This is a genomic window from Streptomyces sp. NPDC018031, from assembly GCF_044327625.1.
Taxonomy (GTDB): Bacteria; Actinomycetota; Actinomycetes; order Streptomycetales; family Streptomycetaceae; genus Streptomyces.
In genome coordinates this window covers 99,937-211,604 of sequence record NZ_JBIRFT010000011.1, presented here as the reverse complement: position 1 = coordinate 211,604, position 111,668 = coordinate 99,937, and the positions used below count along the sequence as shown (strand labels likewise).

The 111,668-nt window shown below is 75.1% G+C and carries 100 protein-coding genes and 4 pseudogenes (1 of these 104 running past the window's edge); 57 read left to right on the top strand and 47 right to left on the bottom strand.

What is annotated here, in order from left to right:
* Window positions 1-363 precede the first annotated feature (363 nt).
* Window positions 364-1,098, top strand: a complete 735-nt coding sequence (locus ACH4B3_RS23750; RefSeq protein WP_398465739.1) for a DUF4232 domain-containing protein — start codon at window positions 364-366, stop codon at window positions 1,096-1,098.
* A gap of 52 nt (window positions 1,099-1,150) precedes the next feature.
* On the opposite strand, the gene ACH4B3_RS23745 is transcribed toward ACH4B3_RS23750, so the two are convergent.
* Together ACH4B3_RS23745 and ACH4B3_RS23740 are read right to left on the bottom strand one after the other, a co-directional pair.
* Window positions 1,151-1,951, bottom strand: a complete 801-nt coding sequence (locus ACH4B3_RS23745) for an SDR family NAD(P)-dependent oxidoreductase (RefSeq protein ID WP_398465737.1) — start codon at window positions 1,949-1,951, stop codon at window positions 1,151-1,153.
* A gap of 47 nt (window positions 1,952-1,998) precedes the next feature.
* Complete coding sequence (locus tag ACH4B3_RS23740; RefSeq protein WP_398465735.1) at window positions 1,999-3,144, bottom strand: Rieske 2Fe-2S domain-containing protein; 1,146 nt, start codon at window positions 3,142-3,144, stop codon at window positions 1,999-2,001.
* Window positions 3,145-3,465: 321 nt separating this feature from the next.
* Between ACH4B3_RS23740 and ACH4B3_RS23735 the strand changes: the two genes are divergently transcribed.
* On the top strand, window positions 3,466-5,574 hold the full coding sequence (locus tag ACH4B3_RS23735) for a hypothetical protein (protein ID WP_398465733.1): 2,109 nt from the start codon (window positions 3,466-3,468) through the stop codon (window positions 5,572-5,574).
* A 282-nt stretch (window positions 5,575-5,856) separates the two neighbouring features.
* Here ACH4B3_RS23735 and ACH4B3_RS23730 read toward each other — a convergent pair whose 3' ends face one another.
* Window positions 5,857-6,315 carry a universal stress protein gene (locus tag ACH4B3_RS23730; RefSeq protein WP_398465731.1) on the bottom strand — a complete coding sequence of 153 codons (459 nt, stop codon included), beginning with the start codon at window positions 6,313-6,315 and terminating at the stop codon, window positions 5,857-5,859.
* A gap of 182 nt (window positions 6,316-6,497) precedes the next feature.
* Window positions 6,498-7,544, bottom strand: coding sequence for a lactonase family protein (locus ACH4B3_RS23725; protein WP_398465729.1), 1,047 nt, complete (start codon window positions 7,542-7,544; stop codon window positions 6,498-6,500).
* A 229-nt stretch (window positions 7,545-7,773) separates the two neighbouring features.
* On the opposite strand from ACH4B3_RS23725, the gene ACH4B3_RS23720 reads away from it, so the two are divergent.
* From ACH4B3_RS23720 to ACH4B3_RS23705, 4 genes are all read left to right on the top strand, one after another.
* Window positions 7,774-8,823, top strand: coding sequence for an NAD(P)-dependent alcohol dehydrogenase (locus ACH4B3_RS23720; protein WP_398465727.1), 1,050 nt, complete (start codon window positions 7,774-7,776; stop codon window positions 8,821-8,823).
* Window positions 8,824-8,871: 48 nt separating this feature from the next.
* Window positions 8,872-10,698: a glycoside hydrolase family 15 protein gene (locus tag ACH4B3_RS23715; protein ID WP_398465725.1), complete on the top strand. Its 1,827-nt coding sequence runs from the start codon at window positions 8,872-8,874 to the stop codon at window positions 10,696-10,698.
* Complete coding sequence (locus tag ACH4B3_RS23710; protein ID WP_398465723.1) at window positions 10,695-12,122, top strand: glucose-6-phosphate dehydrogenase; 1,428 nt, start codon at window positions 10,695-10,697, stop codon at window positions 12,120-12,122. Before ACH4B3_RS23715 ends, ACH4B3_RS23710 begins: the two co-directional genes overlap by 4 nt.
* 65 nt (window positions 12,123-12,187) lie before the next feature.
* Window positions 12,188-12,736 carry a gluconokinase gene (locus ACH4B3_RS23705; protein ID WP_398465721.1) on the top strand — a complete coding sequence of 183 codons (549 nt, stop codon included), beginning with the start codon at window positions 12,188-12,190 and terminating at the stop codon, window positions 12,734-12,736.
* A 174-nt stretch (window positions 12,737-12,910) separates the two neighbouring features.
* On the opposite strand, the gene ACH4B3_RS23700 is transcribed toward ACH4B3_RS23705, so the two are convergent.
* The 3 genes from ACH4B3_RS23700 to helR all read right to left on the bottom strand — a co-directional run bounded on the left by ACH4B3_RS23700 (window position 12,911) and on the right by helR (window position 17,313).
* Window positions 12,911-14,380 (bottom strand): MFS transporter, encoded by a 1,470-nt coding sequence (locus ACH4B3_RS23700; protein ID WP_398465719.1) that lies wholly within the window; start codon window positions 14,378-14,380, stop codon window positions 12,911-12,913.
* Window positions 14,377-15,030, bottom strand: a complete 654-nt coding sequence (locus ACH4B3_RS23695) for a TetR/AcrR family transcriptional regulator (protein WP_398465717.1) — start codon at window positions 15,028-15,030, stop codon at window positions 14,377-14,379. The genes ACH4B3_RS23700 and ACH4B3_RS23695 overlap by 4 nt, the downstream gene beginning before the upstream one ends.
* A gap of 132 nt (window positions 15,031-15,162) precedes the next feature.
* Complete coding sequence (helR, locus tag ACH4B3_RS23690) at window positions 15,163-17,313, bottom strand: RNA polymerase recycling motor ATPase HelR (protein WP_398465715.1); 2,151 nt, start codon at window positions 17,311-17,313, stop codon at window positions 15,163-15,165.
* 725 nt (window positions 17,314-18,038) lie between these two features.
* Between helR and ACH4B3_RS23685 the strand changes: the two genes are divergently transcribed.
* The 3 genes and pseudogenes from ACH4B3_RS23685 (at window position 18,039) to ACH4B3_RS23675 (ending at window position 18,901) form a co-directional block, all read left to right on the top strand.
* Window positions 18,039-18,335 carry an SHOCT domain-containing protein gene (locus ACH4B3_RS23685; protein WP_398465713.1) on the top strand — a complete coding sequence of 99 codons (297 nt, stop codon included), beginning with the start codon at window positions 18,039-18,041 and terminating at the stop codon, window positions 18,333-18,335.
* A gap of 20 nt (window positions 18,336-18,355) precedes the next feature.
* Window positions 18,356-18,472: pseudogene (locus tag ACH4B3_RS23680) on the top strand (ABC transporter ATP-binding protein); the annotation flags it as partial.
* A 291-nt stretch (window positions 18,473-18,763) separates the two neighbouring features.
* Window positions 18,764-18,901 carry a hypothetical protein gene (locus tag ACH4B3_RS23675; RefSeq protein ID WP_398465797.1) on the top strand — a complete coding sequence of 46 codons (138 nt, stop codon included), beginning with the start codon at window positions 18,764-18,766 and terminating at the stop codon, window positions 18,899-18,901.
* Window positions 18,902-19,036: 135 nt separating this feature from the next.
* Here the strand turns inward: ACH4B3_RS23675 and ACH4B3_RS23670 are convergent, their stop codons facing one another.
* Entirely contained in the window at window positions 19,037-20,242 is a 1,206-nt protein-coding gene (locus ACH4B3_RS23670; RefSeq protein ID WP_398465711.1) for a molybdopterin molybdotransferase MoeA, read from the bottom strand.
* Between the two features lie 171 nt (window positions 20,243-20,413).
* Complete coding sequence (locus ACH4B3_RS23665; RefSeq protein ID WP_398465709.1) at window positions 20,414-20,833, bottom strand: molybdopterin-binding protein; 420 nt, start codon at window positions 20,831-20,833, stop codon at window positions 20,414-20,416.
* A gap of 339 nt (window positions 20,834-21,172) precedes the next feature.
* Here ACH4B3_RS23665 and ACH4B3_RS23660 point away from each other — a divergent pair, with 339 nt between their 5' ends.
* Genes ACH4B3_RS23660 through ACH4B3_RS23650 form a run of 3 tightly spaced genes read left to right on the top strand, consistent with a single transcriptional unit; the run spans window position 21,173 to window position 24,722 of the window.
* On the top strand, window positions 21,173-22,630 hold the full coding sequence (locus tag ACH4B3_RS23660; protein ID WP_398465707.1) for a uracil-xanthine permease family protein: 1,458 nt from the start codon (window positions 21,173-21,175) through the stop codon (window positions 22,628-22,630).
* The gene (locus tag ACH4B3_RS23655) at window positions 22,627-24,015 is read left to right on the top strand and encodes an amidohydrolase family protein (RefSeq protein ID WP_398465705.1); all 1,389 of its coding nucleotides are present in this window, start codon (window positions 22,627-22,629) and stop codon (window positions 24,013-24,015) included. The genes ACH4B3_RS23660 and ACH4B3_RS23655 overlap by 4 nt, the downstream gene beginning before the upstream one ends.
* The gene (locus ACH4B3_RS23650) at window positions 24,012-24,722 is read left to right on the top strand and encodes a TSUP family transporter (RefSeq protein ID WP_398465703.1); all 711 of its coding nucleotides are present in this window, start codon (window positions 24,012-24,014) and stop codon (window positions 24,720-24,722) included. Before ACH4B3_RS23655 ends, ACH4B3_RS23650 begins: the two co-directional genes overlap by 4 nt.
* Here the strand turns inward: ACH4B3_RS23650 and ACH4B3_RS23645 are convergent.
* Window positions 24,706-25,749, bottom strand: a complete 1,044-nt coding sequence (locus ACH4B3_RS23645; protein ID WP_398465701.1) for a LacI family DNA-binding transcriptional regulator — start codon at window positions 25,747-25,749, stop codon at window positions 24,706-24,708. The genes ACH4B3_RS23650 and ACH4B3_RS23645 overlap by 17 nt on opposite strands.
* Window positions 25,750-26,106: 357 nt before the next feature.
* Between ACH4B3_RS23645 and ACH4B3_RS23640 the strand changes: the two genes are divergently transcribed.
* The 3 genes from ACH4B3_RS23640 (at window position 26,107) to ACH4B3_RS23630 (ending at window position 28,039) form a co-directional block, all read left to right on the top strand.
* Window positions 26,107-26,973: an RNA polymerase sigma-70 factor gene (locus ACH4B3_RS23640; RefSeq protein ID WP_398465794.1), complete on the top strand. Its 867-nt coding sequence runs from the start codon at window positions 26,107-26,109 to the stop codon at window positions 26,971-26,973.
* Between the two features lie 154 nt (window positions 26,974-27,127).
* Entirely contained in the window at window positions 27,128-27,631 is a 504-nt protein-coding gene (locus ACH4B3_RS23635; protein ID WP_398465700.1) for a hypothetical protein, read from the top strand.
* 36 nt (window positions 27,632-27,667) lie between these two features.
* Window positions 27,668-28,039 carry an ArsR/SmtB family transcription factor gene (locus tag ACH4B3_RS23630; protein ID WP_398465698.1) on the top strand — a complete coding sequence of 124 codons (372 nt, stop codon included), beginning with the start codon at window positions 27,668-27,670 and terminating at the stop codon, window positions 28,037-28,039.
* A gap of 146 nt (window positions 28,040-28,185) precedes the next feature.
* Here ACH4B3_RS23630 and ACH4B3_RS23625 read toward each other — a convergent pair whose 3' ends face one another.
* Window positions 28,186-28,758: a TetR/AcrR family transcriptional regulator gene (locus tag ACH4B3_RS23625; protein ID WP_398465696.1), complete on the bottom strand. Its 573-nt coding sequence runs from the start codon at window positions 28,756-28,758 to the stop codon at window positions 28,186-28,188.
* Window positions 28,758-29,078 carry a DMT family transporter gene (locus ACH4B3_RS23620; RefSeq protein ID WP_398465694.1) on the bottom strand — a complete coding sequence of 107 codons (321 nt, stop codon included), beginning with the start codon at window positions 29,076-29,078 and terminating at the stop codon, window positions 28,758-28,760. Before ACH4B3_RS23620 ends, ACH4B3_RS23625 begins: the two co-directional genes overlap by 1 nt.
* Before the next feature lie 345 nt (window positions 29,079-29,423).
* Here ACH4B3_RS23620 and ACH4B3_RS23615 point away from each other — a divergent pair, with 345 nt between their 5' ends.
* Window positions 29,424-30,503, top strand: a complete 1,080-nt coding sequence (locus ACH4B3_RS23615; protein WP_398465692.1) for a PQQ-binding-like beta-propeller repeat protein — start codon at window positions 29,424-29,426, stop codon at window positions 30,501-30,503.
* Window positions 30,504-30,548: 45 nt separating this feature from the next.
* Here ACH4B3_RS23615 and ACH4B3_RS23610 read toward each other — a convergent pair whose 3' ends face one another.
* Window positions 30,549-33,188 carry a SpoIIE family protein phosphatase gene (locus ACH4B3_RS23610; protein ID WP_398465690.1) on the bottom strand — a complete coding sequence of 880 codons (2,640 nt, stop codon included), beginning with the start codon at window positions 33,186-33,188 and terminating at the stop codon, window positions 30,549-30,551.
* A gap of 253 nt (window positions 33,189-33,441) precedes the next feature.
* Here ACH4B3_RS23610 and ACH4B3_RS23605 point away from each other — a divergent pair, with 253 nt between their 5' ends.
* From ACH4B3_RS23605 to ACH4B3_RS23590, 4 genes are all read left to right on the top strand, one after another.
* Window positions 33,442-33,759: a GNAT family N-acetyltransferase gene (locus tag ACH4B3_RS23605; RefSeq protein WP_398465688.1), complete on the top strand. Its 318-nt coding sequence runs from the start codon at window positions 33,442-33,444 to the stop codon at window positions 33,757-33,759.
* Between the two features lie 78 nt (window positions 33,760-33,837).
* Window positions 33,838-34,794, top strand: a complete 957-nt coding sequence (locus ACH4B3_RS23600; RefSeq protein WP_398465686.1) for an aldo/keto reductase family oxidoreductase — start codon at window positions 33,838-33,840, stop codon at window positions 34,792-34,794.
* A gap of 407 nt (window positions 34,795-35,201) precedes the next feature.
* Window positions 35,202-36,110 (top strand): phenylalanine 4-monooxygenase, encoded by a 909-nt coding sequence (locus ACH4B3_RS23595; protein ID WP_398465684.1) that lies wholly within the window; start codon window positions 35,202-35,204, stop codon window positions 36,108-36,110.
* Window positions 36,111-36,288: 178 nt separating this feature from the next.
* Window positions 36,289-37,104 (top strand): alpha/beta fold hydrolase, encoded by an 816-nt coding sequence (locus tag ACH4B3_RS23590; RefSeq protein WP_398465682.1) that lies wholly within the window; start codon window positions 36,289-36,291, stop codon window positions 37,102-37,104.
* A 176-nt stretch (window positions 37,105-37,280) separates the two neighbouring features.
* On the opposite strand, the gene ACH4B3_RS23585 is transcribed toward ACH4B3_RS23590, so the two are convergent.
* Window positions 37,281-37,955, bottom strand: coding sequence for a hypothetical protein (locus tag ACH4B3_RS23585; protein WP_398465680.1), 675 nt, complete (start codon window positions 37,953-37,955; stop codon window positions 37,281-37,283).
* A 269-nt stretch (window positions 37,956-38,224) separates the two neighbouring features.
* Here ACH4B3_RS23585 and ACH4B3_RS23580 point away from each other — a divergent pair, with 269 nt between their 5' ends.
* The 3 genes and pseudogenes from ACH4B3_RS23580 to ACH4B3_RS23570 all read left to right on the top strand — a co-directional run bounded on the left by ACH4B3_RS23580 (window position 38,225) and on the right by ACH4B3_RS23570 (window position 40,250).
* Entirely contained in the window at window positions 38,225-39,118 is an 894-nt protein-coding gene (locus ACH4B3_RS23580) for an alpha/beta fold hydrolase (RefSeq protein WP_398465792.1), read from the top strand.
* A 72-nt stretch (window positions 39,119-39,190) separates the two neighbouring features.
* A pseudogene (locus tag ACH4B3_RS23575) lies at window positions 39,191-39,372 on the top strand (TetR/AcrR family transcriptional regulator); the annotation flags it as partial.
* A 368-nt stretch (window positions 39,373-39,740) separates the two neighbouring features.
* Entirely contained in the window at window positions 39,741-40,250 is a 510-nt protein-coding gene (locus ACH4B3_RS23570) for a GNAT family N-acetyltransferase (protein ID WP_398465678.1), read from the top strand.
* Window positions 40,251-40,320: 70 nt separating this feature from the next.
* Here the strand turns inward: ACH4B3_RS23570 and ACH4B3_RS23565 are convergent, their stop codons facing one another.
* The gene (locus tag ACH4B3_RS23565) at window positions 40,321-41,976 is read right to left on the bottom strand and encodes an MFS transporter (RefSeq protein WP_398465676.1); all 1,656 of its coding nucleotides are present in this window, start codon (window positions 41,974-41,976) and stop codon (window positions 40,321-40,323) included.
* A 113-nt stretch (window positions 41,977-42,089) separates the two neighbouring features.
* On the opposite strand from ACH4B3_RS23565, the gene ACH4B3_RS23560 reads away from it, so the two are divergent.
* Window positions 42,090-42,611 carry a MarR family winged helix-turn-helix transcriptional regulator gene (locus tag ACH4B3_RS23560; protein ID WP_398465674.1) on the top strand — a complete coding sequence of 174 codons (522 nt, stop codon included), beginning with the start codon at window positions 42,090-42,092 and terminating at the stop codon, window positions 42,609-42,611.
* Window positions 42,612-42,934: 323 nt separating this feature from the next.
* Here ACH4B3_RS23560 and ACH4B3_RS23555 read toward each other — a convergent pair whose 3' ends face one another.
* The 4 genes from ACH4B3_RS23555 to ACH4B3_RS23540 all read right to left on the bottom strand — a co-directional run bounded on the left by ACH4B3_RS23555 (window position 42,935) and on the right by ACH4B3_RS23540 (window position 46,776).
* Window positions 42,935-43,513, bottom strand: coding sequence for a carboxymuconolactone decarboxylase family protein (locus ACH4B3_RS23555; RefSeq protein ID WP_398465672.1), 579 nt, complete (start codon window positions 43,511-43,513; stop codon window positions 42,935-42,937).
* A 193-nt stretch (window positions 43,514-43,706) separates the two neighbouring features.
* Window positions 43,707-43,886: a hypothetical protein gene (locus ACH4B3_RS23550; RefSeq protein ID WP_398465670.1), complete on the bottom strand. Its 180-nt coding sequence runs from the start codon at window positions 43,884-43,886 to the stop codon at window positions 43,707-43,709.
* A 70-nt stretch (window positions 43,887-43,956) separates the two neighbouring features.
* Window positions 43,957-44,850, bottom strand: a complete 894-nt coding sequence (locus ACH4B3_RS23545; protein ID WP_398465668.1) for a universal stress protein — start codon at window positions 44,848-44,850, stop codon at window positions 43,957-43,959.
* A gap of 351 nt (window positions 44,851-45,201) precedes the next feature.
* Complete coding sequence (locus ACH4B3_RS23540; RefSeq protein WP_398465666.1) at window positions 45,202-46,776, bottom strand: FAD-dependent monooxygenase; 1,575 nt, start codon at window positions 46,774-46,776, stop codon at window positions 45,202-45,204.
* 68 nt (window positions 46,777-46,844) lie between these two features.
* On the opposite strand from ACH4B3_RS23540, the gene ACH4B3_RS23535 reads away from it, so the two are divergent.
* A complete protein-coding gene (locus tag ACH4B3_RS23535) occupies window positions 46,845-47,522 on the top strand; it encodes a TetR/AcrR family transcriptional regulator C-terminal domain-containing protein (RefSeq protein ID WP_398465664.1) in 678 nt (225 codons plus the stop codon).
* 283 nt (window positions 47,523-47,805) lie between these two features.
* Window positions 47,806-48,096: a hypothetical protein gene (locus tag ACH4B3_RS23530; protein ID WP_398465796.1), complete on the top strand. Its 291-nt coding sequence runs from the start codon at window positions 47,806-47,808 to the stop codon at window positions 48,094-48,096.
* Between the two features lie 188 nt (window positions 48,097-48,284).
* Here the strand turns inward: ACH4B3_RS23530 and ACH4B3_RS23525 are convergent.
* The 3 genes and pseudogenes from ACH4B3_RS23525 to ACH4B3_RS23515 form a co-directional block, all read right to left on the bottom strand.
* Window positions 48,285-48,428 (bottom strand): annotated as a pseudogene (locus ACH4B3_RS23525) (hypothetical protein); the annotation flags it as partial.
* A gap of 502 nt (window positions 48,429-48,930) precedes the next feature.
* Window positions 48,931-49,425: a cupin domain-containing protein gene (locus ACH4B3_RS23520; RefSeq protein WP_398465662.1), complete on the bottom strand. Its 495-nt coding sequence runs from the start codon at window positions 49,423-49,425 to the stop codon at window positions 48,931-48,933.
* A 340-nt stretch (window positions 49,426-49,765) separates the two neighbouring features.
* Window positions 49,766-50,569: an NAD(P)-dependent oxidoreductase gene (locus ACH4B3_RS23515; RefSeq protein WP_398465660.1), complete on the bottom strand. Its 804-nt coding sequence runs from the start codon at window positions 50,567-50,569 to the stop codon at window positions 49,766-49,768.
* A gap of 58 nt (window positions 50,570-50,627) precedes the next feature.
* On the opposite strand from ACH4B3_RS23515, the gene ACH4B3_RS23510 reads away from it, so the two are divergent.
* Entirely contained in the window at window positions 50,628-51,536 is a 909-nt protein-coding gene (locus ACH4B3_RS23510) for a LysR family transcriptional regulator (RefSeq protein ID WP_398465658.1), read from the top strand.
* 126 nt (window positions 51,537-51,662) lie between these two features.
* On the opposite strand, the gene ACH4B3_RS23505 is transcribed toward ACH4B3_RS23510, so the two are convergent.
* Both ACH4B3_RS23505 and ACH4B3_RS23500 read right to left on the bottom strand, forming a co-directional pair.
* On the bottom strand, window positions 51,663-52,532 hold the full coding sequence (locus ACH4B3_RS23505; protein ID WP_398465656.1) for a PhzF family phenazine biosynthesis protein: 870 nt from the start codon (window positions 52,530-52,532) through the stop codon (window positions 51,663-51,665).
* A 190-nt stretch (window positions 52,533-52,722) separates the two neighbouring features.
* Complete coding sequence (locus ACH4B3_RS23500; protein ID WP_398465654.1) at window positions 52,723-53,283, bottom strand: carboxymuconolactone decarboxylase family protein; 561 nt, start codon at window positions 53,281-53,283, stop codon at window positions 52,723-52,725.
* A gap of 130 nt (window positions 53,284-53,413) precedes the next feature.
* Here ACH4B3_RS23500 and ACH4B3_RS23495 point away from each other — a divergent pair, with 130 nt between their 5' ends.
* Entirely contained in the window at window positions 53,414-53,710 is a 297-nt protein-coding gene (locus ACH4B3_RS23495) for a winged helix-turn-helix transcriptional regulator (RefSeq protein WP_398465652.1), read from the top strand.
* Window positions 53,711-53,776: 66 nt separating this feature from the next.
* Here the strand turns inward: ACH4B3_RS23495 and ACH4B3_RS23490 are convergent, their stop codons facing one another.
* Genes ACH4B3_RS23490 through ACH4B3_RS23475 form a run of 4 tightly spaced genes read right to left on the bottom strand, consistent with a single transcriptional unit; the run spans window position 53,777 to window position 57,431 of the window.
* Complete coding sequence (locus ACH4B3_RS23490; protein WP_398465650.1) at window positions 53,777-55,006, bottom strand: ABC transporter permease; 1,230 nt, start codon at window positions 55,004-55,006, stop codon at window positions 53,777-53,779.
* Complete coding sequence (locus ACH4B3_RS23485; protein WP_398465648.1) at window positions 55,003-55,716, bottom strand: ABC transporter ATP-binding protein; 714 nt, start codon at window positions 55,714-55,716, stop codon at window positions 55,003-55,005. The genes ACH4B3_RS23490 and ACH4B3_RS23485 overlap by 4 nt, the downstream gene beginning before the upstream one ends.
* On the bottom strand, window positions 55,713-56,780 hold the full coding sequence (locus ACH4B3_RS23480) for a peptidoglycan-binding protein (protein WP_398465646.1): 1,068 nt from the start codon (window positions 56,778-56,780) through the stop codon (window positions 55,713-55,715). The genes ACH4B3_RS23485 and ACH4B3_RS23480 overlap by 4 nt, the downstream gene beginning before the upstream one ends.
* Window positions 56,781-57,431, bottom strand: coding sequence for a hypothetical protein (locus tag ACH4B3_RS23475; RefSeq protein ID WP_398465645.1), 651 nt, complete (start codon window positions 57,429-57,431; stop codon window positions 56,781-56,783).
* A gap of 134 nt (window positions 57,432-57,565) precedes the next feature.
* Here ACH4B3_RS23475 and ACH4B3_RS23470 point away from each other — a divergent pair, with 134 nt between their 5' ends.
* Genes ACH4B3_RS23470 through ACH4B3_RS23460 form a run of 3 tightly spaced genes read left to right on the top strand, consistent with a single transcriptional unit; the run spans window position 57,566 to window position 60,239 of the window.
* Window positions 57,566-58,255, top strand: coding sequence for a response regulator (locus ACH4B3_RS23470; RefSeq protein WP_398465643.1), 690 nt, complete (start codon window positions 57,566-57,568; stop codon window positions 58,253-58,255).
* Window positions 58,252-59,712 carry an ATP-binding protein gene (locus tag ACH4B3_RS23465; protein ID WP_398465641.1) on the top strand — a complete coding sequence of 487 codons (1,461 nt, stop codon included), beginning with the start codon at window positions 58,252-58,254 and terminating at the stop codon, window positions 59,710-59,712. The genes ACH4B3_RS23470 and ACH4B3_RS23465 overlap by 4 nt, the downstream gene beginning before the upstream one ends.
* Window positions 59,713-59,738: 26 nt before the next feature.
* The gene (locus ACH4B3_RS23460; protein WP_398465639.1) at window positions 59,739-60,239 is read left to right on the top strand and encodes a GerMN domain-containing protein; all 501 of its coding nucleotides are present in this window, start codon (window positions 59,739-59,741) and stop codon (window positions 60,237-60,239) included.
* Window positions 60,240-60,400: 161 nt separating this feature from the next.
* Here the strand turns inward: ACH4B3_RS23460 and ACH4B3_RS23455 are convergent, their stop codons facing one another.
* Window positions 60,401-60,976, bottom strand: a complete 576-nt coding sequence (locus ACH4B3_RS23455) for a PadR family transcriptional regulator (protein WP_398465637.1) — start codon at window positions 60,974-60,976, stop codon at window positions 60,401-60,403.
* A gap of 170 nt (window positions 60,977-61,146) precedes the next feature.
* Here ACH4B3_RS23455 and ACH4B3_RS23450 point away from each other — a divergent pair, with 170 nt between their 5' ends.
* On the top strand, window positions 61,147-61,539 hold the full coding sequence (locus ACH4B3_RS23450; protein WP_398465635.1) for a nuclear transport factor 2 family protein: 393 nt from the start codon (window positions 61,147-61,149) through the stop codon (window positions 61,537-61,539).
* A 109-nt stretch (window positions 61,540-61,648) separates the two neighbouring features.
* On the opposite strand, the gene ACH4B3_RS23445 is transcribed toward ACH4B3_RS23450, so the two are convergent.
* On the bottom strand, window positions 61,649-65,566 hold the full coding sequence (locus ACH4B3_RS23445; protein WP_398465633.1) for a hypothetical protein: 3,918 nt from the start codon (window positions 65,564-65,566) through the stop codon (window positions 61,649-61,651).
* A gap of 380 nt (window positions 65,567-65,946) precedes the next feature.
* Here ACH4B3_RS23445 and ACH4B3_RS23440 point away from each other — a divergent pair.
* Window positions 65,947-66,258: pseudogene (locus ACH4B3_RS23440) on the top strand (DUF1684 domain-containing protein); the annotation flags it as partial.
* Between the two features lie 54 nt (window positions 66,259-66,312).
* On the opposite strand, the gene ACH4B3_RS23435 reads toward ACH4B3_RS23440, so the two are convergent.
* A complete protein-coding gene (locus tag ACH4B3_RS23435; protein WP_398465631.1) occupies window positions 66,313-68,709 on the bottom strand; it encodes an ATP-binding cassette domain-containing protein in 2,397 nt (798 codons plus the stop codon).
* A gap of 409 nt (window positions 68,710-69,118) precedes the next feature.
* On the opposite strand from ACH4B3_RS23435, the gene ACH4B3_RS23430 reads away from it, so the two are divergent.
* Together ACH4B3_RS23430 and ACH4B3_RS23425 are read left to right on the top strand one after the other, a co-directional pair.
* Entirely contained in the window at window positions 69,119-70,711 is a 1,593-nt protein-coding gene (locus tag ACH4B3_RS23430; RefSeq protein WP_398465629.1) for an FAD-dependent monooxygenase, read from the top strand.
* Window positions 70,708-71,397, top strand: coding sequence for a GNAT family N-acetyltransferase (locus ACH4B3_RS23425; protein ID WP_398465627.1), 690 nt, complete (start codon window positions 70,708-70,710; stop codon window positions 71,395-71,397). Before ACH4B3_RS23430 ends, ACH4B3_RS23425 begins: the two co-directional genes overlap by 4 nt.
* Here ACH4B3_RS23425 and ACH4B3_RS23420 read toward each other — a convergent pair.
* Window positions 71,321-73,129: a S8 family peptidase gene (locus ACH4B3_RS23420; protein ID WP_398465625.1), complete on the bottom strand. Its 1,809-nt coding sequence runs from the start codon at window positions 73,127-73,129 to the stop codon at window positions 71,321-71,323. The genes ACH4B3_RS23425 and ACH4B3_RS23420 overlap by 77 nt on opposite strands.
* 54 nt (window positions 73,130-73,183) lie before the next feature.
* Window positions 73,184-73,486, bottom strand: a complete 303-nt coding sequence (locus ACH4B3_RS23415; RefSeq protein WP_398465623.1) for a hypothetical protein — start codon at window positions 73,484-73,486, stop codon at window positions 73,184-73,186.
* A 331-nt stretch (window positions 73,487-73,817) separates the two neighbouring features.
* Here ACH4B3_RS23415 and ACH4B3_RS23410 point away from each other — a divergent pair, with 331 nt between their 5' ends.
* Complete coding sequence (locus ACH4B3_RS23410; RefSeq protein ID WP_398465790.1) at window positions 73,818-74,072, top strand: EF-hand domain-containing protein; 255 nt, start codon at window positions 73,818-73,820, stop codon at window positions 74,070-74,072.
* Window positions 74,073-74,391: 319 nt separating this feature from the next.
* Here ACH4B3_RS23410 and ACH4B3_RS23405 read toward each other — a convergent pair whose 3' ends face one another.
* Window positions 74,392-75,003: a TetR/AcrR family transcriptional regulator gene (locus ACH4B3_RS23405; RefSeq protein ID WP_398465621.1), complete on the bottom strand. Its 612-nt coding sequence runs from the start codon at window positions 75,001-75,003 to the stop codon at window positions 74,392-74,394.
* A 102-nt stretch (window positions 75,004-75,105) separates the two neighbouring features.
* Between ACH4B3_RS23405 and ACH4B3_RS23400 the strand changes: the two genes are divergently transcribed.
* Window positions 75,106-75,774: an FMN-dependent NADH-azoreductase gene (locus tag ACH4B3_RS23400; protein WP_398465619.1), complete on the top strand. Its 669-nt coding sequence runs from the start codon at window positions 75,106-75,108 to the stop codon at window positions 75,772-75,774.
* Window positions 75,771-76,091 carry a DMT family transporter gene (locus ACH4B3_RS23395; protein WP_398465618.1) on the top strand — a complete coding sequence of 107 codons (321 nt, stop codon included), beginning with the start codon at window positions 75,771-75,773 and terminating at the stop codon, window positions 76,089-76,091. Before ACH4B3_RS23400 ends, ACH4B3_RS23395 begins: the two co-directional genes overlap by 4 nt.
* 60 nt (window positions 76,092-76,151) lie before the next feature.
* Here ACH4B3_RS23395 and ACH4B3_RS23390 read toward each other — a convergent pair whose 3' ends face one another.
* The 8 genes from ACH4B3_RS23390 to ACH4B3_RS23355 form a co-directional block, all read right to left on the bottom strand.
* Entirely contained in the window at window positions 76,152-76,817 is a 666-nt protein-coding gene (locus ACH4B3_RS23390) for an ABC transporter ATP-binding protein (RefSeq protein WP_398465616.1), read from the bottom strand.
* On the bottom strand, window positions 76,810-77,904 hold the full coding sequence (locus ACH4B3_RS23385; protein WP_398465788.1) for an ABC transporter ATP-binding protein: 1,095 nt from the start codon (window positions 77,902-77,904) through the stop codon (window positions 76,810-76,812). Before ACH4B3_RS23385 ends, ACH4B3_RS23390 begins: the two co-directional genes overlap by 8 nt.
* Window positions 77,886-78,734, bottom strand: coding sequence for an ABC transporter permease (locus ACH4B3_RS23380; protein ID WP_398465614.1), 849 nt, complete (start codon window positions 78,732-78,734; stop codon window positions 77,886-77,888). Before ACH4B3_RS23380 ends, ACH4B3_RS23385 begins: the two co-directional genes overlap by 19 nt.
* A complete protein-coding gene (locus ACH4B3_RS23375) occupies window positions 78,727-79,719 on the bottom strand; it encodes an ABC transporter permease (protein ID WP_398465612.1) in 993 nt (330 codons plus the stop codon). The genes ACH4B3_RS23380 and ACH4B3_RS23375 overlap by 8 nt, the downstream gene beginning before the upstream one ends.
* A complete protein-coding gene (locus ACH4B3_RS23370) occupies window positions 79,716-81,302 on the bottom strand; it encodes an ABC transporter substrate-binding protein (RefSeq protein WP_398465610.1) in 1,587 nt (528 codons plus the stop codon). The genes ACH4B3_RS23375 and ACH4B3_RS23370 overlap by 4 nt, the downstream gene beginning before the upstream one ends.
* Before the next feature lie 387 nt (window positions 81,303-81,689).
* Complete coding sequence (gene nadE, locus ACH4B3_RS23365) at window positions 81,690-82,520, bottom strand: ammonia-dependent NAD(+) synthetase (RefSeq protein ID WP_398465608.1); 831 nt, start codon at window positions 82,518-82,520, stop codon at window positions 81,690-81,692.
* Window positions 82,521-82,953: 433 nt separating this feature from the next.
* Window positions 82,954-83,760 (bottom strand): thioesterase family protein, encoded by an 807-nt coding sequence (locus ACH4B3_RS23360; RefSeq protein WP_398465606.1) that lies wholly within the window; start codon window positions 83,758-83,760, stop codon window positions 82,954-82,956.
* A gap of 276 nt (window positions 83,761-84,036) precedes the next feature.
* Window positions 84,037-85,002 carry an aldo/keto reductase gene (locus ACH4B3_RS23355; protein WP_398465786.1) on the bottom strand — a complete coding sequence of 322 codons (966 nt, stop codon included), beginning with the start codon at window positions 85,000-85,002 and terminating at the stop codon, window positions 84,037-84,039.
* A 277-nt stretch (window positions 85,003-85,279) separates the two neighbouring features.
* On the opposite strand from ACH4B3_RS23355, the gene ACH4B3_RS23350 reads away from it, so the two are divergent.
* The 6 genes from ACH4B3_RS23350 (at window position 85,280) to ACH4B3_RS23325 (ending at window position 92,181) form a co-directional block, all read left to right on the top strand.
* Window positions 85,280-85,972: a FadR/GntR family transcriptional regulator gene (locus tag ACH4B3_RS23350; RefSeq protein WP_398465605.1), complete on the top strand. Its 693-nt coding sequence runs from the start codon at window positions 85,280-85,282 to the stop codon at window positions 85,970-85,972.
* Window positions 85,972-87,366, top strand: coding sequence for a hypothetical protein (locus ACH4B3_RS23345; RefSeq protein ID WP_398465603.1), 1,395 nt, complete (start codon window positions 85,972-85,974; stop codon window positions 87,364-87,366). The genes ACH4B3_RS23350 and ACH4B3_RS23345 overlap by 1 nt, the downstream gene beginning before the upstream one ends.
* Window positions 87,363-89,216 carry a GMC family oxidoreductase N-terminal domain-containing protein gene (locus ACH4B3_RS23340; protein WP_398465601.1) on the top strand — a complete coding sequence of 618 codons (1,854 nt, stop codon included), beginning with the start codon at window positions 87,363-87,365 and terminating at the stop codon, window positions 89,214-89,216. Before ACH4B3_RS23345 ends, ACH4B3_RS23340 begins: the two co-directional genes overlap by 4 nt.
* 298 nt (window positions 89,217-89,514) lie before the next feature.
* A complete protein-coding gene (locus ACH4B3_RS23335; RefSeq protein ID WP_398465599.1) occupies window positions 89,515-90,303 on the top strand; it encodes a lysostaphin resistance A-like protein in 789 nt (262 codons plus the stop codon).
* The gene (locus ACH4B3_RS23330; RefSeq protein WP_398465598.1) at window positions 90,293-91,567 is read left to right on the top strand and encodes a sensor histidine kinase; all 1,275 of its coding nucleotides are present in this window, start codon (window positions 90,293-90,295) and stop codon (window positions 91,565-91,567) included. Before ACH4B3_RS23335 ends, ACH4B3_RS23330 begins: the two co-directional genes overlap by 11 nt.
* Window positions 91,531-92,181, top strand: a complete 651-nt coding sequence (locus ACH4B3_RS23325; protein ID WP_398465596.1) for a LuxR C-terminal-related transcriptional regulator — start codon at window positions 91,531-91,533, stop codon at window positions 92,179-92,181. The genes ACH4B3_RS23330 and ACH4B3_RS23325 overlap by 37 nt, the downstream gene beginning before the upstream one ends.
* A gap of 292 nt (window positions 92,182-92,473) precedes the next feature.
* Here ACH4B3_RS23325 and ACH4B3_RS23320 read toward each other — a convergent pair whose 3' ends face one another.
* Window positions 92,474-94,060, bottom strand: a complete 1,587-nt coding sequence (locus tag ACH4B3_RS23320) for an MFS transporter (protein WP_398465594.1) — start codon at window positions 94,058-94,060, stop codon at window positions 92,474-92,476.
* A 124-nt stretch (window positions 94,061-94,184) separates the two neighbouring features.
* On the opposite strand from ACH4B3_RS23320, the gene ACH4B3_RS23315 reads away from it, so the two are divergent.
* Both ACH4B3_RS23315 and ACH4B3_RS23310 read left to right on the top strand, forming a co-directional pair.
* Entirely contained in the window at window positions 94,185-95,141 is a 957-nt protein-coding gene (locus ACH4B3_RS23315; protein ID WP_398465592.1) for an Lrp/AsnC family transcriptional regulator, read from the top strand.
* A gap of 242 nt (window positions 95,142-95,383) precedes the next feature.
* A complete protein-coding gene (locus ACH4B3_RS23310) occupies window positions 95,384-96,223 on the top strand; it encodes a DUF1396 domain-containing protein (RefSeq protein WP_398465590.1) in 840 nt (279 codons plus the stop codon).
* Window positions 96,224-96,377: 154 nt separating this feature from the next.
* On the opposite strand, the gene ACH4B3_RS23305 is transcribed toward ACH4B3_RS23310, so the two are convergent.
* Window positions 96,378-97,223 (bottom strand): aminoglycoside phosphotransferase family protein, encoded by an 846-nt coding sequence (locus ACH4B3_RS23305; RefSeq protein WP_398465784.1) that lies wholly within the window; start codon window positions 97,221-97,223, stop codon window positions 96,378-96,380.
* Window positions 97,224-97,631: 408 nt separating this feature from the next.
* On the opposite strand from ACH4B3_RS23305, the gene ACH4B3_RS23300 reads away from it, so the two are divergent.
* Entirely contained in the window at window positions 97,632-98,915 is a 1,284-nt protein-coding gene (locus ACH4B3_RS23300) for a serine hydrolase domain-containing protein (RefSeq protein WP_398465588.1), read from the top strand.
* Between the two features lie 164 nt (window positions 98,916-99,079).
* Here ACH4B3_RS23300 and ACH4B3_RS23295 read toward each other — a convergent pair whose 3' ends face one another.
* Complete coding sequence (locus tag ACH4B3_RS23295; RefSeq protein ID WP_398465586.1) at window positions 99,080-99,511, bottom strand: PPOX class F420-dependent oxidoreductase; 432 nt, start codon at window positions 99,509-99,511, stop codon at window positions 99,080-99,082.
* Window positions 99,512-99,814: 303 nt separating this feature from the next.
* On the bottom strand, window positions 99,815-100,579 hold the full coding sequence (locus ACH4B3_RS23290; RefSeq protein ID WP_398465584.1) for a maleylpyruvate isomerase family mycothiol-dependent enzyme: 765 nt from the start codon (window positions 100,577-100,579) through the stop codon (window positions 99,815-99,817).
* Between the two features lie 67 nt (window positions 100,580-100,646).
* On the opposite strand from ACH4B3_RS23290, the gene ACH4B3_RS23285 reads away from it, so the two are divergent.
* From ACH4B3_RS23285 to ACH4B3_RS23245, 9 genes are all read left to right on the top strand, one after another.
* A complete protein-coding gene (locus ACH4B3_RS23285) occupies window positions 100,647-100,952 on the top strand; it encodes a MerR family transcriptional regulator (RefSeq protein ID WP_398465582.1) in 306 nt (101 codons plus the stop codon).
* Window positions 100,953-101,027: 75 nt separating this feature from the next.
* Entirely contained in the window at window positions 101,028-101,657 is a 630-nt protein-coding gene (locus ACH4B3_RS23280) for a hypothetical protein (protein WP_398465580.1), read from the top strand.
* Window positions 101,658-101,746: 89 nt separating this feature from the next.
* A complete protein-coding gene (locus ACH4B3_RS23275) occupies window positions 101,747-102,598 on the top strand; it encodes an arylamine N-acetyltransferase (RefSeq protein WP_398465578.1) in 852 nt (283 codons plus the stop codon).
* A gap of 1,741 nt (window positions 102,599-104,339) precedes the next feature.
* Complete coding sequence (locus ACH4B3_RS23270; protein WP_398465576.1) at window positions 104,340-105,797, top strand: histidine kinase; 1,458 nt, start codon at window positions 104,340-104,342, stop codon at window positions 105,795-105,797.
* Window positions 105,794-106,234: a roadblock/LC7 domain-containing protein gene (locus tag ACH4B3_RS23265; RefSeq protein WP_398465574.1), complete on the top strand. Its 441-nt coding sequence runs from the start codon at window positions 105,794-105,796 to the stop codon at window positions 106,232-106,234. The genes ACH4B3_RS23270 and ACH4B3_RS23265 overlap by 4 nt, the downstream gene beginning before the upstream one ends.
* A gap of 26 nt (window positions 106,235-106,260) precedes the next feature.
* A complete protein-coding gene (locus ACH4B3_RS23260; RefSeq protein ID WP_398465572.1) occupies window positions 106,261-106,590 on the top strand; it encodes a DUF742 domain-containing protein in 330 nt (109 codons plus the stop codon).
* On the top strand, window positions 106,571-107,167 hold the full coding sequence (locus ACH4B3_RS23255) for a GTP-binding protein (protein WP_398465570.1): 597 nt from the start codon (window positions 106,571-106,573) through the stop codon (window positions 107,165-107,167). The genes ACH4B3_RS23260 and ACH4B3_RS23255 overlap by 20 nt, the downstream gene beginning before the upstream one ends.
* The gene (locus ACH4B3_RS23250) at window positions 107,164-108,390 is read left to right on the top strand and encodes a cytochrome P450 (protein WP_398465568.1); all 1,227 of its coding nucleotides are present in this window, start codon (window positions 107,164-107,166) and stop codon (window positions 108,388-108,390) included. The genes ACH4B3_RS23255 and ACH4B3_RS23250 overlap by 4 nt, the downstream gene beginning before the upstream one ends.
* Window positions 108,387-109,652, top strand: coding sequence for a cytochrome P450 (locus tag ACH4B3_RS23245; protein WP_398465566.1), 1,266 nt, complete (start codon window positions 108,387-108,389; stop codon window positions 109,650-109,652). Before ACH4B3_RS23250 ends, ACH4B3_RS23245 begins: the two co-directional genes overlap by 4 nt.
* Before the next feature lie 115 nt (window positions 109,653-109,767).
* On the opposite strand, the gene ACH4B3_RS23240 is transcribed toward ACH4B3_RS23245, so the two are convergent.
* A complete protein-coding gene (locus tag ACH4B3_RS23240) occupies window positions 109,768-110,817 on the bottom strand; it encodes an aldo/keto reductase (RefSeq protein ID WP_398465564.1) in 1,050 nt (349 codons plus the stop codon).
* 189 nt (window positions 110,818-111,006) lie between these two features.
* Between ACH4B3_RS23240 and ACH4B3_RS23235 the strand changes: the two genes are divergently transcribed.
* On the top strand, window positions 111,007-111,668 hold the 5' portion of the coding sequence (locus ACH4B3_RS23235) for an isocitrate lyase/phosphoenolpyruvate mutase family protein (RefSeq protein WP_398465562.1). It continues 199 nt past the right edge of the window; 662 of the gene's 861 nt are visible here — the first part of the coding sequence; it begins with the start codon at window positions 111,007-111,009; its stop codon lies off the right edge, out of view.

Below are 111,668 nucleotides of genomic sequence, written 5' to 3'. Positions count from 1 at the left end.
TGCCTCCACGAGCGTGACCTGGGACCCCGCGGCGGTCGCCGACCGGTCGGGGGACACGCCGGAGCCCGTGCCACGCCCGGTCAGGCGGCGCGCCCGGCCTTGAGTGCTGCCGCGGTGCCGACGACGCGCCCGGCCTGGTAGCGGGCCGCGCGACGGCTCCGCGGCGGGCGCGGTGGCTCCCCCGGCGGAGCCGCCGCGGCCGCGCCCCGCCCGCTGCCCCGCGGGTGGGGCGCGGCGGCATCGGAAGCGTCAACTCCATGTCCGCGGACGGTAACGAGCGTGTGTGGTGCGCGAGTTCGGCACCGCCGCCGTCGCATGCTCGGCTCGGCGTGACCGTACGTCAGTCGACCACCACGGGGGATCATGATGCGCACCTTCCGCACGGCCACTCATCGCACCTTCAGGCTCGGCACGCTGGGCCTGGCCACCGCCGCGCTGCTGGCGGCCACGGCCTGTGAGTCGGGGGACGACACGGCCGGCGACGCCCCGCCGGCGAAGCCCACCGCCACCTCCTCCGCGTCGACCCGGCCGGGCGGCTCATCCGGCACCGGCGGCGGCGGGGGCGACGCGGACACCACCGGTGGCGACGGCGGCAGTGCCACCGGTGGCGCGACCGGTAACACCGGCGGCACCTCGGGCGGCGCCGGGGACACCGCGGAAGACACCTGCACCGACGCCAACACCGACGTGGCCGCGGAGTTCGCCCTGCCCGCCCACAAGGACGACGCCAAGCTGCTGCTCACCGTCACCAACACCGGCCGCAAGCCCTGCAACCTGTTCGGCTATCCGGCGGTCCGGTTCGGCGAGGCGCAGTCGGTGCCGCCGGTCATCGAGAGCTCCAAGCCGCGGGCCGCGGTGGTCCTCGCCCCCGGCAGCCAGGGCTACGCGGGCGTTCTCACCAACCGGAGCAAGCCGGACGCCACCATCGAGAAGACCCTCACCGTCGCCTTCCAGGGCGAGAGCGTCGGCAGCGACACGGGCGAGGGCACGGCCGTCACACTGCCCGCGGCGGACGGCGTGGTCGTGGACGGCTCGATCCACGTGACCTACTGGCAGGGTGACTCGGAGAGCGCCGTGTCACCGCTGTTCTCCCACTGACCGCGGTGGACACCCGGCACGGCGCACCGCCGGGCGGTGCCGGGGTTCCACCTCACTCCCGGACGCCGGAGCCGGGTCCGGCCATCTTCCGGTGCGCCTCGGCCTTGATCCTGTCGGGAAGCACCTTGTTGACGAGAGCCTGGGCCTTGGTCCGGGCGGAGCCGGCGACGATCTTCTCCCTGCCGGCGAAGAGGGCGTCCAGCCCCTGGCGTGCGACCTCGGCCGGATCGTCCTTCTGCTGCCGGCCGACCTTGGTGTCGTCCATCTCGGCCCGGTGGAAGAAGTCGGTCTCCGTGGGGCCGGGCATCAGCGAGGTCAGCGTGACACCGCTGTCCTTGAGTTCGTTCCGCAGTGCCTGGGTGAAGGACTGCAGGAACGACTTCGAGGCGTTGTACACCGCCTGGAAGCTGCCCGGCACGGTGGAGGCGATGGAGGAGGTGACGAGGATGCGGCCCGCGTGGTGGGCGGTCATGTGACGGACGGCCCGTTTGGCCAGGTGCACGGTCGAGCGGACGTTGAGGTCGATGATCTCCAGCTCGTCCGCCAGGTCCGTGTCCGTGAACGCGCCGCCGCGCCCGACCCCGGCGTTCAGCACGACGACGTCGAGCGGCCGGCCCGGCTCCGTCGCCGAGTCGAACAGCGCCTCGGTCCGCCCGTAGTCGCGCAGGTCCGCCGGGACCGCCGTGACCCGCGCACCCGCCGCGCGGATCTGCTGCGCCGCCCGCTGCAACCGCGCCTCGTCCCTGGCGTTGATGACGAGGTCGTAACCGCGCTCCGCCAGTTGCCTGGCGAGTTCCAGTCCGATACCGCTCGACGCACCCGTGACGAGGGCGAGGGGCTTGGCGTCGCTCATGGGCGGTGCTCCTTCCGGTCGGGGACGACGACCGCGGACGGGGGCTCTCAGCCGGACGGGTGGGGCCCGCCGCACGGCGCCGGTCCGTCCGGCGAAGGGGCGCCGCACGCGGGACCACCCCGCCGGACGGGCCCGGGCCCAAGCGGCACGCCGTTGTCGCGCAGCACCTTGCGGACGTCGAGGATCAGCGGGAAGACCTCGTGGTTCCAGTCCTCGCCCTGCTCCTCCCAGGCCCGCTGTTCGGCCTCGACCGCCCTGCGGTCCTCCGCGAACACCCGCTCGGTGAAGCGGCGGATCAGCGGCCAGGCCACCGTCAGGGCGCCGGGCACGGGCGGCTTGGCGATCATGAGCAGGCCGTAGGCGTGGTGGGTGCGCTGCTCGGCGTCCTCCGGGACGTAGGCCGCCCACAGGAGGAACGCCGGCCGCCGGGCCTTCTCGGGCACCGCGCGCAGGGTCTGGTACGGGTATTCGGTGCGGATGGTGATCAGGTCGGGGTTCCGGCCGCCACCGATGCCCTCACCGGACAGCAGGCCCGCGCCGCGGTCCTTCCGGCCGCCCGCGGGGACGAACAGGTACCGCGCCTCCACCGAGGTGGGGCCGGTTTCGTAGCCCAGCAGCCTGGGCTGGACCCTGCCGAGGACGCCCCGGTGCAGGAACTGGTGGTTCATGTCGAGCAGGTTCTCGTGCATGAACGAGTAGTGGCAGCGCACCGTGCGGGAGAACGTCATGGTCCGGTACCGGCCCGAACGGAACTCCGGCAGCCGGGGAAAGGGCGCCTGCTCCGCCTTCTCCGGGTCGCCGGGGAAGACGAAGACCAGGCCGTACGCCTCGCGGACCGGGTAGGAACGCACCCCGCGGGGCGGCCGGCCCACCCCCTTGGGCAGGTACGGGATCTGCGAGATGCGCCCGTTTCCGCGGTAGGCCCAGGCGTGGTAGCAGCAGCGGAGCGTCTCGCCCTCGACGGTTCCCATGCTCAGCGGCACCTGCCGGTGGGCGCACCGGTCCTCCACGGCGTAGACGGTGCCGCTCTCACCGCGGTACAGGGCGATGCGCTCGCCGGCGAACACCGCGGCGAACGTCCCGCGTCCCGGTACGCTCCCGGACACCGCGACCGGATACCAGTGGTCCGGGTTGATCCCGGTGCGCCGGAGGTCGGCCGGCGGGTCGGCGGTGCTCGCCGGTTCCGCCGCCATGGTTCCGTCCCTCCTCGACCGGGCCTCGGCCATGGGTTCCTTCTTCCTCACGCGCGGTTGGGGCCCCCCGCCGTCCTCCGGGAGCACCTTCTCTGTGTCCCCGGATTCCACGCCGATCAGGCTCGCCCCACAGGGTGACGAGGGGTGGCGCGCGGGCCCGGCGGGCCGCCCGCGCCACCCGGGCCCGGGCTCCGGGCCGACGCGGGTACCGAGCGGGCGGTGACCGGGCGGTGTCCGGGGCCGGCCCGCCGCGGGGCCGGCCGCCGCCGCGCACCGCCCGGGACCACCCGCCCGGTGTCCGCGGCCGCGTACGGCAGACTGATGATCATGTTTACCGGGATGAAGGACGTCGACTGGGCGTCCATGAGCCACGCGTACGGCGACGCTTCCGATGTACCGGACCTGCTGCTGGGGCTCGCGTCCGCCGACGCCGCCGAGCGGGAGATCGCCCTGGACGGCATGTACGGCGCGGTGCACCACCAGGGCGACGTCTACGACAGCACGGTCGCCTGCATCCCCTTCCTGTTCGAACTGGTGGCGACGGCCGGAGCACCGGGGCGGGGCGACGTGGTCGGCCTGCTGCGCAGCATCGACGGCGACGGCCGCGACATGGCCGAGATGGACGTCTGGACCGACGACGAGGAGGAGTACACCGCCTGGGCCGCGAACTTCACCCGGGCGGAGTCGGACATCCGGGCGCGCGCCGGGCTGCTGCTCGGCCTCCTCGACGACCCCGACCCGGATCTGCGGCGGGCGCTGCCGGGCGCCCTGGTGCAGTGGCACGACGACCCCGACGCCGTGCTCACGGCGCTGCGCGGACGGCTCGCGGTGGAGACGGCGCCGCGGGTCCTGCGGGCCGTGGCGACGGCCCTGGGGGAACTGGGCGTCCGCAACCCCGGCCTGGCGGAGCAGTCGGGTGACGCGCTGACCGCCCTGGCCCTCCCCGGCACGGCCCCGGCCGCTCCGGAGCCGCGGCTGGCGGCCCTGGTGCAACTGGCCCGCTGTGCGCCCGGGCGGCTCCCCGAGGAGACGGTGGAACTGGCCGCCGAGACGATGCGGGAGGCGCGGAGCGCGGAGGATGCGGCCGCGGCCCGCGAGGAGGCCCGGCCGGCGCCGCGGACCCCGACCATGATCTCCTACCTGCGCCGGCTCAGGGAGTCGCGACGCGGGTCGGTGACGGCGCCCTGGGCGACTGATCTCCTGGAGGACCTGCACCACGCCCTGGACGACCGGGTCGCGGAGCGCTTCGCACTCCTGGAGGACCAGCTGCACAGCCCCGACTGGGGGCAGCGGCGCGCCGCGATCGACATGAGCGGTCTGCTGCTGTCGGGCTGGCGAGGCCCGCACGGCGAGTCCGTGCGGCTGCTGGGGGAACAGGTCCGGGAGTCCGACAGCCGCATCGTCCGATGGGCTGCCGGGGAGTTGGAGTGGCTGTACGCGATCGGCGGCCCGGCGGCCGACGCGCTGGCCGAACGGGTGGCGGCCGGGCCGGAGTTCCCTCCCCAGGCGCGGTGGCACGAGACCTCCTACGGGGCGGCGCTCAACGCACTCGCGGCCCAGGGGGACGCCCGCGCCGTGCCCGGGCTGGTCCAGGTGCTGCGGTTCGGCCACGTACCGGAGGAGTTGGGCGACCGGATCGGCCGGATGGACCCGGGTGCGGCCGCCGCGCTCGCTCCGGTGCTGGTCGGAAGGCTGGCCGGGGTGGTCCCCGGAGAGCGTCCGCACCGTACCGGGCATCTGCTGAAGGCCGTGGCCGCCACCGGGTCGGCCGAGGCGGTGGCGCCGGTCCTCCGCATCCTGCGGGCGTCCCGGGACGAGTCCACCCCGGAGCTGGGGGACGCGCTGCGGGCCCTGACCCGGCTGGGCGCACCGGCCCGGGAGGCACTGCCGGAGCTGCGGCGCCTGCTCCGCGAGGGCGAGCCGCGCCACCGGACCGACGTGGCCGAGGCGGTGTGGTCGGCCGGGGGCGAGCCGGAGACCGTGCTGCCGGTCCTGGCCGAGGGCCTCTCGGCGGACCACTGGTCACCGCGGCACGACGCGCTGCGGGTGATCGGCCGGATGGGTCCCGCGGCCGCTCCCCTCCTCCCCGAGCTGCGGCGGCTCGCCGCCTCGCCCGAGGCCGTCGGAGGCTGGGTGGCCGGCGCGTTCGCGGTGGCGGTCTGGCAGGCGGGCCGGGACGCCGAGGCGGCCATGCCGCTGCTGCTGCACGCGTGGTCGGCGCACCGCGACAACCGCCCGGACGTGGCCGGTGTGTGGGAGCGCATGGGTTCCGCGGCCTCGGCGGCCGTCCCGCTGCTGCGCCGGGAACTCGCCTCGGCACGGCGCCACAACAACACCGGCGGCACCGGTCGGATGCGCTACCGCTGCGCGGACGACGAACTGCTGCTGCGGCACGGCCGCGCGGTGCTCGCGGCGTGCGACGGCGGCTGAGGCGGCGCGCCCGGCGCAGCGGCGCCCGCGGCGCGGGTGCCGAGGGGCTCCGGCGCGGCCGGGCCCGTCGCCGGCGGCCGGACCGGCCCCGCGCCGGGGCGCGCGGGTGACGGGCGGGGCCCGGGGTGGTGCGGGCCGCGCCGCGGCGGCGGATCGGCGCCCCACGGTTCCCCTGCCCCGGGTGTCGCCCACCGGGCATCCCGGCCGGGCCCGGGCCGGCGCCCGGGGGTGCGCCGACCGGCGCGCCGCGGCGCGGTGGCCGACCGGGCGCCGGCCCGGCGCTCATCCTCCGGTGTCCCGGACCACGACCACCGGGCAGCTCGCGTGCTGCGCGCAGTGCTGGGCCACCGATCCCAGCAGCAGCCCCGCGAAGCCCCCGAGCCCCCGGCTGCCGACCACGAGCAGCGCGGCGCCGTGGGCCGCGTGGAGCAGCACACTGGCGGGGGTGCCGTAGCGCGCCTCGGTACGCACCTCCACGGGCGGCCGCGGCCCGACGGTCTCCTCGACGGCTTCGGTGAGTTCCTTGCTCGCCCGGCTCTCCAGAGCCGCTTCGTCGCCGCTCGACGGCGGCAGCCAGCCGAGCGCGCCGTGGTACTGCGGCAGATCCCACGCGGTCAGCGCCTCCACCACATCGCCGGCGAGTTCCGCCTGCCGCACGGCCCACCGCAGGGCCTGCTTCGACGAGTCCGACCCGTCCACCCCGACCACGATGCGGCCCGGCTCCTCGCGCTGGTCAGCCATGGTTCCTCCTCGACTCGACGGGGGACGACCGCACCGGGTCCGCGGTCCGCCACCACGGGGCTCGCCTCCAGCTTCCGGCGGACGGCACCGGATGCGCAGTCCGGCGGGTCCAGACGGGGCGGGGCGTCCGCGATGCCGTGGTCCGCGGTGAGCGGCCTGATTCGCGGCGGCGCGGCTCCGGGTCAGACGAAGACGACGCTGGATGCCGCCGGCACGGCGAGCGCCCCGCCGCGCCGGGGCAGGCCCGTCCCGTCGAGGTCGAACCAGGTCACGTCGCCCGAGACTTCGTTGGCCGCGTACAGGCGGGTGCCCGACGGATGCAGCACGAGGTCACGCGGCCGGCTGCCGCCGCACGGCACCGACGTGACGACCTCCGCGAGGTCGCCGCTCTCGTCGAGGGAGAGGACCGCGATGGTGTCGGTGCCGCGCACGGCCGCCCACAGGTGCCGGCCGTCCCGGGAGACGACGGGGGCGGACGGCTGCACCGGAACGCCGGCTCCGTCCGGGAAGAGGGGGCACTCACCGATCGGCCGCAGTGTTCCGCCGGCCGGATCCCAGCGGCACACGGTGACGGTGGGCCGGAGCTCACCGAGCACGTAGGCATGGCTCCCCCGCGGGTGGAAGGCGAGGTGGCGCGGGCCGGTGCCGGGTGGCAGTCCGGTGGTGGCGTGCAGACCGAGCCGTCCGGTGTGCGGGTCCAGTGTGCAGACCCGTACCGAGTCGGTGCCGAGGTCGACGCTCAGCACCCAGCGCCCCGAGGGGTCCGGCACCACCTGGTGGGCGTGCGGGGCCGACTGGCGTGCGGGGTGCGGCCCGGACCCCTCGTGCCGCAGCACGCTGCTCGGCGCCCGCGGGGTGCCGTCGGCGGCCAGCGGCAGTACGGTGACGCTTCCGGAGCCGTAGTTGGCCGTCACCAGGTGGTCCCGGCAGACGGCGAGATGCGTCGGGTCGGCCCCCCGCACCGGGACGGGACCGCCGAGCGGCCGGGGGGTGGGCGCCGAGAGGTCGTGGGCGGCAACCGCTCCGTGGCCGGTCTCGGACACGCAGTAGAGGACCGGGCCGGACTCCCGGTGCGCCACGGCCAGGTACGACGGGTCGGGAACGGTGGCGACGGTGCCCGTCGCGGTCAGGGCTCCGGTGTCCGGGTCCACGTCGGCCTGGACGATTCCCCGCCCTCCGCTCGAGGTGAAGGAACCGATGAATGCCCGCCGGGCGCCCGTGCCGTCCATGGGCCGTCACCCTATCGGCCATCGCGGGGGCGGCCGGTCTGATCGGTTCGGTGTTGACCTGGAAGCACCAATCGGACGGGCGACCGCTCGCGGCCGGAATTCCGCTCTGGGACTCTGGGAGCGGTTCCGGAAAGCCCGTGCCGCGGGCGGACCACGGTTGCCGAACACGGTCCGCCGACGCCCTGGGGATGTCCGCTGACCGGGAAGAGCCGACGGAAGGACGACGTGGGTGAAGGCATTTGTCATGCAGGAGATCGGCCGGGTCGGTTTCATGGAGAAGCCGGTCCCCGACATCGGCCCGCGAGACGCCCTGATTCGGACGACGACGGCTCTGATCTGCACCTCCGACTCCCACACCGTGCAGGGCGGCATCGGTCCACGGGAGAATCTGACGCTCGGGCACGAGGCGGTGGGGGTCGTGGAGGCCGTCGGCGACGAGGTCCGGGACTTCCGGCCGGGTGACCGGATCGTGGTCGGCGCCATCACTCCGGACTGGGGTGACCTGGCTTCCCAGAACGGTTATCCCGCCCAGTCGGGAGGACCGCTCGGGGGATTCAAGTTCGCGAATTCCAAGGACGGTGTATTCGCCGAGTACTTCCATGTCGGTGACGCCGACGCCAACCTCGCGAAAATCCCCCACGGAATCTCCGACGAAGCGGCTGCCTACTGTGCGGACATGCTCTCCACGGGATTCCTGGGCGCGGAGAACGGAAGTATCCCGGTGGGCGGGACCGTGGCCGTGCTGGCCCAGGGCCCGGTGGGGTTGATGGCGACCGCAGGGGCCAAGCTCCGCGGCGCCGGACTCGTGATCGGGGTCGAGTCGGTTCCGGGCCGGCAGGAACTCGCGCGCTCCTACGGAGCGGACGAGATCGTCGACTTCACCCGCGAGGACGTGCACGAGCGCGTGCTGGAGCTGACGGACGGGCAGGGGGTGGACACGGCGATCGAGGCGCTGGGCGCGGACGTGACCTTCCGGACCGCCGTCGAGATCACCAAGCCCGGCGGAACGATCTCCAACATCGGCTACTTCGGGTCCGGCGACTTCGTCAGCATCCCTCGTGTCGCCTGGGGGGTGGGGATGGCCGACAAGACGATCAGCTCCGGCCTCTGCCCCGGCGGAAGGCTCCGGATGGAGCGGCTGCTGCGGGTGCTCGGCGGGGGCCGCCTGGACCCCACGCGCATGACGACGCACCGGTTCTCCTTCGGGGAGATGGAGCGCGCCTTCGAAGTGTCGGACCAGAAGCTGGAGGACATGATCAAGGTGCTGATCACCTTCTGAACGGGCTCGCCGGCAGCGGCGACAGGTGTGGAAGGGAGCGAGGCGGCCATGCACGACCCCGACCCGCCGTTCCGGCCCGTGCGCAGGGTGGACGGCTACCTGCCGCTGGAGGACCTGGGCCTGATCGGTGACGGCACGACCGCGGCGCTCGTCGGCCTCGACGGCACCATCCCGTGGATGTGTCTGCCCCGGTTCGACTCCGAACCGGTCTTCTGCGCCCTGCTGGACCGCACCCGGGGCGGCCACTTCACCGTGGCGCCGGAGAACCTGCTGGAGGCACGGCAGCGGTACGAGCCCGACACCGGCGTGCTCCGGACGGAGCTGCGCGGTGACACGGGGCTGGTGCGGGTCACGGACGCGCTGGTGCTACGGTCCGGAGCCGACCTCTCCGACGACGCGCCGTCCAGCCGCGGTGAACTCGTCCGCTCGGTGCTGGTGCTGGACGGAGAGGTACACCTCGGGGTGGAGCTCGAGCCCCGCGGCGGCGGGCAGGCCGACCACCTGTTCAGCGGTCTGGAGGTGCGGCCCGCCCAGCGGCCGGATCTCCGGCTCCATCTGCGCTCCAGCCGCCCGCTGACCGGCCTGCGCACCCGGTACCACCTGCGCCGGGGGGACCGGCTCGATCTCGTGCTGTCCTGGGGGCGCTTCCACCGCCACCACCGCTTCGACCCCGACGCCATGCTGCGCGGAACAGCGGACGCCTGGCGGCGGTGGATGCGGGCCCTCGACTACGCCGGACCGCAGGAGGCGCTGGTCAGACGGTCCGCGATCACCTTGAAGATGTGTGACGACTGGGTCGGCGGATCGCTGGCGGCAGCGCCCACGTCCTCCCTGCCCGCACCGATCGGAGGGGTCCGGAACTGGGACTACCGCTACACCTGGATCCGGGACGCGGCGTTCACGGTCTTCGCCCTGCGCCGTATCGGCTTCCACGACGAGGCCGACGCCTTCCTCGGCTGGGTCCTCGACGCCTTCGAGCGCAGCCGCCGGCCCCGCATCATGTACACCCTGGACGGCGGCCCGGTGCCGGACGAGAGCGAGGACGGTGAGCTGGAGGGGTACCGCGGCTCGTCGCCGGTCCGCTGGGGCAACGGCGCGGCCGATCAGCGCCAGCACGACGTGTACGGGGAGATCCTGGACTGCGCCGACCAGTGGCTGCGCCGGGGCGGCGAGATCCAGCCCGCCATGTGGTCCAGTCTGGCGGGGCTCGCCGACGCGGCCGTGGACGCCTGGCGCCGGCCGGACCAGGGGATCTGGGAGATCCGCAGCGAGGGCCGCCCGTTCACCTACTCCGCCGGACTGTGCCATGTGGCCCTGGACCGGGCGGCGCAGATCGCGCGACGCCTGGGGCTGCCGGGGGACGTCGGCCGCTGGCGCGGCGCGGCGGACCGGTTGCGCGAGCTCATCCTGGAGGAGTCCTGGGACGAGGACGCCCAGACGCTGAGTGTGTACCTGGACGGCGGCGGCGTCGTCGACGCGAGCCTGCTGGGCCTGCCGCTGCGTCATGTCGTGCCGGCCGACCACCCCCGGATGGTGGCCACCACCCGCGCCGTCGCCGAGCGCCTGTCGGCCGGCGGCGGGCTGCTCTACCGCTATCTGCACGCCGAGCACCCCGACGGCCTGGCGGGCGACGAGGGAGCGTTCGTCCTGTGCAGCTTCTGGATGGTGGACAACCTGGTCGGCCAGGGGGAGCTCGACCGGGCCGAGGAGCTGTACGCGTCGCTGTGCGGGCGAGCGAGCCCGCTGGGGCTGCTGTCGGAGCAGATCGACCCGACCACCGGAGTGTTCATGGGCAACTTTCCTCAGGCGTTCAGCCATATCGGGATCATCGCCAGCGGCGTGAACCTCGCCCGGGCGAGGGGAGGTTCGCGATGACCATCCGACGGCTCGCCCTCTTCGGTGCGACCGGCGACCTCACCAGCCGGTACCTGCTGCCGGCACTGGTCGCGCTGCGCGCGGCCGGGCACATCGACGACCGGTTCCGGATGACCGGGGCCGGCCGGGAGGACTGGGATGGGGACCGGTACCGGGACTGGATCGCCGATCGGCTCGAACGCCACGGCGCCGCCCTCCCGGCCGACGCCAGACGCGCCGTGGTGGCGTCGGCGGACTACCGGAAGGCCGACGTCACCGATCCCTCGGACGTGGCTGCGGTCGTCGCGGGTGACGACCCGGTCGCCGTCTACCTCGCCCTTCCCCCGGCGCTCTTCCCTCCCACGGTGACCGCGCTGCACGGCGCGGGGCTGCCCCCGGACAGCCGTGTCGTCCTGGAGAAACCCTTCGGCGAGGACCTGGCCGGCGCGGAGGAACTGAACCGGCTGCTCGCCGGTCTCGTACCGGAGCGCGCCGTCTTCCGGGTCGACCACTTCCTGGCCATGACCACCGTGCAGAACGTGCTGGGCAGCAGGCTCGCCAACCGGGTGCTCGAACCCATCTGGAACAGCACGCACATCGCCGAGGTCGAGATCGTCTGGGACGAGACGCTCGCCCTGGAAGGCCGGGCCGGCTACTACGACCACGTGGGCGCGCTGAAGGACATGGTGCAGAACCACCTGCTGCAGTTGCTGTGCCTGTTCGCCATGGAGCCGCCGATCACGCTCGGCGAGCGGGACCTGCGGGACCGCAAGGTGGACGTGCTCCGGTCGGTGCGGCTGCTCACCGACGAGGACGTGGTCCGGCGCACCCGCCGCGCCCGCTACTCGCCCGGCCGCTGCGGCGGCCGGGAGGTGCCGGCCTATGCCGACGAGGAGGGGGTCGACGCGGGGCGCCTGACCGAGACCTTCGCCGAGGTCGAGCTGGAACTGGACAGCTGGCGCTGGGCGGGCACCAGGTTCCGCCTGCGGAGCGGCAAGGCACTCGGTACGGACCGCAAGGAGGTCGCGGTGCGCTTCCGGTCCGTTCCCCACCTGCCCTTCGGGCAGGACAAGGACGTGCGGCCCAACATGCTGCGTTTCGGCCTGGAGCCGGAGAACCTGAGTCTGGACCTCACCGCCGTCGGCGCGCGCGCCGAGCACCTGACCCAGCTGTCGCTGACCGCCGGGATGGAACCACCCGACCTGCCGGCCTACGGCCGCCTGCTGCTGGACGTCCTCAACGGCGACCCCGCCCTGTCCATCCGCGGCGACGAGGCCGAGGAGTCCTGGCGCGTCGTCGAACCGGTGCTGTCCGCGTGGGAGAGGGGGCTGGTACCCCTGGAGGAGTACCCGGCCGGCTCGGACGGGCCGCCGTCCCGGCACACCACCCCGGGGCGGCGGGAGGACCTGCTGCACCAGGACTCGGTCCTGCCGACCGGCTCCTGAGGACGAACCGCACCACAGCCGGACCGGGCCCGCCGGGCGGACGCCGGTCCTGGAGGATCCAGCCGATGACGACCCGCAGCCCTGAGAGCCGTCCGCCGTGTGTCGTGGTCATCGGGGTGTCCGGGGCCGGCAAGTCCACGATCGCCCGGCGGCTGGCCGAGCGGCTGGGGGTGCCCTTCGCGGAGGCCGACGACTTCCACTCGCCGGCCAGCGTCCGGAAGATGTCGGCGGGAGTTCCGCTGGGCGACCCGGACCGCCGGGCGTGGCTGGAGACCGTCGGGCGGTGGCTGGGCGACCGGTACGCGGCCGGCAGCGGCGGCGTGGTGGCCTGCTCCGCCCTGCGGCGGCGTTACCGGGACACGCTGCGGTCGGCGTGCCCCGCCGCGCTGTTCCTCCAGCTCACGGCCGATCGCGAGGTGCTCGCGGACCGGCTCGGCCGGCGTACCGGCCACTTCATGCCCGAGACGCTGCTCGACTCCCAGCTCGCGACGCTCGAACCCCTGGAACCGGACGAGCGGGGGGCTTTCCTGGACGCCGCGCCGGCTCCCGGGGACATCGTGCGGGAGGCCGTGGAGGTACTCGGCGACGTAGGCGACCGCCGGGACCCGCCGTGAGCGGATGCCGGAGCCGAACGGCCCGCGCCCGCGGTGCCCGGTCCGGCGCGCCACCACCGGACCGGGGCGGCCCGCCTCCCGGTCGGCAGCGGCGTGTGCGGCGGGGCCCGCCGGCCGGGTGACCCGCGGTCAGCCGCCTACCGGGCGGGCGGCGCGGTGACGGAGACGGATGCGTCACCCCCGCGGCGGACCCGCCAGGTCGGCGGACGCGGCCTGGTGGCCGCCGGGGCCGGCCGGGTCCGTCCTGCCGTGCCCGGGGGGTCTCAGCGGTCGGGAAGGGAGCAGGCAGGCCGGTGCCAGGCCGAGCGCGGCGAGTCCGGCCAGGGTCAGCAACGCGGACCCCGTCCCCGGGACGGGCGGTGCCACGGACCCGACGGCGGCCGGCCCGGCGCCCATCAGCCCGGCGGCGACGGCGATGCCGAGGGCCGGACCGGTGTTCGCGGCGGTCTGCTTGAGCCCGCCGACCACCCCGGCGTACTCGGGCGGCGCGTCGCCGACGACCGCCCCGGTGGCGGTGACCATGACGGTGGCGAACCCCGCGCCGAGTACCGCGAAGGCCGCGCCGGTGGCCTGCCAGGTGGCGGCCGGGCCGATCCTGGACAGGCTGGACAGGCCCGCGATGCCGAGGGCGACGAGCAGCGTCCCGGCGATCGCGGTGCGGCGTGGGCCGTACCGGCGCAGCGCGGCCCCGGCGGCGGGCGCGCCGAGGATCATCAGCGCGGTGAGCGGCAGCACCTGCAGTCCGCTCTCGACCGGGTCGAGCCGGAGGCCGTCCTGCAGCGAGAAGGTGGCCACGAACAGCGCACCGAACATGCCGCCGCTGGTGACCAGCAGCAACGCCATCGCCGCCATCACCGGTACGGACCGCGCCACGGCCGGTGGCACGATCGGGTGGGTGGCGCGGCGTTCGTGTGCGACGAAGACCGCCCCGAGGCCGGTGACGGCGCCCAGGCCGAGCAGTGTCCACGGGGCGGTCCATCCGCGGAGCGGTACCTCGCCCAGGGTGTGGACGCCGAGCGCGAGCGCGAGGGCGAGCAGGGCGGCGCCGGCGAGGCCGGGCCGTGGCGAGCCGGCGGGCGCGGGTGCGGGCACCCGGACGGCGAGCGTGAGCGCGGCGATCACCAGCGCGAGGGGGAGGTTGATCCAGAACACGGCGCGCCAGCCGAAGTGCTCCACGAGGACACCGCCGATGACCGGTCCGGCCCCCGCGGCGACGGCGATCGCGCTGGTGCGCACCGCGACCGGCGTGCCGAGCCGGTGCGCCGGGTACGCCAGCCGCAGCAGCGCGAGGGTCGCCGGCTGCAGCAGAGCGCCGAACACGCCCTGGGCGGTGCGCAGACCGATCACCCAGCCGACGTGCGGCGCGAGGGCGATGCCGACCGAGGTGGCGCCGAAGCCGAGGACGCCGACGCGCAGCAGCCGCAGGTGCCCGTACCGGTCGCCCAGGCGACCGGCGACGACCAGCAGCGCGGCGACCGCGAGCAGATAGCCGGTGCTGGTCCACTGGACCTGTCCGACGGTGGCTCCGAGATCGTGCCCCAGGCTGGGCTGCGCCATCAGCAGCACGGTGCCGTCGAGCGCGACGATCATCGCGCCCGCCGCGCTGACCAGGAGTGCGAGCTGCGGTCGCGCGGTTCCGGTCATGTGCGCGCCGGACCGAGATGGGCGTCCAGGGCCGCCGTGACGAGCCGGTCCAGCGGGTCGTCACCGGGCGCGGCGCCGGGTGGTGCGCCGAGGGCGAGCTGGAGGCTCTCGCCGGCCCACAACTGCGCGATGCCGTGCAGGTTCGCCCAGAGGGCGGCGGCCGCCTCGGCCGGGGGCGGCTCGGCACCGGCCGGTGCCGCGGAGCGGTTCTCGGCGTCCCGTTCCGCCCGGTGCCGGGCGATGAGCCCGCCGAGGTGTGCGAAGAGCGGGAGGGTCGAGTCCCGTAGCCGCGGCTGCTCTGAGCCGTGTCTTGCGCTGTCGAGCAGGTCGTGGCGGAACATCAGCTCGAACATGCCGCGGTGTTCCAGGGCGTAGCCGACGTACGCCCGCGCGAGGGCCTGCAGCCGGGCGCGCGGCGCCGCGGGGCCGGCGGTCGCTGCATCGAACCGGGCCGCCAGGTCCGCGAAGCCGCGCCGGGCGATGGCGGAGAGCAGGCTGTGGTGCGTGGGGAAGTAGCGGCGCGGCGCGCCGTGGGACACGCCCGCGCGGCGGGCGATCTCGCGGAGTCCCAGCGACGCGGCGCCCTCGGTGGTCACGAGGTCCACCCCCACGTCGATCAACCGCTCCCGGAGGGAGCTCTCACTGTCCATGGACACTGTCTACCAGGGCGCGTAGACAGTGTCTACTCGCCGGCCGCCGGCCGCCGCGGGCATGCCGCGGCGGCGGCGAGGCGTCCTCGGCCCGGCCGCGCCGCGCGGCGGCCCGGTCGCCGGGGGCCGGCGTCAGGAACCGGTGAGGATGACGAGTTGCCGGGTCGCCCGGGTCATCGCGACGTAGCGGTCCACCGCTCCCCCGGTGCCCTCGCCGAACGTCTCCGGGTCGACGAGCACGACCAGGTCGAACTCGAGCCCCTTCGACAGTTCCGGGGTCAGCGACCGGACGCGGGGCGTGGCCCGGAACGTGGGATCGCCGATGACGCAGGCGACCCCCTCGGCGTGCTCGGCGAGCCAGGTGTCGAGGACCGGGTGTAGGTCCGCGACGGATCCGTGCAGGACCGGAACGCCGCTGCTGCGGATGGAGGTCGGCACGTTGGCGTCCGGGAGCACGGCCCGGATGACCGGCTCGGCCTCCGCCATGACCTCCTCCGGCGTCCGGTAGTTGACGCTCAGGGCGGTCACCTCGATCCGGTCCAGGCCGATCCGCTCCAACCGGTCCCGCCACGACTCGGCGAACCCGTGCCTGGCCTGGGCCCGGTCGCCGACGATGGTGAAGCTCCGGGACGGGCAGCGGAGCAGCAGCATCTGCCACTCGGCGTCGGTCAGTTCCTGGGCCTCGTCCACGACGACGTGCGCGAACGGGCCGGCCAGCCGGTCGGGATCGGCGCCGGGCAGGGCGCTCCCGTCGATCAGGCTGTCCTGAAGGTCCCGGCCGCGCAGCATGGTCACCGCGCCTTCACCGTCGGCGTCGGCCTCGACGATGTTGTCGATGACGTCGGCCATGCGCGCGCGTTCGGCGGCGAGCGCGGCCCGGTGCCGGCGCTGCCGGCGCGCCGCCTCCGGGTCGCCGAGGCGCTGCCGTGCCGCGTCCAGGAGCGGCAGGTCGGAAACGGTCCAGGCCTGGGGGGCTTCCCTGCGCCGCAGCACGCGGACCTCGTCCGGGCTGAGCCAGGGGGCGCACATCCGCAGGTAGGCGGGTACCGACCACAGGTCGCCGACCAGGTCGGCGGCTTCCAGCAGCGGCCACGCCCGGTTGAGGGTGGTGACCAGTTCCTCGTCGTGCGCCAGCGACCTCCGGAACAGGTCGGGCGGGACGTCGTCGTCGCACTTGTCCAGCAGGATCGTGACCAGTTCCGCCCAGATCTGCTCGCGCGCCTCGTTGTGCGGGGTGCCCGGCCCCGGTGCCCGGAACGCCTCGGCCCAGTCGTCGGCGCTCAGCCGGAGGTCGCACCAGTCGGTCGTGACCGTCATCCCCTCGGCGGGCGGCTCCTCGTAGAACCGGACGGCCGTCTCGATGGCCTTCACCATGTCCGCGGACGACTTCAGCCGGGCCACCTCCGGGTCGGCCTCGTGCGCCGCGCCGGCTCCCTCGGCGACGAGGTCGCGCACGGTGCAGGTCTGCACGCCCTCCTCCCCGAGGCTGGGGAGGACGTCCGCGACATAGTCCAGGTACGGCTGGTGCGGACCGACGAACAGCACGCCGCCCCGGCGGTGGCCGAGCCGGGGGTCGGAGTAGAGGAGGTAGGCGGAGCGGTGCAGGGCGACGACGGTCTTGCCCGTGCCCGGCCCCCCGTCGACGACGAGGGCGCCGCGGGACCCCGCCCGGATGACGGCGTCCTGGTCGGCCTGGATGGTGGCGAGCACGTCGCGCATCCGGGGCGACCGGCTGCCGCCCAGACTGGCGATGAACGCCGACTGGTCGTCGAGCGCGGCGTGCCGTTCCAGCCCGTCGGCGGTGAACACCTCGTCCCAGTAGTCGCTGATCCGACCCGCGGTCCAGCGGTACCTGCGGCGGCTCGCCAGACCCATCGGGCTGCCGTGGGTCGCGGCGAAGAAGGGCTCGGCCGCGGGAGAGCGCCAGTCGACCAGCAGCCGGCGTCCGGTGCTGTCGGTGAGGCCCAGGCGCCCGATGTACAGGGGCTCGGGGTCGTCCGCGCCGACGATGCGCCCGAGGCACAGGTCAAGGCCGAAGCGGCGCAGGGCGCGCAGCCGACCGGTCAGCCGGTGGACCTCCGCGTCCCGCTCCATCGCCTGCCGGCCGACGCCACCGGGCGCCTTGAGGGCGGCATCGAGGCGGTCGGACAGTTCGGCGATCGTCTGGTCGAGGCTCTCCGCGATGGCCGCGAAGTGCCGCTCGTCGTCGGCGATCAGCACCGGGTCGGCCTTGGGGGCCAGAGCGTCGGGCAGGGCGAAGGCGCTGGTGGTAGCGGAGTTCATGTCAGCGGCTCCGATCGAAGGTCAGGACGGCCGGGTCCGCCGGGGCGCACGCCCGTCCCCCGGCCCCGGTGCCGAGTGCCCGCGACCGCGACGCGGTTCGCACCACCGGCCCGACGTCACCGCACCACCCATGAACCGACAACAGCACTCGCACGTCGTGCATCTCCCATGTCCGCGGAATCTCGCTCGGGCCAGCGATTCTGCGGCACCACCGGGGCCTTGCCGCAAGCCCCCCGGTGCGCTATAAGTTGAGAGTGGCAAGAGGTGGGTACTCCCTCCTGCCACTCTCACTCCCGGGGCATGGATCGGCCCTCTCAGCCCTTCCCCGACCGGCGACGCGCCACTCCTCGCGGTCGCGTCCGCCCCGCAGGCACCTTCCCCTGGCCCGGCCATCGCGGAACAGGACGTTCGCGCTCCGCGGCACCCCGCACGCCCGCGTCACCCGTGGGGTGCCGGCACCTCCCCGCACCGCCGGCCGGGCCGGCCGGTTCCCGCGACCACCCCCGGCGGACTCCCGTGCCGCGTTCGCCGCGCCCCCTGGCCACCCGGCCGTACCGCGAGGCCGGGCGTACCGGGCGCCCCGGGGACGTACTCCGCGCGCGGTAGCCCAGGTGCCGTCGGCCGTACGACGACCCGGCGGGCCCTCGCGGGAGAGCCTCGGTGGTGTCCGGGCGACGCCGTACCGGCGCCGCCACCGGGACTTTCCGACCGAGGAGTTGAGCGACATGAACGCCCTGGCCCAGACCCTCGCCGAACACGGCGGGCCCGGCCCGTGGATCCTGCTGGCCCCCGTGCTGTGGGCACTGGTGGTGATCGGCGTGGTCTTCGTGCTGCGACACACCGTCTGGCGCGGCCGTCCGCCCTGGTATCCGGGCCGCCCGGGAGCGCCGTGCGACGCGGCTCCGGGCACCGTGCTGGGCCGCCGGTTCGCGGCCGGTGAGATCGACGAGGACGAGTACCGCCGACGGCTCGCCGTGCTGGACGAGCGGCCCGGCACCGGGACCACCGGAGGCGCCCGGTGAGCACCGCGGCAGCCCGCGTGATGGACGCCGTGAAGATCCACGGAATCGGGGAGACCCGGGTACGGGCCCTGGACGGGGTGAGCGTCGACTTCCCCGCCGGCCGCTTCACCGCGATCATGGGCCCGTCCGGGTCCGGCGTCGCCTCCGGCCACCCGCACCGGCCTCCGGCCCCGGGGCCCGGCTGGGTCGCGCCCCGCCCCGGGCGACGCGGGCCGGGCCGCTGCCGCGCGGGCGTCGGTGCCGGCCCGTCCGGCGGCGGCCGCGGCGGGCCGGCACCGCGCCGTGCCGTGCCCCGGCAGGCCGACAAGCTGAACAACTCCCTCACACGAGGGACCTCCGGCATCCCCCGGAAGAGCCGTGGGCAGCGTCTGGTCGGCCGGCACGCACACGCTGCCGGCCCTGCACAACGAGCAAAGGTGGTTCCTCACATGCTTCGCCGTATCACTGCCGTCCTCCTCGCCGCGGCCGCCCTCTCCGCTGCCTTCGCCGCACCGGCCGCCGCGGTCGAGATCGCCCCGGAGGCGGCGCTCACCGCCGGTCTGGAGGCGTTCGGGATCGTCATCTGAACGCGTTTGCCCACCTCCGGCTCCCGTCTCGCCGCGGCGGGCGGGAGCCGGCCGGTGCCGGCCCGCCGCCGGGCCGGGCGCGCCCCGTGGCGGCGGGGCTCTCCGGCCGTCGGCCGGGCCCGCCGCCGGGCGCGGTCAGCCGGTCGTCAGGAGCAGCGGGGCCGGGTCGCCGTCGGTCCAGCCGGGGGTGATCGCGGCGATGGCGTCGCCCACGGCGGCGCCCCGCAGGAAGGCCGCGCGGTGGCCGTCGGCGACGGTGGCCCCGGTGCCGTCCCAGCTGACCGGCACCAGCCGGGTCAGGCCCGGGGCGGCCCGGAGCGGCCCCCTCACCGGGGCCTGCGGCAAGGGCGCGAGGCCGCGGCCGGACAGCCCGGCGATCAGCGGGCCGAGCAGGGTGTGGGCGGCGACCAGGGCCGCGTACGGGTTCCCCGGCAGCCCCACCACCCAGCGCCCGCCGGGGAGTCCGGCCAGGAGCATGGGGTGGCCCGGCCGGCAGGCGACCGTGTCCACGACCATCCGGGCCCCGGCCGCGGCCAGCAGGCGGCGCAGCTGGTCGGTGGCGCCGACGGAGGTGGAGCCGGTCACCACCACGACCTCGGTGTCCGGCATCTCGCGTACCGCCTCGGCCAGTTGTCCGGCCGGCCGGTCGGGGACGTGCCGCACCCGGGAGGTCTCGCCACCCAGCGCGGCGACGAGGGCCGGGAGGAGCGGCCCGAGGGCGTCGCGCACCCGCCCGGGGGCGGGCCGGCCCGCGCGGTCCAGTTCGTCCCCGGTGATCAGCGCGCCGACCCGGGGTCGCGGCCGCACCGGCAGGGTGTCGTGGCCGCAGGAGGCGGCGAGCCCGAGCAGCGCGGGCCCGATCCTGGTGCCGCCGGGGGCCAGCCGGCAGCCGGCCGGGGCGTCCTCGCCCGTCCGCCGGATGTGCCGGCCCGGCGGCGGCACGGGTCCTGACACCAGGCCGTCGCCGGTCACCGCCGACTCCAGCGGCAGTACCGCGCACGCCCCGGCCGGCACCTGGGCCCCGGTCGAGATCTCCACGCACTCCCCCGCGTCCAGGGCGCCGTTCCAGGGCGCCCCGGCCCGGATCGCCGCGCGTATCCGCCACGGTCCGCTGCCGGCCACCGCGTATCCGTCCATGGCGGCGGTGTCGAACGCCGGGAGCGGTTGCGGCGTGTGCAGGCCGTCGGCGAGCGTGAGACCGGCGGCGTCGGCCAGCGGCACCGTACGGGCGGCGGACGGCCGCGGCGCGCGGTGTGCCAGCACCCGGGCCTGCGCCCAGGACACCGCCGGGGGTTCCGGCGGCGTCCGGGGCACGGGGGCGGACAGGGCGGTACCGGTCATGGGAGCCATGGTCGGCACTGTCGCCCGGTGGCGTTTCGGTCTGCCGCCGGGCGGGTTGCCGTGGCGCTCCGATCCGCTCACGGTCCGCGCGGCCGGGGTGTGAGCTTGCCGGCGCGTCGGGGCGTGGCGCACCGCGTACGGGTCGCGGCCCGCGGCGTGGTCGGTGTGCGGTCAGGCGGCGGCGAGGGAGATCTCGGTCGACTTGACCAGGGCGACGACGGAGGTGCCGGCGGCCAGGCCGAGGGCTTCGACGGCGTCCTTGGTGATCGCGGAGGTCAGTTCGCCGCCTTCGACGGACACCTTGACCGACCCCATGGCTCCACCGGTCGTGACACCGGTGACGGTGCCGGGGATCCGGTTGCGGATGGAGACGCCCTCGACCGGACCGGTCGCGAGGGACACCTCGGTGGACTTCACCAGCGACTCGACGGCGGAGCCCTCGGCCAGACCGAGCTCCTCGACGGCGTCGGTGGTGAACGCGGCGGTGATGTCCTGGCCGCCGGCCAGGCGCACCTTGACCAGTGCCATCGCCTCACCACGGGTGACAGCCGTGACGGTGCCGGGGATCCGGTTGCGGATGGACAGGCTCATGGGAATTCGCCCCGCAAGGTCGGAAACGAAGCTGCGCTCTCAGCGGTGACCTGCTGCATGACCGAACCTACCCGACGACCGGGGTGCCCGGCCCGATGACCGCAGTGCCCGGCCCGGGGCGCCGCGGGTCCGCCGGCCGGGTCCGGGAGACCTGCGGGCGGGGCGGGAAGCGGCTCGCGTCCCGCTGCCCCGGCCAGACCCGCCGCGACTCTTGACGCGTTCCGAGCGCCCTCGGATACTAGCGGCCAAATCGATTTGGCCAAATCGATTTGGCTCTCCGTCCAGGGCCGGATCGCGGCTGAAACCCGAGCGTGCCGAACGCCCGAACGGAGCCCGAACGTGTCCAGTGCCCACCAGACCCCGCCCGGTACGGAACCGCCACCGGAGCGGAAGTCCGCCCCTCCCGGCGCCCCTCGCCCCGCCCATGGAACCGGCCCGGAGGACGGGGGCGGCGCCACGTCCGGCGCCGTCCACCCCGTCGACGAGTCCCGTCCCCTCGGGCGGATCCTGCTCTTCGGCATCCAGCACGTCCTCGTCATGGCTGCCACGCCCATCTCGGCGATCTTCCTGATGAGCGCCGCTCTGCGCCTGGACCCCGAACTCACCGTCGACCTGCTCGCCGCGGCCTTCGTGCTGTCCGGCGTCGGATCCCTGATCCAGTCGCTCGGGCCGTGGAAGTTCGGGCCCCGGCTGCCGTTCGTGATGCTGCCCGGGGGCGCGCCGCTCATCCTCTTCCTCGCCATCGCCGAACAGCACGGCCTGCGCACCGCCACCGGCGCGGTGATCCTCACCGCCGTCTTCTACTTCGTCGTGCTGCCGGGGTTCTCGCGGCTGCTGGCCTACTTCCCGGCCCTCGTCATCGGCACGATGATCGTCATCGTCGGCGTCAACCTGGTCAAGGTCGGCGCGGTCCTGGTCACCGGCCGCCCCGGCGAGCCCGGCTTCGCCGATCCCGTCAACCTCGGTCTCGGCATGGCGACGATCGGCTTCACCGTCGTCTTCTACCTGGTCTTCACCGGCACCCTGCGGCAACTCGCCGTCATGCTGGGCCTCCTCGCCGGCACGGTCCTCGCCGCACTCCTCGGCCACGTCGACCTGGGCCGCGCCGCCGAGGGCGGTCTGCTGACCGTGCCGCAGCCGATGCCGTTCGGCTCACCGCAGTTCAACCTGGTCGCCGCGCTGCCGCTGATGCTCTACAGCCTCGCCTCCATGGCCGAGGCGACCGGTCAGACGGTCATCAACGCCGAGGCCGTCGGCAAGCGGATCGACAAGCGCACCGATGTCCCCAGGACCATCCGCGGGGACGCGGTCACCTCGCTCTTCGGCGGGTTCTTCGGACTGCCGCTGATGGTCACCAGCGGCGAGAACATCGGGATCGTCCGGGTCACCGGCGTCCGCAGCCGGTTCGTGACCGCCGCGGCCGGCGTGGTCCTGATCGCCATCGGGTTCCTCGCCCCCGTGACCCGGTTGATCAGCGTCGTCCCGTCGGCGGTCGTCGGCGGCACGGCCATGGTCGTCTTCGCCGTGATCACCGTCCTCGGGGTGCAGATGCTCGGGCGCTCGGACCTCGACAAGCACACCAGCACCTTCGTCTGCGCCGTCGCCCTCGCGCTCGGCCTGCTGCCCATCCTCGTCCCCGGCGTGTACGGGGGCTTCCCGCCGAACGTCCGCATCCTCCTGGAAAGCGGCGTCGCCGTCGGCGCGTTCGTCGCCGCCGTACTCAACGTCCTCTTCCACCACGTCAGGCCGGGCATCGCCGCCCGGCTGGCCACCGCCCGCACGGAAAGCGACCGATGAACCAGCGCACCCGCGACCTGCTCGACCGCCCCGGCCCGCTCCTCCTCGTCCCGGACGCCGTACTGCTGCCCGAAGGCCCCGCCGACGGCCACGCGGTCGTCGTCGCCGACGGCGCCTTCCGCGCCGTGGGGCCGGCGGAGAGGCTCGGATCCGCACACCCGGACCTCGAAGCCGTCCGGCTGCCGGGCCACCTCCTGATGCCCGGCTTCGTCGACGCCCACCACCACCTGACCCAGAGCTTCGGTGCCGCGCTCTCCTTCGGGGAGCCCTCGGAGATCTTCCGCCGGGTGTGGGTGCCGCTGGAGGGCGCCCTGGACGAGGAGTCGGCCTACGTGGCGGCCAAGCTCGCGGCGCTGGAGGCCCTGCGCGGCGGTTTCACCACCGTCGCCGACGCCGGGACCCGCGCCGGCGTCGACGTCGAGGTGGTCGCGTCCGCCGCGCGCGACGCCGGGATCCGCTGCGTGCTCGGACTGATCTGCAACGACGCCGACACCGAGGACCCCTCGGTGCTCGACCGCGCCGAGCAGCATCTCGCCCGGTACCACGGCGACCCGCTGGTGCACCCCTCCCTCGCCGTCTCGATCCCCGAAGCGGCCACCGCCGGGACCCTGCACCGCACGGCGCGCCTGGCGGCCGAGGCCGGGGCCACCGTGCAGATCCACGTCAACGAGCACCTGGCGAGCGTCGAGCGCTCCCTGGTGCGGCACGGACTGCGCCCGCTGGAGTACCTGCACCGGGTCGGCGCGCTCGGTCCGCAGCTGCTCGCCGCACACACCACCCTGCTGACGCCCGGCGAGCTGACCCTGCTCGCCGGCACCGGGACGGCCGTCAGCTACAACCCGGTCGCCAGCGCCTGGAAGGGCAACGCCGTGGCACCCGCCACCGCCATGGCCGAGCGCGGCATCCGTTTCGGGCTCGGCACCGACGGCACCCGCGGTGACGGCTTCCGGCTGGCGGAAGCCGCCGAGTTCGCCCAGCGGCTGGGGTACGGGCTGGCGACCGGTGACTCGTCCTGCGGAGCCGGCTGGACCTGGCTGGAGCACGCCACCCGGGGCGGCGCGGACGCGGTGGGCCTGGGCGCGCGCACCGGGACCGTCGCCGCGGGCCGGGCCGCGGACTTCCTGCTCGTGGACGTCACCAACCCGGAACTCGCGCTCTCCTGGGACCTGCCCTGGGAGCTGGTGCGGCGCGGCAACCGCGACCAGATCACGGCGGTGTTCGTCGCCGGACGGCTGCGCATGTGGGGCGGCCGGCCGACCGGCTGGGACGGTCCGGCGCTGGTGCGGCAGGCCGTGGAACTGGCCCGCACGACGGTGGCGAGGGCGCCCATCACGCGCGCCCACCCCACGTCCACGGTGGCCCGGGAGCGGAGCACCGCCCGGTGAGCGCGGAGACTCTGGCGGTCCTCGCCGTCACGGTGGCCGCCGCCGCGTTCGTCCAGGGAGGCAGCGGGCTCGGCTTCGCCCTGATCGTCGCGCCCGTGGCCGGGATCCTCGACCCCGGTCTGCTCCCGGGGTTCGTGCTGGCCTCGATGATCCCGCTCAACCTGTACGTCGCCTGGCGGGAACGCGCCGCGCTCGATCTGCGCGGCGCGGGCTGGATCACCGGGGCGCGGCTCGCCGCCACACCCGGCGGGCTGGCGCTGCTCTGGCTGATCCCGGACCGCGGCCTCGGCCTGTTCGTCGGGATCGCCACCGTACTGGCGGCCCTGGTGAGCCTGGCCGCCCCCGCGTTCACACCGGGCCGGGCCGCCTATGTCGGCGCCGGCGCGGTGACCGGGCTGACGGAGACGGCGACCGGCGTCGGCGGTCCGCCGCTGGCACTGGTGTACCAGCACCGGCCCCCCGCCGAACTGCGCTCCACCGTCGCGGCCTGCTTCCTGGTCGGCGAGGTAGCCTCGCTGGCGCTGCTGTTCGCGACGGGCCGGGGGCACCCGGCGGACCTGGGGTGGGCCGCCGCGCTGCTGCCGGCGACAGCCGCCGGGGCGTGGCTGAGCCGGCTGGTGCACCACCGGCTGGACGCGCGCCGGATGCGGCTGTTCGTGCTGGTGTTCGCGCTGGTCTCGGGGTTGGTCCTCATCCTCGGGCCGTGACCCGCAGCGACGAGGCCCGCGCGATCACCCGCGGCTCGGGCGCGGTGGCCGCCGGCGTGCCGGCCACCGCGCCGCCCAGCAGCCCCAGCAGCAGTTCCACCGCGTCGGCGGCCGCCCGGTCCAGGTGCAGATCGACGGCGGTCAGCGGGGGTTCGCAGGTCCGGGCGCGCAGACCGTCGTACCGGGTGGCGACCATGACGTCGTCCGGAACGGCCCGGCCGCTGTCGTGGATGGCCTGGACGGCACCCACCGCGAACACGTCGACCAGCGCGCACACCGCGTCGATGTCCGGGTGTTCGGCGAGCAGCTCCGCACAACACCGGTATCCGGCCCGCTCGCCGCCCGTCTCCCGCGCGGTCGCCACGATCGGCGTCCAGCCGTGCCGCTCGGCGGCCCGCTGGTACGCGGCGACCGCGTCCACCGTCGAGTGCCGTGATCCCGCGCCGACGATCAGCGCGGGACGGACGGCGCCCTGCTCGTGCAGATGGTCCAGCAGCAGCTCGGCGACGCGCCCGCCGCGCAGATCGACGTACGGCGCCTCGTCGTCCGGCGACACCGGTCGGCCGAGCGCCACGTACGGCAGCCCGCGCTCCTTCAACTGCGCCGCCGCGGCGTCGTCCACGTCCGGCTCCACGACGATGGCTCCGTCGATGTCCACCGAGTGCAGCCCCGAACCCGACTGCACGGGCGGCACGAGCACGAGTGCGTAGTCGTGCAGCAGGGCGCTCTCCGCGGCGGCCGCGGCGACCTCCATGTAGAACCCGAGCCGGGACGGGCCGCCGGCCACCGCGAACGGCATGGACGAGGCGAGTGCGATGGCCTTCGCCTGCCCGCGCCGCAGTCGCTGGGCCCGCAGGTTCGGCCGGTAACCGAGCTCGCCGGCCACCTGCTTGATGCGCTCCCGGGTCCGGGGGTCGACCTTGCCGATCCCGTTGAGGGCGTGCGAGACCGTCGTGCGCGACACTCCGGCCGCCCGTGCGACATCGGTGATCGTCGGCGGCCGCGAACCGGGGCGGGGAACGGACATCTGCGCGGACGCTCCTCACATGCTGGGGACGAGTGACCCCACCATCTTCGCCGACCGGTGCCCCGCCCCGGACCCGCGGTCGCGCCGCGCGGGCCGCCGAGCGTCCCGCCGCGCGGAGGGCCTGCCCGCGCCGCCCGCCGGTCCGCGGCGGCACCGGTTGTCACATGCGCGGCCGCGGCGGTGTCTCCATGGCGAACCAGCCGTCCAGGGAGGACACCCATGGCGCCACGCGTTCCGCAGGCGGAACCCACCACCGGGCCCGGCCGACAGCACGACCGGGCGCCGGGCCCCTCCCCCGCCGGCGTCCGGGACCGCACCGGCCGGGCGTCCCGCGCCCTCCGGCGCGACGTCGACGGCATGGCGAAGGACCCCTTCGTCGCCCATCGAGGCCTGCTGTTCACGGTGGCCTACGAGATGCTCGGGTCGGCTGCCGACGCGGAGGACGTGGTGCAGGAGTCGTGGCTGCGGTGGGCCGGCGTCGACCACGCGCGGGTGCGGGACCCGCGGGCCTACCTCGTCAGAACCGTCACCAGGCAGTCGCTCAACCGGCTGCGGTCGCTGTCCCGCAGCCGGGAGGAGTACGTCGGCGAGTGGCTGCCGGAACCGCTGCTGACCAGCCCCGACGTCGCCGAGGACGTCGAGCTGGCGGAGAGCGTCTCGATCGCGGTGCTCACCGTGCTGGAGACGCTCGGGCCGGTCGAGCGGGCGGTGTTCGTCCTCCGCGAGGTCTTCGCGGTGCCGTACGGCGAGATCGCCGGGGCCACCGGGAAGTCCCCGGCCGCGGTACGGCAGATCGCGCGACGGGCACGCGAGCACGTGGCGGCCCGGCGGCCCCGGGTGCGGGTGAGCCGGTCGGAGCAGCAGGCCGTGGTGGAGCGCTTCCTGGTGGCGCTGCGCACCGGGCGGTTGCGGGAGCTGATGGACCTCATGGCACCGGACGTGGTCATGATCGCCGACGGTGGCGGGATCGTGGCCGCCGCTCCGGCTCCGGTCCACGGCGCCGAGGTGGTGGCGGGACTGCTCGCGCGCGCCGGCCGGCTGGGGGCCGGGTTCCGGACCGCGGCCGTGTGGCTCAACGGCGCGCCGGCCGGCCGGATCGAGTGCGACGGCGAGCCGTCCGCGGTGAGCCTGGTGGTGGAGGACGGGCGCGTCACCCGGATCTACCTGGTGCGCAACCCGCGAAAACTGACCCGGCTCGACGTACCGGCGGTTCTCGCCCGGTAGGTGCCGACCCTCCGGCGCCGCGCGTCGGCCCGCCGTCGGAGGGCTCGTCCCCCCGGGTACGACCTGGGTGGGACGGGCCCTCCGACGCGGAGGGGACGGATTCCGCCGCTGCGGACGATGTGCGGCTGCCGGGTTCCCGGCCAGGATGTGCCGCATGCCGACAACGTCCCCTCCGGTATCCGCCGTTGCGCACGCGCCCGCCTGGGCCCGCCGCGCCGCCCACGCCATCGCCCTGTGCGCCCTCCCGTCCGGCCTGTGGCGCATCGCCATGGCGTCCGGTGTCAACGTCGGCTACAGCGACCGGGTCCTGCGCGAGGTCTTCGACATCCCGGGGTGGGGCATCGCCTACGTCGTCGGACTCTCCGTCATCACCGAACTGGCCGCCCTGCTCCCCCTGCTGCTCGTCAGCGACCGCCGCCGGCCGCTGTCGCCGCGGACTCTCGGCGCCCTGGCCTGGGCCGCCTCCGCCGTCCTGATCGTGCTGGCGCTGTGGCAAGTCGTCGTCGCCTTCACCGTGGAGAGCCGGACGTACATGACCAGCGGTACGGCGCATGCGGTCTGGGCCATCGTGTTCGCTCCGCTGTTCGCCATCCCGGCCCTGATGACCGCGGTGACCTGGTCCTACACGAAGCGGCACCGCTCTCCGGCGGAGGGCTGAGCCGGGCCGTCCTCCGGCATGGGCCACCATGGACGCATGCCGAACGCCGAGGTGCTGCCGCTGCCGGAGCCCGACACCGCGGATACCGGGCCGTGCTGCCCGCCGCTGACCGAGCGTCCGATGACCGCCGCCGAGGCCGAGACGGCCGCGCGGATGTTCCGGGCGCTCGGCGACCCGGTACGCCTGCGGCTGTTCTCCGCCGTCGCCTCGCACGAGGACGGCGAGGCGTGCGTGTGCGACATCTCCGACGTCGGCGTCTCCCAGCCGACCGTCTCCCACCACCTGAAGAAGCTCAGGGAAGCCGGGCTGCTCACCTCCGAGCGGCGCGGCACCTGGGTGTACTACCGCGTCGAGCCGGCCGTCCTGGCGGCGATGGGCAGGCTGCTCACGCCGCCCGCCGCCGGCTGAACCCGGGAGCGGCGCGTGGCCCGGCGCCGGACGGGCGGGGCGGCTTCCCGTTCCGGCCGTCCGCGGACCCGGCCCTCGGTCCCGCCGGGGACCCGGTCGCACGGTCCGGGGTGCGGGGCGAACACGGCCGGGCGTCTCCCGGCACGTCAACCGTTTCCGGGCGGGTCCCCGGTGCTCGCCCCGATCACCCGCGCCAGGGCCTCCTTCGCGTACTCCTCGTCGTACTCCCCGCCCGTCAGCAGCACCTGGAGGCAGATGCCGTCGAGCAGCGCGACCAGGGCGCGCCCGGTGCGCGGGTCGGTGCGCCGGGCGAGCAACTCGGCGACCTCCTCGCACCATTCGGCGGCGACCTCCCGCAGTGCGGGCCGGCGGAGCGCGGCCAGGTAGAGCTCGTACTCCAGCTCCGCGCCGGCGCGGTCGCCATTGAGCCACCGGCCGGTGAGCCGGGCCAGTTCGGCGGCGAGGTCGCCGTGGGGGTCGGCGAGGGCGCCGCCGTGGTCGCGCACCACCTTGGCGAAGCCTTGACTCGCCTGGCACAGGGCGGCCACCAGGAGGTCGTCGAGGGTGGCGAAGTGGTACGTGGTGGAGCCGAGCGGCACGTCCGCCTCGGCGGCGACCGTGCGGTGGCTGAGCCCGGCGATGCCGGAGCGGCCCACCACCCGGATCGCGGCGTCGATGATCCGCTGGCGCCGGTCGGGGTCGTACCGCCGCGCCGCCATCAGTGCGCCCCGCCGAGATTGAGCAGCACCACACCGAGGATCACGAAGAGGATCCCGGCGAGCTTGGCGAGCCCGGCCGACTCGCCGAGGAAGACGATCCCGATCGCGGCGACGGCCGCGGTGCCCACCCCGGCCCAGATCGCGTACGCGGTGCCGACCTGCATCGTCTTCAACGTCTGGGCGAGCAGGGTGAAGGCGAGCAGATAGCCGGCCACCGTGCCGAGCGAGGGCCACAACTTGCTGAATCCCTCGCTGTACTTCATGGCCGTCGTCCCGGCCACCTCCGCCGCGATGGCCGCGGCCAGCAGTCCGTATCCCATGTGTACGAGTGTACGCATCGATGTGTACGCGCGTACACAGGGGGTCCGCGGGGGCCGCTCCGGCCGGACGCGACGCGACGCGACCACCCGCCCCCGGGCACGCCTGCGTCGCGGGCCCGGCCGTCCGTGCGGGGTGTGCGGGCCGAGCCCGTTCGGCCAGGGGCCCCGACGCCGTCCCCGCGGCCGCCGGGCGGCCGTCCGACCCGCCGCGCGCTGCTCGCCTTCGGCGGGCTGACGGCCGCGGCGGCCGGCGCCGGGTTCTGGCGCCTGGCCGGCGGCGGTGGCCGGGGAAGGGAACCGCAGGAGCGCCCGGTCCGGTGGAAGCGCGACAGCGCCAGTGCTTTCGTGCCGGCCGACCGGTACCTCTACGTGGCCGGCGACACCGGCTCCGTCCAGCAGCTCTCCGCCGGCAGTGGAACGAGGCTGTTCGACCGGGACACCGAGCTGTCGCCGCGCGGGCTGGTCCACCATGGGTTCACCCTGTACGTGGTGGGCGCCACGGACGTCGAGGAGTCCGCCGTGGTGTCGGTCGACACCCTCGGCGTCGCGGACGGCTGGCGCTTCACGACGGAGACCGAGCTGTCCACCGTCGTACGGGCCGGCGATACGGTGTACACCGCCGGCGAAGGAGTCGTCCACGCCCTGGACGACCGGGGGAAGCACCTGTGGACCCACCGCACCCCCTGGGGCCACGACGACGAAGTCGGCCAGGCGGGGGCGTATCCCGCGGTGCGGGTGGTGGCCGGCACCGTGTACGCCACCGGCCGCAACCGGCTGTACGCTCTGCACGCCTCGAGCGGCGAACCCCGCTGGGAGTACCGCGCCGCGGACCGCGCGGCCGCGGGTCCCACGACCGCGCCGGTGGTGGCCGCCGGGGTGGTGTACCAGGCTGGCGGGCGCCTGGTCCACGCGGTCGACGCGCGGAGCGGCACCGCGAAGTGGCGGTTCGTCACCCGGGGCGGCGCCGTCTGCGAACCGCAGGTCAGGGACGGGATGCTCTACGCGGGCGCCGGTTCCCTGCACGCCCTCGACGTGGCCACCGGCACGGCGCGCTGGCGCTTCACCCCGTCCGCCGGCGCCCTGACGTCCTTCTCGGCGGTCGGCGGCGGCACCGCCATCGCGGTCTGCGACGACCTGCTGGTCGCGGTGGACTCCCGTACCGGAGAGGAGAGATGGCGCTTCACCCGTCCCACACCGGACGCCGGCCCGCTGAGCGCCCCGGTGGCGGCACAGGGCCGGGTCTACACCGCCGCCCGGTCCAGGCCGCACCTGTACGGGCTGGACGCGTCGACCGGCGAGCACCTGTGGACCGCCGGCCTGCGGGACGTCCCGGACGAGGAGGTACCGGGCAGGGGGCCGCCGGTCGTCTCGGCCGGCGCCGTCCACGTGATCGCCGGTGGCGCCCTGCACGCCGTGGAGGCGTGAGCCCGCGGACCGGGCGCCGCCCGCCACGACGGCGGTGCCGGCCGGTCAGGAGATCGGGACGGGGCGGACCGCGAGGACGGCGATGTCGTCCTCACTGTCGGCGCCCAGCCCGATGAGGAGTTCGTCGCAGAAGGTGTCCAGCGGTTCGCGGGCCAGGGCCGCGGTGTGCCGGCACAGCCGGGCCATCGACCGGTCCAGGGGTTCGTCGCGGCGTTCGATGAGGCCGTCGGTGTACAGCAGCACCGTCGAGTGCGGCGGCAGCCCGCAGCCGCCGCGGGGGCGCGGCATGTCGGGGTCCATGCCGAGCAGCAGACCCGAACCTTCCTCGAGGTATCGGGTCGCGCCGTCCGCGGTGGTCAGCAGGGGCGGCAGATGTCCGGCGGAGGAGTACTCCAGCTCCCAGGGCCCTTCGCCGGGCCCCTTGACGAGGCCGTACAGACAGGTGGCCGTCGCCTCCCGGTACAGGCTGTGGTTCGCCATGTCCAGGCGGCGCAGCACGGCCTCGGGCGGTTCCTGCCGGTCGACCGCGATGCCGCGCAGCATGCTGCGCAGCTGGCTCATGGCGATGGCCGCGTCGAGGTTGTGGCCGGTGACATCACCGATGACCAGGGCGGTATGGCCGCTGGGGACGACGAAGCTGTCGTACCAGTCGCCGCCGACCTGCGCGGTGCCGGAGGAGGCGGCGTAGCGGGCGGCCAGTTGCAGATGCGGGACGTCCGGCAGCACCGGCAGCAGCGAGCGCTGCAGACGCTCGGCGATGTTCCGGGTCTCCTGGTAGAGCCGGACGTTGTCCACGCCCAGTGCGAGTCCACGGACCAGGTCGGCGACGAGGGACAGATCGCCTTCGGTGAAGGGGCGTTCCCGGGAGGACCGGGCCACGGTCAGGGCGCCGAAGATCTCCCGCCGGGCCCTCAGCGGGGCGACCACGGCGCTCTCCGTGCCCAGGTGTTGCAGCATTTCCAGGTAGTGGGCGTCGAGCGGGCTCCGTGCCTGCTCCGGCGGCGGGGCCTCGGTGAGCAGCAGCGGGCCCGCGCCGTGCAGCGCCCGGGCCAGCGGGCCGCGGGCGGGCCCGGAGTCCGGTGGCAGCAGGCCCTCGAACGCTGCCGGGCGCACCCGCTGCGGATCGTGGTGGACCACGCAGACCCGGTCCACCTGGGAGTGCTCGTCGAACAGGTCCACCGCACACCAGTCGGCCAGCCGCTCCGTCAGCAGCCGCCCCACCCGCCGCAGTCCGTCGTTCAGGTCGAGGGTGTCGCTCAGCGCCGCCCCGGTGTCGACCAGCAGGGACAGCCGCTCCAGCGCCGGCATCCCCGCCTCGCCGGGACAGGGCCGCGCGTCGCGATCCGGCCCGGGAGGCGGGTGGCCGGCGGCCGGCTCCCGGGCCGCCGGCTGCCGGCTTCTGCCGGGAGCCGGTGCCGGGTGGATGGCCGCCGATGCCCGGGGGGAGAGCTGGGCGACGAAGACCGTACGGCCGTCGGGCGTCTCCTGGGTCTGGATGAACAGGCGGACCGGGACCACCCGGCCGTCGCGGTGCAGCGCGGGGAGCGGTACCGAGCGGCCGAGGATGCGGGGCTGACCGGTGAGCAGCAGCGAGGTGAACGCCTTGATGTGGCGATCGCGCAGGTGCTCCGGGATGAGGGTGGTGAGCGGCTGTCCGACGAGGTCGTCCGGGGGCCAGCCGAGCATGTCGGCCACCGGCCCGTTGGCCGCGATGATCAGGTTCCGCTCGTCGGCCGCGATGGTCGGGAGCCGGCCGGCCCGCACATGGGCGGGTTCCCAGGGCACCAGTTCCGAAGGGCTGGCGCCCGGCTCGCGGGGGACCACCGTCCACGCGGTGGGCGGCCCGCCGGCGAGCTGGCCGACGATCTGGTCGAACAGCCAGGCGTGGAAGGCGCGGCTGCGGGGGAAGGCGGGCAGGGTGAGGAGGCGCTCGTCGCGGGCCGCCCGCTCGGCCAGGTCGAGCGTACGGCGCAGGGTGAGCACCGCCGGGGCAGCGTCCGCCGGCACCGCCAGGGGCACGGAGCGGATGTCCCCGTCGAGCGGCCGCTGCTCCAGTGCGGCCGTCACGGAGGCGCTGATCGTGTTGCTCATGTCGTGCGCGGTGCGGAGGTCCTCGGGCCGCACCCCCGGCCCGCCCCCGGTGGCGACGGCGAGGGCGAGCTCGCGCAGCAGCGCGTGCCGGTGCTGCTGGGCCGCCCGGTACAGGGCGCCCGGCACGTCGATCAGCGTCACGCTGTCGCCGGGGCCGGAGGGCGGGACAACGGTCTCCCAGCCGGCCGCTGACGCCGCCGGCGGGCCGTCGTCCCCCAGTTCGAACCACACCGTCTTGTGCCGCTCACCGGTGTCGACCCCGCGGCGGGACGCCAGTTCCTCCACCAGCGCCAGGCCCATTCCGGTACCCGCGTACGGGTGGCCGCCCTGCAGTACCACGCCGCGGGACGGCCGGCGATCGGTGACCCCTACCCGGATCCTGCCGTCCCGGGCCAGCGCCGACACCTCGACCTCGGTGTGTGCGTGCAGTACCGCGTTGGTCACCAGCTCGCTCACGAGGAGCTCCGCGGCGTCCACCAGGTCGGACCCGGCGCCCGCCAGAGCGGACCGGACGAATCGCCGGGCCGAGGCCACGCTCTCCGGCTGATCGGGGAACCGCCGCGAGGGTGCTCCCTGCCGATTGGGGTCGCCCATGCCGTCAGTGTGCCCCACCGGGCGGTCCCGCGGCCGCCCGCCTCGCCCGGTGGCCCGCCGCCGCCCCGACCGGTGCCGCCGACCGGGTCGTGGGAGCGGATGGTGCTCTCCCCCGCCGCCTCAGGCAGGTGGGCGGGGCCCGGTCGCCGGTCGGCGCCGTCCGCCCACGCCCCGTTCCACGCCGGTGTCGGCGGCGGTCGCGGTACGCGAAATCGCGTTGTCCGGCCGGCCGGCCCGGGGCAGCATCGGGCACATGGACAGGCCCGCGGAAACCCTCCCCTTCGACGGCGGCGAGCTGCGCCGGTGGCGCATGAGCGATCCGAGGCGCTGGACCTGGCGATCTCCCAGTCGCTCGACCACCTGCTGCCGTGGATGCCTTGGGCTGCCGGGCATCGACCGCATCGAGATCCGCCACGACGCGGCCAACCGGGCGAGCGCCGCCATCCCCCGGCGCCTGGGCTTCACCGAGGTGGGGCGCGTGCGGGTGTCGGCGCAGCCGCTCGCCCCGGGCGAGGTGGGAATCGACGTGACCTGGCGCCTGCCCACCGGTCGGGGCCCGGACGCCGGATGACGCCGGACACCCCGCCGGGGCCGGTGTGCCGTCGCCGCCGGGCCGCCGGGCCGGAAGCGGGAGCCGTAGGGTCGGCGGGTGACGACGAACACGAACGCGAGTACGGCCCGGCCGCTGTACGGGTGCATGGGCCTCGGTGGCACCTGGGGGCCCGAACCCTACGGCGCCGCCGACATCGAGGCCGCGGAGGCGGCGGTCGGCGCGGCCCTGGAGATCGGGATCACCACCTTCGACCACGCCGACATCTACCGCCACGGGAAGTCCGAGGCGGTCTTCGGGGAACTCCTGGCCCGCGACCCCGGGCTGCGCGGGCGGGTCACCCTCCAGACGAAGTGCGGGATCCGGCTGCCGGACGGTGACCGCCCCGGCAGCTACGACCTGCGCGGGAAGACCGTGCTGCGGCGGGTCGAGGAGAGCCTGACCCGGCTGCGTACCGACGTGATCGACGTGCTGCTGCTGCACCGCCCGGACCCGCTCGCCGATCCCGACGACATCGCCGAGGCGCTCACCTCGCTGCACGCCCAGGGCCTGGTGCGCCGGTTCGGCGTGTCCAACATGGGCGCGGCGCAGATGGCGTCGCTCCAGGCCCGGCTGGAACTGCCGCTGGTGGCCAACCAGTTGGAGATGAGCCTGCACAAACGCGACTGGCTGGAGGCCGGGGTCCTGCTCAACACCCCCGGCGCGGCGGCCAACGGCTTCCCGCTGGGAACGCTGGAGCACTGCCGCGACCACGGCATCCGGATACAGGCCTGGGGCGCGCTGGCCCAGGGCCGGTTCACCGGGCGGCAGCAGACCCCGTCGGAGCGGGCCGCGGCCGCCGTGCTGGGGGAGCTGGCCGAACGCAAGCAGGTGACCCCGGAGACGGTGCTGCTGTGGTGGCTCCAGCGGCATCCGGCCCGGATCGCCCCGGTGATCGGCACCTCCGATCCGGGGCGTATCCAGGCCTGCCGGCAGGCCGTCGGCCGGCCGCCGGAGCTGGACCACGAGGAGTGGTACGCCCTCTGGCTCGCCGCCCGCGGCGAGCCGCTGCCCTGAGCCCTCTCCCGGCCGCCACGCGCCCAGCGGGCCGCGTCACCGCCGCGGCCGGGGCCCGGCAGCCACCGCACGGGCCCGTTCCCACCCCGCCGTGTCCGTCGGCACACGGCGCCACCGCCCGGCCGCCCGGCGGCGGGCCCGGCCCGGTGGCGGTGCACGGGGTGCGGCCCCGGTCCACGGCCGGACCCCCTCGGTCGGCCCCCGCCGCAGCGGAACGCGTCGTCCACCGGCGCCGGGGTCCCGGCCGGGACGCGTCGGCCGGGCGCGGACGACCGCGCGGCCGGCCGGCCCGGTCCCCGGCCGAGCGGCGGCGACGCCCGCGCCCACCGCCCGGCCCTCCCCGGCCGAGCCGTCCGCGCCGCGGCCGGCGGCTGCGCCCGCCAGGGATTCGGCGCAGGATGCTGTACATGACCGATGGGACGGGCCGGACCCCGCTGACCCCGGAGGGCCTGACACTGGGGGACGCCGGCAGCCACCCCGGGTTCGCCGACCGGGACTACGTGCGGCGGCGGAACGCGATCGTGGCCGCGGCGGACGGCCACCGGGTGGGTGATCCGTCACCGCCGGTGGTCTACACCGAGGAGGAACACGCCACCTGGCGCAAGGCGCACGCCGCCCTGCTGGCGGCTCAGGAGGGCCGGGTGTGCCAGGCGGTGCTGCGGGCCCGGGAGGCGGCCCCGGTCCCCGCCGACCGCATTCCGCAGCACACGGAGGTCTCCGACCGGCTCCAACCGCTGACCGGCTTCCGGTTCACCCTGGCCGGCGGCATCGTGCCCAACAAGCGCTTCCTGGGCGCCATGGCCGACGGGTACTTCCACGCGGTGCAGTACCTGCGGCATCCGGCCGTGCCGCTGTACACGCCGGAGCCCGACATCCTGCACGACGTGTTCGGGCACGGCACCCATCTGGCCGACCCCTGGTTCGCCGACCTGTACCGGGTGGTCGGCAGCGCCGCCGCGCGGGTGGAGTCGGCGGACGCGCTGGATCTGATCAGCCGCGTCTACTGGTTCACGCTGGAGTACGGCCTGGCGTGGGAGCGGGGCGAGCCGCGCGCCTACGGGGCCGCGCTGCTGTCCTCGTACGGGGAACTGGACCGCTTCCCGCAGGCGGACATCCGGCCCTGGAACGTGGCCGAGCTGGTCCGGATGCCGTACCAGGTCGCCGGGTACCAGCCGGTGCTGTTCGCGGTCGACTCGACGGCGCGGGTCGCGGAGGTGCTGCACGGCTTCCTGGACGACTTCGACGAGGAGACCGGGGAACGGCACGGGCTTCCGCCGATGCCGGAGCGCGGGGCCATGGGCCGTCTGCGGCCGTGACGGCGGCCCGGGCGGCGGCCGCGCCCGGGCACGGCGGTCCCCGGAGCGGCCGGGACACCGCGGACCGGCCGGGCGGCGGTCCGGTGCCACGGGGGCCGAGGCCGTTCCCGCCCGGGTCACGGCGCGGCACTGTCCGTTCGCGGAGGAGCGGGACGACAATGGGGCGGGAGGTGGACCCATGGGCGGGTACGTCGAAGCGGGGGGAACCACGATCTGGGCCGAGAGCCGTGGCCGGGGGCCCGACGTCCTGCTGATCGCGGGGCTGAGCGACCCTGCCGAGGCGTGGCAGGCGCAGCTCGACGCGCTGTCCGACCGGTACCGGGTCATCGCCTTCGACAACCGGGGGGCGGGACGGACGCCGTTGCCCGACGGCCCCATGTCCGTGGCCTCGATGGCGGACGACGCCGCGGAACTCCTCCGGGTGCTCGGCGTCGGCCGGGCCCATGTCGCCGGCTTCTCGGGCGGCAGCGCGATCGCGCAGGAACTGGCGCTCCGTCACCCGCAGGCGGTGCGCAGCCTCGTCCTCATGAGCACCTGGGCACGGGCGGACGCCTACTTCACCGCCATGACCCGGTCCTGGCACCGGCTGGCGACGGAGGCGTCCGACGAGCGCGCCATGCTGGAGTCGTTCCTGCTGTGGGTCTACACGCCGCGGGCCCACGCCGACGGCACGGTGCGGTGGATCGTCGACGAGACGCTCGCCTTCCCGTACCCGCAGTCCGCCGAGGCCTTCCAGCGCCAACTGGACTCGTTCATGGAGCACGACACGCTCGACCGGCTGCCGGGCGTCACCGCGCCGACCCTCGTCCTCGCCGGCGAACTGGACATCGCCACGCCGCCGCGGCTCGGCCGGGTCGTGGCCGAGGCCATCCCGGGCGCCCGCTTCGAGGTCCTGGCCGGAGAGGCCCACCAACCGTTCCAGGAGTCCCCTGACGTGTTCAACGCGCGGGTCGACGCCTTCTGGCGCCACGCCGGCGGCGCGGCCCCGGCCTGATCGCCGCTCGGCTCCGGCGCCGGCCGCGGCCGGCGGCCCGTTCCGCGCGCCGGTGCCCGGCACCGGCGGCCGACCGTGCCGTGCGCGCCCGCCCGCCGCCGTTACCGCCCCTCGGTGTCCCGGGGCGCGGCGGTAACCGCTCCCCGGTCGACGACGGCGCGGCGGGTGTCGGGTGCCTAGCCGACCGGCAGGCCCAGGAACCGTGCCGGAGCCGCCCCGAGGAACTTCGACATCGCGGTGGCGAGCCGGGTCTCCCCGGGGCCGCCGGGCTCGCCCACCAGGCTACGGAACGTCAGTTCCAGAGCGCGGTCTCCGTCGCGTACCAGGAGAGTGGTGATCCGGCCCTGCTGCCCGACCGGACCGGCGAGCATCGTGCGCATCAGGGCCTCGTCACCGAACCTCCGCTCCACCTTCAGCGGCTCGCTCGGATCGTCGGCCGGGTCCACCACCCGAACGGTGATCTCCTGATCGCCGATGCTCATCGTCCAGGCCGCGCACTGGGAGTACACCTGTCGCATGTCGGACATCCAGGCGACGGCAGCCCCCGCTGCCCGCTCCGAGACTCCCACGTCGACGACGATCGAGGAGTCGGTGTTCATGAACGAGGTCCTGACCTCCCGCCCGGCCTTGTCGGTGAACGCCTTGTTCAGCAGGGCCGTCAGTTCCGGGGTCGGACCGGTCATCGGCGGCGGGTCCTCGTCGGACGAGGGCGACGCCAGCTCGGCGAAGTCGTCCAGACCCACGCCGGCCAGATCTGCCGCCGTGATCAGCAGCAGCTCGAGATCCCCCGACCGCGCGGTCGGCGACGATGGCGAATCGCCGGGTGTGCTCACAGGGTTGCCTTTCGTCAAGGGGCGGATGGTACGTGGCGGGCACCACGGTAACCCGCTGCGGTGTGAAGTCGATCATGGAATCCGCATCGTTCCGCAGGTGCTGGTCAGGGTGGTGGTGTGCCGGCCGTCCGGGGGCCCGTTCCGGTGGCGGGCGGCCGACCCCGCGCACGCCGCGTCCGGGAACCGTCCGGCGGCGTTCGTCCGGCGCCGCGCCGTTGTCCGCGGGCCGTATGGAACGGGCGGTCCGGGGGCAGTCGAACGGCGACGTCCACGACCCGGGAGGCCAGGTGTTCGGCGGCTTCGAGCTCAGGCGATGCGAGGGGGACGGCGCTCGGCTGCGCGTGCGCCACGGAGGCCGCGGTCCGGCCGTACTGCTCCTGCACGGACATCCGCGCACCCACGCGACCTGGCACCGCGTCGCACCACTGCTGGTCGCGGCCGGTCACACGGTGGTCTGCCCCGATCTGCGGGGCTACGGCCGGTCCTCGAAACCACCGACCGACGCGGACCACCGCCCCTACTCCAAGCGCGCCATGGCCGCGGACTGCGTGGCGGTGATGCGCGGCCTGGGACACGAACGGTTCGCCCTGGTCGGCCATGACCGGGGAGCGTACGTGGCCACCCGCCTCGCCCTGGACCATCCGGCGGCGGTCTCGGCGCTGAGCGTGCTGGACGCCGTCCCCGTCGGGGAGGCACTGCGACGCTGCGACGCGACGTTCGCCGCGCGCTGGTGGCACTGGTTCTTCCTGGGGCAGACCCGCAAGCCCGCCGAGAGGATCATCAACGCCGATCCCGACGCCTGGTACCAGGACACCCCCGAGCAGATGGGCGCCGAGGCGTACGAGGACTACCGGCGGGCGATCCACGACCCGGCCACCGTGCACGCCATGTGCGAGGACTACCGGGCGGGCCTGGGCATCGACCGGGAGCACGACGAGGCGGACCGGCGGGCCGGCCGGCGCATCGGCTGTCCGCTGCAGGTGCTGTGGGCCACCGGTGACGACATGGCCGACCTCTACGGTGATGTGCCGGCGGTGTGGCGCGACTGGGCGGGCGACCGGTTGGACGGCGGCCCGATCGACTCCGGCCACCACATCGCCGAGGACGCGCCCGGGCCGCTCGTCGGCGCGCTGCGCGAGTTCTGGCGGAGCACCGCAGCGCACGGCCCGCACCGGGAGTGAGGAGGTGCCGGCGCACCGGGGAACGGCCCGCGGGGTGACGAGGACGCCGCGGACTGACGCCCTCACGCCCTGCGGCGGCAGCGGCAGCGCGCCTCCGGCCCGCATCTGACGAGGATGTCGGGAACCGGTCGCTTCCCGGCGCTGACCAAGGCCGTGTACGACGGCACGGACGTGGACGCCGAGGCATCCTTCGAGACCGGCCCGGACCGGGTCCTTGATGCCGTGGCCGCCGACGCACCCGGCCACCGGAATGACACGCAGCCCTTGCCGAAGGTGAGCGAACTCGGCGCCCGGTGATGGTGTTGCGTCACTGAAAGCGTTGCCACCGCACCGGACACGGAATGACGATACTCGGCGTCGGCGAACGATCGTTCGCGAGAACACCGGACACGGCCGCACCCGCCTGCGAGTCTTCCCCGACTGAGCACCTGCTATGATCTCCGTCAGTAGTGAGCCTTCCCGGCCCGGATGCGACATCCGCCCAGGGAGGCTTTTTTCATGCCCTGGCGCCGCCTGTCCGGGGACCAGCGCTCATCGAACAGGCGTCAGCCCCAAGCCTCGGTATCACCCGGTCCAGGCATGCGGGGCGCGCGCCGGTTGACCACCTCGGCAAAGGAGTCACGTGCCAGACGTATCCATTCGCCTCGCAGGCATCGCCGACCGCCCCGTAGTGGAGCGGCTGTGGCTGATGTTCCGCCATGACATGTCGGAGTTCGACGGTCTGCTGCCCAACAGCGACGGAACCTACCGCAGCGACCGGCTCCACACGGCCTTCTCTGAGCCCGACTGGGCGCCATACCTCCTCACCAGCGGTGACAGCCCCGCCGGGTTCGCGTTCGTCCGCGGTCTGACCGCCCCGACACGGGTGCTGAACAGCTTCTTCGTGGTGCGCGGCGCACGGCGGACAAGGATCGGGCTGCACGCTGTTCAGGAGATCGCGGCCAGGCACCCAGGCTCGTGGGAAGTCGCGTTTCAGGATGCCAACATCGCCGCGGTGCGCTTCTGGCGCCGCGCAGCCACGGAGATCGCCGACGACACATGGGCGGAGGAACGCAGACCGGTACCAGGTCGGTCCGACCTGCCTCCTGACGTCTGGATCTCGTTCCACACCCCTGCGGAGACACACGACTGAACATCGAAGCGGAGAAGCCGCCGAGCACACTCGGCGGCACCGCCCACTCCGGCCGGGCAAGGCGATGGGGTCACCGAGCTGCTTTGCCTACGGCGCTGCCGCCCCTACCGGCGCTGTCGGGGCTGTCGGCGCCATCGGGGCTCTCGGCGCCGTCGGGGTTGCCGGTGGTCAGGCCCAGTGTGGCGAGCAGCGCGAGCGCCAGCAGCCCCGCGCAGACGTAGGCGCAGATCCCGAGTCCGTTGGTCATGGCCTCCCGGGCGGCTTCCGCGACGCTCGCGGTCCTCGGATCGTCCGCGAGGGAGGGGATCACCGAGCCGGCGCTGTCCGTGACGCTCCCGCCGAGCCGGTCGGCGGTCTCCGCCGGCATCCCGCCGTCGGTGAGGCGGTCCCGCAGGTCGGAGCCGAGGGTGCTGAAGAAGAGCGTGGTGAGAACGGCGATGCCGAGGGCGGAACCCAGTTCGCGTGCCGCGCTCTGGATTCCCGAACCCTGCCCGGCCCGGGAGAGCGGCACCTCCGCCAGAACGACGCTGGTGACCTGGGCGGTGGCGAACCCGACGCCGATGCCGTAGAGGAACAGTACGAGCGCGATGGACCACCAGGTGCTGCCGGTCGTCGCCATCAGGCCCAGCATCCCCAGGCCGGCGGCCTCCAGTACCAGGCCGATGCGCACCTGCGCGAGAGCCGGCACCGTCGCGGCCATCCGGAAGCTCGCGCCGCTGGCCACGAAGCTGCCGACGGCGAGCGCGACGAGTGCGAGGCCCGCCTCGAACGAGCTGTAGCCCAGGGTGAACTGCAACCAGAGCGGCATCACCGCGATGATGCCGAACTCCCCGAGGCCGACCATCAGCGTGACGAGGTTGCCGTTGCGGAACGAGGCGATGGCGAACAACCCCACGTCCATCAGCGGCTCTTCGCCCCTTCGGCCGAGTGCGGACTGCCGGCGCCAGAACACCGCCAGGGCGATGGCCGCCACGACGAACGAGACGAGGACCGGGGACGGGCCGCCGTGCCAGGAGAGTCCGCCGACGCGCAGCGTCCCGGTGGTCATCAGCCAGCCGTAGGTGCGCCCTTCGACCAGCGCGAACGCCAGCAGCCCGAGTCCGGCCGCCGACAGGGCGGCGCCGACGCCGTCCACCCGTCCCGGCATGCGGGGCGACGCGGGCAGGGACACCATGACGCCCGCCATGATCAGAGCCACCAGGGGGATGTTGATGCCGAACGCCCACCGCCAGGAGAAGTCCGCGAGCCGGCCCCCGAGCAGGGGGCCGACGGCCGCCGCGGCTCCGATGGTCGACCCCCAGACGGCGAACGCCTGGGCCCGTGCCCTGCCCGAGAAGGTGGCGTTCAGCAGGGCCAGCGAGGCGGGAAGGATCATGGCTCCGCCGATGCCCTGCAGGCCGCGGGCGAGGATGAGCAGCCCGCCGCTCGGGGCGACCGCGGCCAGCAGGCTTGTCACGCCGAACAGGACCAGGCCGGCGGTGAAGAGCTTCCGGGCGCCGTACAGGTCACAGAGGCGCCCGGTGAGCAGCAGGAGCGCGGCGAACGCGATGGCGTAGGACTCCTGGATCCACTGGGCTTCCACGGAGCCGATCCGCAGGTCCTCGATGATCGGGGCGAGGATCACGTTGACGATGGTGATGTCCACCACGATCAGGGCCACCCCCAGCGATACGGCGATCAGGCCGAACCACTGCCGGTGGGTGGGGGGTTGGTCGGTCGCGTTCAAGGTTCCTCCACCATGAAGTATCTTTGCCGTGAAGGTAAAAGAGGCGAGGTAGGTTGTCAAACTCCAGGGACAGGCCGCGCCACCGGCGCGGACCGGACAGTGAGGTGAGGGCGATGGCGGAAGACGAGTTCGGATCCATGGAGGCGCAGCGCGACCGCCTCATGGAGGGTCTGCGGGCCTTCGGCGCCAACTACACCGACTTCACGCAGCGTTTCGCGGCGTGGCTGGGGCTGCACTCCACCGACGCGGCGGCACTGGCGGACATCCTCTACGCGGAGGACCAGGGCAACCCGCTCTCCCCCGCGCGGCTCAGCGAGCGCGTCTCACTCTCCTCCGGGGCCACGACCGCCCTGCTGAACCGTCTCGAAGCGGCCGGACACATCGTGCGCAGCCGCGAGCACACCGACCGCCGGATCGTGACCCTGCGCAGCAGCCCCGCCATCAGACCGCGGGCCGAGGAGTTCTTCGCCCCCTACACCGAGCGCATGACCGCGGAGATGTCGCAGTACACCCGCGCGCAGCTCAAGGACTTCGAGGACTTCATCCACCATCTGCGCGGCACCATGGACTCGCTGCTCGCCGACGAATACCGCGACCCCCGCCCGGGCGGCCCGTCCGGGCACGAGGCCGGCTGAACCACCCGGGCCGGTCCGGTATCCGGGCGCGGCCGTCCGGGAGTCCCGCCGGCCGGGGCACCGCACGGAAGGAGACGGGCCGCCGGGGCGGGCGGCCCGTCTCCTTCCGTGGGTCGCGGGCTCCCTCACCGGGCCCGCTGCCGCCGGTCGCGGGGCTCACCGCGGCGACATGGAACCCGGCATCAGCGAGAGCCCCGCACGGGACGCTCGGACCACCCCGCCTCGGCGGGATCCGCGCGAGCCGCCGCGCCGGTCCTCCCGCGGGGAGTGCGAGCGTCCGGCGCCATGGCCACCGCACGGCCGCGTGGTCCGAGCGTCCGGGGTCATGCCGCAGGCGTCGCGCCGGCCGGCCCGGGGCGCGCGGCCGGCGGAATCTCGCAGGCATCGGAGAAGCCCTGCGAGGTGATCCCGTTCGCGGTGTTGTTCCTGGTCGCCATGTTGACGAACGCGATGTACGCGGTGAGCTCGACCATCGCCGCCGGGCCCAGCCGGTCGAGCAGACCCGCGTACAGCTCGTCGGTGACGGTCGGCGGGGTGTCCGTCATGGCCTCGGCGTACTCCAGGACGTCCCGCTCCAGCGGGGTGAACACCTCCGACTCCCGCCAGCGCGGGACCTGGCTCGCCTTGGCCAGGTCCAGGTTCTGGTGCCGCGCCTGGAAGTAGCCGACGTCGAGGCACCAGCCGCAGCCCACCTGCGCCGCGACGGCCATGTGCGCGAACGACTTGAGACTCGCGTCGACCGCGTCCCACTCGGCCAGCTTGGCCGAGAACTCCAGGTTGGACGTGGCGACCTTCGGGCTGTGCCACACCACCTCGACGGGCTCGGGCACTTCACCGAGCTGGTTGACCAGGCTCTCGCTGAGCTCGGCGGGCAGCTCGGCCTTCGAAACGCGTAGCGCCATGATGCTCTTCTCCCTGTGCGTGGGTGTGCGTGTTCGGCATGAAGACACCGCCGGGCCCGCGGCTGTGACGGTCGGTCCGGCGCACCCGGTCCGCGCCACCCGGGACGGCCCGGGGCACCGGCCCGGACCCCGCCGGAGGGTCCCGGCCGGGACGTGCGGTGGCCCGGCCGGGTGCCGGGGCACTGCCGGCCGTTCACACGTGGAAGCGGGCAGCGGGGGGCAGCGGGTGCTCGTCGGCGTGAACGTGCCCGGTGCCGACGGCGCACTGGAGGTGATCGACACCCGGCGGCGCGAGATGATCCGTACCGCTCCGGTCGGCCGCCGCCCCTTCGACGTCTCCGGCGACGGCCGCCGCGTCCACGTCACCGACCACGCGCGGACGGGCGGGAGCCGGAGCGGAGGGCGGCCCGGTGGACGGGCACGGCGCCGGTGCCGCGCCGCCCTCAGGGGCTGTGCGGCACGATCGCGACCGGGCACGGGGCGTAGTGCAGGAGCGCGTGGGCGAGCCGTCCCAGCTGGAGTCCGCGGTACGCCGGTACCCGCCGGGCGCCCACCACGAGCAGGTCGGCCGTCCGCCCCGCGTCCAGCAGTGCGGTGCGGGAGTGGCCTTCGACGGTCACCCGCCGCTCCGGGACGTGCCCGAAGTCCCCTTCCGGAAGGTGCAGCGCCTCCCCGAGTTCCCGCTCGGCGCGCCGCTGGTGCTCGCTCGGCTCCTCCGGGAGCCGCCCCGCCTCGCCGGCGAGGTCGACCGGGGGCCGGCGCCAGGCCCGGAGCGCGTGCAGTTCGGCGCCGCGTGCCGCGGCCTCACGGCAGGCGAAGCGCACCACGTCGGCGTCCGTGCGGGGCCGGCCGACGCCGAGCACGACGCGGCCGAACCCACCGGACCGGTTCCGCTCACCGCCCCGTACCACGATCACCGGGCACGGTGCGTGACCGGCGACCGCCATGCTGACCGAGCCGAGCAGCAGTTCGGCGACCGGACCCGCGCCGCGGGCACCGACGACCACCGCGAAGGCGTCGCGGCCCGCCGCGACCAGGGCGTGCACCGGGTCCTGCGCGAGGGAGTCCGTGGACACGACGAGCTGCGGGGCGCGGCTGCGGACCCGCTCCGCCGCGGCCGCGGTGACATGGTCGCCGAGCAGTTCCGCGGTGGGCTTGTCCATGCCGAAGGCCGGCTTGACGCCCTCGTACCGCTCCCACCTCGACGCGTACAGCAGCCTCAGCGGCAGGTGGTGCCGTACCGCCTCGTCGATGGCCAGGTCGACCGCCTCGAAGCAGGACACCGAACCGTCCACGCCGACCACCAGGGGCGGCTGCCCCGTCCTCGAGGTCCGCACCGTCCTCACCACCTCCCGTGCCCCCTCGCCGTCCCGTCGCCTCCGCTTCCTTCGCCGCGTCCGTCCGCCGCCGCGCCGCATGTGCCCCGCGGCCGGACGGCCACGGTCGCGGTCGGTGTCCCCGGCGGCCGGGGGAAGCGGCGAGCCCGGGGCGCCGGTGCGGCAGGGGGATCCCGGTGGGGGCGAGGCGGCAGCCCGGGCCGACCGGCCCGGCCCCCCTCCTTCCTCCAGGGGAGCAGACGGGCCGTTCGACCGCCAGTGCGCCGCCGGCGGTCGGCGGACTTCGCCAGGGGCGGCTTCATCCGGCGGCGGCTTCGCCCGGACCGGCGGTGTCCCGCGCCCGGCGACGGATCACCGGCCCACGGCGGAGTCGGGTGCCCCGGGCCGCACCGGCGCCTCCCCCGGCCGGCCGCGACCGGGACCGAACCAGGTGGTGAGGGCGGTGCGCAGGGCGGCGGTGTCCGGTACGGCGCCAGGGGCGGCCGCCCAGGCGACATGGCCGTCGGGGCGGATCAGCAGCGCGGTGGGGGCGGGGATCTCGCCGACGGCCGGCACCGCCCAGCGGTCGGCCGCGGATCGCGCCCGGACGAGGTCGACGCGGTCCGCCCACCCCTCGGCGACCGCCGCGGTCCGGGCGTCGCCCCGCAGGTCGAGCAGGACCGGCCGGGCGGGGTGCAGCAGCTCCGCGACGCGGGCGGCTCCGGCAGCGGTGACGAGATCGGCGTCGGGGGCCCTGCGGCCCGCCAGCGGGTGGTCGCCGCCCCCCGGGTAGCGGAGGTCCAGTGCGGTGATCATGTGGCCCAGCTGCCGGTTGACGTCGTCGCACCGGATGAGCGACGCGAGCACCTCGCGCAGCGCGTCGGTCTGCGCGCCGGGACGTGAGAGCGCCACCTGGGCCCGGGTGTTGTGCAGGACCCGCTCCGCGACCGGGTGCCGCTCGGAGTGGTAGGTGTCGAGCAGGGCCTCCGGCGCCTGACCGAGCACCACCGCGGCGAGCTTCCAGCCGAGGTTGACCGCGTCCTGCACGCCGAGGTTCAGTCCCTGGCCGCCGGCCGGGTAGTGGATGTGCGCCGCGTCGCCGGCCAGCAGCACCCGGCCCGCCCGGTACCGGTCGGCCTGCCTCGCGGCGTCACCGAACCGGGAGACCCAGCGGGGGCTGTGCATCCCGAAGTCGGTGCCCGCGATCCTCGTCAGCGACTCCCGCAGCTGTGCGAGGGTGGCCGGCGGTTCGCCGCGGCCGGGGTGGCCGTCGTACTCACAGGTGATCACCCGGTACCAGCCCGGTTCGAAGGCGAACACCGAGAAGTCGCCGCCCGGCCGCCGCTGCATGAAGAGCATGTCGGCGGGCGGGTCGGCGAGCTCGACGTCGCCGAGCAGCGCGGTCAGCGTGGCCGGCGTGCCGGGGAAGCCGATGCCCGCGAGTCCGCGCACCGCGCTGCGGCCGCCGTCGCAGCCCACGAGGTAGCGGGCGCGCAGCGTCGTACCGGACGCTCCGGGCGCGCCCAGTGTGACCTCGACACCGGTACCGTCCTGGCGGACCGCGGTCACCTCGGACGACCAGCGCACCCGTACGCCGAGTTCGGCGGCCCATTCCTCCAGCAGCCGCTCGACGGCGGACTGCAGCAGCACCAGGGAACGGGGGTGCCTGGTCTCGAACCGGTCGAAGTCCAGCCACAGGCCGGAGAAATGGCCTATCGCGCGCGGCACACCGGCCGCGAGGAAGCGGTCCAGCACCCCGCGCTGGTCCAGCACCTCCATCGTCCGGGCGTGCAGGCCGCCGGCCCGCGACTCGCCGGTCCGCTCCGGGAGCCGGTCGGCCACCACCACCTCGGCACCCGCGAGCCGCAGTTCGCAGGCGAGCATCAGCCCCGTCGGGCCGCCGCCCGCGATCACCACGTCCGTGTCCACCGCGTCCGTGAGCACCATGGCACTTCCCCCTCCACTCGGTCTCTAACGCCGTTAGAGACTTCCCTAACGGTGTTAGAGTGTCAAGCGTGACAAGGGCGGGAGCGGGCGACATGAAGATCAACTCCGAGGTGATCGCACGGACATCGCTGCGACTGCTCCGGGACACCGGGCTCGACGGGCTCACCATGCGCAAGGTCGCCGACGCACTCGGCGTGCGCGCCGCCACCCTCTACTGGCACGTCAAGAACAAGCAGGAGCTGCTCGACGCCATGGCCACGCTGGTCTTCGTCGAGGCGGCCGAGCGGCTGGAGCCGCCCCGCCCCGGGACGCCCTGGGACGACTGGCTCGGCGACTGGGCCCGGCAACTGCGCCGGGTGATGCTCGGGTACCGGGACGGGGCACGCGTCCTCGCCGGCACCTATGTGAACCACCCGGCGGTGTACGGGGCGACGGAACTGGTGCTGCGGACGCTGCGGGAGGCGGATTTCACCCTCGACGAGGCGGCGCACGGGATTCCGACGCTGCTGCACTACACCGTCGGCCACACCATCGAGGAACAGGCCCACGCCAACCCCGCCTACGGCGACGTCAGCCCCTACTCCGTCGAGCGGTTGGTCCGGGGGGTCGACGCCGAACGCTTTCCGCTCACCGCCCAAGCCCTGGGCGACCTGGTCGCCCTGAACGGCGACGACAGCTTCGAACACGGCCTGCGGATCTTCCTGCTCGGGATGCGCGCGGCCCGCGCCGACCGCGCGGCCGGCTGACCGCGGTCACCGCACGGGGCACCGGCACCCGGCGGGCGGACGGGGCCTCGCCGGCCTTCCGGCTCCCGGAGCCGGCCGCTTCCCTCCCGCGGGCGACGGCGGTGTGCCGCGACGGACCGGCCCCCTCGGCCTTCCGGCGCGGCGGGCGCCGCACCGGGGCCGCCGTTCGCCCGCCGGGCCGCCGAGCGACAGGGCGGCAGGCGGGCGGCGTGACGGCCGGCAGGCCGGCGGCCCCCCGAAAGATGTAACCGCCAACATTTTTCTCCGGGGAGATGCTGCGCGCATGAAATACATGCGCGCAGAGCTCTACAGCGGCGGCGGCTGGCAGCCGCTCAAACTCGTCCGCAGGCAGGGCGCGGAGGACTCGCTGGTCACCTTCGCGGAGGTGTCCGCCGCCGAGAAATCCGGCGAGGCGGCCGTCAAGGCCGACATCGCCAAGCTCTTCCAGCAGGTACAGGACCTCGATCCGCTGACCCCGCTCACCGTGGTCTTCCTGGACGGCACCCCGGTCCACGCCACGGCCGCGGCGCTGGGCCACATCCGGGTGGGCGTACGCCGCGAACTCGACGCCTGAGCCGGGGTGCGCCGCGCCCCGGTGCCGGCGGCCCCTCCATGGGCGCGCGGCCGCCGGTGCCGTTCGGTGCCGCCCACCGGCCGGGCGGCCCCGGCCGGTGCCCGCGGCGCCGGGGCCCTGTCCCGGTGGGCGATCACCCGCCCGTCGGGCAGTTCGACCCCCACCGCGTCCCCCGGATGGTCCACGCAGGCCACCACGAACCCGTGGGAGGCCAGTTCCTCGGCCAGGCAGGTCAGCCCCGCCCGGTACTCCCCGAGGCCCGGGGAGAGCAGGACCAGCGGCCTGGCGGCGCCGCCCGCGGCGGGCGCGCCCTCGTACGCATGGGTCCGCACCCCGGCCAGGAGGCCGCTCGGTCCGGGGTCGAACTCGACGGCCTCCTCGTCCTCCTCGGCCTCCTCGGCCTCCTCGGCCCAGCCGTCCGCACCAGGGCCGCCACGGACGGGGACAGATAGCGGGCCGGTGGGCACGGACGACCCGCCACCGGGGCGGCGGGATACCACAGTTGGACCATCAGTTCCCGTGCGCGGTCCGCGTCCCAGGGGTCGGGCCGTGCCCCGTCGACGAGGTACACCGCCTCCGTGCCCACGTGGTGGTCACCGCTCGGTGGCGGCAGCCCTATCGCCCCGCTGTCGTGATCGATCGGCACGTCCGTCCCCTCCCCGTACGGCGCATGCCACTGATCCAAACCCAGGGCGGCGGGGGAACGCATCCGGACTTTCCGGCAGGCCGCCCGTCCGCCGCGCGAGCACCGGAGCGGAGCGAAGCGCGCGTCCCCGGGCCGCGGGCCCGCTGCCCGGAGGCCGGCCGTGCCCGCACGGCCACGGCCGCCGGCGGTCAGTCCACGGGCAGGCGTTCACCGCAGCGGTTGCAGAACCGTGCGTCGGTCTCGGTGGCCATCCGTCCGCAGGCGGCGCAGAGCCGATGGAGCATGCAGGGCGCCTCCCCGCCCTCGCCGCGCGCCCGGACCATGAGCCCCGGACGACGGCGGTGCGCGGTGAGGTAGACCAGCCCCTCCTCACCCGCTGCCAGGGCCCGGCGGCTGCCGCGCGGGAGCCACACGACGGCCCCGGGCCGGAGTTGCTGGGTCTCGCCGGTCGTCTCCAGCCGTCCGCTGCCGTCCGTGACGAACAACAGGACGTCCAGGTCGCTCTCGACGGACGCCGCGACCTCGGCACCGGCCGGCAGCCGCACCAGGTTCGCGTCCAACTGGCGGCTCGGCCGGTCGAGCCGCCACACGGCCCCGGTCCTGTCCGGCGGCAGGTCGCGCAGCAGGTCCGTCATGCGGGCCAGCACGCCGGGCGCCGCGTCCCGTTCCACGTCGTCGTGCATACGCCCTCCGATGTGGCAGGCCCCTGGCCCGCGCTCCCGGCCCCCGGTCCGCCGTCCCGCCGCCGGTGGGCACGCCTTGTCCTCGATGACGTGGGCGCCGGTGGTCCGGACCCCCGGCGGCGATGCACGTCGCGGGACTCAGGGTACTTCGGGAGGGTGAGCGGCGGGCGGGGGCGGCGGGCCCGGGCGGGCTTCCGGCGTCCGGTGCGGACGGCACCGGCCGGCTCCGGACGCGCGGGGACGGCAACGGCCCGAACGACCGGGCCTGTACCCCCGGTGGCCCGCTGCCCCGCGCCGTCCGGCGCACCCGCCCCCGCCGTCGCCCACCGCGCGGCCGCGGTCAGGTGGCCGGCACCGGGGTCCGGATGCTGCCGAGGTCCTGGTCCGCCAGGTCCGGGCGGGCGGTGAGCAGCGCGTGGACCGCCCGCGACAACGGCAGCGGGGCATGGGCGGTGGCCAGGGCGACGTCCTTGGCGGCCAGGGCCACCGGGAAGTGGGAGCCGTCGGCGAAGGCGCGGGCGACCGCTCCGGCGAGCGGGCCGCGGGCCAGCTCCTCGCGGACCAGGCCGGTGGGCAGCCCCAGCGCATCACCCAGCCGGAGTGACTCGGCGACCAGGGCCACGCCGCCGATCGCCGCGTTGATCAGGACCAGTTTCAGGGCGGCGCCGGATCCGGGGGCACCGCACTCGGTGACCTCTCCGAACCGGCCGAGGACGGTGCGCACCGGTCCGGGCAGCGGCCCGCCCGCCAGCACCCACAACGTCCCGGCGGCTGCCCGGTCCACGCTGCCCATCACCGGCGCGTCGGTCAGCGACACGCCGTCCGGGAGGCGGGCGGCGAGCTGCCGGACGGTTTTCGGCCCCACGGTGGAGGTGTCGATCCAATGGGTTCCGGGCCGCAGGGCGGGGATGAGGTCATCCGCCACGGCATGCGCGGCGGCCGGGTCGGCGAGCATGGTGACCACGATGCCGGCGTCGCGGACGGCCTCGGCGGGCCCGTCCGCGAGCCGGGCGCCCGCCGCGCGCAGCGGTTCGGCCCTGGACGCCGTGCGGTTCCACACGGTCAGCGGGTGTCCGGCGGCGAGCAGCCGCCGGGCCATCGGCTCGCCCATGCTTCCGAGGCCGAGGAATGCGATCTTCTCCATGGCTCTGACGCTAGGCCCCGCGACGCTATGCGACAAGCGAATGTCTAGCATGCTCGCCATGCCTGCTTCGCATAGCTTGTACGAGGTCTTCCTGCGCGTCGCCCAGGACGGCTCCTTCACCGCCGCCGCCCAGGCGCTGGGTTACACCCAGTCCGCCGTGTCCCGGCAGATCCAGACCCTGGAGGACGAGTGGGGCACGGCCCTGTTCGACCGGCTGCCGCGCGGGGTGCGGCTGACCGAGGCGGGGCGGGTGCTGCTGCCGCACGCCGAGGGCATGCGGAACCGGCTGCGCACGGCCCGCGCCGAGCTGGACGCGCTGCGCTCGCTGGGCGGGGGGACCCTGCGGATCGGGGCCTTCGCCGCCGCCGACGTGTCGTTGGTTCCGCACGCCATGGCCGTGTTCGGGGACCGGCATCCGGCCGTCACCGTGGTGCACACCGAGGGCCCGACGGCCAAGCACGTCGCGCTGCTCGCGGAGGGCGGCCTCGACCTGGCGGTGCTGAGCACCCCCGCCGGGGTGCCGCTGTCCGGCCCCGAACTGCACCACCTGCTGGACGAGCCGATGTACCTGGCGCTCCCCCGGGCCCATCGCTTCGCCGGGCGTCCCCGGCTGCGGCTCGCCGAACTCGCCGACGAGGACTGGATCGAGGGCGCCGTGCGGCCGGAGCAGACCCTGCTGGCGCCGGCGCTGGCCTCGGGGTTCCGGCCGCGCGTGGCCTTCCGGGTCAACGACTGGACGGCGAAGCAGGGCTTCGTCGCCGCGGGCCTGGGCATCACCGTGCTGCCGGCCCTGGCGGCCGGGGCGGCCCGGCCCGACATCGCGCTGGTGCCCGTGGACCGGGCGGACCTGCCCTGCCGGAAGGTGTACGCGGGCACGCCCCGCGGGCGCGGCCACTCCCCCGCGGTCGGCGCCTTCCTCGCGCTGCTCCGGGCCGCCGCCGAGCGGCTGGCGACGCCGGCCCGGTGAGGACCGTTGCGCCGGCTCGCCCGGCCGGCGCCGGGGCGCGGACCCGGCGCCGGGGCCACCCGGTCGGCGGCGCGCCATCGGGCCCGGATCAGGCCGGCCGCGCGCCGGGCCGGGCACCGCGCCGGTTCACGGCAGCCGGACGGTGCGCACGATCCGCGCGGTGCCGCCCAGCCGGACCAGCGGGCCCGCCGGGCCGGGCCGGGCGGTGGCGGTGATGGTGGCGGGGCTGTGCAGGGAGTCACCCATGTCGACGACGATCCCGGTGGGGCCGTGGCCGGACAGGTGGGCGGCGAGGCAGGCGGTGCTGTTCGCGTTGGCGATGTCCTCCGGGACGCCGATCGACGGGGCGAACATCCGGGCCGCGACCCGGCCGGTGCCGGTCGGCACGGAGTGGACGTAGCAGCCGAGGAGTCCGAAGCGGTCACAGGTGGTGCGGAGCCGGTGGAGGTCCGGGGCGAGGGCGGCGAGAGCGGACCGCGTGGCGACGGGGACCAGGACCCGCGGCCGCCCCGTCGAGGCGACGCGGATGCCGGCGGCGAGCGGGTCCGCGGGGAGGCCCAGGGCGGACAGGATGCCGCTGCGTTCGCCGGCGGTGGGCGCGCGCAGCCGTACCGGCCCGGCGTCGAAGTCGGCCTCGATGTACGCCCCGGCCCGGGCGGACCGGCCGGTGAAGACGCGTCCGCTCGCCCGGAGGGTCCACCGGCGCTCCTCGCCTCCGGTCCGCGCGGCGAGGAAGGCCAGTGCGGCCACCGTCCCGTGCCCGCACGCGGGCAGTTCGCCCTCGGCGGTGAAGAAGCGCAGCGACACCAGCGGGCCGCCGGGCCGGCCGTCCGCCACGGAGACGAAGACGGCATGCGAGGTGCCCGCCACCACCGGGAGGCGGCGGCGGTCGTCATCGCTCAGGGACGCCTCGTACGTCACCGCGGTGGGGCTGCCGCCCGCGCCGTCCCGCAGGCACGCGTGGACGATCGCGACGGGCAGGCCGCCGCCGGTCACCGGCGGCCTCCCGGCCGCACGACCGCTTCGGCCCGGGTGTACTGCCCGCCACTGTCCTCACGCACGGCGGCGGCCGGCGCCCGGAGCGGCGAGAAGGTGCGCCGGGGCGCCGGGCGCGGGCCGGACCCCCGCCGCGCCCCGGCCGCGCGCGGCGCCCGGGGTGCGGCGCGGTCGGCGCCGGGTGCGGTGGTCAGCGTGCCGGGAATGGGATCCCCCAGGTCTCCTCGGGCAGCAGCAGCGCGTTGGCCAGGTGGCTGATGGTCCGGTACCAGCCGGTCAGCACCAGGAGTTCGAGCAGCTGGGCGTCGTCGTAGTGCGGTCGCAGTGCGTCCCAGGCGGGTTGCGAGAGCCGTGCCGTGTCGTGCAGTTCGTCGACCGCGTCCAGCAGGGCCGCGTGCCGTGGCTGCCACGGGGCGCGGGCCGCGGGGTCGGGGTCGGCGGTCGCCCGCAACAGGTCGAGGCTCAGTCCGGCCTTCCGGGCCAGGGTCGCGGCGTGTACGCCCCATTCGTAGGCGCAGCCGCTGCGCGCGGTCACCCTGGCGATGACGATCTCGCGGTCGGCGGCGGGCAGCAGCCCGTGGCCGAGCAGCCCGGCCCCCAGGGCGAACATGCGGGAGGCCAGCTCGGGGTTGCGGTGCAGCACCCGGAAGAGCGTGAGCGGTTCGTGCGGCACGCCGGGCGGCATCCAACGGCGGAGCGCCTGGTCCACGGCGGCCGGGTAGGGCGGTTCGAGCGGTTCGATGCGCGGCATGACGAGCCCCCTGCTTCGGTTTCCGAACCACTATGATGCTTCGTCAAGCGAAGCACAAGGAGGAGACGTGGACGCCGCAACACCACGGCCGGGGGTGCCCGTACGGGGGTCGACGTCGGGCCGTCCGGTCATGGCCGCACTGGATCTGCTCGGGCGGCGCTGGACGCTGCGCATCCTGTGGGAGCTGAGCCGGACCCCGGCCGGCTTCCGCGAGTTGCAGCGCCGGTGCGAGCACATGTCCTCCAGTGTGCTCAGCGCCCGGCTCGGGGAGCTGACCGAGGCCCGCCTGCTCGCCCTGCACGACGACGGCTACCACCTCACCGGGCTGGGCGCGGACCTCGTCGAGGCCCTCCGCCCGTTGAACGCCTGGAGCCGGCGGTGGGCGCGGGAGACGGACACCGGCGCCCCGGACGGATCCGGCGGGTGACGACGGCCGGTGCCGCCCGGCGCCACCGGGGCGGTGCCGCTCGCCGTACCCGCCGGGGAAGGCGTGTCAGGTGGCGTTGAGGGCGACCGTGGGGTGCAGGCGGGACGCCCGTACCGCCGGATACAGACCCGCCAGCACGCCGATGAGCAGCGTCGCCGCGAAGCCGACCGCCACCGACCAGGGCGGGACCACGGCGGTCCAGCCCTGCGCGAGGGCGAACCCGAACGTCGTCGCCGTGCCGAGCAGGGCGCCCGCCGCGCCGCCGAGGGCCGACAGCAGCAGGGACTCGGTGAGGAACTGCAGCCGGATCGCGTTCCTGGTGGCGCCGATCGCCCGGCGCAGACCGATCTCCTGACGGCGCTCCAGCACCGAGATGACCATGGTGTTGGCCACGCCCACCCCGCCGACCAGCAGGGCCACCGCGCCCAGGGCGAGCATCAGGGTGGTCAGGCCCTTGTCGGTCGCCGCCTTCGCCGCGAGCGCGTCCGAGGGGCGGGAGACCTTGACGGAGCCTTCGGCGCCGGGGCTCACCGTGCGGGCCAGCACCTCGCGTACGTCCTCGACCGTGGCGTCCGGGGAACGCTCGAAGATCATCGAGGGGTGGCCGTCGAAGCCGAAGTACCGCTCGGCGGCGGGAAAGCCGACCATCGCCACCCGGTCCAGGGTCGGGACCAGTTCCACCGGCCGGAGGATGCCGACCACGACCACGTACTCGTCGTTCATCATGATCTTCTCACCGGGTTCGGTGATGCCCAGGCGCCGGGCGGCGACCGAGCCGAGGACCGTGACCGGCAGCCGTTCGTTGGCCCTGTTCAGCCAGGTGCCCTTGGCCACGCGGACGTTGAGGGCGGCCAGCAGGTCCGTACGGGCCGCCTGGGTGGTGACGCCCGCGGTGCGCTCCTCGGGCACCACGTCGCTGCGGCGGATCCTGGCGTCCACGTCCCCGGTCGCCGTGGCGTGCCGGACCGGGCCGATGCGCTCGACCATCGCCACCGCCGATTTGGGCAGCTTCAGCGCCTGTCCCTGCGCGTCCTTGCCCGCCTCCACGGTGAGGAGGTTGGTGCCGAGGCGGTCCAGCCGGGCCATCAGGTCCGACTTGCTGGACTGGGACAGGCCCACCACCGCGATCATCGTGGCGATCCCGATGGCGATGCCGAGGGCGGACAGCACGACCCGGGCGCGCCGGGCGCCCAGCCCGACCGCGCCGAGGCGGAGCACGTCGCCCGGTGGCAGCCGGGACGCCTTGAGACGGGGCGGCCGGCCGGCCGGGGCCGGCCGCCGGTCGAGGGCGCTCACGGTGAACCCACCTCCAGGACATGGGAGTCGGACACGATCGCGCCGTCCCGGAAGCGGACCCGGCGCGGCAGCGACTGCGCGATGCCGGTGTCATGGGTGATCACGCAGACCGTGGTACCCGCCGCGTTCAGCTCGTGGAGCAGTTCCATGACGACCTCGCCGGACGCCGTGTCCAGGGCGCCGGTCGGTTCGTCGGCGAGCAGCAGGTCCGGTTCGCCGACCAGCGCGCGGGCGATGGCGACGCGCTGCTTCTCACCCCCGGAGAGCTCGGCGGGGCGGTGGTCGAGGCGGTGGCCGAGGCGGACGCGCTCCAGCGCGGCCCGCGCGCGGGCCCGGCGCTCCTTGACGGGGACCCCCGCGTACAGCAGGCCGTCCGCGACGTTGCCGACGGCGTCGCGGCCCGCCGCCAGGTGGAAGTGCTGGAACACGAAGCCGATGTGGCGCGCCCGCAGCGCGGACAGCTGCGCGTCCGACAGCCGGCCCACGTCGTACCCGGCGACCCGGACCGTGCCCGCGGTGGGCGCGTCGAGGGTGCCGATGACGTTGAGCATCGTGGACTTGCCGGACCCCGACGGGCCCACGATCGCGAGGAGTTCGCCCGCCCGGACGGTGAGGCTCACGCCACGCAGCGCGTGCACGCCGCCGGCATAGGACTTGACGACGTCCCGCAGTTCGACGACGGGCGGCGGGCCGGATGAGGAGTGCGTCATTCCGTGGCCACCCCGACCGTGAGGCCCTCCTTGATCTGCCCGCCCCGGACCTCGATGCGGCCGTCGGCCGTCATCCCGGTCTCCACCCGCACCATCCGGGACGTGGCGCCCTCGATGACCTGCAGGCCGTAGCCGCCGTCCGGCCCGCGCAGCGCGACGATCGCCTCCACCGGGACGGTGAGGACGTTCTCGCGGCTCTCGCTGACGAACTTCACACTCGCCGTGGCCCGGGTGTCCTCGCCGGACACCGCCGAGGCGCCGCCGTCCAGGGTGACCTCGACGGTGATGCCGTCCTGGGGCGCGGCCTCCGGCGAGCCTTCCGGCCGGACCGTGCCGGTGACCCGGCCGCGCCGGTCCGCGCCGCTGGGCAGGGTGACCTCGACCCGGGTGCCGTGCGCGGTGAGCGAGGCGTCGCCCTGGTCGAGCTCCGCGCGCACCACCGGTCTGCTGGAGGCGACGGTGAGGACGACCGTGTCCGGCCCCACCTGGTCGGCGAGCGCCGCGTCCGCGCCCACCACGGTGACCTGCTCGGGCTGGAAGACGACGTCGCCCTGGCCGACCCGGCCGGTGGGGGTGCGGTTGAGGGACTTCTGCCACTGCTGGACGGCGGCCTTCGTCGCCCCGTCGAAGCGCGGGTCCACGTAGAGCCCGCTGCCGTAGCCGAGCGCGACGAGGTTGCGTTCCAGCTGCAGTACGTCGCTGCCGCGGGCGCCGACCTTCATCTCGCGGAAGGCGGGCACCGGTCCGTACAGCAGGGTGACCGGCTTGTCGTCCCGTTCGTAGAGGGCCTGGCCGCGGGTGACCGTTGCGCCCTCCCGTGCCGCGACCGTCACGGTGCCGGCCACCGCCGACTTCACCGCGCGCCGCTGCGCGAAGTCGATCTTTCCGTCGACGGTCTTGGACTGGACGAGGTCGGCCCGGGTGATGGTGGCGGTGGCCGGGGGCGGGTCGTCGCGGCCGTCCCCGGCACCGTCGCCGCCACCGCCGTACGCCAGGGCGCCCGCGCCCAGTGCCGCGGCGGCGACCGCGGCGCCGCCGACGAGGAATCCGGTACGGTGCTTCATCTACTGCATCCCGTCCAGGCCCTCGAGCAGCTTGCCCTTGCACGCCTCGCGGGCCTCCCGGTACGCGGGAGAGTTCCTGTCGAGGGTCGGGTTCACGGGGTCGGGGTCGCCGCCGGGGATGACCTCGCCGCCGGACATGGTGGGGTTGGTGAAGGTGGAGGCGCCGTTCTCCCGCATGCACTTGGCGTGCGCCAGCATGGACTCGTAGTCCCGCTGCGCGTCGCGTTCCGGCTCCAGCTTCATGGCCTCGGCCATCTCCGGGCCGCAGACGCCGTTCCTGCCGCCCTTCTGCTCCTCGCCGCTGCCGTTCGGGTCGGTGATCTCGTCGATCCGCGCCCAGTCCAGGTAGCCGCTCAGCTTGGGGTCGGGGAAGTCCGCCACCCCGCCCTTGGTCCGCATGCACCGGACGTACTTCAGCTGCGCGTCGTAGAAGGCGCTCTTGCCCTCGGCGGAGGATCCGGAGGAGGCCGGGCCCTTGCCGGACGTCCGGTCCGCGGTCGGTCCGCCGGGCGCGGACGCGACCTCGTCGCCCCGTTCCAGGCCCGTTCCTTCCCCGCCGCCGCAGGCGACGCACAGGGCGAGGAGGGGGGCGGCGACGGCTGTGGCGAGCCGGAGCCGGGCGGTGGCACGGGAAGCGGTGTGGAAGCTCATGCGGACCACCGTCGGCCCGGCACGTGGTGACCGGTCCATGGCCGTGTGATGAGCAGGTAACAATGCGCGGGGCGGCGGTTCCGCCCGCCGCCGCCGGGCCTGGGCCGGGCGCACCGTCGCGCATAATCGGCCCCATGCCCCACGTACTGCTGATCGAGGACGACGTGTCCGTGCGCGACGGGATGGAACTGGTACTGCGCCGGCACGGATACGACGTCGGCACGGCCGCCACCGGTGAGGAGGGGCTCGCCCTGCTGGCCGGGCCGGCCGGCGCCGCCGCCGACCTCGCCGTGCTCGACCTGATGCTGCCCGGCATCGACGGTTTCGAGGTCTGCCGCCGTCTGCGGGCCGCCGGCTCGACGGTGCCGGTGATCATGCTCACCGCGCGCGGCGACGACGGCGACATCGTGCGGGGCCTGGAGGCGGGCGCCGACGACTACGTGGTGAAGCCGGTGACCGCTCCGGTGCTGGAGGCCAGGATCAGGGCGGCGCTGCGACGGGCCGAACCGGTTCGGTCGGCCGGCGGCGAGGACCACGCGGGGCTGGTCATCGACCGGGCCGCGATCACCGTCGCCAAGCGCGGGGCGCCGATCGCCCTGCCGCCCACCGAACTGCGGCTGCTGCTGGAGCTCTCGGCCTCCCCGGCCCGGGTGTTCAGCCGCGAGCAGTTGCTGCGGTCCGTGTGGGACCACGACTTCCTGGGAGACTCGCGGCTGGTGGACGCGGCGGTCGGGCGGCTTCGCGCCAAGATCGAGGACGTCCCCGCGCGGCCGCGCTACGTCCAGACGGTCCGGGGCTTCGGCTACCGCTTCGGGCCGGTGTGACCGTGCGCCGCCCCAGCCCGCGCGGCCCGCGGCGGCTCGGCGGGCTGCGCACCCGGCTCGTCGTCGCCTTCGTGCTGGTCGCCCTCATCAGCGCGGTCACCGCGACCGCGCTCGCCTACCGCGAGTCGCGCAGCGCCGTCCTGCAGCGCAAGCAGGACGCGGTGCGCACCGAGTTCCGCAACCGGGTGGAGCAGGCCGCCGCCGACTTCGACGTCCCGGCCGACGGGGTCGCGCTCACCCGCTTCGCGACCCGGGTCGCGGACGGGCTCGGCGACGGCGCCGTCGTGGTGGCCCGGTACCGCTCCCTCACCGTGTCGTCCGACGCCTCCGCCGACCGCTCGCCGATCACGCCCGCGCTGCGCGAGGCGGTGCGCACCCGCAACCGGATGAGCTTCCAGCGGGTCGACCGGCACGGCAGTCCCTACCTGGTCGTGGGCACCCCCGTCACGCTCGACTCGGCGGCGCCCTCCGGCCTCGACGTCTACGCCATCAGCTCGCTGCGGGCCGAGCGTGAGGACACGGCCGGGGTGCTGGACGCGGTCCGCGACGGCATCGTGCCGGTGGTGCTGCTCGCCGCCGTGCTGGCGCTGCTCGCCGCCGGCACCGTGCTCCGCCCGGTACGCGAGCTGGAGCGGGCCACCCGGCGGCACGCGTCCGGCGACCTCAGCTCCCGGGTCAGGGTGCGGGGCAGCGATGAACTCGCCGACCTGGCCCGGGACTTCAACGAGACGGCGAACGCCCTGGAGGCGTCCGTCACCGAGCTGCGCGAGCAGGACGCGCGGGCCAGGCGGTTCGTCGCCGACGTGTCGCACGAACTGCGCACCCCGCTCGCCGCGATGACGATGGTCGCCACCGTTCTCGACGAGGACGCGGGAGCGCTGCCGCCGGACACCGCGCACGCCGCCCGCACGGTCAGCGAGGAGACCGCCCGGCTCACCCGGCTGGTGGACGACCTGATGGAGATGTCGCGCTTCGACTCGGGAGCCGCGCGGCTCCACCTCACCGACACCGATCTCGCCGAGGCCGTCCGCGCCGCGCTCTCCCTGCGCGGCTGGACCGACCGGGTGCGCACCGACCTCCCGCCGGGCATACGGGCGTCGGTCGACCGGCGGCGGATCGACGTGATCGTCGCCAATCTCGTCGGCAACGCCCTCCGGCACGGGGCCGAGCCCGTGACGCTCGCCCTGGCCGCCGACCCGGCCGGGGGCCGGGTGACCGTCGAGGTCGCCGACCGCGGCCCCGGGCTGCCGCCCGAGGCGCTGTCCCATGTCTTCGACCGCTTCTACAAGGCGGACACCGCCCGCACCCGGTCGAAGGGGAGCGGCCTGGGTACCGCCATCGCGCTGGAGAACGCGCGCCTGCACGGGGGCACCATCGAGGCGGCCAACAGACCCGGCGGCGGAGCGGTGTTCACGCTGGCACTGCCGTGGCGGCTCACCCACGGGGGGAACCGATGAGGGCCGCACGCCGGGGGAACCGGGCCGTGCTCGTGGCTCTCTCGGCCGCGCTGCTCGCCGGATGCGGGGTGCCCTCCACCGGTGTCCTGGACGGCGGCCGGGCGGCCGGCGGGCTCACCAGGAACCTGCGTCTGTACTTCGTCTCCCCGGCCGGCCGGCTGGAGGCGGTGTCCCGCCCGGAGGTCCCGGCGTCCAAGGTCACCGACCCCAGGGGCGTCATCAAGCTGCTCATGGCCGGCCCGACGGAGGCGGAGCGCGCGTCCGGGCTCACCACCTCGGTGACCCCGGACGGTCCCTACGAGACCACGGTCGGCCCGGACACGGTCACGGTCGACGTCCCGCGGCAGGAACTCTCCGCCTCCTCCCCCGGCGACCGGAACCTGGCGGGGCAGCTGGTGTGCAGCATTGCCCGGGCCCGCACCATGGCCGACGGCGGCGGCACCCGGCAGACCGACGACATCCGGGTCACCGTGCGGGCGCGCAGCGGGCGGCCGGCGACCCATGTGTGCTCGGACTTCCTCGGCTGAGCGCGCTGGCCCCGGTGCCGGACACCGGGGTGCGCCGGCGTCGCGCGGCCCGGGTGCGGGCTCGGGGCGTCCGGCGGTGCGGCCGTCGCCGGCGGACGGCCGTCCGCCGGTCGCGGGCCCGAGGGGGCGGCGGGCGGGCCGGCCCGGTCCGGCCGGGACGCTCAGCCCGCCGGTCGCGGCACCGCCGCCCGCTGCTCGAGCCTGCGGAGCGCCATCTCGCCCCACTGGAGGTTCTCCCGCTCGAAGGACATGCCGCGGAGCAGGGTGAGGTACGGGCCGATCCGGTCGGCCTCGGCGAAGAACTCCTCCTCGGTGCGGCCGCCGAGCAGCCGTTCCTGGAGCCGCCGGTAGTGGGCGAGTTTGGCGGTGGCCCACGCCATGCGTTCGGTGATCGCGGCCCGGACGGCTCCGAGGTCGCCCACGTCCGCGCACTGGACCTTGACCATGAGCTCGTCCCGGATCGCCGTCGGCTTGCCGGGCGGCTCGGCGACGTAGTCCCGTACCGCCGCCATACCGGCGTCGGTGAGGGAGAAGAGGCGCTTGTTGGGGCGGCGTTCCTGTTCGACGACCCGGGCGGCGATGAGCCCCTCGGCCGCCATGCGCTCCAGCTCCCGGTAGAGCTGCTGGGGGGTGGCCATCCAGAAGTTGGCGACGGCGGCGTCGAACTCCTTGGCGAGGTCGTACCCGGACGCCTCGCCTCTCAGCAGTGCGGCCATCAGTGCGTTACGCAGTGCCATCGCGCCACATTAGCACCGCGTTGACTAATCAACGAGGTGACCATCCGTTCCGGGCCGAGGACGCCGGGAGCGGACCGCCGGCCGCCCGGTTCCGGGGGGCTGGACAGACACCGGAACGCCCACCTACTCTCCAGTACACCTAATCAACTTTTTGAATAGAGGTGGAGTCCGTGCACCCGTTCCGCGAAGCCGTCGAGACCCGGGACGAGCAGGCCCTGGAAGCACTGCTGGCCGACGACGTCGTCTTCACCAGTCCGGTCGCCTTCAGGCCGTACGCCGGCAAGGCGATCACCGCCGCCATCCTGCGCGGCGTGCTCCGCGTGCTGGAGGACTTCCGCTACGTCCGGGAGATCGGCGCCTCCGACGGCCGCGACCACGCCCTCGTCTTCACCGCCACCGTCGCCGGCAAGCAGATCCAGGGCTGCGACTTCCTGCACGTCGACGACGACGGGAGGATCGACGACTTCGTCGTCATGGTCCGCCCGCTGTCGGCCGCCACCGCGCTCGCCGAGGCGATGGGCGCGCAGTTCGAGCGGATCTCCCGGGAGGCGGCCGGGCGGTGACCGGCGACGACGACGCGGTCACCGGCGCGGGCGGGGCATGGCCGGCCCGGCCCCGCCGGGGAACGCCCTGTCCCGCGGCCCCGCCCGTGCGTGCGGTGACGGCGTCCGCTCACCCGGCGCCGCAGGGCGGGTCGTAGGGCAGGTCCGGCGACACGTACGTCCTCCACCGGGCGGCCGTCATGGCCCGCCGGGTCGAGGCGCACAGCAGGGTGCGGGCGCGGGCCGGGTCGTTCTGCCACAGGCGTACGGTCCCGTCCGCACCGCCGGTGATCAGCGGACCGCCGCGCGGCCCGAAGGACAGCGCGAGGACCGGGCCCGCGTGGCCGGTGACGGGAAGCCCGTGGGCGGTGGTGCGGGCGGGGTCGGAGGTGTCCCACAGCTGGATCTGTCCGACGGCGTTGCCGCTGGCGAGCAGCGCGCGGTCCGGGGCGAAGGCCACGCTGTTGACGATCCCGCCGGCGAGCAGCGGATCCCCGACGGCGGCCGGGGACCGGGGCCGGGAGACGTTCCACAGCCGGATCTTGCTGTCCCCGTTGCCGGTGGCGACCAGCGGTGCCCGCGGGTCGGCGGCGAGGGAGAAGACCAGCTGGGAGCTGTTCACCTCGCCGGTGCGCACCGGGACGGCACCGGCGCCGGTGCGCCAGACGCGGACCGGGCCCAGGATGTCGCCGGTGTAGACCTGACCGCCCCGAGGCGCCGTCGCCATCCCCTTGACCGGTGTCCGCTGGCCGGCCAGTTCGCCGTCGCCGAGCGCGGCGGGGCGGGCGGGGTCCGAGACGTCCCAGGCGCGGAGTCCGCCGACCAGGCCCCCCTCGAAGCTCATGGCGGAGGCGAGCAGAGTGTGCCCGTCGGCGTCGAAGGCCAGGGCCCCGACGGGCTTCCGCTGGCCGGGCAGCGCCGCTCCCACCTGCAAGGGGCGGGTCGGGGCCGACACGTCCCACAGGCGCACACCGCCACCGCTGTCCCCGGTGGCCAGCAGGGGCCCACCGGGGCCCTTGGGCCGGAACACCAGCGCGTTCACGCCGGTGCGGAACGGCGGAAGCGCGCCGAGGCGGGTCAGCCGGGCCGGATCGGAGACGTCCCACAGGGTGACCTCGGAACCGGAGGCCACCGCCAGCAGCCGTCCGTCACCGGTCACCGCCAGCGCGCCGGCACTCTGGCCGCCCCCGGTGACCGCCATCGTCGGGGGCAGCCGCCACAGCTGCACCTTGCCGTCCCCACCGCCGCTGGCCAGGGTGGATCCGCCGGCGTCGAAGGACAGGCTGGTGACGATGGTGGCGTGGCCGCGCAGCGCCGGGCCCAGCACCCTGGTCTGCCGGGGGGCACCGGTGTTCCACAGGTAGACGCTGCCGGAGTTGTCCCCGGTGGCGAGCACCCTGCCGTCCGGGCTGAAGGCGACGGAGTAGACCGAGGTGTTGAAGTACAGCTGGTTCGCGGCCTTCGGGCGACGCCGGTCCGAGACGTCCCAGACCACCACCCGGTTGTCGCTCCCCGCACTGGCCACCGTCCGTCCGTCGGGGCTGTACGCCACCTGGTTGACGATGCTCGTGTGGCCGCCGAGGCCACCGCCCAGGGCGACCGGACGGGCCGGGTCCGAGACGTCCCACAGCCGCAGCAGCGTCGTTCGGTCACTCCCCGGGCCGGTGCCGCCGCCGGCGACCAGGGTTCTGCCGTCCGGGCTGAAGGCCACCGAGTGGACGCCCTGCCGCCGGACCGACAGCACGGTGCTCAGCCGGTGCGGACGCCGCGGGTCGGCCACGCTCCACAACTCCACGGTGCCGGTCGCGGCATCGCCGGACTGGAAGTAGGTGGTGAGCGCCAGAGTCCGGCCGTCCGGGGCGAACCTCACGCTGCCCACCGGGCCCCTGGACACCGCCGTGGCGGCCGACAGGGCCACCGGGTGCCGGGGGTCGGAGACGTCCAGGATGCGCAGCCGCCCGTTCGACCCGCCCACGGCCAGCAGGTCGCCCCGCGGGCTGTACGCGACCGACGCGGTGCGGACCCCCTTCTTGTTCCTGACGCTGGGGATCAGCGGTTTCGGTCGGACCGGGTCCGAGGCGTCCCACAGCCGCATCGAGCCCGCCGCGGTGGCCAGCCGGCCGCGCGGGCCGAACGCGACCGAGTACACGGTGTCGTACCGCTGCGGCAGCGGGGTGGACAGCACCGAGCCCGCCTCCGTCGCCAGCCGCGAACGCAGCTCGGCCGTGGGCCGCATCCGGTACGCGACCAGGTCGAGCTGCGCGGCGAGCGCGCCGTCGGTCTCGCGCCGGCGGTCGGCCTCGGCGGTGACCCGGTCGAAGATCGCGGCGTCGCGCTGCCGCAGGGCGTTGCGCCGCTGCTCCAGGGCGTTGCCCTTCTGGGTGAACGCGAACCCCGCCGCCACCGAGGCGAGCAGCGCCAGGACGACGATCGAGGCCACCGCGCCGCGCCGGATCAGCTGGGCGCGGCGCTGCTGCCGGCGGGAGGCGGCGAGGAACTCGGCGATCAGCGGGGTGACGTCGTCGTGGCTGTGGTCCGCCGCCCAGGAACGGGCCAGCTCCAGCCGCGCGCCCCGGTACAGCCGGGTCACGTCCTTGCGCCCGCCGCGCCGCCAGGCGACGGCCGCCTCCTCCAGCTCCTGCCGGTCGGGCACACCGGTCCTGCCGGCCGCCCCGATCCAGGTGTCGCGCAGCCGCGGCCACGCCCGCAGCAGCGCCTCGTGGGTCACCTCGACGGTGCCCTCGCCGCGCTCCACGTCCTGGGTGAGCAGGCGGGCACGGGTGAACCGCTCGACCAGCTCCGGGACGGCCCGCGGGTCGGCGGCGGTCAGCAGCAGGTCGCGGCGGGTCCGGCGGCGACGGGTCAGCTCGCCGTTCTCGCCGATCCTGACCAGGCTGAGGAACATCAGCCGCGCCGCCCGCCGGGCCGGCGGCGTCAGCTTGCGGAACTCCTCCTCGGCGGTGGCCGCCACCGCGCGGTCGATGCCCCCGGTGTCGCGGTAGCTGCCCACCGTCAGGGTGTCGCCCCGGCGCTCCAGCCAGGTCGCCCGCAGCGCGTGCGCGAGCAGCGGCAGCCGCCCGGCCTCGTACCCGCCCTCGTCCTGCCGGGCGGTGCCGCGCAGGTCGCGCAGGATCACGTCCACCAGTCCCGTGGCGAGCTTCAGCCGGCCGCGCCGAGCCGGTCCGGTCACCGCCCTGCGCACCTCGTCGTCGCTCATCGGGCCCACGATGACCTGACGGTTCACCAGGGCGTCGCGCAGGTGCGGGAAGGCGGCGCAGGAGCCGTAGGCGTCCGCGCGCAGCCCGTAGACCGCCAGCGCGACGGGCTCCGCGCCGCCCGGCGGACCGCTGCCGTCCCCGGCACTGGTGAGCGCCTCGAGGACGGCCACGAACCGGTGGCGCAGGGCGTCGTCCTGGCAGAGCGTGAACAGCTCCTCCAACTGGTCGACGACGAGCACCAGCCTGCCGCCCGGCGGCAGCCCGAGCCGGGCACGCGACAGCGCGACCAGGGGGCCGGGGCCGGCCTCCATCGCCTCCCTGACCAGGGTCTCCGGGGCGCCGAGGAGCCGGGCGAGCCCGGCGGCGAGCGCCGCCGGCGGATCGGCGGTGGGGGTGAGCAGCAGCTGCGGCCAGTGCCGGGAGCCGGGCAGCTGTCCCTTGGCCAGTTCGGGCAGCAGCCCGGCGCGCAGCAGTGACGACTTGCCCGCGCCGGACGGCGCGACCACGGCCAGCGGGCTGTGGTCGGCCAGGGACCGCTCCAGCCGGTCCAGCACCCTGGCGACCAGGACCTCCCGGCCGAAGAACCACGCGGCCTCGCCCCTGCGGAACGGGCGCAGCCCCGGGTACGGGCAGTCCTCCTCCGTCGCCGGGGCGGTGGTCCGCTCGGACTCCCCACCATCGGAGTGGTAGTGCTCGTGCCGGTGCTGGACCACACCGCCGTGCACCACGATCATGTTCTCCGCCGACTGGTACACCGCGCCGTGCCCGGACGCCCAGGCGTGCAGTTCGACGTCCGGCGACTCCCCGCCCTCGTCCTGACGCGGCGTCATGCGGGCCGGAATTCCGTCGTGGCCACCGGACGCTCCCGGGCGTCGGTGGTCGGCGCGCTCAGCACCGCCGTCGCCGCCCCGCCACCCGTTGCTCGTCCACGGTGATCCCCCTGAGCTCTCGCCCTGCGCGCCTGTCCACCGACCGACCACTACCGATGGTTCCGCACAAGTGGCACTCGCTGCCAGGGTCGGGCACGAGGAAACCGCCGTCCTTCGGCGCTGCCGGCTCCGGTGGGTCGGGGCTCCGGCGAGCAGCGCGGCGGAGCCGGCCGGGCGGTAGGGGCCGGCCGCGCGGGGCCGCCGCGCCGGGCCGGCCGCCGGGGCCCGGAGGGACGCCGTCCGCCGACCGCTGCGGTAGCCGATCTTGTCCTGGGCCCTGCGGGCAGGCACCCATCGAGCCGGCCGGGGAGGCGCACCGGCTCACCTCGTTCAACGGCAGGACCCCCGGCAGCCTGCTGGTGCTGTTCACGGACGCCACCTCGGGCGTCACGACGTACGCCGCCAACCGTTCGCTGTCGATCGCTCCCCCGGACGGCGAGGGTCGGGTGACGCTCGGCTTCGACCGCGCCGGGAACCTGCCGTGTGCCGACACCGACCTGGCGACCTGCCCGCTGCCGCCGGCGGAGAACCGGCTGCCGGTCACGATCGAGGCGGGCGAGCGGATCCCGCTGGAGCGCGGCGGGCAGCCCTGACCGTGCGCCGGACGTCCGGCCTGACCGCCGCGGTCCCGGTGGCCGCGCGCCCGGTCAGCGGCCGACGTAGGCCGCCAGGTGCTCGCCGGTGAGGGTGGAGCGGGCGGCGACCAGGTCGGCGGGGGTGCCCTCGAAGACGATCCGGCCGCCGTCGTGGCCCGCGCCGGGGCCGAGGTCGACGCTCCAGTCGGCATGGGCCATGACGGCCTGGTGGTGTTCGACGACGATGACCGACTTGCCGGAGTCCACCAGCCGGTCGAGCAGGCCGAGGAGTTGCTCGACGTCGGCGAGGTGGAGGCCGGTGGTCGGCTCGTCGAGGATGTAGATGCCACCCTTCTCGCCCATGCGGGTGGCGAGCTTGAGCCGTTGCCGCTCGCCGCCGGACAGCGTGGTGAGCGGCTGGCCGAGAGAGAGGTAGCCGAGCCCCACGTCGGCGAGCCGGCCGAGGATCGTGTGCGCGGCGGGCGTCCGCGCCTCGCCGGCCCCGAAGAACTCCTCGGCCTCGGTCACCGGCATCGCCAGCACCTCGCTGATGTCGCGGCCGCCGAGGCGGTACTCGAGGACGGACGCCTGGAACCGCTTCCCCTCGCACTCCTCGCAGGGGACGGCGACGCCGGCCATCATGGCCAGGTCGGTGTAGAGGACGCCGGCGCCGTTGCAGGCCGGGCAGGCTCCCTCGGAGTTGGCGCTGAACAGTGCCGGCTTCACGCCGTTGGCCTTCGCGAACGCCTTGCGGATCGGGTCGAGCAGTCCGGTGTACGTCGCCGGGTTGCTCCGCCGGGAGCCGCGGATGGCGCTCTGGTCGATCGACACCACGTCCTCGCCGGCCGGGATCGACCCGTGCACGAGCGAGCTCTTGCCGGAGCCGGCGACACCGGTGACGACGGTGAGCACCCCGAGCGGGATGTCGACGTCGACGTCGCGCAGGTTGTGCGTCGACGCGCCGCGGATCGCCAGCCGGCCGGTGGGCCGGCGCACCGTCTCCTTGAGCGCGGCCCGGTCGTCGAGGTGGCGGCCGGTCACGGTGCCGGCGGCCCGCAGTCCCTCGACGGTGCCCTCGTAGCACACCGTGCCGCCTTCGGCGCCCGCGCCGGGACCGAGGTCGACGACGTGGTCGGCGATCGCGATCGCCTCCGGCTTGTGCTCCACGACGAGCACCGTGTTGCCCTTGTCCCGCAGCCGCAGCAGCAGGCCGTTCATCCGCTGGATGTCATGGGGGTGCATGCCGATGGTGGGCTCGTCGAAGACGTAGGTGACATCGGTGAGCGAGGAGCCGAGGTGGCGGATCATCTTGACCCGCTGCGCCTCGCCGCCCGAGAGCGTGCCGGCGGCCCGGTCGAGCGAGAGGTAGCCGAGGCCGATCTCCACGAAGGAGTCGAGGGTCTGCCGGAGCGCGGCGAGCAGCGGCGCAACCGAGGGCTCGGCGAGGCCGCGCACCCATTCGGCCAGGTCGCGGATCTCCATCGCACAGGCGTCGGCGATGCTGATCTCCTTGATCTTCGACGACCGGGCCGCCTCGCTGAGCCGGGTGCCGTCGCAGTCGGGGCAGGCGGCGAAGGTGACCGCCCGCTCCACGAAGGCCCGGATGTGCGGCTGCATCGCCTCCTTGTCCTTGGCGAGGAACGACTTCTGGATCTTGGGGATGAGCCCCTCGTACGTGAGGTTCACCCCCTCGACCTTCACCTTGGTCGGCTCCCGGTAGAGGAAGTCCTGCATCTCCCTCTTGGTGTACTTGCGGATCGGCTTGTCCGGGTCGAGGAAGCCGGACTCGGCGTAGAGCCGCACGGTCCAGAAGCTGTCCGACTTCCAGCCGGGGATGGTGAACGCGCCCTCGGCGATCGACTTGGCGTCGTCGTAGAGCTGTGTGAGGTCGATGTCGGTGACGGTGCCCCGGCCCTCGCAACGTGTGCACATGCCGCCGGTGCGGGAGAAGGTGGCCTTCACGGTCCTGGTCCTGGCGGCCCCGCGCTCCACGGTGATGCCGCCGCTGGCGTGGACCGAGGCGACGTTGAAGGCGAACGCGCCGGGCGGGCCGAGGTGCGGCCTGCCGAGCCGGCTGAAGAGGATGCGCAGCATCGCGTTGGTGTCGGTGGCGGTGCCGACCGTGGAGCGCGGGTCGGCGCCCATCCGCTGCTGGTCGACGATGATCGCGGTGGTGAGCCCGTCGAGTACGTCGACCTCGGGCCGCGCCTGCGTCGGCATGAAGCCCTGGACGAAGGTGCTGTAGGTCTCGTTGATCAGCCGCTGCGACTCGGCGGCGATCGTGCCGAAGACCAGCGAACTCTTGCCCGAGCCGGAGACACCGGTGATCACCGTCAGCCGGCGCTTGGGGAGCTCGATGCTGACGTCCTTGAGGTTGTTCTCGCGCGCGCCGTGCACCCGGATCAGACCGTGGCTGTCGGCGGCGTGCGGGGCAGCCGGCGGCTTGTCCGCGCTCTGGGCCTTGCTCATTGGTGTCTCCTCTGTCGGCCGGGGCCGCTGCCGCGGTCTCACCGGCGCCGCGCGGCTCGGTCTCAGCCGGTGACCATGGTCGTCACCCTATCCGCGCCTCGCTGACCGGTGCTTCTCCATTCCTGACCCGCCTGACCGGTCAGGTCAGGCGTTTCGCCGGCGGTCGGGGCGTCCGACGGCGAGGTGCGCCGGACCCGGCGGCGGCCGGCCCCGGAAGGCGCTGCGCACGTTCGGGTGTACGCCGACGCCGCGGACATTGCGGACCGCCCCGGGGCGCGGAAGATGGATCTCACGGCGGTCCGGACTCGTCGACGCGGCCGTCGGGAGCGCGCCCGCCGCGGCCCGGGCCGGCGCGGGGCCGGGCGGACGCGGAGTCCCGGGAGGGCCCGGGCGAGCGGAAGGAGCCCCCATGTCCGCAGCGGATGCCGAGGTGGCGGTGCTGATCGTCGGTGCCGGGCCGGTCGGGCTCACCGCCCGGGCGCTGCTGGAGCGCTGGGGCGTGTCCGCGCTGTTGGTCGAGAAGCATGCCGAGCTGTCGCCCTTCCCGCGGTCCCGGCTGGTCAACGTGCGTTCCATGGAGATCTTCCGGCAGCTCGGGCTCACCGCCGAGATCACCGCCAACGCGTTCCCGCCGGAGTACGGGCGGATCCGCTTCCGGGACACCCTGTACGACCGGGACTTCGCCACCGCGGCGATGGTCGGGATCCGGGCGCCGGTTCCGGAGAGCCCCGTGACCGGGGTGGTCACCTCCCAGGACCGGCTGGAACCCACCCTCCTCGCCGCGGCGGAGGCCCCGATGCGGTTCGGGGTCGAGCTCGTCGAGCTGGCCGAGGAGTCCACGTGTGTGCGGGCGGTGCTCCTCGACCACCGCGACGGCGCCACGTCCCGGGTCCGCGCCCGGTACGTGCTCGCCGCCGACGGCGCGAACTCCACCGTCCGGCGGCTGCTGGGGATCGGCACCACCGGCCCCGGTGAGCTGGGCCATGTCACCACGGTGGTGTTCGACGCCGAACTCGGCCGCTGGTGCGCCGACCAGCCCGCGGGGGTCTACTTCACCGCGCACGGGACGTTCGCCCCGCTGTATCCCGAAGGGGGCTGGGCCTGGTTCGCCCCCACCCCCGAGGACGCCCCGGACGCCGACTGGTCCGGCGTCGTCTCGCGGGCGCTGGGTCCGGGCGCCGAGGTGCGCCCCGAGGTGCTGCGGGTCCAGCACTGGGTGATGAGCGCGTTCGTCGCCGAACGCTTCCGCCACGGCCGGATCCTGCTGGCCGGCGACGCCGCGCACGCGGTGCCCATCATCGGCGGGCTGGGCATGAACGCCGGCCTCGCCGACGTGCACAACCTGTGCTGGAAACTGGCCGGCGTGCTGCGCGGGTGGGCCGGGCCGCGGCTGGTGGACAGTTACGAGACGGAACGGCAGCCGGTGGCGCACCGGACTCTCCGTCAGGCGGTGGCCAACACCCAGCTCGCGATGCAGGTCCAGGACCGGCGCCGGGAGCAGCTCATGGCCGGCCGAACGGCCTCCGACCGGCTGGAACTGCCCTGGTCCGAGCGGTACTTCGCGCAGCTCGGGCTGGTACTCGGAGTGGCCTACCGCTCCGCCGCCGTCCTCTCCGGCGACGGCGCCGCGCCCGAGCCGTCCGAGCCGTCCGAGCCGTCCGAGGAGGGCACCGACTACCTCCCCACGGCGGAGCCGGGGCACCGCCTGCCGCACCGCTGGCTCAGCCCCGGCCGTTCCACGCTCGACGCCCTCGGTGAGTGGTTCACCCTGCTCACCCCGGATCCCGCCGGTTGGGAGCGGCAGGCCACCGCGCCGTGGCCGCTGCGCGTCGAGCCGCTGCCCGACGGGCTCGCCGGCGTCGGGGACCTCGGGCCGCACGGAGCGCTCCTGGTACGGCCGGACGGCCATGTCGGCGCGCGCTGGCCCGACGGCCCGCCGAGCGCATCCACCCTCGGCGAGGCCCTTGCCTCGACCACCGGTGCGGCGACGCTGGGAGGATGAGCGAGGACATTTCCTCTGTATGGCGTGCCCCGCTCGCCGACCACGAGAGGGTGGACCTGGTCCGGTCGCACGGCGGCAACGCCGTCGCCGGCTGGTGGAGCCGGATCGAACCGCACAGCCTCGGCTGGGTCGCCGCCCGTGACCGGGCCGGAGTGCTGGTCGGATTCGTCAACGTGGCAGGGGACGGCGGGGACCGCGCCTTCCTCCTTGACACCAAGACCCGTGGCGCGTACCAGCATCGCGGCATCGGTACCGCGCTCGTCCGGCGGGCGGTGGCCCGGGCGCGGGCGGCCGGCCGCGAATGGCTCACGTCGACTTCGGACCCGGGCTGGAGCGCTTCTCCTTCGATGCCTGTGGCTTTCGCCCGACCGGCGCGGGGCTGGTCCACCTGCCGTCCGCCGGCGGCCGGACCGGGTGATCGCACCGGCCGCCGGCGCGCGGTCGCCGCACGGGTGGGTCCTCCCGCCGGCCCGGCTGACGGCACTCGGGCACTTCCGGCCGGCGGAGCCGCCGCCGCCGGGTGTCCGCGGCCGGCAGGTCCGCCGACCGCTGCCGACCGGGCCGGCGGCGGCCGGGCGTACCGCTCCGCGGGCCCGGCGGACGGCCCGGTCAGGGCGCGGAGTCCACCGCCGCCGAGGCGTCCACCTTGCCCGCGCCCCAGTCGTTGCCGGGCGCCTCGCCGGTGAAGGGGTCCTGCCGGGCCGTGTCGGTGAGGAGCCGGACGAGATCGGCCTGGGTCATCGTGGGACGTGCCTGGAGCAGGAGGGCGCACACCCCGGTCAGGTGGGGGGCGGCCATGCTGGTGCCGGACATGGACTGGTACTGGTTCGCTCCCGACGCCCCCACCAGGGCCGAGGTGACGGCCTGGCCCGGAGCCGCGAGGGTCGGTGCCGGGCGGCCGTCGCGGGTGGGCCCGCGACTGGAGAAGGTGGACAGGGTCCCCTGTCCGGCGCCCTTGGTGATGTAGGACGCGGCGGTGAGGACCTTCCGGCTGGTGCCGGGTACCGAGATGGTGACCGCGTCGTCGCGGTGGGCGCCGATGAACTGGGGAACGATCTGGCCCCGCTCCACCCAGGCGTGCCAGCGGCCGCCGTCGGCCACGGTCCGGCCGGTGAGCGTCAGACTCCAGGTGCCGGGGCGGATCTCCGTCTGGCTCCCCCTGCTCAGCTGTACGTAGATCCGGTTGTCACCGTTCTGGGGGTGGTGGACGACGGAGTCGACGAAGGCCTTGTTCCCGCCGGGCAGATCCAGCTCGGCGACGGTGCTGCCGGGCTCGATCTCGGTGCTCGCCGTGCCGCTCGGGGAGGAGATCCGCAGGGAGATCCGGTCGTCGCCGGAGTACCAGACGTCCAGGGTGTCCGGGGTGGCGTCGTCGGCCGGCACCACGAACCGCACCACGTCGCTGCCTCCCTCGGACACCCGGCCGGTGGCGTGGATCCCGGCGTTCGCCGCGTTGCCCGCGGACTTCACCAGGGCCCGGCCCGGGGCGCCGAGCAGGTTGTCGATGCCACGCTCCAGCAGGCTGGAACCGTCGTGCGGTCCCAGGTTGTCGCCCTGGCTGATGTTGACCACCGCCGGCCGCTGGAGGGTCTCGGCGAGCTCGAAGATGTAGCCGACGGCTTCGAGCGTGCCCATGGAATCGCCCATGGCCTCGGTCGTCACCCTGTTGGCCACCACGACGAGGTCCGCCTCGGGGGCGACGCCGACGAAGGTGAACGCCGGTTTGCCGTTGCCGGCCGCCGACCCGTCGCCGGCGGCGATGCCCGCCACGTGGGTGCCGTGTCCGTCGCTGTCGTCCATGTGCCGCACCACGCTCGTCGGGTCCGCGGCGCCCAGTGCGTTGTCGATCGCGGAACGCTGGTACTCCACGCCGTGCCCGAACGGGGCCGGTGAGGACTCCCCGGTCCCCGGGGTGAGGTGCTGGTCCCAGATGCGCAGGATGCGGGACGTGCCGGCCGGGTCGCGGAAGCAGCCGTGGCGCCAGTCGACACCGCTGTCGACCACTCCCACGATCACCCCGGCCCCCCGCAGTCCGGGCGGCCCGGTGTGCACCTGGTCGGCCCTGCTCTCCGGTACGGCGGCGTCGAGTTCGGGCAGCGTGGGCCGGGATGCCTCGACGTAGCCGACGGCTTCCGACCCGTCGAGCTCCGCCAGCCGGTCGAGTCCGATCTCGCCGCCGACGATGTCCCCGGCCCGGGTGAGCACCGTCAGTCCGGCCTCCTGGGACAGCCTCTCCACGTCGTCGTCGCCGTGTCCCTCGGCCATCCGCAGCAGCACGCGGACACGGGGCGCTCTCACACCCTCGGCGGTGACCCCTTCGGTGGTGAGCGCGAAACGGCCGGTGGACTCCAGGCCCACCAGCTCCGCCGGGCCTTCCGCGGCCCGGGTGGTCAGAAACTTCAGCCGTGAGTCGAGCATGAACGGTCTTCTCTCTGGCGAGGTCGCCGGCCCGCCCGCACCGCGGGCCGGCGATCAGTCCTGCTGTGACCGGGTGCCCGTCTCGGGGTGGAGCGGTTCGGACAGCTCCACATGGCTGACACAGTCGAGTTCGGTCAGACGCCCCAGGTCGCCGGGGGCGACGACCGCGGTGAGCACGTCACCCGCGACCATGTGCACCTGCGCGCCGGCCTCGGCCAGCCGCCGGCGCTGTTCCTCGTCGGGCTCGTCCGTCACCCGGATGAGCACCCTGAACGGGGCGGGGGCAGCCGCCTCTCCGGCCGTGCCGGCGTCCGACAGCGCACGCCGCGCGGCGGAGCCCAGCTTGTCAGCGCGCATCTTTCCCCACCTGCTCCGGTGAACGGCCCTCGTTCGAACGAGTTCGGCACGCCGGCACTTCTCCGTGCCCGGGCGTCGCCGTTTGCCGCAGTTCCACCGTAGGCAGCGGGGGCCGCCCCCGCCATTCCACCGCGCGACACCGGGCCGGTCCGGACGCGCGGTCCGGCCGTACGGCGTTCGCCCCGAACCTGCCCGGCCGGCCAGGGGCCGCCCGCGTCCGCCGGGGGCGGGCCGGTGCGCCACGGCGGGGAACCATTCCGGGTGGACAGGGCGTTCTTCCGTGAGCGGGCGGGCCGGCCCACCCGCCGACGAAGGGAACGGGGACGACGTGATCAGCGACAAGGCCCGGAAGCTGTTCGAGGCGCTCGACCTGGACCACAACGGCACCCTCACCCGCGAAGAGGTGATCAGCGCTCTGCGGACGAAGGGTCCGACCCTGGCCGCGTCGGGAGATCTGCCGTTCTGGGCCCTGGGTGACGCCGACGCCTCCTCCGCGCTGTTCGACACCGCCGACCAGAACGGGGACTCGGTACTGACCCTGGAGGAGTTCGCGGCCGTGGTGGACCGCCGGTTCGGCTGGAGCTGACACCGCGCGGCACGCCGAGCCGCCCGCGGCCGGCGCCCGGTGACGTTCCCGGGCGTCCCGCCCTCGTGCCCCACACGATCGCCCTCGTGCCCCGGCGGGCCCGCGTGGCCGCATCCCGCGAAGTGGCGTGCCGGCCAGGCTCCGGGACGCGGACGTCGGAGCGGCCGGGCGCGGTGCGTCCGCGGTGCCGGTGCGGCTCACCGGCACCCGCCGCCGCTGACCGGCCTCCGCCCTTCGGCGTCCGGCCGGAGCACCGCCGGTGCGTGGCGGTCCGGTGCCGGGACGGTCGTGGACCGTCCGGCGCGGTGCCGGGGCGCGGCTACGCCGCGCGGTCCGGGGGAGCCGCCAGGCCGTGCGCCAGCCGGTGCAGGCCCTCGGCGATCTGCTCCGGGGTGAGGCCGACGGTGTTCCGCTGGTGGAGGTAGACCTCCGGCGCCAGCGGGGCGAGCAGGATGTCGACGAGTGCGTCGGGCCGTTCCGTCCGCGCCTCCCGCAGCAGGGCACGGACGTGGGCGCGCCAGAACCCGTAGGCGCCGGTGCCGAACCTCGAGGCACCGGTCTCCGCGCCGAGCACCAGGGGGGCGTGCTCCTCCAGCAGCGAGACCATCGCGGCGTAGAACGCCGACAGCCGCTCGGCGGGCGGCGCCCCGGGGCCGAGCGGCGGTTCCCCGCGCAGCAGGTTCTCCTGCAGTTCCCGCTCGTGCTCGTCGAGCAGCGCCACGGCGATGGAGGCCACGTCCGGGTACCGGCGGTAGAGGGTCCCGCGGCCGACCCCCGCGGCCCGGGCGATGTCGTCCATGGTGAGGCCGGCGGCCCCGCGGGCGGCGAACAGTTCCTGGGCGGCGGCGAGGATCCGGGCCCGGTTGCGCGCGGCGTCGGCGCGCTCCTGCTGGGGCCGGCGGGCGCGGGCCGGCTGGTCGGAAGGCGTCACGGGACCACTCTACCGATTAAGTGGACACGCTGTCCGCTTCCTCTGCTACCGTGGCAAGCGGACACGGTGTCCACTTATGAGCCCGTAGCGGAGAGTGACCTCATGCCTGCCCTTCTGCACATCGACACCAGCGCGCGCACCCGCTCGTTCTCCCGCGAGCTGTCCCGCACCTTCACCGAGAGCTGGCGGACGGTACTGCCGCAGACCGGCTACACCTACCGCGACCTGGCCGCCGAACCGGTGCCGCCGATCACCGAGGCGTGGACCGAGCTGTGCGACAACGTCCTGGCGCGCGGCGACGCCCGCCTCGACCGGCTGCACGAAGCCGCCGTCACCGCCGGGCAGCAGGCCGCCTGGGAGATCACCCGCCCGCTGCTGCGCGAACTCGAACAGGCCGACGTGGTGCTGATCGGCACCCCGATGTACAACTACTCGGTGCCCGCGGCCCTGAAGCTGTGGATCGACCAGGTGGCGTTCCCCCGCATGTCGCTGGCCGGCCGGACGTTCGTGGTCGCGGGTGCCCGGGGCGGTTCCTACCGGCCCGGCGCCCCGAAGGCCCCCTTCGACCACCACGAGAGCTATCTGCGCGACTTCTTCCAGGGCCACTTCGCCGTCGAGGACGTCGTGTTCCTGCACGCCGAGTTCACCAACGCGACCGTCGACCCGGCGCTGGCGGACCTGCGCTCCCGGCACGACGAGTCCCACGCCGCCGCGCTGGCCGAGGCCGCGGACCTCGGCAGGCGGCTGGCGATCGCCCGGAGTGCCGCATGAGCTGGTTCGTCCTGGCTCTCGCCGGGCTGGTCGAGATCGCCTTCTCGCAGAGCATCAAACCCACCGCGAACTTCACCCGCCCGCTGCCCACGCTGCTGTGCGTCGTGCTGGGAGCGACCTCCATCTACCTGCTGGCCCGGGCGATGGAGACCCTGCCGGTCGGCACCGCCTACGCGGTGTTCACCGGGATCGGCGCCATCGGCGCCATCGCCCTGGGCATGGCGGTCCACAAGGACCCCGCGGATCCGGGCCGGCTCCTGGCACTGGCCCTCATCGTCGCCGGCATCGTGCTGGCCCGCACCACCGCGTCCGAATGAGCCGGGTGCCGCCCCGGCCCGTTCCCGGCCGCCGGGCCGGCCGGGAACGGGCCGGCCGGTTCAGGAGGCGGCGGGGACCACCTGGTCCCAGCGCGCGGTGCGGTCGCACCAGCGGTCGAGGAGCACCGGGTCGTGGCTGACCGCGAGCAGACCGGCCCGGTGCTCACGGCGGTAGGACTCGACGACGGCCACCAGCGCGGCGGTGGTGGAGGCGTCCAGCATGGAGGTCATCTCGTCACACACCAGCCAGCGGGGTTCCAGCACCAGCGCCCGGGCCACGCAGGCGCGTTGCAGCTGGCCGTCGCTGACCTCGTGCGGGCGCCGGGACAGCAGGTCCGCGCCGAGCCCCACCGTGTGCGCCAGCTCCGGCACCCGGTCGGCGACCACGTCGCGGCGTCCGGTGGCGCGCAGCGGTTCGGCGATCAGATCGGCCAACCGGAGCCGGGGGTCGGCGGCGAGCCGGGGGGACTGGAACACCACGCCCACCGCGGTGCGCATCTCCCGGGGGGCGCGGTGGCGCCAGCGGGTGACGGTGGTGCCGTCGAGCCGGACGGTGCCGGAGTACGGCCGGTGCAGCAGGGCGGCCACCCGCGCCAGGGTGGACTTCCCGCAGCCGCTCGGCCCGAGCAGCCCGACCGCCTCCCCGGGGGCGACGGTGAGCGTGGCGCCGCGGACCGCCGGGGTGGCGCGCCCGTAACCGGCGGTGACGGCGTCGAGTTCAAGCACGGGATGCCTTGTCGTCGGGTTGCGGGTGGTGGCAGGCGACGCCCTCGGTGAGACCGGGCCGCAGCTCCGCGCAGCGCGCGGTCGCCCGGGGGCAGCGCGGCGCGAAGGCGCAGCCCTCGGGGAGGGCGCCGAGTTCCGGTGGCATACCGGGGATCGGGGTGAACTCCCTCTCCGGCAGGGCGTCCAGCAGGCCGCGGGCGTAGGGGTGCTTCGGCCCGGGCCGGCCGAAGAAGGCGGTGGCGGGGGCGAGTTCGACGATCCGCCCGGCGTACATCACGGCGACGCGGTCGGCGATCCGCTCGGCGGCCGCGAGGTCGTGGGTGATGAGCAGCAGGGCCCGGCCGTCATCGGTGTGGCGGCGCAGTTCGTCGGCGGTCCGGCCGACCAGGTCGCGGTCCAGTCCGGTGGTCGGCTCGTCGGCGAGCAGCAGCGGGGCGTCACCGACGAGCGCGAGGGCGGTCGCGGCACGCTGGGCGAGACCGCCGGAGAGTTCGTGCGGATACCGGTCGAGGTGGTCGACGGGGAACGCGGCGCGGCCGGCCGCGGCCGCGGCCGCCGCGGGGAGTTCGCGGCGCTCGGTGCGCCGCAGGGCGCGCAGGGTCTCGTACAGGTGCGCGCGGACGGTGCGTACGGGGGTCAGGTGCGCGGCCGGACTCTGCGGGACCAGACCGACGCGGCGGCCCCGGACCCGCCGGGCGAGGGTGTCCTCGCCGGCCCGTACGAGGTCGATGACGTCGCGGTCGGCGGCGGGCGGGCGCAGTCCACCGGCAGCGCGGCGGCCGGCCTGCGGTGCGGGGTCCGCGGCCTCGGCGGCGGTGCCCCCGGTGCCGTCCGCGGGCCGGGCGGCGGCGCCGTACAGCAGCGCCGATCCCGAGACCGTGGCGTTGCCCGGCAGCAGCCCGAGCAGCGCGGAGGCGAGGACCGACTTCCCGCAGCCGCTCTCGCCGACCAGGGCCAGGCACTCCCCCGCGGCGAGGTCGAAGGTGGCGTCGGTGACGGCCGCGATCCGGCGGCCCCGGTGCATCCGGAAGCCGACGGTGAGGCCCCGGACGGAGAGCACGGGCGTGGTCACAGCGTCAGCTCCGATCGGCGGCGCGGGTTGAGCCGGTCGCGCCACACGCCGGCCAGGCCGGCGAACGCGAGGGTCGGGACGACGAGGAACAGGCCGGGGAAGAGCGTCGGCCACCAGTCGCCGGCCAGCAGCGAGCCGCGTCCGCTCTGCACCAGGCCGCCCAGGCTGGCCTGGTGGGTGGGGAGGCCGAGGCCCAGGAAGGAGAGCGCGGACTCGTGCCACATGGCGTGCGGGATCATCAGGACGGCCGCGAGCCCGGCCTGCGGCAGCACCGCGGGCAGCAGATGGCGTACGGTCACCCGCCACCGTGAGGCGCCGCCGGAGACCGCCGCGTCGATGTGCGGGCGGGAGCGCTGGGAGAGCACCTCGGAGCGGATGATGCGGGCGGTGGAGAGCCAGTGGGTGAGCGCCACCGAGACCACCACCGGCCAGACGCCGGGCCGGAACATCGCCACGATGAAGATGCCGAGCAGCAGGTGGGGCACCGAGCTGAAGGCGTCGACCAGGCGCATCAGCAGCCGGTCGGCCCAGCCGCCGAGGGCGCCCGCAGCGGCGCCGACGGCGGTGCCCACCACGGTCGCGGCGAGCGCGGCGACGATGCCCACGAGCAGGGAGACCCGCAGCCCGTAGACGCAGCGCAGCAGCAGGTCGCGGCCGACGTGGTCGGTGCCGAAGGGGTGCTGCCAGGACGGGGGCCGCAACTTCGCCGACAGGTCGACGGCCTGCTGGTCGAGCTGGACCAGCGGGGGCACGACGAGCACGGCGAGCGCGACGGCGGCGACGACGGTGCCGCTGAGCCACAGTCGCAGCCGGAGGCGGGGGTGGGTGACAGGCGTCTCAGCCATCGAATCCCACCCGGGGGTCGGCCAGCCCGTACAGCAGGTCCGCGACCAGGTTGCCGAGGAGCACCGCGGCGGTGGCCAGCACGGTGAGCGCGGCCAGCAGCGGGAAGTCGACGGAGGTCGCGGCCTGGACGGTGGCGGCGGCGATGCCCGGCCAGCTGAAGACGGTCTCGACCAGCAGCGCGCCGGTGATGAGTTCGGGGACGCGGGATCCGACGAGCGTGAGCACCGGCAGCAGTCCCGAGCGCAGGGCGTGGCCGAGGAGGACGGTGCGTTCCGCGAGGCCGCGGGCGCGGGCGCCGCGCACCGGGTCCTCCTCCAGGGCGTCGGTCACGCTCTGCCGGACGTACAGGTGGAACCAGGGCAATTGGGAGAGCGCGAGGACGGCGGCGGGCAGTACGAGGTGTTCGGCGACCTGGCCGAAGGTGACGGTGGTGCTGGCGGTGTCGGTGAGTCCGCCGGCCGGGAGGGTGCCGAGTTCCAGCGCGAACAGCCAGATCGCCAGCAGGCCGAGCCAGAAGGCGGGGACGGCCTCCAGGGTGTAGGCGGCGCCGGTGGTGACGCGGTCCAGCCAGCCGCCGCGGCGCCGGGCGGCGAGCACCCCGAGGAGGGTGCCGAGCAGGACGGCGAGGGCGAAGGCGGTGGCGGCCAGCAGCACGGACCAGCCGAGGCGTTCGGCGATGACGTCGGTGACCGGGCGGCGCATGACGCTGGAGTCCCCGAGGTCGCCGGTGAGCGCCGAGGTGAGCCAGTGCCACCAGCGGGTGGTGAACGGCTGGTCCACGCCGAGGTTGGCGCGGAGCTGGTCGAGGTTCTCCTGGCGGGCGGTGAGTCCGGCGGTGCCGGCGTACGCCTTGACGGGGTCGAAGGGGGAGGCCTCGGCGATGGCGAAGACCGCGAAGGAGACGGTGAGCAGGACGGGGACGGCCAGCAGCAGCCGCCGCCCCGCCAGGCGTGCCATCGGCCCCCAGGGAAGGCCGCGGGTCACTTCTTCCGCTTCCAGTCCTCGACGTTCCACCAGGGCCCGGAGGCGAGGCCGTGGTCGTGCGGTTCGACCTGGGTGGTCAGGCCGTCCCACCGGTCGGCGAGGACGTAGACGTGGTCGATGTGGGTGAGGAACGTGTATCCGGGGTTCTTCACCAGTTCCCGCTGGACGGTGTCGTAGGCGGCCTTGCGGGCGGCCCGGTCGCCGCTGCGGCGGCCGTCGTCGAGGGCCTTGTCCACGACCGGGTTGTCGTACCAGGCCATGTTGTTGAAGCCGTCGCCGGCGAGGTCGGACCTGAGCAGGGTGTACTGGTCGAAGTCGGGGTCGGCGGGGGCGCCGCCGCCGGCCAGCACCGCGTCGCGCTTCATCCGCGGTTCGATGACCTCCCAGGTGCCGGCCTGGGTGGTGATGTCGATGCCGGCCTTCTTGGCGTCGGAGGCGTAGGCGAGGGCGTGGTCCTGGCGCAGCCGGTCGCCGGCGAGATACCACAGCGGGAAGGCGGCCCGGACGCCGTTCTTCACACGGATGCCGTCGTCGCCGGGCTTCCAGCCGGCCTCGTCGAGGATCTTCTCGGCGCGGGCGAGGTCGTGACGGCGCTCGGTGCCCTCGGCGAACCAGGGGCTGCCGGTCGGGACGGGCCCGTAGGCGGGCTTGCCGGCGCCGTCGAGGATCTTGTCCACCATGGTCTGCCGGTCGACGGCGACGTCGAGGGCGCGGCGTATCGCGGTGTCGCCGGTGACCTTGTTGTGGGTGGGGAGGGTGACGGTGCGGTAGTCGTAGGTGGTGGCGGCGTAGGTCTTCTTGTCGTCGTCCTTCTCGAAGCCGCGGGCGAGGGCGGGCGGGAGGACGGCGCCGTCGAGGTCGCCCGCGCGCAGCCGGGTGGCGCGGACGTCGTCGTCCTTGATGATCGCCATGGTGAAGTTCTTCACCGCCGGCGCCCCGCCCCAGTAGTCGGGGTTGGCCTTGAAGGCGAGCTTCTCGCCCTTGGACCAGTGGGTGAGGAGATAGGGGCCGGTGCCGACCGGGTGGACGGAGAAGTCGCCGGAGTTCACGTCCTGCCGGGCGAGGATGTGCTGGGGGACGATGGGCAGCACGGTGCGCTCGGCGAACGGCGCGTAGGGGTACTTCAGGGTGAACACGACGGTGTGGCTGTCCCGTGCGGTGACGGAGTCGATCGCGTCGAGCTCCCCCTTGGAGGGGTTGTTGGTCTTCTCGTCGAGGATGGTCGTGTAGGTGAACACGACGTCCTTGGCGGTGAAGGGCTTGCCGTCGCTGAAGCTGACGCCCTTGCGGAGCCGGTAGGTGTAGGTGCGGCCGTCCGCGCTGACCTCGGGCAGTGCGGTGGCGAGCGCGGGCCGCAGCCGCATGCCGTCGTCGAGGGCGAGCAGACCGTCGAAGATCTTGGAGTTTCCGTCCTTGCCGTAGCCGAGGAGGGGGCTCAGCGTCTCCGGCTCGTAGGCGATGCCGACGACCGCGGAGTCGTCGGAGCGGCCGGCGCCGCCCGGGTCGGAGCAGGCTGTTCCCGCCACGGCCAGCGCTCCGGCCAGTGCCGCGGCGGCGGCAGCGCGTACGGATCGGGTGGTCATGTATCCGGCCACACCCTTCATCAAGATCATAAGTTGTTGCGAGCGATTTGCAATTAAACAACATGTAAAGGGGGATGTCAGCAGGCACCCCTTACCCGCCGCTGCTCGCCCGCCCGGGATGCCGGTGTCCGCCCCGGTCCCGACCGGGCGTCGGCAGGCGGGCGCGGCATGGTCCGGGCCCGCTCCGCCCGGGCGCCGGGCCGGCGCGGCGGGCCGCCCAGCGCGTCGGCGGACGACAGCGGGCCGCCGCCGGGGGCCTTCCCCCGGCGACGGCCCGTCGCTCGGCTCATCCTGGATCGCGCACGCCTCGGGTGGCCTCCCGCCGCCGCGGCGGCGGTTGCGGCCCCACGGCCGTCCGGCTCGGCGTCCCCCGGCGCGGCAGCCGGCTCAGGGGGCGATCGGCAGCTGTCGCTTGTGCTCGGTGAGCCGGTAGCGGCGGACGATGGCCCCGAAGGCCGCCTCGTCGACCGGCTTGCCCTCCAGCAGGTCGTCGATGTCGTCGTAGGTGACGCCCAGCGCCTCCTCGTCGGGCCGGCCCGGGTTCAGCGTCTCCAGGTCCGCGGTCGGGGTCTTCCCGACCAGTTCGGCCGGCGCCCCGAGGGCCTGCGCCACCGCCCGGACCCGCCGCTTGGTGAGGCCGGTGAGCGGAACGACGTCGGCCGCGCCGTCGCCGAACTTGGTGAAGAAGCCGGAGACGGCCTCGGCCGCGTGGTCGGTGCCCACCACCAGGCCCTCGTGCGCGCCGGCCACCGCGTACTGGGCGATCATGCGCTGCCGGGCCTTGATGTTGCCGTGCACGAAGTCCTGGTGGTGCGCGTCGCGGAAGACCGTGCCGCCGGCCAGTACCGCCTCCAGCGCGGCGTCGCTGGCCGGCTTCACATCGACGGTCAGGACCCGGTCGGGCGCGATGAACTCCAGCGCCCGCTGCGCGTCCTGCTCGTCGGCCTGGGCACCGTACGGCAGCCGCATCGCGAAGAACGTCGCCTCCCGCCCGGCGGCCCGGACCCGCTCGACCGCGAGCTGGCACAGCCGCCCCGCGGTGGTGGAGTCCACCCCGCCGCTGATGCCCAGCACCAGTGAGCGCTGGCCCGAGGCGGTCAACCGCTCGGCGAGGAAGGCCACCCGCCGCTCGATCTCCTGCCCGGCCTCGAAGGACGCGCTCACCTGGAGATCCCGGGCGATCTCCTGCTGCAGCGTTATGGACGCCAGGTCGGTCACGGTTGCTCCTCGGGCGCATCGGCGGTCGGCACGCGCCGCCCGCCGGGGGCCACCGGCGCGTGCTGGGGTCGCAAGCACTCTAGAGGACGGCTGGACCGCAGGTCGGAGCCGTATCAGCGGCTCCCGGCGACGGCTCGGCGGTGCCAGGGCGGCCCGGCTCCGCCGGCCTCCTCCGGCGCCGGGTGCCGCCGGCGGGGTGCGGAGCCGGGGTGCGTCGGCCGGGGCCCGCCGCGACCTCGGCGCGGGCGGGGACCGCGTCCGGGCCGCCAGGGCCCGCTCGGCGAGGGCGCGGCGCCCGGCCGCTCCGCCGACCGCCCCCCGTCAGCCACCGCGCCCCCGGCCCGCAGGTGCCCGCCCGCGCGTGCGCCGGCGCCCCTCCGTGCCCGTCCGGGCGGCAGGGCGTGCCCGGCGGTCCGCGCGGCGCCCTCCGGTGTCAGCCGTGGGTCAGCGGGCGTACGGTGAGGATCTGCTGGGCGTGGCCGACCGGGCCGTTGACATCGTGCAGGACCGTGCTGGTGAGGCCGTGTCCGGCGGGCCCGAAGCTGACCGTGGTGTCCAGGCCGGTCCAGCGGCCCTCGGGCCGGCGGTGCAGATGAATGGTCAGGTCCATGTTCGGGAACATCCACTCGGCCGGCGGCTGCTGCACCGCGATCCCGTTGGCGGTGTCCACCAGGGCGAGGTACGAGGCGAGCGGACTGCTCGGTTCGCCCGCGACCAGGTCGACCCGGCTGGAGACCCAGGCGGCGGCCCGCCCGGCCCGGTCCGTCGCCGCGCGGCGGACCTCGACGGAGGAGACGTAGCCGCCGCCCCACGTCTCGCTCATCGGCCACGGGTCGAACGCCTCGGGCGGGGCGAGCGGTTCCTGGGGGCTGTCCGCGACCGCCGCGGTGTCGAGGGTGGCGAGCAACCAGGCACGGGCCCGCACCACCGGCCGGTCGGCGATGCGCACCACCGCCTCCAGCAGTTCGACGGTGCGGCCGGGGCGGAGGGACTCCACGGTGATCTCGCACTCGTCGAGGGCGATGCGGCCGAGGATGTCGTAGCTGATCCGCGCCGGCGCCAGGCCGCCCGCGGGGTGTGCCGCCGGATGCCGGTCGATGGCGTGCGCGATGAGCCCGGCCAGCGGGCTGAAGTGCTGCTCGTCGGTGTTCCAGGCGCCCCCTGCGTGGGCCGTGGGCTTGTAGCGGTACTCGCCGGTGCGCTGGTAGTAGCTCTCAGGCGTGGCGGGGAGGGTGGTCAACGGACGCTTCTCCTCGGGCTGATCCCGGTTCGTGGAGCGGGACAGGATAGATGGTGATACCAACCTTCGCGCTCTGGATCGTAGGCGCCCGAACGACCGGTGGGCTGCCGCGGTGACGCATCCCACACCCCGGTCGCGGGGGTGCGGGAGTGACCCGGGAGCAGCGGTCGGCCGGGTTCCGCATCCGCCCGGGCGGACCAGCGCGGGGAACCGCCGGAACACGCGCCAGGCGGGCCACCGGAACACGCCCGGCGGCCGTCGGGCGCGCGGCCCCGGTCAGGAGTAGAAGTTGCGCTGCCAGCGGTGTCCGGCCAGCACGGCGAGCTGGTCGGCGGTGAGCGGATGCCCGTCGCTCACCGCCGCGTTGCGCTCGACGTTGCGCAGCGTGCGCATGCCGGGGATGACGGTGGAGACGGCCGGGGAACTGAGCACGAACCGCAGGGCGGTCTCGGCGATCCCGTCCGGGGTGATGCCGAGGTCCGCGGCGATGGCGGCGACCCGCCGTTCGACCTGCGCCGGACGGTCGCCGCGGAAGTAGCGGTTGCGCCAGTCCCCTTCCGGGAACGTGGTGTCCGCGGTGATCCGGCCGGTGAGCCCGCCCTCGTCGAGCGCCACCCGCACGATGACGCCGACGCCGTGCTCCGCGCAGGCGGGCAGCAGCGCGTCGGCGGGCGCCTGGTCGAAGATGTTGTAGATCACCTGCACGCTGTCCACGGCACCGCTGCGGACGAGCGCGAGCACGTTGTCCGGCTGGTGGTCGTTGACGGAGACGCCGAACAGGCGGATCTTGCCCTGCTGTTTGAGTTCGGTGACGGTCTCCAGCCAGTCGCCCCGCCCGACCCACTCGTCACTCCAGACATGGAACTGCAGGACGTCGAAGTGGTCCAGCCCGCCGGCCCGCAGGCTCGTCTCCACGCTCTCGCGGATGTGCTCGCCGGGAAAGGTCTCCCGCGGGTCCAGGCCGTCGGGGGCCGGCCAGACGCCGTTCTTCGGGGGCACCTTGGTCGCGACGTACACCTCGTCGCCGGACCGTTCGCGGACCACCCGGCCGATGATGCGTTCGCTCTCACCGTAGCCGCGGGCGGTGTCGATGAAGTTCACCCCGAGGTCGAGGGCGCGGTGCACGGCCCGTACGGACTCGTCCTCGGTGGCCCCGACCCAGCCGGACTCGCCGATGCCCCACGCCCCGTAGCCGATCTCGGACACGGACAGCCCACTGCTTCCCAGCTCGCGGTAGTGCACGATCGTCCCTTCCGCCACGGCGCTCGTCGGCGCTCGGTCCGGCCCGGTGCCGGGCACCCGGCCGCGGAACATCCCGACCCTAGGCGAGGCGGACGGCGGGGTCACCCGGTTTCCGCTCCCCCGGTGGACGTCGCCTCCGCCCCCGCGGCGGGGGCCGTTGCGGGGTGCTCCGCGCGGCGGGCCCCGCAACGGCCGCTCGGTTCGCGTCTGTTGACGCGCCGTGCGGGCGAGTGGTTCAGTGGCTCATCCACTGGACCACTGCCCTGGGAGGGCGTCGATGGAGACGTTGCCGCGCGAGACGATCGTCGATGTGCTGGAGGCCAGGCTCCACGAGGACATCGTCACCGGCCGTCATCCGGCCGGGAGTTACCTGCCGCCGGAGCGCACCATGGCCGACGGCTACGGCGTGACCCGTACCACCCTCAAGCACGCCTTCGGACGCCTGGTGCAGGCCGGTCTGCTGGAGACCCGGCACGGGGTCGGCACCCGGGTGCGGGACTTCCTGCGGCTCGGCGGCGCCGACCTGCTGCCGGTACTGGTGCGGTACGACCCGGGCTGGATCGCCGAGATCTTCGAGGTCCGCCGCGGCGTCGGGACGCTGATCGGGGAGCGCGCGGCCGCCCGGGCCGACCGGGCCCAGCGGGACGAGCTGCGGGAGCTGCTGCGTGCCGTCGCCGAGGCCGCGGACCCGGACGCCGTGCAGCTCGCCGACGCCGAGGTGCACCGCGCGCTGGCCCGCGCCACCGGCAACCGGGTCTACGTACTGCTCACCAACACCCTGTTCAACGCCTACCTGCCGCTGCGGTCCCGGCTGGCCGGGCCCTTCCAGGACCCGCGGACCGCCTACGAACGGCTGGCACCGCTGGTCGCGGCGGTCGGGGCGGGCGACCGGGCGGCCGCGCGGAAGGCCGCCGCGGACTACCTCACCGTTACCGAACGCATCATGCTCGACGACCTCGGGGCCCGCTGATGGCCGCCCGGGGCACGGTCTTCGCGGAGACGATGACCGGAACCGTGCGCCTGACCGGCGAGGACCACGACCGGCCGGTGCGCCTGGACCTGACGGTGCGCCTGGACGGGATCCCGGCACCGCACCGCACCTGCGACGCCCGGGCCACCGGCCGGCTGCGCATCGCCGGCCGGGCCGACGACCGGGACGTCACCGGGACGCTGGAGATCTCCCCGCTCGCCCGGCGCCGGATCCGCTACCGCCTCCGCTTCACCGCCGACGGCAAGCCGTGGCGGCTCGACGGCTGGAAGTCCGTCAGCCCGCGCCGGCCGCTGAGCTCCCTGACGGTGCTGCCGTTCGCCCTGCACACCGACGACGGCCCGGCCGGCCGGGGCACCGTCCGGTTCTCCCCGGCCACCGGTCTGCCGCCGTTCCTGGCGAGCGTCCGGTTCCCCCGCCGGGACCGGGCCACCGGGCTGTGGGCCCCCCGCTGGACCGGCACGCCGGGGCGCACCGAGGTCTGGTACACCACGCTCACCGATCCGGCGACCGGCACCGGCGTGTGGCTGCACCACGAACTGACGGCACCCTCCGACGGCTCACCCGCCGTCGCCCACGGCTGGGCGGCCGTCTTCCCGCCGGACGGGCCGGTCGAGCACGCGCGGTTCGGTCCCGCGCCCTGGCCTTCACCGCCGCCTCGGGACGGCTTCGCCGCGGCCGGTGCCCAGGCGCTCCCGGGCCGGCTGCGCGGCGCTGCCGGAGCCTTCCGCTGGGACCTGGCCGAACGGGCCGGCGGACCTCCGCTGTACACCTTCCCGCGCTGGTCGTGGCGGTACCCGCTGCTCCCCGGGGCCCAGATCGTGGCCGCGCCGCATGCCCGGTACAGCGGCACCCTGCGGCACCGTACCGGCGAACTCACGTTGCGCGACGCCCCGGGAGCCACGGCCCGCATCCACGGACACGGTCACGCCCGGCGCTGGGCCTGGCTGCACGCCGACCTCGGCGGCCGCGACGTGCTGGAGGTGGTCGCCGCCGCCCCGGCCGGACCGGGCCGCGACCGGTGGCCGGCCCTGGTGTTCCTGCGGCTGCGCCGGAACGGCCGCACCTGGCCCCGTGGCGGGCTGCGGACCGCCGTGGGCAGGGCGGGCGCCGGCCGGTTCACCGCTCGCATCGCCCTGCCCGCCTGGACGGTGACCGGCCGGGCCGGGCTGCGGCGGATACGGGTCGAGGTCACCCAGCCCGCGGACCGCACGCTGACCCTGGACTACGCCGACCCCGACGGCACCCCGGCGGTGTGCCGCAACAGCGAGACCGCGGACGCCCGGGTGGTGCTGCAGCGCTGGTGGGGCCGGTGGCGGACCGAGGCCCGGTGGACACTGGCCGGTACCGCGCACGCGGAGGTGGGCCACCGGTGAGCACCGCCGCCCTGACCGGACTGGTGGCCGCGCTGCTGGCCGACGACGGACGCCCCGGCTGGCCCGCCGCCGTCCCGTACCGCCTCGACACCCTGCTGGACGCGATGCCCGCGCCGGCCCGGTACGCGCTGCACACGGCGGCGGCCGCCGCCGACGGCTACGCGCTGGCCCGCACCGGCCGCCGGCTGCACCGGCTCGGCCCGGCGGCCCGCGAGGACGTCCTGGCCGCGCTGGCCGCCCGGCCCGCGCTGCGACCGGTGCTGGACGCGGTGAAGGTGCCCGTACTGCTGGCGGCCGGCACCGAACGCATGCTCCACGGTCCGCGGCCGCCCGCCCCGGCCCCACCGCCCGCGGACCCGCCGCTGGACTGCGTACCGGCGACCGAATGGCCGGACCGGTCCACCGCCGACGCCGTCGTCATCGGCTCCGGAGCCGGGGGCGCCATGGCGGCCCGCACGCTCGCCCGCGCCGGCCTGCGGGTGCTGGTCCTGGAGGAGGGGCGGCACCACGGCACCGCGGAGTTCGGCCGCCGCGCCCCGCTGGACCGGTTCACCGAGCTGTACCGGGACGGCGGCGCGACGCTCGCCCTCGGCTTCCCTCCGCTGGTGGTGCCGGTCGGCCGGGCCGTCGGCGGCACGACCGTGGTCAACTCCGGTACCTGCTACCGGACTCCGCCGCACGTCCTGGCCCGCTGGCGGGACCGGTACCGGCTGCCCTTCGCCGACCCAGGCGTCTTCGCCGGGCACCTCGCCGAGGTCGAGCGCACCCTGCGGGTCGCCACCCAGCCCAGGGAAGTCCTCGGCCGCAACGGCACCCTGGCCCTGCGCGGCGCCCGGGCGCTGGGCTGGCGGGCCGGGCCGCTGCGGCGCAACGCGCCCGGCTGCGCGGGGTCCTGCCAGTGCGTGGTCGGCTGCCCCACCGGCGCCAAGCAGAGCGTGCAGCTGTCGGTGCTCCCGGAGGCGTGCGCGCACGGCGCCCGGATCGTCACCGGGGCGTGGGTGCGGCGGGTGCTCGTCGATCCCGACCGGCCCGGTGGGCCACGTGCCGCCGGCGTCCGGGTCCGGCGGTCCGACGGCAGCGAGCTGGAGGTGCTCAGTCCGCTGGTGGTGGTGGCCGCCGGGGCCCTGCACACCCCTCCGCTGCTCCGCCGCTCCGGTCTCGGCCGCCACCCGGGTCTGGGCCGCAACCTCGCCGTGCACCCCGCCACCAGCGTCGCCGGGCGGTTCGCCGGGCCGGTCGCCGACGGGCCCGCGGTGCTGCAGAGCGCCGGGGTGGAGGAACTGCACCAGGACGGCATCCTCATCGAGGCGACCGCGCCGCCGCCCGGCATGGGCTCGTTCGTGCTGCCCGGAGCGGGCGCCGAACTCCGCGCGGAGCTGGCGGACTCCCACCGGCTGGCCACCTTCGGGGCGATGATCGCCGACCGCCCTTCGGGGCGGGTGCTGGGCGCCCGGCGTCCGGTGCTGCGCTACCGGCTCGACCCGCGCGACGGCCGCCGGCTGCTGCGGGCCGTGCACGCCATGGGCCGGCTGCTGTTCGCCGCGGGCGCGGAAGAGGTGCTCACCGGGGTCCCGGCGGCTCCGCGGGTCCGCTCCGTCGAGGGGCTGTCCGAGGCGCTGGGCGCGGTCACCGCCCGGCAGTTGCACCTCTCGGCGTTCCACCCGACCGGAACGGCGGCGATGGGGGCCGACGCGTCGACCGCACCCACCGATCCCGAGGGCCGGCTGCGCGGAGTCCGCGGGGTGCTGGTCTGCGACGCCTCCGCGCTGCCCTCCTGCCCGGAGGTCAACCCGCAGCTCACCGTCATGGCCGTGGCACTGGCGGTCTCCGGGGCCGCGGTGGCGTCCTAGCGCGCCGGTCGGGACGCCGCGGAGCCGCCGCCGGAGCGGCCCGGGGGTCCGCGCCCGGGCCTCGCGCGGGAGCCGGGGAGCGATCCCCCTCGCCGGCGCCGCGACGGGCACGGCGCGGCGGGCGCGTCGATCGGCACGGGGCCCGCCCCGGCCACAGCGGGCCCCGACGGGCGGCGGCGCCGGGGCCCGGTCCCCGACCGGGGGAACGCCGACCGGGGGCCGGGGTGTACCCAGGTACACCCCGGTCCGGCAGTCAGGTCCAGTGGCGGGGGCGTCGCCGGACGGCATCGTCGGTCCCATGCGAATGACACCTGTGGACATCAGGGTGACGGTCTCCTTCCTCACCGTCGCCTTCCTCGCCGCCGGCGTGCTGGGCGCGGTGCAGCCGGCGACCGGGATACCCGTCGAGGTCATCCAGCTGACCCAGTTCGGGCCCGCCCTGGGCGTGGCCGTCGCGGCGCTGCTGTGGCCGGAGCGCGTGGCGGCGCTGCTCACCGGCGGACTGCCGGGCGGCGGGCGCCGGGGGGCGCTGCTGATCGTGACGGCGCCGCTGATCATCGCGGTCGGCGCGGGTACCTGCGCGGCGTTCCGCGGGGACGCCGGACTCACCCGCCCGGAGGCCCCGTTCGCGTTGATCGCCGCGGCGCAGCTGATCGGTGCCTGCGGCGAGGAGATCGGGTGGCGCTGCCTTCTGCAGCCGCTGCTGCGCACCCGCTTCGGCCCTCTGGGTGCCTCGATCGCGGTCGGCGCGGTGTGGGGCGTCTGGCACGTCCAGGTCTTCGCGGAGCATCCCGGGTACGCGGTGGCGTTCCTGGTCGCGGCGGTGTCCATGTCGGTCGTGCTGGGCTGGGCCCTGGAAGGGCTGGGGGCCTGCCGGCTGCTGCTCGCGGGTGGCTTCCACACGCTGATCAACCTCGGCATGCTGCTGTTCATGGACGAGGAGTCCGGCGCCGTCCTGCCCATGGTGCTGTTCGGGGTGTCGTGCCTGGCGGCGGCGGTGCTGTGGACGTGGGCGGCCGGGAGCCGGCGGTGGGCGGGGGCATCGGCACCCGCTAAGCTCCCCCCGGTCATGGAAGATGTTCGATAAGCCTCGCACGGTGCTCGCCCGCGGCCTGGTGGCCGTCGGCCGGTGCCAGTTGGCGAGTCTGCACGCGCTCGCGGCCTGGGCGGCCGGCTCGCTGGTGGTGCTCGCCGTGCTGCTGCTGCCGGTGGGGGTCGGGTTCCGGCTGCTGCCGCCCGCCGCGCGGGGCCTGCGGGCGCTGTCCGACCGCTCCCGCGCCCGCGCCTCGTCGTGGACGGGGGCCCGGATCAGCCCGCCTGAGCCGCTGCCCGCGGACCGTGGCGGGAACGCCCGCGAGAGGTCGGGCGCGATCCTGGCCGACGACGGGTTCTGGCGCGACCTGGTGTGGGCGTGGCTGGGACCGGTGTCGGGCGGGCTCCTGGTCGCCGTCCCCCTCGCGCTGGTGGAGTACGGGGCGTTCGGCACGCTGGTGCAGCCGTTCGTCTGGCGGCACCTCGGCGACGGCAACTGGTACGCGTTCATCCGGGTGTCCGGTACCGCGACGATGCTCGCCGCGGCGGTGCTGGGGCTGGTCTTCGCGGCCGTCGGCCTGCTCGCCGCCCCCGCCGTGCTCCGGTGGCACGCCCGGGTGAGCCGGCCGCTGCTCTCCGCTCCGCGCAGCACCCGGCTCAACCGCCGGATCGAGCGGCTCACCGACACCCGCAGCCGGGCCCTGGACACCCTGGCGGCCGAACTGCGGCGGGTGGAACGGGATCTGCACGACGGCGCGCAGGCCCGGCTCATCGCCCTGGGGATGACGCTGGACCGGGCCACCCGGCTGCTGGAGTCGGACCCGGTGGCGGCGCGCCGACTGCTGCTGGAGGTCCGCGGCACCTCCGAGCGGGCCCTGCAGGACCTGCGCGACCTGGTCCACGGCATCCACCCACCGGTGCTGGCCGACCGCGGCCTCGGCGACGCGGTCCGGGCGCTGGCGCTCGACAGCTTCCTCGACGTCCACGTCGAGGCCCGGCTGCCGGGCCGGCTCCCGGCCCCCGTGGAGTCCGCGGCCTACTTCGCGGTGAGCGAGGCGCTCACGAACGCGGCGAAACACGCCGGAGCCCGGGAGGTCCGCATCGCCCTGGCCCACCGGGAGGACCTGCTGCGCGTCACCGTCACCGACGACGGCCGCGGCGGTGCCGACCCCTCCCGGGGCACCGGACTGGCCGGGGTGCGACAGCGGTTGGATACCTTCGACGGCACTCTCGCCCTGCACAGCCCGCCGGGCGGCCCGACCACCGTGACGATGGAGATTCCGTGCGCGTTGTCCTCGCCGAAGACCTCTTCCTGCTGAGGGACGGGCTGACCCGCACCCTCCGGGAGCACGGCTGCGAGGTCGTGGCGGTGGACAACGGCCCGTCCCTGCTGCGCGCGCTGCTCGCCGAGGGGGACGCGGCGCCGGATGTCGCGGTGGTGGACGTGCGGCTGCCGCCGACCTTCACTGACGAGGGACTGCAGGCGGCCCTGGAGGCCCGCCGCCGCCGGCCCGGCCTGCCCGTCCTCGTGCTCTCCCAGTACGTCGAGCAGCTGTACGCCAACGAGCTGCTGGCCGGCGGCGAGGGGGCCGTGGGCTATCTACTCAAGGACCGGGTCACCCACACCGGGCAGTTCATCGACGCGGTCCGCCGGGTCGCCGCCGGCGGCACGGTGATGGACCCCCAGGTCATCTCCCGGCTGCTGACCCGCAGCAGCGCCCGCGGCACGATCGGCGACCTGACGCCACGCGAGCGCGACGTCCTGGAACTGATGGCGGAGGGCAGGTCGAACGCCGCCATCGCGAGCGGTCTGCACATCAGCGAGAGCGCCGTCGCCAAACACACCGTCGGCATCTTCACCAAGCTGCGGATCAGCCCGTCGCCGGACGACAACCGCAGGGTGCTGGCCGTCCTGGCCTATCTCAAGGGCTGAGCCCCGCGAGAGCCGAACCCCGCGGCGCGCCGGCGCTGCCCGGTCCGGCGGGTGACGCCCCGGCCGGGTACCGCGCCGGTCCGCCGTGCGCCGCACGCGATCCGTCGGGTGGTGCGGGCGTCGCCCTCGTCGGCGTCGTCCTCTTCGGCGTCGCCCGCGGCGCGAAGCGGGCCGTCCCCCGGCCCCGGGGCAGGCGCCCCGGGGACGCGAAGCGGGCCGTCCCGCGGCCGCGGGGCGGGGGCGCCCCGCGCCCGGCCCCTTCCGCGAGGGGATGGGGCCGGGCGGTCCTTCGTCAGGTGACCGGTGGCCGGTCCGGCGTCCGCTCGCCCGCCGCCGGCACCGACTTGCGCTCCTCCGGTGCCGGGACCGCGCCGGCCGTCCGCGCCGGAGTCCCCGCCGCCGCGCGCCCCGGCCGGCGGGTCAGCCCGAGGACCAGGAGGGCACCGGCCAGGGCCACCCCACCGGCGGTCAGGGCGAGGGTGTTGTGGCCGGTGGCGAACACGGTGTGCAGCGTGTGGTCGAGAGAGGCACGCTGCCCGGTCGGCACGGCGGCCAGCAGGGTGTCGGCCCCGCCACCGGACAGGGTCTGCGCGGCGGTGTCCGGGTCGGGCACCTCGCCGCGCAGCGAGTGACGCATGCTGGACACGGCCAGGGTGCCGAAGACCGCCACGCCGAAGGCGTAGCCGAGCTGTTCGAAGGTGCTGTAGGCCCCCGACGCCATCCCGGCGCGCTCGGCCGGTACCGAGCCGAGGGCGAGCGCGGCAGCCACCTGGAAGACCAGGCCCATCCCGATCCCGCTCAGCACCAGGCCGCCGACCAGGGCGGGCCAGCCGGAGTCGGCGCTCAGGAAGCCCTGCGTGCCCACGCCCAGGCCGGCCAGCGCCAGGCCCAGGGTGGCACCCACCCGCGGGGAGGGCCGGGGCACCCACCGGCCGCACGCCACCGCCACCAGGCCCGCGGCGAGCGCGTGCGGCAGCACCACCAGCCCGGCGCCGATCGGCGAGAGCTCCTGGACCGACTGCAGCCACAGCGAGGTGTAGGGCAGGATGCCGTAGACCGTCCCCTCGCCGACCGCGATCGTGATCATCGCGGCGGTGAACGCGGGCCGGCGGAACAGCGAGAGGTCCAGCAGCGGGTGCGCGGCGCGCCGCTGCACGGCGACGAAGGCGGCGAAGGCCGCCAGCGCCACACCCAGCGGGACCAGCGTGCCGGCGGAGGCCCACCCGTCGTCGTGGGACGCGGTCAGGGCGAAGACGAATCCGCCCGCTCCGAGGGCGAACAGCGCGGTGCCGGGGAGGTCCACGCGCCGCGCCGGGTCCCGGTCCGAGGCATCGCGGGGGATGTAGCGGAAGGTCATCAGCAGCGCGAGGACGGTGACCGGGACGTTGACGTAGAAGATCCACCGCCAGTCCAGCGCCTGGGTGAGCAGCCCGCCCAGGACCGGGCCGAGGGCGGAGGCGCTGGAGGCCACCGCCGCCCACACCCCGAGGGCCAGCCCGAGCCGGCGCCCCGAGTACAGGGTGCGGATCAGCGAGAGGGTGGTGGTGAACATCGCGGCCGCCCCGAGGCCCTGCACCAGCCGCGCCGTGATGAGCCACCCCATGGACGGTGACAGCGCGCACGCCACCGACGCCAGCGCGAAGACCACGAGCCCGGCGGCGTAGACCCGCCGCCGGCCGTGCAGATCGGCGAGCATTCCGGCGCCGAGCAGGGCGGCGGCCACCGCGAGGGCGTAGCCGTCGGCGACCCACTGCAGCTGGGTCAGTGTCGAGCCCAGCGAGTCCGACATGGACGGAAGCGCCACCAGCACGATGGTGACGTCGACGAGCAGCATGAACGTGCCCAGGCACACGGCGGCCAAGGGCCCCCAGATACGCATGACGAAGAACTCCCGGTGGAGGCGAGGGGGTAGAAGGACCCGCACACCTTCCGGGTGCCGGCCGCGGGGTCCCAAGCCATAGGCTGGGCCATGGGAGATTCCGGCACAGCAAGGGGGCAGCGCGGTGGATCCAGGCGCACTCGACGAGCTCGGCCAGCGGCTGCTGGAGGCTCTCCAGCACGACGGCCGGGCCCCCTTCAGCCGGATCGCCCGGCAGCTGGACGTCTCCGAGCGGACCGTCGCCCGCCGCTACCAGCGCCTGCGCGGCATGGGTCTGCGCATCGTCGGACAGCCCAACACCGCACGTCTGGGCCTGGTCCGCTGGCTACTGCGGCTGCACTGCACGCCCGACGCCGCCGGCACCATCGCCGAGGCCCTGGCCCGCCGGACGGACACCAGCTGGGTCACCCTCGCCTCCGGCGGCACCGAGCTCTACTGCGCGCTCAACACCCGCACCGCCGACGAACGGAACGCCCTGCTGCTGGAGAAGCTCCCGCGCACCCCGAAGGTGCTCTCGGTCAGCGCGCACTGCATGATGCGGATCTTCGTCGGCGCGACCAGCACCTGGCACGCCACCCGCTTCGGCGCCGCGCCGCACGAGGCCCCGGTGGACTCCGGCTCCGCGCGTTCCCCGCTGCCGCTGGACGCCACCGACCGTGTCCTCTTCGCCGAGCTGGCCCGTGACGGACGGGCCACCCTGCCCGAACTGAGCGCGGCGGCGGGCCGCTCGCCCTCCAGTGTGCAGCGGCACCTGGAACGGCTGCGCGCGGAAGGGGCCCTGGACCTGCTGGTCGACTTCGACCCCCAGTTGCTCGGCTACCACATGACCACCCGGCTCTGGCTGAACGTGGCCCCGGCCCATCTGCGCACCGTCGGCGAAGCCCTGGCCACCCACTCCGCCATCGCCTTCGCCGCGGCGATCACCGGCACCTCCAACCTGGTGGCCAGCGGCGTCTTCCGGACCCCGGCGGACCTGTACGACTACATCGACCGGCACATCGGCCCGCTGCCGGGCATCCTGAGCATCGAGACCGCCCCCACCCTCCGGGAACTGAAACGCCTCGCCCCCGCGCTCCCCTGACCCCGCGCCGTCCCGCCGGGGCGCCCGCAGGAGGTCGGGGGCCGGGCCCGGCGCGCGAGGTCCGGGCGCCCGGCAGCCCCGGGGACGGGGGCCCGCGGGCCCCGACCGCCACTGCGGTACTGTCCGGAAACCGACGAGCGGATGATCAGTGGTGGACGTAGGGGTGGGCGCATGGACAGAGCCGTGAACAGAGCCATGAGGGGCGCGTACGGCAGACGTGCCGGGGGTCGCTGACGGCTCTGGTGGCCGCGCTGCTGCTGGCCGGGGCGGCCGGCTGCGGATCCGCGGAGTCAGGCGCCGCGGCCGGCGGCGGCACCGGCCCCACCACGAAGGCGGCGGCACGGCCGGGGTCGGCGGACCTGCTCGCGGTACGGGAGGCCGCCCGGAAGAGCGGCGGCTCCGAGGCGTTCCACTACCGCGCGACCGGCAGGACACCGAATGACGCCGCGTTCGACATCGAGCAGGCGGTGAGCGCGCGGAAACCGGCGCCGATGTGGCTGAAGAACCACGAGCCCGACCCGGCACGCCACGAGCCGGTGGAGGTGCGGCTGGTGGGCGGGGCGCTGTACGCGGACACCGGGAGCCGGGAGGTGTCGGGGATGCGCGGCAAGCGCTGGCTGAAGACCGACCTGGCGACCGTGGAGCGGTACAGCGGCAGGAAACTGGACGTGGACGCCCTCACCAGCATGGGCGGGCAGGACACCGGCGGCCAGCTGACCTCGATCACCGACTCCGAGGACGTGCGGCGGGTCGGGACCGGCACCGTCGCGGGGATCCGCACCACGCACTACCGGGGGACGGTCGGCTTCGGCACGATGCGGGAGAAGTTGCGGAACGCCGACCCGGAGACCAGGACGCGCCGCGAGGCCAGGCTCCGGAGCTACGAACGGGCCGGTGTGCACCGGCTGGTCATGGACCTGTGGGTCGACGAGGACAACCGGGTCAAGCGGTACCGGGTCCGGGGTGACGGCCCGCGCAGCCCGTTCGACGTGACGGTCACCTACCTTTCGCTCGGCGAGCCGGTGACGGTCCGGGTGCCGCCCGCCGGTGACACCGTGGACGCCGCCGAGCTCACGGACTGATCCCGGGACTGACGGCAGCCGCGGCGCCCCCGCACCGGAGCCCACCGCCGGCCCGGCGCCGCGCCCCGGGCTCGCCCACGCGGGGCGCCCCGGGACCCCCGGGACCCGCCGTGCGGCGCCGGGTGCGTCGCGGCGTGCCCTGACCGGCGCCGCCCTAGCCGAGGAGGGCCTGCCCGATCTGCCGGGTGGTCTGGGCGGCCACCCGTGGCTCGGTGTCGGCGTAGTGCAGATAGGCGTTCAGGCCGGTGGCGAGGGCCCAGCCGCGGCCACGGGTCCAGGTGGCCTCGTCGACGCCGAGCCGGGCGCGGAAGACGGCTCTGGCATCCGCCGACATCAGGGTGAAGGCGATGGTCAGGTCGCGGGAAGGGTCGCCGATGCCGAGTTCGCCGAAGTCGATGACCGCCACCAGCCGTCCGCCGGCGGCCAGCAGGTTGCCGGTGTGGAAGTCTCCGTGGAACCACACCGGAGGGCGGTGCCAGGCGGGGGCCCGCAGCGCGGCCTCCCACAGCCCGGTCATGGCCCGCGCGTCGAACACGCCGGCGAGCCGGGCGATGGCCCCGCGGGTGGCCTGGTCCCGCTCGGCCAGTCCGGTGGTGACGTGGCAGTCGCCCGGGGCGTCCCGCGTCGGGCAGTCCCGCAGCGCGGTCAGGAACCGGGCCAGGTCGCGGGCGCAGCGGGCCGAGCCGCCCAGCGCCGCGACGGTCGGCGGCTCGCCGTCCACCCAGCGGGAGACCGCCCAGGACCACGGGTAGCCGAACGCGGGCGACCCCACGGCCACCGGCTCAGGGACGGCGAGCGGCAGGTGCGGGGCGAGACGCGGCAGCCATCGGGACTCCTTGACCGCCTGCCCGGCGGCACCCGGATGGCGCGGCAGACGGACCGACAGCTCCCGGCCCAGGCGGAAGATCACGTGGTCGGAGCCGCCCGGTTCCACCCGCCGCAGCGGCAGGCCGGCCCAGTCGGGGAACCGGGCGTCGACCAGACGCCGGGCCAGTGCCATGTCGATGACGGGACGGTCCTCCCGGGCGGCGTGCGGCAACGCGACTCCTTCCGCCGAGAATTCGGCCGGGGATGAGGGTGGGGATCGGGTGGGGTGGAGGTCATCCCAGCGCCCTCCGGCCGGCCTTGTCGACCGGTTTTCCGCCGGCCGTCCCGCACCTCCCCCGCGGCGCGGCGGGCCGCCGCCACCCGCACGGCCCCGGCGGATGCCGGACGGGCCGCTCGTACCGCGGGGGTGGCCGTCCCGGTGCGGCGGAAACCGGTCGGCACCCGCTCAACCCGGGCCGGCGGCGCGGAGTCCTTATCCCCGACGGCCCCGCGCGGCGGGACGCCGGCATCGCGTCCGCGGCGGCCGCGGACGCACGGGGGCGTGGGGCGACCTGCCCCACCCGGACGAGGGGGGAACCCGGTGCGGAACAGACGGACGGCGGCCCGGCGGACGGCACGGACCGGAGCGGCGGGACTGGCGGTGACGGCGCTGGCCGTCTCGTTACTCGCGGCCCCCGCCTGGGCCGATTCCGGCCGTGCCGCGGACCGGCGGACCGGCGGTGCGGGACACGAGGCGGTCCGGCGGGCGATGGACGCGGTGGTACGGGGCGGGATCCCCGGGATCACCGTCCAGGTCCGGGACGACGAGGGCGTGTGGCGCAGTGCCGCGGGCGTCGGGAACCTGCGGACCGGCAAGCCGCGGGGGGTGGCGGACCGGTTCCGCGTCGCCAGCATCACCAAGACCTTCGTGGCGACGGTGCTGCTCCAGCTGGAGGCCGAGGGCCGGCTCGACCTGGACGACACGGTGGACCGCTGGCTGCCCGGTCTCGTCCGGGGCCACGGCCACGACGGGCGGAGGATCACCGTACGGCAGTTGCTCAACCACACCAGCGGCGTCTATGACTTCCTGGACGACCGCGAGTACCTGGACACCTATGTGTTCGCGCCGGGCTTCCTGAAGCACCGTCACGACACCAGGACCCCGCAGGAGGCGGTGGACGTCGCCATGGCCCACCCGCCGTACTTCGCGCCCGGCGCCGGGCAGCGGTACTCCAACACCAACTACGTCCTGGCCGCGCTGGTCCTGGAGGCGGTGAGCGGCAACTCCTACGAGGACGAGGTCCGCGAGCGCATCGTCGAGCCGCTGGGGCTGCGCGGCACCGTCCTGCCCGGTGACACCGCGCACATGCCCCGGCCCAGCAGCCGGGCCTACTCGACGCTGTCGGAGGACCCCGCGGCGACGAGGATCTACGACGTCACGGTGCAGAACGCCTCCCAGACCTGGGCCGAGGGCGACATCATCTCCACCACCGGGGACCTGAGCCGCTTTCTCAGCGCCCTGCTCCGCGGCCGGCTGCTCCCCGCGCCGCAGCTCAAGGCGATGATGACCACCGTGCCCGACCCCGAAAACCCGTCGGCCGGCTACGGCCTGGGCATCAGCAGGTACCGCACCAGCTGCGGCACCACCGTGTGGGGCCACAGCGGGGGCTGGATCGGCTCGCTGTCGGAGGCCGTCTCGACCGTCGACGGGCGCCACACCCTCGTCTACAACCTCAACGGCGACTGGGCGATGCCCGCCAGTCTGGTGGAGGCCGAGTTCTGCGGTGCCGAGGGCGGCGCCCCGGGCGGCTCGCGGACCGCCCCGCCGGGCGCGGGCACGGCGGGCGACCGGCCCGGGCCGCCCGCCGGACGACGACCGCGCTGAGACCGGCCACGCCCCGGACCCGGGTCCGGCCCACGGGCCCGGGTCCGGTGAGCACCGCCCGGCCGCGCGCCCGGGTCCGCGCCGGCCGCCGGGTGCCCGTACCGCGGGGGCTGCCGGCCGCACCTCGGCGCGGACCGCTGCCCCCGCCGACTCCCCGGCCGCGGTCAGCGCAGTCTGGCGCCGTACACGTGGTCGACCGTCATCGTCATGAGCACCCGGCGGTCGGACACCATGACCGAGCGGTACTCCTCCCAGTCCGGGTGCTCCCCGGCGGCGGTCCGGTAGTAGTCCACCAGTGCCCCGACCTCGGGGCCGTACGGGTCGGTGCCCGGACCGACGAGGGTCGCGGTGCCCTCGGCGGTGGCCCACGCCCAGCCGTCGGGGCTGGTCACCTCCAGGGTGGCGCGTGGGTCGCGACGCAGGTTCACCGTCTTGGCCGATCCTTCGGTCATCGAGACGTGCAGGACACCGGCCCCGTGGTCGTAGAAGGGCATGACCGGGGAGAGCTGGGGGCGGCCGTCGGCCTTGATCGTCGCGAGGACTCCGAGCCGGCTCTCCGCGAGGAGTGTGCGCGGGTCGAACGGTGTGGTGGTCATGTCTGGGGCAAGCCGCCGCGGGGACCGGCTATTCCCGGCACGCGTCTCCCCGGCGGTGCGCGTCACCCCAGCGGCGCGCGTCTCTCTGGCGGTGCCTGTCGCCGGCCCGCCGCGTCCGCCCGCCCCGGCGGGCGCGGCGCCCGTGTCCAGCGGGGGCCGGCGGCGCCGCGCGGCCGGGGCGGGGTCGTGCCCGGCGAGGGCGGCGAGCACGAGTGCGGCGCGCCGGCCCGCTCCGGCCCCGCACCGGACGCTTCGACCGCGCCCCGGCCGGCCCGGCGGCCGGCCGGGTGGCCGGGTGGCCGGTCACAGGGCCGTGTGTGCCAGCCAGTGCTCCACCAGTGCCCGGTCGCCGGTGATCGTGACCGCGCTGTCGCCGACCCGCAGCCGCCGGGTGAACAGCAGCAGCAGGTCCTGCGCCTCCCCGGCCACCACCGCGTCCGCCGCGGCCGTACCGCGCTCCCAGCTCACCCCGCGCGGCGTGAGGGTGATCAGCCATCCCGGCAACGGGGTCCCGCGGGGCGACAGCTGGAGGGTCCCGACCCGGCCGCGGAGTTCGGTCAGGGCGGGTTTGAGTGCCGCGGCGTCCGGCGCGGACAGCAGTTCCAGCACCTCGGTGATCGCGTCGGCCGCCACCTCGGGGCCGACCCGGAAGGCGGTGCCGGCGGCGAGCGCCGCGTCCGCGTGGTGGACACAGGTGTCGTTCACCATGTGGCGGAGCCAGAAGTCGGCCCCGCGCGGGCCGAGGTAGGTCCACACGGTGGCCCCGGGAGGGGCGCCCCGGACCGCGTCGACGAGCTGCGCGGCGCCGTCGAGCAGCCACCCGGTCCACTCCGGCGGGGCGCCCGGATCCGCCTCGCGGGGGTCCGGGACGCCGTCCGGCGCGCCGTTCACGACGATCCCCGCCGCCCACCGGTGCGCCTGGCCGATGTGGCCGACGAGATCCCGCAGCCGCCACTGCGGGCAGGTGGGCACCGGGGCGTCCGGCTCCCTGCCGTGGACCGCCGCGGCGAAGGCGGTGGTCTGCTCCCGCAGTTGCTCGGCGAGCCGGTCGATGCCGGGTGTACTCATGGCGTTCCCTCTCCCTGTGGTGTGCTCGTACGCTAGAAAGCGCAGTCGGGTGGAGGTTCCAGTCATCGTGACCGAGATCACATCGGATGGGGTGCCGCTGGGGATCGGCGACCTGGCCCGGCTGAGCGGCGTGCCCGTGCGCACCGTCCGCTTCTACTGCGACGAGGGGATCGTGGAATCCCGGCGCAGCGCGGGCGGGCACCGCCGATTCGATCCGGCGGCCGTCGACCGGCTCCGGCTGGTGCGCCGGCTGCGCGGACTCGGGGTGGGGCTGCCCGCGATCCGGGACGTCCTCGCCGGCCGGGTCTCGCTGGCCGAGGCGGCGGCCGCCGAGCGGGCGGCGCTGGACGCGGAGTTGGCGCTGCTCGGCTGACGCCGTGCCGCGCTGCGGGCCGTCGAGGAGGCCCGCCCGGCCGACCGGGCCGCCCGCCTCGCGCTGCTCGCCGCGGTGGGGAACGGCCGCGCCGCGTCCGACGCGCTGGTCGCCTTCTGGCGGCGGCTGTTCTCCGGGCCGCTGCCGGACGCCGTGTTCGCCATGTTCCTCGCGGTGGGCGTGCCGGACCCGCCCGCGGACCCGACACCGGCGCAGGTGCTCGCGTTCGCCGAACTGGCCGGCCTGGTCGCGGACCGGTCGCTGACCCGGCGGCTGCGGGCCCGGGCGGGACGCGCGGCGGTCGTGGACGAGGGCGCGCTGCTGGCGGGGGTCGGGGAGGCGTTCGCGATGGCCCGGCCCGCGCTGCTCGCGGGCGAACGGCCCGGACCGGGACCGGCGCTCGACCGGTTCGTCGAGGCGCACGCCTCGGTACGGGCGAGCCGGGACACGGCGGCGTTCCGGCGCGCGCTGTCCGCCCGGTCGGGCCGCGAGCCGCTCACCCATGTCGCCGTGGACCACGACCCCCGGATCCGGCGGTACTGGGAACTGGTGGGCGCGGTCACGGGCGACCCCGCCACCCTCGGCGCCCTGCACGACTGGCTGCTGGAGGCGCTCGACCGGTCCGTCGGCGGGGGCCTCGGCCGGCCGGCCGGACCTGGTCCGGAAGTCCCGGTCGCGGTACGACCGCAGCACCAGGACCGATAGGGCACGGACCCACCGCCCTCCGGCCGAAGCCGGCGAACACCCCGTTCGCGTACGGTCGTTCCCGCGACGAGCGAAAGTGAGGAACGACGATGCAGGCGGATCGTGTGACCGAGTGGGGCGGGGAACTGCTGGACCTCGATGCCTACCTGGGGCGCATCGGGTACACCGGGGAGCGGGCCCCGACGCTCGCGGTGCTGCGCGGGCTGCAGCGCGCGCACGTGACGTCGATACCGTTCGAGAACGGTGACGCCGTGCTCGGGATCCCGGTCCTGCTGGACGTGGAGTCCGTGCAGGACAAGCTGGTCCGCCGGCAACGGGGCGGCTACTGCTACGAACACGCCTCGCTGTTCGCCGCCGTGCTGGAGCGCCTGGGGTTCCGCTTCACCGCGTTGAGCGGGCGGGTCACCCTCGACTCGGACAAGGTGCTGCCGGCCACCCACGCCCTCCTCGCCGTCACCGCCGCCGACGACGAGCGGACCTGGCTGTGCGACGTCGGCTTCGGCAGCGGTCCGCTGGGACCGGTCGAGCTCGCCGACGGCGCCGAGGCGGAGTTCGACGGCTGGCGGTACCGGATGGTGCGACGGCCGAACGTCTCCGGCATCGACGACTGGTGGCTGCGGCAGTACGGGCCCGACGGCTGGGTCGACCGGCACACCTTCACCCTCCTGCCCCAGTACCCGATCGACTTCGTGGTCGGCAGCCACTACGTCGGCACCCACCCCCGCTCACCGTTCACCAAGCGCCTGTTCACCCAGCGGTTCAGCGCCGAACGGCACGACAAGCTCGACGGTGCGACCTGGACCGTCAACCGTCCGGACGCCACCCGGACCGAACGGAAGATCACCCGGGACGAGTTGCCGAAGGTGCTGGCGGAGGAGTTCGGGATCGTCCTGGGCGCCGACGCGCTCGCCCGGCTCGGAGACGGGTTCGACTCCGCCTGACCGGGCCGGCGGGCCGCGGTCCGCCGGCCCGGCCTGCGGCTCCCGTCACCGGCCGAGGCGGCCCCACCGGCTCGGCCCGCCGGTGCGGCGGTCACCGGACGGGGTGCCGGGGGCCGTCCGGCGGCCGGCGAGGCGGGGGCGCGGCGGCGCCCACATGCGTGCCCGGCCGGACGGGGAAGGCGTGCCGCGGCGGAGCACGGCGGGCGGGGCGGAACACGGCAGCGGAATCACGCCGAATACCTTGCGCCCGGGTCCGCGCCGGACGGATGCGGGGGGGCCCGGCGGTACGGCCGCCCCCGACCCAGACACCACGGTGTTCTCCGGGCGAAAGTGCCCGGAGAACATCCGGCCGCGTCGCCGCCGGTACCGGATCGCCGTGTGACCGCCGTCTCGTCGACGCCTGCGGGACACCTCGCGAGCCCCCTCCGGCAACCCTCGTGCCGGGGCCGAAATATGCCGGGGGCGTTCGCTCGGTACGGCAGGATCCCCGGTGACCGGTCACGCGCCGGACGGAGCCCCGTGCCGTCCCCGCCGCAGTACAGACAGGGAGCCGCCTGTGATTCCGTGCCCGCCCGCCGGGCGATCCTCGGCCGCGCGGCACCGCCTCGGCCGGTCCCGCCCGCACGGCCCGGGTGTCCTCCGCCCGGCCGGCCCGCCGCTGACCCCGGACACCACCCGGCCGTACCCGGCGGGGAGACGGCGGGTGGCACCGCGGAGCCTGACGGCGGGTCCGACGGCCCCCGGCCGGCGGCCGTCCCCCCGCGGCGGCGGTGCCCCGGCGGCGGACCCCGGCGTCCACCGGCACACCGCGCGGCCGGGGTGGCGGCGCGGGCACGGCGGGGCCGCGGCGCCCCCGTGGCGCGGGAACCCCACCCGGCCGGAGCCCGGCCAGGCCGTCCCCTGATCCGACCCGACCTCGCCCCCCGGAGTTCCGATGACTGGCAGCACCAGCCACCCCCGGCCCGGTCCGTCCGGACCGTTACCGTCCCGGGCCGCGACGGCAGCGGCCCCCGGCGCCGTCATCCCGGCGATGGAGCGGAGGGCGGCGGTCCCGTCGGATGCCCGGCCCTCCCCCGGACGTCCGGGGCCGGGCGGCGCCGGCTCGGATGCGGCTCGGTGGTGAGCGCAGGCGCGGCGCGGGCGGTGGGCCGCCGTTCGGTCACCCGCTCCGCGGAGCCCCGGACCGGCCGGCGGACCGGGGGCGCGCCGCACCGCGGTCACCCGGCCCGGTCTTCTGCCGCCCCCTGCCGCGGACTGCCGGCGGCCGGACCGGGTGACCGGTGGTCGCGCCGGACGCCGGGGCGCGCCCGGGCCGTGTGCGCGGCGTTGCCCGGTGCCCGCCCCGGTGGTCATCACGTGCCGGGGAGACCCGCCCGCGCCGAGGAGCGCGGCGCGGGCGGTCGGAGCCGTTCCCGGGCGCCCGGCACCGCCGCCGACCATCCGGCGCACCCCGGGCGCATCCGCCGCTCCGCCCCGCTTCCGTCCCGTCACGGCCGGCCCGCGCGCGGGCCGGCCCGGCCGGAGCGCTGCGGACTCCCGGCCGACCCCCGCCCGGGGCCGCCGGCTGCCGGGATGTGAGGACGCCTCCCGGCACGCCCGCCCCGCGCCCCGCCCTCCCGGACCGGCGGCCTTCGGCACCGGGGCCCCTCGGTCGGCGGCGCTCGCGCGGAAGGGGCGGCCCCACCCTCCGGTCAACCTCGGCTTCGGCATGTGCCTGGCCCTTGCAGCTGAAGGACTCTCATTGATCAACGCCAACGTCCTGATCGAGATGGCGCTGGGCGGCGGGCTCGTCGCCGCGTCCGGCGCGCTGGTGGCGCAGACCCGCGGCAAGCAGGCGGCGCTGCGGGCCAGGCGTGCCGCCGAGTCCGAGCTGACCCAGGCCAGGGCCGCCGCCGAGCTGTCGGTCCGGCAGGTCAGGCAGGCCGCCGCCGAGGAGGCCGCGGCGCTGCGGCGGCAGGCGGTGACCGACCGGGACCTGCAGCAGGCCGCCCTGGCGGAGACCCGGAACCTCGTCGAGCAGCGGTTGCCGCGGCTGGTGGACGCGGAGGTCCGCCGGCACCCGGGGGTGACGGTGCCGGGCCCGTCCGAGCCGCTGCTCCAGGACTCGTCGTGGCAGGACCTCCACCAGCGGGCCCTGGACCTGGTCCGCGAGGCCGTGGAGACGACCCGGTCCGCGGTGGCGCGGTCGGCCCGCGCGGGTGTCCGGGGTGCGGCGGACGAGGCGCAGACCTTCCTGACCAGGCTCCAGTTGAAGATCGACGAGGAGCTGGGGAAGCACCCGCAGGCGAGCGCCTACCACCAGAGCCTCGTCGAGATCGACCACTTCGCCACCCGGAGCCTGCACACCCTGCAGCGTCTGCGCATCCTCGCCGGGTCGTGGCCGGGCACCCAGCGGGCCAACGCCTCCCTCCGGGAGATCGTGGAGAGCGCGCGCGGCCGGGTCGGCCCGTACGACCGGGTGGAGTACACCTACCGGCCGGACGTCGGCGAACTGTTCGTCGAGGGCCGGGTGGTCGAACCGATCGTCGTCGCCCTCGCCGAGCTGATGATCAACGCGGCCATGTACTCCAGTGACACGGTGAGCGTGTACGCGCAGCAGGTTCCGGCCGGCTGCCGCATCGTGGTGGAGGACACCGGCCTGGGCATGAACGCCTTCCAGCTGGCGGAGGCCGAACGGCTGCTGTCGCAGCGGGTGCTGCTGGACGTCACCGCACTGGAGGACGAGCGGAAGCTCGGCTTCGCCATCATCGGGCGGCTGATCCACGACTACGGCTTCCGCGTGGACGTCGGCGCCCCCTCGGCGAGCGGCGGGGTGAAGGCCGTGCTGCTGGTGCCCACCGGCCTCATGGGCGAGCCGCCCGAGCACGACGAGCCGGCGGACGCCCCGCTGGAGGCGCCCCCCGCGCCGCCCGCCACCAACACCGCCACCAACACCGCCACCACCACCGGCACCGGCACCGGCACCGGCACCGGCACCGGGCACCCCGCTCCCCCGGGCGCACCGCTCACCACGGTCTCCGGACTCCCCAAACGGCAGCCGAAGCAGTTGTCGGCGGTGCCGGCGTCAGGGCCGAGCCAGGAAGCCCTCACCGACACCGCGGGCACCGAGGACCTCGCCGACGGCTTCGAGCAGATGCGCCGCGCCTTCAGCACCGGATACGCCGAGAACGACACCGACACCGAAGGACTCCACCGATGAGCACCGATCAGCACACCGCCGACTCAACGGACCTGACCTGGCTCCTCAACAACCTGACCCGGGAGCCGGGAGTGGTCCACGCCCTGCTGTTCACCACCGACGGGCTGGTGCTGGCCGCCTCGGACGGGCTGCCGACCGACGACGCCGAGCGCACCGCCGCCGCCCTGTGCGGTGTCAAGTCGCTCCAGGCGGACCTCGGCGCGTTCTGCGGCCGGCCCGACGGGGCGGACGACCGGCTGCGCATGCGGCATGTGGTCAGCGACCTCAAGGACGCCACCGTGCTGCTGTTCGCCGCGGGGGTGCGCACCGGTCTGGGGGTGTCGGTGCGCGGGGACTCCCTCAGCCAGGAGGTCTCGGTGGCCATCACCGCCACGCTGAAGATGATCGCCGGGATGCGTCCGGTGCTGGACGCGCGCGAGCGGAGCGGCACCGCGTGACCCCGCCGGGGCGCCAGAAGCGCGGCATGGTGCGGTCCTACACCGCCACCGGTGGGCGTGCCCGGCCGTCGCGGAGCACGCTGGACGAGGCCACGCTGCTCATCGCCGACCCCAAGATGCCGCTGGCCGGGCTGTCGGCGCAGGCGTACCGGGTGATGGACCTCTGCCTGCCGGGCGTGCTCTCGGTGGCCGAGGTCGCCTGCCACCTCGAACTGCCCGGTGCCGTCACCAAGGTCGTCGTCTCCGATCTCGTCGACAGCGGCCACCTGGTCGCCCGGGCGCCGTTCGTCCCCGCGGCGCACCAGCACGACGAGGATTTCCTGAGAAGGGTGTTGCATGGACTTCAACAGCTCTGACCGCCGCTACCTGTCGGCCGGAGCCCGCTCGGTGAAGGTGCTGGTCCTCGGCCCGTTCGCGGTGGGCAAGACCACCCTGGTGGGGTCCGTGTCGGAGATCCGTCCGATGCACACCGAGGAGCGGATGACCGTGGCCGGGGAGCTCGTGGACGACCTCGGTGGGCTGACCGGCAAGGACACCACCACGGTCGCGATGGACTTCGGGCGGGTCACCCTGGCCGAGGACATCGTGCTGTACCTGTTCGGCGCTCCCGGCCAGCCGCGCTTCCACCGGATGGTGCGGTCGCTGCTGGAGGGGGCGCTGGGCGGCCTGGTGCTGGTCGACACCCGGCGCATCGACCAGAGCTTCGACGCGATCGACCTGCTGGAGTCGGCGGGGCTCCCGTACACCGTCGCGGTCAACCACTTCGAGGGCGCCCCCCGCTACAGCGACACCGAGATCCGCGACTCCCTGACCATGGCCGACGACCGGCCGCTGGTGTGGCTGGACGCCCGCCACCGCCACTCGGCGAAGGAGGGGCTGATCGCCCTGGTCACCGACATCCTCGCCCGTCCCCGCCTGGAGCCCGCACGATGACCGCAGCAGCCGCCGTCCCCCGCCTGTTCGGGGACGCCTTCGCCACGGCGCCGGAGGAGGCCTACGCCGCGTTGCGGTCGGCGGGCCCGGTCGCCTGGGCCGAGATCGCCGAGTCCGTGCACGCGCTGGTGGTCACCAGCCACCGGGCCGCGGTCTCGCTGCTCAACGACACGGCGACCTTCAGCAAGGACAGCCGCCGGTGGGCCGCGCTGAACTCCGGCGACGTGCCGCCGGACAGCCCGGTCCTGGCGCTGATGGCCTTCCGGCCGAGCCTGCTCTACGCGGACGGCGCGGAGCACGAGCGCCTGCGGGTGGCGCTCGAGGACTGCATGGCGCGCATCGACATCCACGAACTGCTGGAGACCACCCAGGCCCACGCCGACCGGCTCGTCTCCCGCATCGCCCCCGCCGGTCGCGCCGACCTGATGGTCGACTTCGCGGACACCCTGCCGCTGCTGGTCTTCGCCGACATCCTGGGCTGCCCCGCCGAACTGGCGGTGCGGATGGTCACCGCCTGCCAGGGCATCATCGGCGCCGGTGCGACGGCGGCGCAGGCGGCCGCCGACTTCGCGCACATCCTCGCCGAGCTGATCGAGACGAAGACGGCGGATCCGGGGCCGGACTTCACCTCCTGGATGCTCCAGCACCCCGCCGGGCTGGGCTTCGAGGAGATCCTGCACCAGCTGTACTGCTTCGTCGGCGCGGGCACCATCCCCACCGCGGCCTGGATCGCCTCCGGGCTGCGGCTGCTGCTGGAGGACGACGCCTACGCGGGCGACCTCACCGGTGGCACGGTCACGGTGCGGCGCGCCATGGAGAAGGTGCTGTGGACCCGGTCCCCGATGGCGAACTTCAGCGTGCACTTCGCCCGTCGCGCGACCATGCTGCACGGCGTGCCGGTCCCGCCCGACGTACCCGTCCTGATCAGCCACGCCGCCACCGGAACCGACCCCGCCCTGCCGCCCGGCCTGGGCTACGACAACCGGGCGCACCTCGCCTGGTCGGCCGGGCCGCACCGGTGCCCGGCCGACAGCCAGGCCGGGGTCATCGCCCAGACCGCGATCGAGACGGTCCTGGACCGGCTGTGGAACCTGGAGCTGACCGACCCCGGGGTGCCCAACCGGCACGGCCCGTTCCACCAGTGCCCCGTCTCGCTGAACGTCCGCTTCCGACCGCAGCCGGCCGACGCCCGCGCTGCCGCACCCACCGGAGGACGCACATGACCCGTGACCCGATCGCCCTCGACATCACCGGCGGCCGGCTGTACCAACAGGCCGACGAGCTGCGCGCCGCGGGACCGGCGGTGCGCGTGGAGATGCCCAGCCGGCTGACGGCCTGGTCGGTCACCCGGGGCGATGTCGCCAGGACGCTGCTGACGCACCCTCATGTGTCCAAGGACGCCCGCCGGAGCTGGCCGGGCTACCGGCCCTTCGCGATACCGTGGCTGGCGGCCTGGGTCGACGTGGTGTCGATGTTCACCAGTGACGGTGCCGACCACAAGCGGTTGAAGGACCTGGTCGGGCGGGCGTTCACGCCCCGCCGGATCGAGGCGATGCGCCCCGCCGTCGAGGCCATCGTCACCGATCTGCTGGACGCCATGGCGGCCGCCGGACCGGGGCGCACCACCGACCTGCGTGCCGCGTTCTCCTACGCGATCCCCACCCGGGTGATCTGCAATCTCTTCGGCGTCCCGGACGACCAGCGGCCCCGGATGCTGGACGTGATCGACGCGGTGCTGGACACCAGCGTCTCCGAGCACCGGGCCGGGGAGATCCGCAACGAGCTGTTCTCCGTGATGCACACCCTGATCGCCACCAAGCGCTCCGCCCCCGGCGACGACATGACCAGCGTGCTGCTCGCCGCCCATCTGGAGGACGGGGACCGGCTCAGCGAGGAGGAGCTGGTCAGCACCCTCATTCTCATGATCGGCGCGGGTTCGGAGACCGCCGTGTCGCTGATCGACCACGCGGTCGTGGAACTGCTCGGCCACCCCGGTCAGCTCGCCGCCGCCCTCGCCGACCCCGGGCGCTGGGACGACGTCATCGAGGAGACGCTGCGCAAGCACCCGCCCATCATGCATCTGCCGCTGCGGTACGCCACCGCGGACATCGACCTGGGCGAGGGCGTGACCATCCGCGGCGGCGACCTGATCCTCGTCGGCTTCGGGGCGCACGGCCGGGACGGGACCGTCAACGCCGACCCCGACCGGTTCGACATCGACCGCGGCGACCGGCAGCACCTGGCGTTCGGGCACGGTGTCCACTACTGCCTGGGCGCGCCGCTCGCCCGGCTGGAGGCGCGCGTCGCCCTGCCCGCCCTCTTCAGCCGCTTCCCGGAGCTGCGGCTCGCCACCGGGGCGGACGCCCTCCGGCGCCAGCCGTCCTTCATCGGCAACGGCTACCCCCGGCTGCCCGTCGTACTGACCCCGGCCCCGGACACGGGCACGGGCACGGGCACGGGCACGGGCCGCGGCCCGGCGGGCTGACCACGCCGGCCCGCGCGGCCACCGGCCGCCGGGGCGGGCCCGGGGCCGGCGGGCCGGTCGCGGCGCCGCGGGGCGGTGCGGTGCGGGTGCCCGCGGCCCCGCAGCGCCCCGGCCGTCAGGCGGCGGACCGGTCGCCGGCCGCGCGGCGCCGCCGGACGGGGTCGGTCTGGTAGGGCGGACGCCAGGAGCCGTCGGGGTGGTAGAGGTTGGTGCCGGGCGGGACGATCGCGTCGATCCGGTCCATGACGGCGTCGTCGAGGACCAGCCCGGCGCCCTCGAGGGTGTCCTGGAGCTGCTGGTGGGTGCGCGGGCCGATGATGACCGAGGTGACGGCCGGGTGCGCCAGCGGGAAGGCGACCGCCAGCTGCGGCAGTGTGCAGCCGAGGTCCTCCGCGACGGCGACCAGTTCCTCGAGGGCTTCGAACTTGGCCGCGTTGCCGGGCGCCGCCGGGTCGAAGCGGTACGGGGTGAGGGCGGGACGGCCGGTGGTGAGGTCGATCGGCCGGCCCTTGCGGTAGTGGCCGGTGAGGAAGCCGGAGGCGAGCGGACTCCAGGTCAGCGCGCCCATGCCGAGCCGCTGCACGACCGGCAGCACGTTCGCCTCCACGCCCCGGGCGAGCAGCGAGTACGGCGGCTGCTCGGTACGGAACCGCTGCAGGCCTCGGCGTTCGGCGACGTGGTGCGCCTCGACGATCTCCTCGGCCGGGAAGGTCGAGCACCCGAACGCCCGGATCTTGCCCTGGCGGACCAGGTCGCCGAGGGCCGACAGCGTCTCCTCGATGTCGGTGGTGTGGTCGAACCGGTGCACCTGGTACAGGTCGATCCAGTCGGTGCCCAGCCGCCGCAGGCTGTCCTCCACCTCCCGGACGATCCAGCGCCGCGAGTTGCCGCCCCGGTTGGGGCCCTCGCCCATCGGGAAGTACACCTTGGTGGCGAGCACGACATCGTCCCGGCGGCCTGCCAGCGCCTTGCCGACGATGGTCTCCGACTCGCCTCCCGAGTACATGTCGGCGGTGTCGACGAAGTTGATGCCCTGGTCGAGCGCGGAGTGGATGATCCGTACGCAGTCGTCGTGGTCCGGGTTGCCCACGTGGCCGAACATCATGGCACCGAGGCAGTAGGTGCTCACCTCGATGCCGGTGCCGCCGAGAACGCGGTAGCGCATGGTGGAAGATCCCTTGTCAGTGGGGAGAGTTGGGGTGATGCCGCCGACTGTACGAGCTTGAGCGCGGTCTAGATCAAGCGCTCCGGGCCCGGGCGGACCGGCTGCGGGGCGGGCGCGGCCGGCCCGGCGGTGACGCCGGCCCCCCACGGTTCGGCCGGCACCGAAACGTCCCTGCCCTAGCGTCGGGGCATGACGCACACCGCACACGACCGCGACCCGCGCCCGGACCGGCGGGCGGACCGGCGGGCGGACCGCCCGCTGTCCCCGTTCGCCCGTCTGCACCACCAGGCCGATCCGCTGCTGCTGCCCAACGCCTGGGACCACGCCTCGGCGGCGGCCCTGGCCGCGCAGGGGTTCGCCGCCGTCGGCACCACCAGCCTGGGCGTGGCCGCGGCCGCCGGTCTGCCGGACGGGGCGGCCGCCACCGCCGGGGCGACCGTGGCACTGGCCAGGCGGCTCGGGCGTGGCGCGTTCCTGTTCACCGTCGACGCCGAAGGGGGGTTCAGCGACGCCCCCGAGGAGGTGGCCCGGCTGGCCCGGGAGCTGTACGCGGCGGGCGCGGCGGGCATCAACCTCGAAGACGGCCGCCCCGACGGCACGCTCGCCCCGGCGGAGCTGCACGCGGCGAAGATCGCGGCGGTGAAGGCCGCCGTGCCCGGGCTGTTCGTCAACGCGCGCACCGACACCCACTGGCTGGGCCGGCGACAGGAGGAGACCGCGGCGCGCCTGGCCGGCTATGCGCGGGCCGGTGCGGACGGGGTGTTCGTACCGGGGCTCTCGGACCCGGCGGGCATCGCCGCGCTGACCGCGGTCGTCACCGTTCCGCTGAACATCCTGTACACGCCGGACGG

Coding starts and splice junctions, on each gene's coding strand:
- ACH4B3_RS23750 (WP_398465739.1), top strand. CDS start 364: ATGATGCGCACCTTCCGCACGGCCACTCATCGCACCTTCAGGCTCGGC.
- ACH4B3_RS23745 (WP_398465737.1), bottom strand. CDS start 1,951: ATGAGCGACGCCAAGCCCCTCGCCCTCGTCACGGGTGCGTCGAGCGGT.
- ACH4B3_RS23740 (WP_398465735.1), bottom strand. CDS start 3,144: ATGGCGGCGGAACCGGCGAGCACCGCCGACCCGCCGGCCGACCTCCGG.
- ACH4B3_RS23735 (WP_398465733.1), top strand. CDS start 3,466: ATGATCATGTTTACCGGGATGAAGGACGTCGACTGGGCGTCCATGAGC.
- ACH4B3_RS23730 (WP_398465731.1), bottom strand. CDS start 6,315: ATGGCTGACCAGCGCGAGGAGCCGGGCCGCATCGTGGTCGGGGTGGAC.
- ACH4B3_RS23725 (WP_398465729.1), bottom strand. CDS start 7,544: ATGGACGGCACGGGCGCCCGGCGGGCATTCATCGGTTCCTTCACCTCG.
- ACH4B3_RS23715 (WP_398465725.1), top strand. CDS start 8,872: ATGCACGACCCCGACCCGCCGTTCCGGCCCGTGCGCAGGGTGGACGGC.
- ACH4B3_RS23710 (WP_398465723.1), top strand. CDS start 10,695: ATGACCATCCGACGGCTCGCCCTCTTCGGTGCGACCGGCGACCTCACC.
- ACH4B3_RS23705 (WP_398465721.1), top strand. CDS start 12,188: ATGACGACCCGCAGCCCTGAGAGCCGTCCGCCGTGTGTCGTGGTCATC.
- ACH4B3_RS23700 (WP_398465719.1), bottom strand. CDS start 14,380: ATGACCGGAACCGCGCGACCGCAGCTCGCACTCCTGGTCAGCGCGGCG.
- ACH4B3_RS23695 (WP_398465717.1), bottom strand. CDS start 15,030: ATGGACAGTGAGAGCTCCCTCCGGGAGCGGTTGATCGACGTGGGGGTG.
- helR (WP_398465715.1), bottom strand. CDS start 17,313: ATGAACTCCGCTACCACCAGCGCCTTCGCCCTGCCCGACGCTCTGGCC.
- ACH4B3_RS23685 (WP_398465713.1), top strand. CDS start 18,039: ATGAACGCCCTGGCCCAGACCCTCGCCGAACACGGCGGGCCCGGCCCG.
- ACH4B3_RS23675 (WP_398465797.1), top strand. CDS start 18,764: ATGCTTCGCCGTATCACTGCCGTCCTCCTCGCCGCGGCCGCCCTCTCC.
- ACH4B3_RS23670 (WP_398465711.1), bottom strand. CDS start 20,242: ATGACCGGTACCGCCCTGTCCGCCCCCGTGCCCCGGACGCCGCCGGAA.
- ACH4B3_RS23665 (WP_398465709.1), bottom strand. CDS start 20,833: ATGAGCCTGTCCATCCGCAACCGGATCCCCGGCACCGTCACGGCTGTC.
- ACH4B3_RS23655 (WP_398465705.1), top strand. CDS start 22,627: ATGAACCAGCGCACCCGCGACCTGCTCGACCGCCCCGGCCCGCTCCTC.
- ACH4B3_RS23645 (WP_398465701.1), bottom strand. CDS start 25,749: ATGTCCGTTCCCCGCCCCGGTTCGCGGCCGCCGACGATCACCGATGTC.
- ACH4B3_RS23640 (WP_398465794.1), top strand. CDS start 26,107: ATGGCGAAGGACCCCTTCGTCGCCCATCGAGGCCTGCTGTTCACGGTG.
- ACH4B3_RS23635 (WP_398465700.1), top strand. CDS start 27,128: ATGCCGACAACGTCCCCTCCGGTATCCGCCGTTGCGCACGCGCCCGCC.
- ACH4B3_RS23630 (WP_398465698.1), top strand. CDS start 27,668: ATGCCGAACGCCGAGGTGCTGCCGCTGCCGGAGCCCGACACCGCGGAT.
- ACH4B3_RS23625 (WP_398465696.1), bottom strand. CDS start 28,758: ATGGCGGCGCGGCGGTACGACCCCGACCGGCGCCAGCGGATCATCGAC.
- ACH4B3_RS23620 (WP_398465694.1), bottom strand. CDS start 29,078: ATGGGATACGGACTGCTGGCCGCGGCCATCGCGGCGGAGGTGGCCGGG.
- ACH4B3_RS23610 (WP_398465690.1), bottom strand. CDS start 33,188: ATGGGCGACCCCAATCGGCAGGGAGCACCCTCGCGGCGGTTCCCCGAT.
- ACH4B3_RS23605 (WP_398465688.1), top strand. CDS start 33,442: ATGGACAGGCCCGCGGAAACCCTCCCCTTCGACGGCGGCGAGCTGCGC.
- ACH4B3_RS23595 (WP_398465684.1), top strand. CDS start 35,202: ATGACCGATGGGACGGGCCGGACCCCGCTGACCCCGGAGGGCCTGACA.
- ACH4B3_RS23590 (WP_398465682.1), top strand. CDS start 36,289: ATGGGCGGGTACGTCGAAGCGGGGGGAACCACGATCTGGGCCGAGAGC.
- ACH4B3_RS23560 (WP_398465674.1), top strand. CDS start 42,090: ATGGCGGAAGACGAGTTCGGATCCATGGAGGCGCAGCGCGACCGCCTC.
- ACH4B3_RS23555 (WP_398465672.1), bottom strand. CDS start 43,513: ATGGCGCTACGCGTTTCGAAGGCCGAGCTGCCCGCCGAGCTCAGCGAG.
- ACH4B3_RS23540 (WP_398465666.1), bottom strand. CDS start 46,776: ATGGTGCTCACGGACGCGGTGGACACGGACGTGGTGATCGCGGGCGGC.
- ACH4B3_RS23530 (WP_398465796.1), top strand. CDS start 47,806: ATGAAATACATGCGCGCAGAGCTCTACAGCGGCGGCGGCTGGCAGCCG.
- ACH4B3_RS23520 (WP_398465662.1), bottom strand. CDS start 49,425: ATGCACGACGACGTGGAACGGGACGCGGCGCCCGGCGTGCTGGCCCGC.
- ACH4B3_RS23515 (WP_398465660.1), bottom strand. CDS start 50,569: ATGGAGAAGATCGCATTCCTCGGCCTCGGAAGCATGGGCGAGCCGATG.
- ACH4B3_RS23510 (WP_398465658.1), top strand. CDS start 50,628: ATGCCTGCTTCGCATAGCTTGTACGAGGTCTTCCTGCGCGTCGCCCAG.
- ACH4B3_RS23500 (WP_398465654.1), bottom strand. CDS start 53,283: ATGCCGCGCATCGAACCGCTCGAACCGCCCTACCCGGCCGCCGTGGAC.
- ACH4B3_RS23495 (WP_398465652.1), top strand. CDS start 53,414: ATGGCCGCACTGGATCTGCTCGGGCGGCGCTGGACGCTGCGCATCCTG.
- ACH4B3_RS23485 (WP_398465648.1), bottom strand. CDS start 55,716: ATGACGCACTCCTCATCCGGCCCGCCGCCCGTCGTCGAACTGCGGGAC.
- ACH4B3_RS23480 (WP_398465646.1), bottom strand. CDS start 56,780: ATGAAGCACCGTACCGGATTCCTCGTCGGCGGCGCCGCGGTCGCCGCC.
- ACH4B3_RS23475 (WP_398465645.1), bottom strand. CDS start 57,431: ATGAGCTTCCACACCGCTTCCCGTGCCACCGCCCGGCTCCGGCTCGCC.
- ACH4B3_RS23470 (WP_398465643.1), top strand. CDS start 57,566: ATGCCCCACGTACTGCTGATCGAGGACGACGTGTCCGTGCGCGACGGG.
- ACH4B3_RS23455 (WP_398465637.1), bottom strand. CDS start 60,976: ATGGCACTGCGTAACGCACTGATGGCCGCACTGCTGAGAGGCGAGGCG.
- ACH4B3_RS23445 (WP_398465633.1), bottom strand. CDS start 65,566: ATGACGCCGCGTCAGGACGAGGGCGGGGAGTCGCCGGACGTCGAACTG.
- ACH4B3_RS23435 (WP_398465631.1), bottom strand. CDS start 68,709: ATGAGCAAGGCCCAGAGCGCGGACAAGCCGCCGGCTGCCCCGCACGCC.
- ACH4B3_RS23430 (WP_398465629.1), top strand. CDS start 69,119: ATGTCCGCAGCGGATGCCGAGGTGGCGGTGCTGATCGTCGGTGCCGGG.
- ACH4B3_RS23425 (WP_398465627.1), top strand. CDS start 70,708: ATGAGCGAGGACATTTCCTCTGTATGGCGTGCCCCGCTCGCCGACCAC.
- ACH4B3_RS23420 (WP_398465625.1), bottom strand. CDS start 73,129: ATGCTCGACTCACGGCTGAAGTTTCTGACCACCCGGGCCGCGGAAGGC.
- ACH4B3_RS23415 (WP_398465623.1), bottom strand. CDS start 73,486: ATGCGCGCTGACAAGCTGGGCTCCGCCGCGCGGCGTGCGCTGTCGGAC.
- ACH4B3_RS23400 (WP_398465619.1), top strand. CDS start 75,106: ATGCCTGCCCTTCTGCACATCGACACCAGCGCGCGCACCCGCTCGTTC.
- ACH4B3_RS23395 (WP_398465618.1), top strand. CDS start 75,771: ATGAGCTGGTTCGTCCTGGCTCTCGCCGGGCTGGTCGAGATCGCCTTC.
- ACH4B3_RS23380 (WP_398465614.1), bottom strand. CDS start 78,734: ATGGCTGAGACGCCTGTCACCCACCCCCGCCTCCGGCTGCGACTGTGG.
- ACH4B3_RS23370 (WP_398465610.1), bottom strand. CDS start 81,302: ATGACCACCCGATCCGTACGCGCTGCCGCCGCCGCGGCACTGGCCGGA.
- ACH4B3_RS23350 (WP_398465605.1), top strand. CDS start 85,280: ATGGAGACGTTGCCGCGCGAGACGATCGTCGATGTGCTGGAGGCCAGG.
- ACH4B3_RS23345 (WP_398465603.1), top strand. CDS start 85,972: ATGGCCGCCCGGGGCACGGTCTTCGCGGAGACGATGACCGGAACCGTG.
- ACH4B3_RS23335 (WP_398465599.1), top strand. CDS start 89,515: ATGCGAATGACACCTGTGGACATCAGGGTGACGGTCTCCTTCCTCACC.
- ACH4B3_RS23330 (WP_398465598.1), top strand. CDS start 90,293: ATGTTCGATAAGCCTCGCACGGTGCTCGCCCGCGGCCTGGTGGCCGTC.
- ACH4B3_RS23320 (WP_398465594.1), bottom strand. CDS start 94,060: ATGCGTATCTGGGGGCCCTTGGCCGCCGTGTGCCTGGGCACGTTCATG.
- ACH4B3_RS23305 (WP_398465784.1), bottom strand. CDS start 97,223: ATGGCACTGGCCCGGCGTCTGGTCGACGCCCGGTTCCCCGACTGGGCC.
- ACH4B3_RS23295 (WP_398465586.1), bottom strand. CDS start 99,511: ATGACCACCACACCGTTCGACCCGCGCACACTCCTCGCGGAGAGCCGG.
- ACH4B3_RS23290 (WP_398465584.1), bottom strand. CDS start 100,579: ATGAGTACACCCGGCATCGACCGGCTCGCCGAGCAACTGCGGGAGCAG.
- ACH4B3_RS23275 (WP_398465578.1), top strand. CDS start 101,747: ATGCAGGCGGATCGTGTGACCGAGTGGGGCGGGGAACTGCTGGACCTC.
- ACH4B3_RS23265 (WP_398465574.1), top strand. CDS start 105,794: ATGAGCACCGATCAGCACACCGCCGACTCAACGGACCTGACCTGGCTC.
- ACH4B3_RS23260 (WP_398465572.1), top strand. CDS start 106,261: ATGGTGCGGTCCTACACCGCCACCGGTGGGCGTGCCCGGCCGTCGCGG.
- ACH4B3_RS23255 (WP_398465570.1), top strand. CDS start 106,571: ATGGACTTCAACAGCTCTGACCGCCGCTACCTGTCGGCCGGAGCCCGC.
- ACH4B3_RS23250 (WP_398465568.1), top strand. CDS start 107,164: ATGACCGCAGCAGCCGCCGTCCCCCGCCTGTTCGGGGACGCCTTCGCC.
- ACH4B3_RS23245 (WP_398465566.1), top strand. CDS start 108,387: ATGACCCGTGACCCGATCGCCCTCGACATCACCGGCGGCCGGCTGTAC.
- ACH4B3_RS23240 (WP_398465564.1), bottom strand. CDS start 110,817: ATGCGCTACCGCGTTCTCGGCGGCACCGGCATCGAGGTGAGCACCTAC.